Below are 115,343 nucleotides of genomic sequence, written 5' to 3' on the forward strand. Positions count from 1 at the left end.
TTAGAAATTAAATCCGACTCTGAAAGGATATTTTTAAGTATTTTTTGGTTTGTATGAAGAAATTTTTTTTACATTTGCACCCACAAAACACAAATACCTTAATGCCCGGATGGCGGAATTGGTAGACGCGCACGACTCAAACTCGTGTTCTTAGGAGTGTGGGTTCGATTCCCACTCCGGGTACTTAGAAAAACCTCTCAGCAATGAGAGGTTTTTTATTTTATAATTATTTCGTGTTCTTAGGAGTGTGGGTTCGACCTGCCTGCCGGCAGGCAGGTTCCCACTCCGGGTACAAAACCTCTCAGCAATGAGAGGTTTTTTTGTTTAAATTTGATGGTGTTTTATATGTATGCCATATCAAGTTTGAATAGAAACTATATTTATGTTGGATTAACAGATAATATAGAAAGGCGATTTATGGAGCATAATTCAGGAAAGAATAAAACAACAAAACCTTATTTACCATTTAAAATTATTTACAAAGAAGAATTTGAAACTAGGGAAGAGGCAAGAATTCGTGAAAAATATTATAAATCGGGAATTGGAAAAGAAAAACTAAAGCAAATCCGTGAACAGACAAAATAAAAGGCTCGACCTGCCTGCCGGCAGGCAGGTTCCCACTCCGGCCTGTCTGCCGAAGGTAGAGTACAAAAGGAAAACCTCTCAGCAATGAGAGGTTTTTTTGTTTGTTGTAAGAATGAAATATATTCTAATTAGCCCCGATAGGAACGGCATCCTTTTTAGGATTGGCCGGAACACAGTGCAGGCACATCCTAAAAAGATATAGTGGATAGCGGGAAGATAAGTGTAATGAAGCAGGAAACTTCTGCTCCTAAAAAACTAAAACCCTAAAATCAATTTGGCAATCGAAAAGTAAATCAATATTCCGCAAATGTCATTACTGGTGGTGATGAACGGTCCGGTCGCCAAGGCCGGATCAATGTTGAATCGATGCAGTAATAGCGGTACAAAGGTTCCAATTAGCGAGGCGATGATAATTACTGAAATCAACGCTATGGTGACAATCTCTCCAATAATCAATTCTACATTCAGCAAGAAATGACTGCCCACGAATAAGATCGAGGCCAATATGATTCCGTTGAGCAAACTCAACGACACTTCTTTGATCAAACGATTCCATAACGAACCGCTAATAGATTGATTGGCCAAACCTTGCACAATAATCGCAGAAGATTGTACGCCTACATTTCCGGCCATCGCAGCGATTAGCGGTGTAAAGAAAAATAAATTCCCGTGATTGGTCATCGCGCCTTCGAATAGACCTAAGACTCTAACGCTGATAAAACCACCAAACAATGCTAAAACCAGCCAAGGCAAACGCGCACGGGTTAAGTCGAGGATGCTGTCATCGGCTTCTACGTCTTGTGAGATACCCGCAGCCAACTGGTAATCTTTATCGGCTTCCTCTTTGATTACGTCTACGATATCGTCAATGGTAATTCTACCGACTAAGCGTCCCATTTCATCTACGACCGGAATGGCTTCCAAGTCATATTTTTGCATGATACGAGCAACATCCGTGTTGGGCATGTCCACTCTAACATAATCTACTTTTTTGATATACACTTCGCTGATGGGCGTTTTGGTAGAAGTCGTCAATAAATCTTTTAGAGATAATCTTCCTTTCAAACGGTTTTCGTCATCTACCACATAAATCGAATGCACACGTGTTACATTTTCCGCCTGAATTCGCATTTCTTTTACGCAGGTTAGTACGTTCCAATTTTCATTGACTTTCACCAACTCTTTTCCCATCAAACCTCCGGCAGTATCTTCGTCGTAGCGCAACAAATCGACAATGTCTTTGGCGTGTTCTACGTCTTCTAATTCGGAGATTACTTCTTCTTTTTTGCTTTGCGAAAGTTCGGCAATAATGTCGGCAGCGTCATCGGTATCCAATTCGTCAAGCTCTTCCGCAATTTCTTTGGCCGAAAGCCCTTGGAGGATTTTTTCACGCAAATCATCTTCCAACTCGGGAAGAATTTCAGCGGTAATTTCACTGTCCAGGATTTTAAAAATATAGGTGGCTTCAGCCGTTTCCAATTCCTCAAAAATCTCCGCGATATCGGCATGGTGCATGTCATTCAACAACACTTCCAATTCTTGGTCGTTTTTGTCGTGAATGAGTTGCTCGATTTGCGCTAAGAGTTCTTTGCTGATTTTAAACTGCATGGGCTTCTATTTTTTGGGTGAGTTCAATGAACTGCTCCACAGTTAATTGTTCCGGACGGAGGTCAAAGATAGTATCTTCTTTTAAATTATCCGACAGGTTAAACGATTTTAGACTGTTTCGCAAGGTCTTTCTGCGTTGTTGGAAACCGGTCTTAACCACAGTAAAGAACAATTTTTCATTACAAGGCAAATGAAAATCCGCTTTTCGGCGCAAGCGCAATACGCCCGATTTTACTTTGGGTGGCGGATTGAAAACATGTTCGTGAACCGTAAATAAATATTCAGCGTCGTAAAAAGCCTGGACCAAAACCGAAAGTATGCCATATACTTTATTGCCTTTTTTGGAACAAATTCTTTCGGCGACTTCTTTTTGGAACATACCGGAGAACTCAGGTACTTGCTCGCGCAATTCCAAACATTTGAACACAATTTGGGACGAAATATTATACGGAAAGTTTCCGGTAATGGCGAAAGGTTTGCCTTCAAACACCTCATTGATGTTGTATTTCAAAAAGTCTTTAGAGATGATTTTTCCGTGCAACTTTGGGTAATGTGCATTCAAATATTCCACCGATTCGGTGTCAATTTCAATCACATAGGTCGTGGTCGGTTTCTCCAAAAGATATTTGGTCAATACGCCCATGCCCGGACCGATTTCTAATACGTTGTCATAACCTTCAAGACTCAAGGTGTCGGCAATGTCTTTGGCTATGCTTTCATCGGTTAAGAAATGCTGCCCGAGGTGTTTTTTGGCTTTTACTTGGTTCATTTTAATGATCGCTTATCAATTCCAATTCCGTTCTGAAGGCCAACATTTTGTCGCCAAAAAGGCGATGTCCTTCTTCGCGTAATCTTGGTGCATCTTCATCGTAATATTTTTGCAGGGTTTCTTTGCTATCGGTACAATATTGAATAGAATAAGTCATGCCGCCCATTTCTTCTTCGATTAAAACTTTCACCATGCGTGCCGAAGAAAATTTTCCGGTGGCCAAGACGTCGTTAATATGTTTTTCCTGCATCCATTGCATCCATTGGTCGTGAACGCTTTCGTGTATGTTGATGGTAACGTTGTATAAAATCATGTCAAAGGGATTTGTTAATCTGGTTATTCGGTGATTTGAGGTTTTAAAGATTGGTATCGCCTCTTAATTTTCTGTACTTGTTCCGCGAGTCTACGAAATAAATACTGTCTTCGTGTTTGAAGATGATTTCTTCATAAAGCGGTTTGGCCTTTTCGACATCGACTAAATTAAAGTTGTAAATCTCAGCTGAATAATACAATGCTTCGTCTACATAAATGCTTTCTTTTTGGTTGGTGGTAATGTTGTTGTAGTATTCCAAAGCTTTAGTGAAATCGCCCATTTTCTCATAGGTTTTACCAATGCGCAATAGCGTTACGGCTTCAATTTCTTCGCCTTTGTGCTCTTTTAAAATGAGTTGAAATTGCTCCAAAGACGCCGCTTTTTTATTTTGGTACAACAAAAAATCAGCACGGGCAAATTTCTTCAAAGCCACTTGGGTCGAATCTTCAACAGTATTGTCACTGATTAATAAAAACAAGTCCAAAGCGTCATTGGCAATCAATTGGGAGGCCGCCGATTTTAATACTTTTAATTGATGGGTAGCCCATTCGAAATCACCTTTGAAATAACTGGTTTTAGCGGTTTTCAATTGCGCTTCCTGGCCGGTAACATCTCCTGCCATGTCTTCGCCTACTTGGGAATAATAAATTAAGGCTTGGTTGTATTTTTCTTCCAATAAAAGAATGTCGGCCAATTGCATTTTGAGTTCAGCCAGTTGGTAACGATTGATGGGCATTTCCATGGCGTTTTTCAAAATCATCTTGGCTTTTTCGGGATTGTTCAAATGAAAGGCGGTGAAATCGGCTTCCAATTCGAGCAGGGATAAAGTATATGGACTTACGCCAAATTCTTTTATCAGTTTGTCCAATTCGGCCGTGATGGTCACATAATCTTTCTCGGTGGCATGATTGATTTTCATTTCCATCAAATAGGAATGGGCTTGAATCAGCAGTTCTAAATCGTTGGTGTTTTCTATAACAAAAGTCAAGATTTCTTTAGCTGAATCCTGGTCGTTATCGGCTATGGCCATTTCGCCCAAATTGACGATGTTGCCAAAGGATTCCGGGTTTCTTTTGTAAATGGCTTTTTGTTGCACGAAAGCTTTGCCGTATTCTTTGAGCTGCACAAAATACCAACTCAGAAAATCATTCCAAAAAACATCTTGGGTTTTCTGGGTTCGGATTAGTAATGCTTTTTTTAAGGTCTCATTGAAATTTTCGTCGCCGTCTTCGGTCATGAATCGCGACAATTGATTTTGAATAATCGGTAAGTTTTGCGGATTTTGATAAGCTTCTAACAAATAGGTTTCTATCATTAAATCGGTTTCGCCTTTTTGACCGTAAAGCATGGCCATTTGGAAATTAAAACTCAGTTTCGGGTCGGTTTCAATGGCAGTTTTATAAGCCAAAAGCGCATAATCAAACAACGCTTTTCTCTCAAAAGTATAGGCAATGCCATAAGCTTCTGGTGCGTGTTTCTTGATTTTATCAATCGCCTGATTGTAATATTTATTGGCTTTCTCTTGGTTTTTTTGCAGTTGGTAATTGAAACCCAATTCGATTAAAAGACTGTTTTGGCGGTATTTGTCGAGTCTTTCCTGCAGCGCTTTTTCGGCTTTGTCAAATTGTTGTAACTGTTGGTAACACTCAATGACTCTTTGAAAATAATTCGAATTGCCGGCTTGGGCTTTGAGCAATTCTTCATAGCTGACTAAAGCTTTTTCAAATTCGCCTCGGTCAAAATAATTATTGGCCAACTGTTCGTTTTGAGCCGAAGCCCAAAGCGAAAGGAATAAGCACGCTATGGATAGAAATTTTTTCATGTGTAACAGTAAAACGAACAATGTACTAAAGTAACACTTTTTGTGCTCCGTTAGTACATTGTTTGCTAAAGATTAACTTATTTAGTTAATGATATCAAAGCCGGTGTAAGGGCGCAATACTTCCGGGATTACAATGCCTTCCGGAGTTTGGTAATTTTCTATGATTCCGGCTAAAACTCTTGGCAGTGCCAATGAACTTCCGTTTAAGGTATGTGCCAATTGGGTTTTTCCGTCTTTTCCTTTGAAACGCAATTTCAAACGATTGGCCTGAAACGTTTCGAAGTTTGATACCGAAGAGATTTCCAACCATCGGTCTTGGGCGGTTGAAAACACCTCAAAGTCATAAGTCAATGCCGACGCAAACCCCATATCACCACCACAAAGGCGTAAGATTCTATAAGGCAATTTCAATTCCTGAAGAAGGCTTTTTACGTGTTCTACCATGCCGTCAAGGGCTTCGTGAGATTTATCGGGATGCTCGATGCGTACGATTTCTACTTTGTCAAATTGGTGCAAACGGTTCAAGCCGCGAACGTGTGCGCCCCAAGAACCTGCTTCTCTTCTGAAACATGGCGTATAACCTGTGGCCAAAACCGGCAAGTCTTTTTCCTGAAGGATTACATCGCGGTAAATATTGGTCACCGGAACTTCGGCCGTAGGAATTAAGTACAAATCGTCTTTGGCATCGTGGTACATTTGGCCTTCTTTATCCGGTAATTGTCCGGTTCCATAGGCTGAAGCTTCATTTACCAAGTGAGGCACTTGAAATTCTTGATAACCGGCTTCGGTATTTTTATCCAAAAAGTAAGAAATCAAAGCGCGTTGTAATTTGGCACCTTTTCCTTTGTAAACAGGGAATCCCGGAGCCGTAATTTTAGTTCCTAATTCGAAATCGATGATGTCGTATTTTTTAATCAAATCCCAATGAGGCAAAGCGCCTTCATGCAATACCGGTATATCGCCTTCTTGAAAAACATTGATATTGTCCTCGGCTGATTTGCCGGGCGGAACGATATCGGCAGGCGTGTTGGGCAGCAAATACATTTTTTGGGTTAGTTCGGCTGTGAAAACCTCTAATTTTTCACCCAATTCTTTGCTGGTTTCTTTGAGTTGACTTGTTTTTTGTTTTAAGATTTCGGCTTTGGCTTTTTCCCCGTTTTTCATCATTTCACCAATAGCAGCGGATAATTTATTGGCTTCTGCCAAAGTATTGTCGAGAGCTACTTGCGTGCTTCTTCTGTTTTCATCTAACTGAATGGCTTCTTCAACTATCGTTGTAGCGTCCATATTTCTTTTGGCCAAAGCGGCAATCACTTTATCCTTGTTCTCTCTGATGTAACTGATTTGTAACATGTCATTTTCTTTATAAGCACGCAAATTTAATGAAATGTTTGATAAAACCTTTCGGATACCTAAAAACTTGCTTGTCTAAAAGAATTACAATCAACGGTGTGTCTTTTATTTATCATTATTTTGACAGTCAGATACTTCAATAATTGTTATATTCGCAAAAAAATCATTGCTTACTATGAAAAAGTACTACTTTTTGATATTATATTTTACAATTCCTTTTGTTTTTGCCCAAGAAGGGGTTTCTGAGACCAGCAGGATAGCTGAGTCGGAGATGAAATCGGCTTCACAGGTGATGAATTTTCAGGTCAATCCCAATACGGCAAACTACGATGTTACTTACAGCAAACTCGAATTTACACTCAATCCTGCAGTGTATGCCATAACCGGAAAAGTGACGACGACTTTCAAAGCTTTGAGCGACATGACTACCGTGACTTTTGATTTAACCAATGAATTGACGGTGAGTTCGGTAAAACAAGGGATGACCAATTTAAGTTTTGTGCAAAATGCCAATGAGGAATTGGTGATTACTTTGCCGACCACACTTACAACCAACAGCTTTGCTACGGTAGAAATCAACTATTCGGGAGCGCCGGCCACAGGAGAGCAGGCGTTTACCAGATCTACCCATGCCGGAGCTTCCATCATCTGGACGCTTTCAGAACCTTTTGGGGCTCGTGATTGGTGGCCTTGTAAGCAAGATTTGAATGATAAAATAGACAGCATTGATGTTTATATCACGGCACCATCGCAGTATGTGAGTGTGGCCAATGGTGTTGAGCCTGAAGCACCGGTGATTAACGGCGCCAACAAAACCACCCATTTCCATCACAGTTATCCAATTCCGGCTTACTTAGTTGCAATTGCGGTAACCAATTATCAGGTTTTTACCCAAACGGCGGGAACGGCTCCCAATACTTTTCCAATTGTAAATTATATTTATCCTGAGGATTATAGTTCGGCAGTAGTTTCCCTGGCAGAGACCTTACCGATTATGGATATTTTTGAAGACTTGTTTGAAACTTATCCTTTTCATGCTGAAAAGTATGGTCATGCTCAATTTGGTTGGGGTGGCGGAATGGAGCACACTACAGTTTCTTTTATGGGAGGCTTCAGTCGTGGATTGATTGCTCATGAATTGGCCCACCAATGGTTTGGCGATAAAATCACTTGCGGTACTTGGAAAGACATTTGGTTGAATGAAGGGTTTGCCACTTATTTGGCGGCATTGGCTATTGAAAATTTAGATGGGTTGAATGCTTTTATTACACAAAAATCGTCTATGATTGATTTTATTACCTCGAGTCCGGCAGGGAATGTATATTTAACCGATGCGCAGGCGACTAATGTGGGTCGAATCTTCAGCAGTCGGTTGAGCTATAACAAAGGTGCGATGGTTTTGGAAATGTTGCGTTTTAAAATGGGGGATACTAATTTTTTCCAGGCGGTAAGAAACTATTTAGCCGATCCGAATTTGGCCTTCAAATACGCCGTTACGACTGATTTAAAAGCCCATTTGGAAGCAGTTTACGGACAAGATTTAACCGAATTTTTCCAAGATTGGATTTACAATCAAGGATATCCTACTTATACCATTACGGCTCAGAACTGGGGAACAGGTCAGGCCAAGTTTGTGGTCAATCAAACCCAATCGGATGCCTCGGTTACGTATTTTGAAATGCCGGTTCCGGTTAGAATTTATGGTGCCGGAGGACAGCAGGCAGATTTAGTATTGAACAATACGGTCAACGGCGAACAATTCATAATGAGTGTGCCTTTTGAGATAACAGGAGTTGCATTTGACCCGGAAAAGCATATTATTTCAGCCAATTCGACGGCGACTTTGGGCAACCAAGATTTTAGTATGGATAACGCAGTAGTGCTTTATCCTAATCCGAGTGCTGATATTTTACACATTCAAATGCCTTCCTCTTTGGTGTTAGAAAAGGCTACTGTTTACAACAGTCTTGGGCAGAAAGTTTTAGAAAACAATACGGTGGATTTTTCTGTGAGTCAATTGTCTTCAGGGGTTCATTACATCGATATTCAAACAACAACGGGAACTTATCATAAAAAATTCATAAAAAAATAACCTGCCTGCCGGCAGGCAGGTCTATATTTAACAAATATTGTATGCAGGGGTAAGGTGAAAACCTTACTTTTGTGCGTTTAAAAGAAACTGACAAATAAGAAATGGAAATTGCAATCAAACTATCTCAATTTTTACTGAGTTTATCAATATTAATTATACTTCACGAATTAGGACATTTTATTCCGGCCAAATTATTTAAAACAAGAGTAGAGAAATTCTACTTGTTTTTTGACATTAAATATTCTTTACTGAAAAAGAAAATCGGCGAGACAGAATATGGTATTGGTTGGTTGCCATTAGGAGGTTATGTAAAAATCTCCGGGATGATTGACGAGAGCATGGATACCGAGCAAATGGCTCAGGAACCACAGCCTTGGGAATTCCGCTCTAAACCGGCATGGCAACGTTTGATTATCATGTTGGGTGGTGTGACAGTGAATTTTATTTTGGCGTTTATCATTTACATCGGAATGGCTTATGCTTATGGTGAGCAATTCATTGCCAACAATGACTTAAAAGAAGGTGTTTGGGTTACCAATCCGGTTATTGAAAAAGCGGGTATTAAAACCGGTGACAAGATTGTTTCCATTAACGGCAAGCCGATGGATCGTTTTAATGACCTTGCCAAAAATTTATATACAGCCAGAGAGGTTGTTGTTGAGCGAAACGGGCAACAGCAAACGATAAAGTTCCCTATAAATATCATTAATCAGATAAGTAATTCGGGAAGAAAACACTCTTTGGTCGAATTGAGGATTCCTTTTGTAGTAAGTGAGGTAAGCAAAAGTTCGCCGAACAACAGTACTTTAAAATCCAAAGATATCATTACGAGTTTCAACGGCAAACCGGTTCGTTATGCAGATGAAATCATCTCGGAATTTGATAAGTTCAAAGGACAAACGGTTCCGGTTGTTGTTAAAAGAGACAATCAATTGGTGGCTACTACGATAAAATTTAATGACAGTGCTAAGTTAGGGGTAGTTTATCCGAACAGAATTCCGTTGTCGAATATTGAGAAATTGAATTTATACAAAGTAAACAAACACGAATATGGTTTTTTTGAATCTATTCCTGTTGGTCTTCGCGTGGGGGCTGAAACTTTAATTGGTTACGGAGAAAACCTGATGACCATTTTTAACCCTAAGACAGAAGCTTATAAAGAAGTAGGAGGTTTTGCGGCTATCTTTAATATTTTCCCTAATTCATGGAGTTGGGAAGCCTTTTGGAACATTACTGCTTTGTTGTCAATTATGTTAGGGGTAATGAATTTATTACCGATTCCGGCGCTTGATGGTGGTCATGTGATGTTCTTGTTGTATGAAATAATTTCGGGTCGTAAACCAAGTGACAAGTTCTTAGAGAAAGCGCAATTGGTTGGGTTTGTATTACTTATTTCTTTATTGTTGTTTGCCAACGGGAATGATATTTACAAGGCAATTGTAGGCAAGTAATATTTTTTGAAATTTTATTCGTTTTTATTTGCAAAAAATAAAATTCGTTCTATCTTTGCAACCGCTTAAAAGATATAACATCTTCCTCCTTAGCTCAGTTGGTTAGAGCATCTGACTGTTAATCAGAGGGTCCTTGGTTCGAGCCCAAGAGGGGGAGCAAGCAACTGAAAGCCTTCACAGCAATGTGAGGGCTTTTTTGTTTTGGTGGGTCGAATTAGGGTCGAAAATCATTTATTACTACTTTTACCAACATGACCAATTCAAACACATATTTTTACAAAGAGCTTAATATTAATGGAAGTTATCAATTACCTCAAAATGAAAGATTGATTTCCTCATTTAATATTGAAAACAGTGATTTATCCTTTATAACAACATTCTTTAATAATCCTTCTTTCCTTGAAATCTTCAAAAGCAATTATAGTTCGATAGCAATTTCAAATAGAACTACTGTATTAATTGATTATTTATTAAAACGTTACCATTTAGAAGATAAAAAGCTTGATTTTTATGTATTGGTATGTTCTATTCAAAAAGAATATATAACCCTTTACGAGACACCTTTTGACAATAGTGATAGAATGAATATTGATTTTCAAAATTTGTACAAGGATGTTACTATGCTATTAAAAATCATACGCACTTACCTATTGGATGCAAATAATATTCAAGCTATTTCAATAAAAACCGACAGCAATACTACTTTTAAGAATATGTTTTTCATCCGTGACATAATGGATGCATTGATTTTTAAATATGGTCTTACATTAGAAAACTTTGATGTTAAAAAGCAACTTATTTTAGATAATTATCACCCTCAAAAATTTTCTTTATTGGATGAATATTTTAAGTATGAAACTATATTAGGACTATATGATTTCATAATCAGAGAAAAGCAGTCTAATGCTAAAATTAGCAATAGAGATTTGAGATTTGTTGGCTCAATTCTTCATTTATCTCAGATAAGCATAAATGCTAAATCCTATGAAATTATCTTAACTGATCTAAAAAATTTAGTTTCTCTATCTGATATAAATAATCTTCGAAATTACCTTAAAAGACCAGACAGGTATACGTTTTAAAAAATTGAAACAGAATTTTTAAAAAACTCCAAATTTCTGTTTCAAATTCATACTAACATTTTGAGAAATATTTGTGTTCAAATTTTAAATAAAAAATTATGAACACGAATCAATCAAAATTTTTAACCTTCAAAGAAGCTACTATTTATTTAGGGATTTCCAAATCCACATTATACAAGCTAACAGCTTCTAAACAAATTCGATTTTACAAACCCAAAGGCAAATTGTTCTTCAAGGAAGAAGACCTTTTGAGTTTTATGACTCACAAGGGAGCAATGGGTATTGAAATTAGTTCTAATCTATAAAAACTTAGGAAATGGAAACTGATTTTTTACCTGAAATAGTATATCAAAAACTACCAAAAGTTTTATCGGAATTAACAGAACCTTTTACAGGGAGAGAAAAAGATGTTGTGCTTCTTTCTTCTTTAGGAGTTCTAAGTGCAGCGTTGCCTAAAGTCTATGGCAATTATGATGGCAACAAGTATTCATCAAATTTATACTTATTGATTGTGGCTCCAGCAGCTTCAGGAAAAGGAGTAATGAATAAATCCAAAGTATTAATCGAAAAAATTCACCAAAATATTTTAGAGTTAAGTCGTAATAACATTTCTGAATGTGAATCAGAAAAAAAGACCACGAAAAACCAAAGTATAAAATGTCCTGAGTTGGAAGTGAAATTAATTCCAGGAAATGTAAGTAGCTCAAAAATCTACAAACATTTGAAAAATGCACCTCATGGGATTTTGATTTTTGAAACTGAAGCAGATACAATTTCTGTGATGCTAAAACAGGATTGGGGAAATTTTTCGGATATAATGAGAAAAGCTTTTCATCATGAAACCATTTCAATCAGTAGAGAAACAGATGATAAGTTTATTGAAGTGCGATATCCTCAACTTTCTCTAGTTATCTCCGGAACTCCTAATCAAGTAAAACCATTAATAAATTCCAAAGAAAACGGATTGTTTAGCAGGTTCATTTTTTATGCTTTTGATGATATTATGGGTTGGAAAGATGTTTCCCCAAGAGGGATAAAAATTGACTACAACGCTTTATTCTCAATAGTCTCCGATGAAATTTCAAATCTTTATCAAAAACTTCAAAATAGCGGTTCAGAAGTTGAAATAAGGTTAAGTGATTCACAATGGGAACAGTTTAATAAAGATATGGGCTATGTGACAGAACTTTTCATAAATCAAAACAGAAGTGATGTACTGTCAATCATCAAAAGGCAAGGACTTATTCTCTTTCGGATATGTATGATTTTAACAATCATTAGAAATAAAGATTTAGAAACTTTTCCGGAGAATATTGTTTGTGATGATGCAGATTATGTGATAGCATTTGAATTAATGAGAACAATTCTAGATCACTCTATGCATGTATCAAACTTGTTACATAATGGGAAAATTGAACTAACCGTCAGAGAAACTCAATTCCTTGCTAGGATGAACAAAAAATTTACAAGAGCGGAAGCTGTAGTATATGCAGAACAGGAGAGTGTTTCTACCCGAACTCTTGACTATATGCTAAAAAAATTAACAGAGTGTAATTTTTTATCAAAAACCTCAAATGGGATTTATGAACAAATTGGAAAATGATGTATCGATTGCAAAAGTTGCAACAATTGCAAAAGTTGCAAAAGTTGCAAAAATCACTAATAAAAAAATTAAAAGATGGCAACAAGTGTAAAATTATTATTAAAAAACAAGCCCAGGTCTGACTTTACCTATCCAATAGTACTTCAGGTAATTAAAGATGGAAAAGCGAAAGTTATCTATACAGGGATAAGTTGTAACAAATCTGATTGGACTGGTCAAGAACTCAAAAAAACTCATCCAAATTTCCAAAAAAGAAATCTCATTTTGATGAATATCAAACAGAGAGCTTTAAAAATTATAGATGATTTCATAGAAGAAGGGATTGATTTTACGTTAAATGAATTTGAAAAATTATTTAAGGGCGACAAACAAAATTCAAGAATAACTGTATTTGAACATTTTCAAGATGTTATCCAGAGAATGAAACTGTCTAATCGTCTAGGCAATTCAAAAAGCTATCTTGATACCTGCAATTCGTTTTTTAAGTTTCATTCAGACAGAGATTTAACTTTTAAAGGGTTAAATGTCACTCTGCTTGAAAAGTATGAAGCATACTTACGAAACAGAAACAATCAAGATTCTGGAATTGCATTTAAAATGAGAGCCTTAAGAGCGCTATTCAATTCTGCTATACGCAATGGCATAGTCAGTAATGATCATTATCCTTTTGACAAGTATAAAATTTCAAAATTAAAAGGGAAAGGGATAAAACGAGCATTGACTAGGGATGAAGTCAAGAGGATTATTGAGGTAGATTTATCTGATAGACCTGATTTAATTAACACCAAAAACTACTTTGTGTTTAGCTATTTTGTAAGAGGTATTAATTGGATAGATGTTCTAAAGTTAAAAAAAGAAAACATTCAAGATGATTATATCGTTTACATACGTTCAAAGACAAAAACGGTGTTTAAAGTTAAAATACTACCTCCAGTTAAAAAGATATTGGACTACTATTTAAACCAAAATAGAGCAACAGAGTATGTTTTTCCGATTCTACTAAGAGATGATTTAACTCCTATGCAAATTGAAAACAGGAAACAAAAAACACTAAAACGGTTTAATAAGGAATTGAAAGAACTTGCAAAAGTTGCAAAAGTTGCAAAAAATGTCACTTCGTATGTAATTCGCCATTCCTATGCGACTAACTTAAAACAACTCGGTGTTAGTGTAGAGAAAATCTCCCAGAGTATGGGCCATTCCTCTGTAGAAATAACAAATAGCTATTTGAAAGATTTTGAAACCGAAGAAATTGATTTTGAAAATGAAAAGTTATTAAACTTTAATCTTTAACAAAGTTCAGTTTCATCTAAAAATTTAAAAACAATTGATAACAACTAATATTAATTTCATATGAAAATAAAACAAGCATCTCGTTCAGAGGTAAAATTAAGAATAGGAATTTCAGCAGCATCAGGATTTGGTAAAACTTATTCTGCATTGCAAATGGGATTTGGAATGACAAATGATTGGTCAAAAATATGTGTTATAGATTCTGAATCATCAGCTTCTTTATACAGTCACTTGGGGCAATTCAATGTAATTGAGATTGAAGCGCCGTTTACTCCTGAAAAATATATTGAAGCTATAAAACTAGCAGAAAATTCAGGTATGCAACTTATAATCTTGGATTCAATCTCGCATGAATGGTCTGGCAGTGGAGGGTGTTTAGAAATTCACGAGCAATTAGGAGGCAGATGGCAAGATTGGGCAAAGGTAACTCCAAGACATCAAGCATTTATTGATAGTATCATTTTATCAAAATGTCACATTATCACCTGTGTTAGAAGAAAAATTGAATACAGTTTAGACACAGATTTAAATGGAAGAATGAAGGTAACTAAATTAGGCACTAAAGAGGTGACCAAGGAAGGATTTGAATTTGAACTGACATTAAATTTTGAAATTATTAATGAGCAACATCTCGCTAAGGCTAGTAAGGATCGGACTGGTTTGTACATGAATAAACCTGAATTTGTAATTAGCTCAGCAACAGGGAAGCGCCTAATTAATTGGGCAACAATGAATGATGTAATGAATTTAAATAACCTCTTGAAAAAAATAACGGAATGTAAAAACAAATCCGAATTAAGAGAGTTATTTAACAAATATCCTGAGCTATCAAAATCAGTTGCCGCAGAATTTACTGAACATGAAAAATTTTTGAATAGTTTAACTACTAATGTTATTCCAAATGGACAATATACTCACCCTCACACCAGTTAATACTGTCCACAATCCAGAGATACTCTTGGAAGAAGAAAATGCAATTTCTTCTTCTAAGAGTACACCTCAAATTGTAGCTAAATCCCCTTTTATTGAGTCAAATTGTGAATCAGTTTCTATGGATCATTTAAAGATTGAGTGCATTACGCCCGTCTTTGCCCGATGCAATTCTGTAACGATTTCTCATTATGATTTTATTTTAGCCTTGCAGGAATGCGTAGCAAACTTTTACATTGGTGAGAAAATAATGAATCCTGAAATAAGGGTCTCTCATAAAATTTTAGGGCGTATCCAGGAGGCTTTAAAAAAGCCTAAAGCAGAACTGTTACCACATGATGAAACTATTTATTGGGAACGAATTGCTGTAGCAATTGAAATACCTTCAATAACAATGGTTGTTGGCGGAAATACTCTATCATTGGTTGTTGGAGCTGTTCGTTCATTTCACAATCAAAATCTTTACAGCAAAAAAACGGCAGAAAGATTTAAATTATTTGCCGGCTTTGTTAATCATGTGTGCACGAATACCGCTGTTTCTACAGATGGGGCGTTATTGGATGTAAAAGTATTTAGTTTAGAAGAGTTAAAAATTCAAATTTACAATCTTCTAAACTCCTATAACATGAATAATCATGTAGCTCAAATGAGAGATTTAGAAAATTACTCGCTTACTCAAAGTCAATTTTGTCAATTAATTGGGAGAAGCAGGATATATCAACATTTGCCAAAAGAAACTAAATCTATAATTCCCGAATTGTTATTCAATGACGGACAAATTAATGCTATCTCTAAGGCGTATTTTGAAGATATTAACTTTAAGAGTGATTGTAATGGTGAAATTGACCTTTGGAAAATGTTTAACCTTTTAACTGGGGCTAATAAAAGTAGCTCTTACATAAATGATTTTCTTGAAAAAGGTATAAACGCAACCAATTTTGTAAATGGAATCTCTAAAGCCCAAGCAGATAGGAATTCTCCTTATTCTTGGTTTTTGGGATGATAATCACCCAACTTCTTTAATTAGGAGTTGGGGATTTTTTTTCTGGCTGCTTTTCCAGAATTTGAGGTTTTCTAATAAATAAAAACGTGATTTTTTGTAATAATTTGGATTTTAGTGTTTTCGATGATCAAATGGGTTTAGTAATTAAATAATTAAGTTCAGGGTTCGGCTGCAATATCAAAATTTGAACTGTTATCAATTTTGTAATTTTTTGTATTTTCTATTTTATCTGAAAGAGAAATGATTTCAAAACTCTCTCCATTATGATAAACAAGGCCGCATGAGAGCAGTCCAATAACACCTTTTTGAAATATTTTATCATAAATATTCTCTAAAGAAAACTCATCCCCTTTAAAAAGTTTCAAAAGTGAGAGTGATAATAATGCGTTAGATGAAATAAAGAAGAAATTGTTTTTTAGAACTATATCATAAAAAGTCTGAGAGCGATTTCCTACTTTTGATGTGCAACCAATATTGTTGGGGGGTAATAAATCGGATTCTTTACCGCCAATTAGTAGAAATTTGAAGAAAGAAATGTCAGTATTTGATGTGCCAGAAATAAGTTCTTCTTCATAAGCAAGTAATTGTGACTCATATCTTCCCTCATTCATCATTTTGTCAAAGCTGACTTTTGCTTCTGCAACAAATAATAAATTATTGTTGAGCAAACATATATCTAGACGACCACCACGATCTCTTTTATTTATCCTCATGCCTACTTCTAGTCCAATACGGGGGTTTTTAGAAGTTGATAAGTACTTCAAAGTGTTTGCTCCCCAAACAGAAATATTAGTTGTTTCATCTTTACTTGTAAATTCTTCAAATGACTTATATTTAACTTTAAATTGATTGAGTCTAATTGATGGAAGTTCAATAAAATTACCTGAGAATAATTTGTCTAAAATTGATAGGCCTAACTTATTTTCATAGTCAACAGAAAAATTAGAGCACATGGCTCTTAACGAAAAGTCATTATGAATTTCTATTTTATTCCCAGGGCAGCCAAAAACACAAAACATACAATTGATACAATTTTCATTTTTTATGTCGATATGGTCGCCTTTAAACTCTATACATTCAATTTTCAATGCAATAGCAATATCACTTGTTTTTGATTTATTGTCATTAATCAAATCATTCAAATAACTATACTTATTTACTCGTAATATTACACACGGGGGTAATTTACTCTCGTAATTATATAAGCACACTTTCTTACTATTGTTCATTATAATATAAATGTATCTAAAATATTAACTAATTCGTTTGGTGCATTTAAGCTTAACTCGTTTATATTAACACCAGTTAAAGGGTGGATAATATCACTCCCTTTTATTTCAAATAGCAAACCTGAAATTATAGCAATATTAATTTCTTCACACATTGTATGGTACATTCTTTCTTTTTCAATAACAAAGTAGGCTTCATAATCAAGCATAAAAGAAACGAGCGTATTAAGAGATACACTTGCTTTCTGATTAAATGCTTTATTTAGAATATAAAGAACAGCAAATCTCCTGTTTTGAATTTTCGGCTCCACTTGCATAGTCAGTTCTCTTATTGACTGCTGATTATTCTCTCGTAAAGCACCAACATTTTTGGTCAGATTTTTATAGTCGAATGGTTTTTCGGTAATGAATTCCCCAGAAAATAATTTATTTGGGATTTCTAATACTTTATACTTTCTTAAATTCCTACTGCTTTGTAAAATGTAATCAGATGAAGAAATGTGTGGATTGTTAGTGTTTAAATCACCCAAAAGTGGAATAGGATAAATGAAACCAGCAGTTGTTGCCCATGCCAATATGCAAGATTTTGTTCGAGTGTTACTATCATCCTCAGATCCGCTAGAAATTGTTACAAAATTTCCATTGTAAAGAAGTTTTTCATTTGCTTTTGGGTAACCAACATTTATTTCGCTTGTATCAAAAGTGTCTTTACCTAGACAATGAATTTGGTACAAAACACCAATAAATAATCCGTATTTTAACACTGACTTTCTTATAATATCCAACATTTCAGGACTATTGAAATCGGTGTTTGAAAAATCACAACCATTTTCTGTTAATTGTAAATTGTTGCCAGACCTTTCTAAAAAACCTAATGCATGCAATGAGTTTACAGTGTTACTTACTTCCTTTGATTTTGTTGTGTCATCTGAAATTCCATTTGTTAAAGAACAACCAGAAGTATTAAATGGATTTTCTTTATAACGGCAATATCTAATATTAACGGCGTTGTTTTCAATCAATAATTCGCAGAATGAATGAATGTTAATTGATTCTGAATCATATTTAATTTCAGACATTCTAAACGATTGCTTAGTGCCATATTTGCTTTTAATGAATTTACAAAGTGCATGTAAACAATGAAGACGCGCCGGAGGATTCCTATTTATTAAATAAGCCATTTTAAATTTCGGAAATTAATACATGGTTAAAATGTGTGTTTTGATTGTTTAGATAAGTTTCAACAATTTCTCTATTGTAGTTATCCATGAATATCAAAGTACCATTAATTCTAAAATTCATCATAACTTGTTTGTTTTTCATGTCTTCAATGACTGCAATTAATTCTAAACAGTCTTTATCAAACTCACTCATGTTTGTTATCTTACATATTGTTATAGACAAATTTTCTTTATAAACTATTTCAAGTCTTTTATTCCTTCTTCCAAAATCATATTTTACCTCAATAAAAGGATTTTTATTCTGCTTTGATTGAAATAAATGTGAAGTCAAAACAATCTTGTCAAGTTTGTTTTTTGATAACTCATTAATTATATACTTTCGATAAACCCCATTTGTCTTGTCTAATGCAATATCTTCAAAATTTGATTTTGTATTAAGTTCTATAATCATTTTGATAATACTTTTTCAAGTTTTCTATTTATTAATGGAAGATACTCGGGGTTTAGTTCGAAGCCTATGGCTTTTCTTCCTAACTCTAAAGATACTTTTGCTGTAGTACCTGTTCCTGCAAAAGGATCTAATACAGTGTCGCCATAAAAGCTATATAACTTAATTAAGCGGCGAGGCAGTTCTTCAGGAAAGGGGGCGGGATGTCCTTCTGATTTGGCTTTGGCAGGTTGCATTTCCCAAATCGAATTAATAGCCCAATCTTGCCATTCTTTGGTAGTAAGTTTTGATTTTTCTTTAATTTCAGGACTTACTTTTTTTCTAGATCCTTTTTTTGAAAAAACTGTTATCCATTCATATGGGTAAGTTGAAAAGATATTTGGAGGATAAGGATAGCTGCCAAACGAGCTAAATCGTGTAATTTTTCTTTTGTCCCATATGTATAGACCAAATTGAAACATTTCGTTCGTTTTATTCAAAAAATTTTCAATATCTCCAAGTACAAGTCTAGTTTCACGTCTTTCAAATCTTGCAGCTTTACCAGTTAACAAGAAAGGCATTATATTAATGCATAATTTGCCATCTGGAGCCAGAACTCTAACGCATTCTAACCAAACTTTATTTAATTCATCTAAATAATGATCGTAAGAATTACTACCTAATCCAATTTGTTCTTCATTTTCATAGTCTTTTAGAGTCCAATAAGGTGGACTAGTTATTATTAAGTTAACTGAATTATCGGCCAACTCCGACATTCTGCTTGAATTTCCGATGTAAATTTCAGCACCGTTTATTAAGTGTTTTTGGTTATCCTTGATCTTTATTTTTCCCATATAACTATTTGTTCTTTTCTTTTTGTATCATTTAATTTGTCAAAAACTTGAGAGCTCGTTCCGGTGTAAGATCTCTCTAAAAACTTGACATTTTTAAATGGAGATAATGAATTAAAAAACTCCCCGCCGTTTATCAATTTTCCATGTATTTTCTTATCACCTACAACAAATATTATTTTTGCACCTTTCTTACAAACCTTATAAAGTTCTTCAAATACAAGTTTCATGTCTAATTCATATTCTTTAAAAGTTTGTATCAAACCTTCTCTGATTTTTATCCTATCAAAGTCTAATATGTCGTATATTATTTTTGCATAGTAAGCGGTATAATCTAGACAATCAAAATAAGGAGGACTTGTAAATACATAGTCAACTGATTCGATTTCAATTTTTTCAGAAAGTTTACGTGCATCTAACTCATAAATTGCACTATTCCTGTTAAGTGGATAAAAATGTTTTTTTACTTTTTGTATAAGTTTTTCATAAAAGTTGATATATCTTTTTGGATTAATATCCTTTCCCACTGTACTCGATGTCCACATATAATGATTGCAACCTCTTGCAGTAAGACATATTGTACCTAAGAAACAAGCTTTAACATAGTCTGACATTGACTCGAAAAATACCGATACTCTTGAAATTTCATCAATCGTATCTTCATGAAAATGTTTACTAGCACTTTCTTTTACCATATTATACTTTGATAATGTCTTTGCATTTTCAATTAATGCTATAACTTCAGATTGGATAGAATCAAATGAATCTGGAATGTTAACTTTCCCTTTTGCAAGAAAAACAGCTATTGGATTTAAATCAGTACCAATTGTCTTGTGTCCATATTTCAAGCCCTCATAAACAATAGTCCCTGAACCACAAAAAGGATCAAGAACAACACTTCCTTCGGGTATTTGTTTTAAAATCTGATCAGCATCTAAGGCAGATATTTTTCCGCGATATGGGTAAATTCCATGAACTGAATTAGGGTTATTGACTGATGTAAGTTCCTTAATTACAAATTCTATGTTTTCTGTTTGAGACATATTAATTATTTGGATTTCTTTAATTCTTTTTGAACAATTTTCAAAACTTCAATAGGATTTTCGTTACCAGACAATTCATTAAGAATTGATTCTGCCAATAGAGTATTTATTAATTCTTTTTCATTAATTACAAGTGCTTTAGCAATTTTAATTAGTTGTTGTTTTGTTGGAGTTCTTTCCCCTCTTTCAATTTTACTCAATATGGCAACATCCATATCTAAAGACGCCGATAGTTGTCTTAAAAGCAAACCTTTTGATTTTCGACTTTCCCTTATTTTATAACCAACAGTATCCATTAGACAAAATTAGAATTGACAAATTTAGTCAAATCCTTAACAAGAACTCATGAAAATCTAATTATTTATCAACATTGATTAAACTATTTTTTTAAATTTTTTTAAGCGCAACCCTCCTTGTGTCAAAACCCCCACCAATCCTTAGTGATTACAATGCCCCCCTGGTGTTGTGTCTAGCATAATAATTTTCTGCAGGTAAATTTATCTTGAGTTGAAAGCCAAGAGTTTTTATCTGGAAAAGTGTTGTGCAAAATCTTAATGTTTAACTCAAAAACTAGAAAAGATGGTCAGAATTGTAAACTATCAAAAAAGAACAACAGAGGAAGGAAAAGAATTCTTTACTCTAGAACTTCAAGGTGGGATTGAAGTAGTGAAATCCCAAGAAACAGGAAAGCTTTATATGACAGCAAGAAAAGCAAATATGTCATGTACTTTTGATGAGCTTACTTGTCAATCATTAATTGGAACAGAACTGCCAGGATCTGTTAGAAAAGTAGAATGTGAAGCGTATGAGTACACCATCAAAGATACTGGTGAAGTCATTTCACTTTCACACAGATTTGAATACGTTGAGCAAGAAGCTCCAATTCAAACACCAGAGAAAAGTAAAACTACCATTGAAGAATTTATGAGTAATGCTCCAACAGGGAATACATTCTCAACTAATGGTCAGTTAGTACATTAGAAAAACAACCTATGTCTCAATCAGGCATAGGTTATTTACTTTTTTATTTTTTTAACCTAATTATAAACGGAAATGAAAAAAACGCTATTAAATGTGTCTGAAATAAAAGTAGCTTATAGTACTAGCGATACTCCTAAAGTAAAAATCAAATCAGGGGAAGATGCTTATAATGTTTTACTAGCATCTTGGAACTTAGATACAATAGAATTGCAAGAGGAGTTTAAAATCTTGTTATTAAACAGGGCTAATGAAGTATTGGGAATATATCCATTATCCAAAGGAGGAATAACAGGAACTGTTGTTGACCAAAGATTAATTTTTGCAGTAGCTTTAAAATGCAATGCTTCTGGAATTATAATGTGTCATAATCATCCAAGCGGCAAACTTTTGCCTAGTGAAACTGATATTACTTTGACTAAGAGTATCGGCAAATGTGCAGAGTTACTAGGTATTAACATATTAGATCATCTAATTATAAGTAAAAATGGTTTTTATAGCTTTTCTAATGAAGGAAAGTTAAGTTGAAAGTGTAAGGTTGTTAAAACACTCCTTATTTTGGAGGATTTTCAATTTTTCATTAAAAACAACATATAATGTTAATAGCTTTTTTATATTAGTTGCTTTAAAAGCTAAAAAGTTCAACTATGGAAACGTCAAGTGCTTTAGCAACTTTCTCTAAAGTAGAAAGTGTTGGGTTAACTTTTCCCGCTTCCAATCTAGACATGTTGCTCTTTTCAAAATTGCATTTCGCAGCTAAATCCTGTTGAGATAAGCCTTTAAACTCCCTGAGTTTTTGAATTTGCTTACCAACATTTATTTGAATAGAATTGTCTGACATTGAACTTTTTGAGTTGTATTATTTGATAACTCAAAATTTGTTCTATTTTTGTTCAGAATGGTTATCACTCATGATAACTATAATTTTTATTTTAAATAATGCGGAAAACCGTAAAAAACTAGTTTTTAATTAATTTACATTTATAAACTTAAAACAAAACCAAATGACAAAAAAAATAATTTTATTAGGATTAATAATGATTTCAACATTATCCTGTTCAAAAGATGACAACTCTTCATGCAACGAAATTGTATGTGGAGGAACTTCAGGAGCAGGGACTTATACAATATACAGAGGGACATTAAATCCGGATACTTGTGGAGAAACAGAATTAGAAGTTAATGAAGCTACTTTCCTGTATTATCAAGCTAAATGGCAAGCTAATCCTGAGGGATATACCTGTTGGGAGGGATTGAAATAATAAGAAATGAAAAATTTAATTTTACTTGTATTGAGCTTTACTCTTTTATTAGGGTGCTCTACTTCAGACGATGGTAATAATTCAACAACTACCTTTGTTCCATTAAATCCTACAAATTTAACAGGCAATAATCCTGCTAGCAGCCAAATAGTTTTAACATGGACTGATAACTCAACTAATGAAACGGGTTTTAAAATTGAGAGAAAAACAATAAATGGAAATTTTTCATTGATTGGACAAACTACCGAAAATATTACCTCCTATAATGATTTAACTGTTCAACCTAATACTAGTTATACTTACAGAATTTATTCTTTTAACTCAGTAGGGAACTCAATTAATTATTCAAATGAATACACAATTACATCATCAGCTTTTAACATTCAAGGTATTAATGTTACAGATGTAGATGGGAATGTTTATGAAAGCGTTAGCAATTGTTCTTTATCATTAACTTTTACTAAATCTAATTTGAATGTGTCTAAGTATACTGATGGTACACCCATACCCCAAGTTACTGACCCCTCACAATGGGCAAATCTAACTACTGGAGCCTGGTGCTATTATAATAATGACGCTAGTAATGGACCTATTTATGGTAAATTATATAATTGGTATGCTGTTGCAGGTATTTATGATGCTAATTCTGCAAATAACCCTGCATTAAGAAAAAAACTCGCTCCTGTAGGTTGGCATATACCAACTCTTCAAGAGTGGACTGATTTAGTGAATTGTTTAGGAAGCGGAAATACCGTTGGTGGTAAATTAAAATCTATTGGAACTATTCAATCAGGCACGGGGCTCTGGAATTCCCCAAATACAGCAGCAAATAATGAAAGTGGATTCAATGGATTACCAGGAGGAAATAGAGATGTAAGTGGTATTTTTGTCAACAAAGGCGATAGGGGTATTTGGATGAGTTCTACTTTAAATGGAGGAGGGTCAGGAGCATATAATCAACAATTATTTTATAATGGTGGTTCTACAATTGCTGGAAATACTTCATTTACTTTTGGTTTTTCAGTTCGTTGCATAAAAGATTAAAATTGAAAAATTATTCTAATCATTACCTCAGAATTTTAGATGAAATAAACCCAACATCAGGATATATCCCTTCAAAAGTAGAATATGTAGCTTGGTATAAAAAACACTATAAAACCATAGCCAAACAAACATACAGTGATTTCTGTATGCAAGAGTTAATATGGGCTTTTCAAGAATTTAAAAATCTAGTTAGTTTTTTAGAACACGAACAAACCATAATTGAAGCCAATAATAAATACAAACTCTTAGACCAAGAAAATGATGAAGAGGTTATAGAGTGGCTAATTGATTATGAAAACGTTTATCAATATGCAGAACATTTTTATTGCTCCCATTTTGAATGGGAAGAGGGTAAAATTGAAGGAAATAAAATAATTGTATCAAAAGAGTTAGAAATTAAAATTGAGCTTAGTGATTTCAAAGAATTTATTGTGTTTGAAAAAACTTTTCGACCATTACTAACTAAGTATAAAAATGAATTGCAAAAATAACTTTTTAAACAATTTGAAATTTTGGGTCGAATTAGGGTCAAATAACATCTTGAAAGAATAGGATAAAAAAAGAAAAATAATGCTAAGAAATAATATGCGTTTTGATTTTTAAATGTCTGATAAATATCAAGTTATGATGAAGAATGCTAAATTTTAAAAAAGAAATAAAGCCTTCTGTTAATCAGAGGGTCCTTGGTTCGAGCCCAAGAGGGGGAGCAAAAAGAAAGCCTGATACGAAAGTATCAGGCTTTTTTATTTTATACACTCTTAATCACATAAGTAACTATTCCCCAAATAACCAATTTATTGTCTTCGGCAATTTTAATCGGTTGGAATGCTTTGTTTTCGGGCATGAGGTATAGTGCGTCTTTTTCTACTTTGATTCTTTTTACGGTGAATTCTCCGTCAATGAGGCATACCGCAATTTTGCCGTCTATAGGTTCTATGCTGCGGTCGATGACCATAATGTCGCCGTCGTCGATACCGGCACCTATCATTGAAGTGCCGTCGGCTTTGGCGTAAAAGGTAGCCTCGAAGTTTTTGACCAATACTTTGTCTAAACTAATTTGGGTTCCTTCAAAATCAGCGGCCGGTGAAGGGAAACCGGCTTTGATACCGCCTTCAAAATAGGGCAGCGTTCTCGAGTTGTCGAAATCGGGTTTGAAGAAGGTGAGGTTGCTTTTTTTTGACATGGCTTCTCGATACATTTTTGGCTAAGATATTATTTTTTCTAATGGCTTTGTTGGGCCAAAAACACTCGAAGTGATGGCACTTCAAGTGACCTTGATTGGATTACCGGCAGGGGATTTTCAGAATATCGTTAAATTCGGTTGTGTATTTAGGGGATAAATGGTCTTGTTTCATTTTCCAGGTTTTTTGCAGGTCTTGGTTGGCCAATCGGATTTTGCGTTCGCCTGTTTTTTTATAATAGTCATCCATCACTTTCATGAGTTTTAAATGTTTGGGGTTTTCTTCTTCAAACAAATGGAACTGCTTTTGGTTTTCGGGGATGATGTTGGTTACAATGACGCCAGCTTTTTTATAGATTTCGCCTGCTTCAAACACTTCTTTCAGCATTTTTACAGCCAGGTTGCTAATGGTGATGGAAGAATTGCTGGCAAACGGCAGCGTTTCCATACGGTAGAAATTGTAGCGTTCTCTCTCGGTTTTGTATTTGTCTTTTCTCAAATACAGGATTACGCCATGGCAACAGGATTTTTGTTTGCGTAGCTTTTCGGCACAAACCGTGGCAAAGGTTGAAACGCGTTCTTTCATTTCATCAAGCGTCGTGATGTTTCCGGCAAAGCTTCGGGTAATGGCGATGTTTTTTTTGTCTTTGGGTTCTTCTAATCCTAACACCGATAGGCCTTCGAGTTCATATTTCAGCCGTAAACCCACCACACCCATTGTGGTCTTGATAAAGGTTTCGTGCTGAGGTAAGGTAAAATCGTAGGCGGTATTGATGTTCTTTGCCTTCATCTTTTTGGTCAGGCGGAAGCCAATGCCCCAAACGTCTTCGATTTTGGTCCATTTCAAGGCTTTTACGCGCTTTTCTTCCGAATCGATCACGTAGACACCTTTGGTTTTTTCGGGGAACTTACGGGCGATTTTATTGGCGACTTTGGAAAGCGCTTTGGTTTCGGCAAAACCCACGGAAACCGGAATACTCAACCACTTCATGATGCGGCTTTTCATTTGCAAACCATAGTCGTGAAAGTCGGGTATTTTTATACCGTCAAAATTCATAAACGCTTCATCGATGCTGTAAGGTTCGACATGTGGCGTAAAACCTTCGAGTATTTTCATCACGCGGTTGCTCAAATCGCCATACAAAGGATAATTGGAAGAAAAGACTTGTATGTTTTTGGCTTTGAGTTCTTGTCGTACTTTGAATTCGGGCGCGCCCATCGGAATGCCGAGTGCTTTGGCTTCATCGCTTCGGGAAATGATGCAGCCGTCGTTATTGGACAAAATAACAATTGGTTTTCCGACCAACTTAGGCTGAAAAACACGTTCGCAGGAAGCATAAAAGTTATTGCAATCGACTAAAGCATACATGGTATAAAATTACGCAATAGTCGATAGTTTTTATAGGATGTTAATAAATAAAAAACCATCAAAATGGCGCTTTGATGGTTTTGGGTATAATGAAGTAAAGAGCTTTCTAGTTCAATAAATTAGTTACGAAAGAAGGATAAAGTCCGATAATGATATTCAGCAAAATCGAAACTACGGCGACAAAGTAATATACCACCGGAACAGCTTGTCTTTCTTCTGTCGCCTCTTTGGTATACATGGCCAAAATCAATTTAAAATAGTACCCCACACTGATAATCGAGTTGATTACGCCAATAATCACTAAGAATAAATAACCTGATTTAATGGTATCGCTGAACAACATAAATTTGGCAAAGAATCCGGAGAAAATCGGAATTCCCGCCATCGATAAAAGCGAAGCGGTTAATACAGCGGCCAATAAAGGATTGGTTTTACCCAAGCCGTTAAAGTTGGTTATAGCTTCGTTGTCTTTGTTGCGCGTTACATAAATGATTACGGCAAAGGAAGCGATACCGGCTAAAGCATAGGCTGCGGTGTAATACAGTAAAGTACTTGCTGCGGTTGATAAACTTAGGATCGCCATCAACATAAATCCGGCGTGTGAAATTCCGGAGAAGGCCAACATACGTTTTACATTGTCCTGACGCAACGCCATGATATTTCCGATGGTCATCGATAAAATAGACACTACCACAATTACCATTTCGAAAGTTGGGGTTAACGATGAGGTCAAACCGCTAAGAATTTTGTACAAAGTGGCCATGGCTACAACTTTGGCTAAAGTACTCATGGTAGCTGTGGTCAAAGCCGGTGAACCTTCGTAAACATCGGGAGCCCAAAAGTGGAAAGGCGCCGCTGCGATTTTGAAAAGCATTCCGATTATCATCAAAGTAATTCCTATTGGGAACCAAATAGGCAATCCTAAACCGGAAGACAAATCTTTGATTTCGTTTATGTCAAAATAACCGGTTGCGCCATAAATCAAACAGATTCCGAATAAAATGATACCTGAGGCAAATGAGCCTAAGAGGAAGTATTTCATTCCGGCTTCGTTGCTCTTTAAGTCCAATCTTCGGCTGGCGGCTAAGACATACAGTGAAATCGACAATACTTCAATGCCTAAGAAGAACATTGATAAGTTGGTAAACGAAACCATGGCTACGGCTCCGGCCAAAAGGAATATTTTGATGGCGATGAAGTCGGATATTTTGGTTTGATGCTCTTTGTAGAAATCACCGCTAAGGACAATTAAGAAAATAGTCAGTAAGATGAATAAAGATGAGAAGGCGTTCGAAAATTTATCGACGGCAATCATGCTCACATAGTTGGAATCAATGCTTGGGTCTATAGCCCAAAGATTTAAGGATATACCTAAAATGGCAAGTAAACCTATTACAGTAACCGGAACCAGTAGTTTTCTTAAATTGAAGATTTCTGCCAACAGACAAAAAACGCCTAATGATACTATTGTTATTAATACTTGCATTTTATTATTTATTTATTACTTCTAAAATTTCTTTTAAACTAGGCGTTACCAAATCTACAATTGGCTTCGGATACAAACCGAAGAACAGTAAAAACGCGATGATTGCCACAAAGGTAATCGCTTCGTTAGCTGTTACATCGGCAAATACTTTGGTGTTGGTTTCTCCTAACATTACGTTCTGGAACATTTTCAACATATAGTAAGCACCCAAAATAATAGTGGTTCCACCCAAAACGGCGAACCAAATATTCACTTGGCTTAAACTGTACAATACCGTGAATTCTCCCACGAAGTTAAAAGTTCCCGGCAAAGCCACTGAGGCCAAAACCAAAATCATAAACATGGAAGTGAATTTAGGCGTTTGTGAACGAATTCCGCCTAAATCAGCTATTGTTCTGGTTTCATATCTTCTGAAGATTACTTCCGCAGCGAAGAACAAACCTACGATTACAAAACCGTGGGCAATCATTTGCGAAACCGCACCGCTTAATCCGTCAAGGGTTAACGTATAACATCCGGCGGCGATCAAACCAACGTGTGCTAATGACGAGTAAGCCAATAATTTCTTTACATCTTTTTGGCGTAAAGCCACAATAGAACCATAAATCACACCGGCAATACTCAATCCGATTAAAACAGGCATCCAACATTTGGCAGCATTGGGCGCGATAGGCAATTGCCAACGGATAACACTGTACAATCCCATTTTCAACATGATACCGGATAAAAGCATCGTTCCAACGGTTGGTGCTTTTTGGTACACTTTGGCCTGCCAAGTATGGAAAGGAATAATCGGAATTTTGATAGCATAAGCCAAGAAGAAAGCAAAGAAAATCCAGCATTCTTCCGTAGTGGTTAGTTCTAATTGGTATAAATCACCTAAAAGGAAACTTCCGGCTTTAGAATACAAATAGGCAAAAGCGATTAGCATGAATAGTGAACCTCCAAGTGTGTAGATGAAGAATTTCACCACAGCTTTTTTGCGTTCCTCGGCGTCACCGTTACCCCAAATTAAAGCGATGAAGTAAATTGGAATCAAAGCCATTTCCCAGAAGATATAGTATAATAATCCGTCTGCTGCTAAGAATGTTCCAACCATGGCAAACGACATAAACAATACTAAAGCATAAAAGTTTTTAGCATTGGTAAAACTGTTTCCAAAAGAAGAGAACACGATCAAAGGCGTTAGCGCAGTAGTCAATAAAACCATGGCCATAGATAAACCGTCGGCTTTAAAAGCTAAGGTTACTTTTGGATTGGCAATCCATTGACCAATATAACTGATGACGGCACCTTGGTTCAATAAGTTTAACAAATACAAAGACAAACCTAAAGCGCCCAAACTGAATACCAAAGCGACTTTAGAAGCTAATTTATCTCCTGCGAAGAATGTGACAACGGCACCAACCAGAAGTAATAATAATATAGTAGTTACATCCATTATGTAAAAATTATTGAGCTATAAATAAATAAGTAATGATGGCACAAATACCAAGCACAAAGACAAAAAGGTACAACCCGATATTTCCGTTGTGTAATTTTTTTCCTTGAGTTCCGATTCCGTTAGCCAAAGTCCCGAAACTGAAAACCACTTTGCCTAAAGCCGGTTCTAAGGTTGTGCGGAAGAAATTGGCCAAACCGTTAATCGGTTTTACGATTAAGAACGTGTAAAATTCGTCAACATAATATTTGTTGTAAACCGTTTTGTTGAAACCAACGATTTGGGAATCTTCTTTAGGTACAAAACCACCTTTGATGTATTTGGCATTCGCCCAAATAATCCCAACGATAGCACCCGCTAAAGCAATACCCATTAACATAAACTCTTGCGTTCCTAAATGGTGTGCTTCGTGTTTGGCCGCTAAAATCGGTTCCAAGAAATGGTTCAACCACATACTTCCCGGTAAGTTAATCGCACCACCAATCACCGCTAAAACGGCTAAGATTACCAATGGAATCGTGATTAAACTCGGACTTTCGTGTAAGTGGTGTTTTTGTTCTTCCGTACCTCTGAATTCTTTGAAGAATGTCAAGTACATCAATCGGAACATATAAAAAGCGGTCATAATCGATGCAATCGAAGCCACTACCCATAATACTTTGTTGTGTTCAAAAGCGACCATTAAGATTTCGTCTTTTGACCAGAAACCGGCAAACGGGAAAATACCTGCAATCGCTAAGGTAGAAATCATCATTGTCCAGAAGGTGATAGGCATTGCTTTGCGCAAGCCACCCATTTTTCGCATGTCTTGTTCGCCGTGTAAGCCGTGAATCACCGAACCGGAACCTAAGAACAAACACGCTTTGAAGAAGGCATGTGTGATTACGTGGAATACCGCTACGGTGTAAGCGCCAAGACCTAAAGCCAAGAACATCAATCCCAATTGGGAAACGGTAGAGTAGGCCAAAACTTTTTTGATATCATTTTGTAATAAACCGATTGATGCCGCAACTAAAGCGGTGGCAGCTCCAACGATGGCGATAATATTTTGTACATCCGGCGTAATGTCGAATAAGAAGTTCATGCGTGTTACCATAAAGATACCGGCGGTAACCATCGTAGCGGCGTGAATTAACGCAGAAACCGGTGTCGGACCGGCCATCGCATCGGGTAACCAAGTATATAGCGGTAATTGAGCTGACTTTCCACAAGCTCCGATGAATAAGCATAAAGCAGCAACACCAAGCATTACAGTATCGGCATTACCGGCTGTTAACGCCGTTTTGATTTCGTTATAGTTTAGAGTGGAGAATAAAGCAGCGATGATAAACATCCCGATTAGGAAACCTAAATCTCCGATTCTGTTCATGATGAACGCTTTTTTAGCCGCATCGTTATACGGTTGGTTTTTATACCAGAAACCGATTAACAAATAGGAACACAATCCAACGCCTTCCCAACCGATAAACATCACCAATAAGTTGCTTCCGATAACCAAGGTAATCATGAAGAAAACGAATAGGTTTAAGTAAGCGAAGAACTTGTGCATGTTCTCGTCATCGTGCATATAGCTGATGGAGTAGAGGTGAATCAACGAACCGATTCCGGTTACGAATAACAACCACAATAAAGACAATTGGTCTAATAAAATACCGAAGTCTAATTTGAAATTACTCACTTGAATCCAATCAAATAAAGAAATTTCAAATGGTTTTCCGTTTTGGTTCAATTGGGCAAAAAAGCAGATGCTTAATAGGAACGATACCACTACGGTTAGCGTTCCGATAGCACCGGATACATTTCTGCTTACTTTTTTTCCAAAGAAAATATTGAAAAGAAATCCAACAAATGGAGATAAGAGTAATACTAAAGCTAAATTTGTTTCCATCTCAGATTATCCTTTTAAATTCTTTAAATTATCAATATCAATCGACCCTAAGTTTCTGAATACCGAAACTAAGATGGCCAATCCAACGGCCACTTCCGCTGCGGCAACCGCCATCGAGAAAAATACAAAGACTTGTCCTTCGGCATCTTGGTGGTATGTTGAAAACGCTACAAACAATAAGTTGACCGCATTCAGCATGATTTCAATCGACATGAAAACAATGATGGCATTTCGGCGGTACAACACTCCAAATACTCCGATACAGAATAGTAGTACCGAAAGGAAAATGTAGTTTTCTATCCCTATTTCATTTAAAATATTGTTCATTATTTTTTCTCCGTTTTTTCTTTTTTAGACAATAAAACTACACCAATCATTGCTACTAACAATAGGATAGAAGCAAATTCGAATGGTACCATATATTCGTTCAGTAATATTTTCCCAAGGGTTTTGATCGATTGGAAATCTTCTCCTGAAGTATCGTAATCGCCCATAATGGTTTTTGAATTGATGAAAATAGTCACCAACACGATGCTCATTAGAATAAAAACAACGATAGCGCCAAGTCTGGTGATTCTGGGTTTGTGGACTTCATTTTCCTTATTCAAATTCATCAACATGATGGTAAACAGGAAGAGTACCATAATCGCTCCCGAATACACTATAATATGTACTATGGCCAAAAACTGTGCATTGAATAACAAGTAATGACCGGCGATTGAGAAGAAACAAAGCACTAAGTAAATGGCACTGTGAATAGGGTTTTTACTGTAAATGGTTAAAAACGCCGTGGCCAACGTAATGGCTGCTAAAAAGTAGAAAGTAATTAATATAGGCGACATTAGTTAGCGTTTTTAAGTTGAGTATTTTTTATAGCCATTTCTAAAGGCATCACCAATTTGTCTTTACCGAAGATAAAATCTTCACGGTCGTACTGCGCCGGAACCAATTCTTTAGAAATAGTCAGGTAAATTGCATCTTTCGGACAAGCTTCTTCACACAAGCCGCAGAAAATACAACGCAACATGTTGATTTCGTAGATTTCGGCGTACTTTTCTTCACGGTACAGATGCTCTTCGCCTTTTTTGCGCTCGGCGGCTTTCATCGTGATGGCTTCAGCCGGACAAGATAAGGCGCACAATCCGCAAGCCGTACAGTTTTCACGACCTTGTTCGTCGCGTTTCAACATGTGACGACCACGATATACCGGACTAAAAGCACGTACTTGCTCCGGATAATGAATCGTAGCTTTTTTTCTGAAAAAGTGTTTGATGGTAATGAGTAAGCCTTTTACAATGGCTACCAAATAGAGTCGCTCCAAGAACGTCATTTCCTTATTGGAAACCTGTTTCTTTTTGCCTGAAAGCGATATACTTTGAATTGCTGTTGACATAGTTGCGGTATCTTATTTAAAAGCTAAAATGCAAATTCCGGTTATTATAATGTTGATGATAGATAGTGGAATTAAAATCTTCCAGCCCAAGTTCATCAATTGATCGTATCTGAAACGCGGTATCGTCCAACGCACCCACATGTAGAAGAAGATGAAGAAACAGATTTTAGCAAATAAAACCCCGATTCCGATAACATTAGCCGTATTGGCACCAACATTATCTATCATCCATTGCATGCCCGGATAGTTGTAACCTCCAAAATACAGGATAGCCAAAATCGCAGAAGAGATAAACATATTAGCGTATTCGGCAAACAAATAGAATCCCATTTTCATAGAAGAATATTCGGTGTGGTAACCACCAATCAACTCCGATTCACATTCGGCTAAGTCGAAAGGCGTTCTGTTGGTTTCCGCGAAAGCACAGATTAAGAAGATTAAGAATCCTACCGGTTGATAGAATACGTTCCAATTCATTCCGGCTTGTTGTTCGGAGATTTCTTTTAAACTCAAAGTTCCGGTCATCATCAACAAAGCAATCATCGATAATCCCATGGCTACTTCATAAGAAACCATTTGCGAAGCGGCACGAACCGCACCCATTAAAGAGAATTTATTATTAGAAGCCCAGCCTCCAATCATAATGCCGTAAACCCCAACCGAAATCACTCCGAAGATGTAGAGCAAAGCAACATCAATATCGGTAGCTTGCAGTTGCACGGTTCTTCCGAAAACTTCGAGTTGATCACCCCACGGAATTACCGCACTGGTCATCAAAGCCGTACTCATCGCAATGGCAGGTCCGACAAAGAATAAAAATTTATTAGGCGTATTGGGTTCGAATTCTTCTTTGGCAAAAAGTTTCATACCGTCGGCCAAAGGTTGTAACAAACCACCCCAACCGGCGCGGTTTGGACCTACACGGTCTTGCAAAAAGGCCGCTACTTTACGTTCGGCCCAAGTAGAATACATGGCCATGATCATGGTGATGGCAAATACGGTTACGATAACCACACTTTTTTCTATGATAAAGGCACTATCCATTTTGCTTTCCGTTTATTGGGTTACCGTCTATTTTTTCGTTGTAATCAATTTCGGCCATACTAATTTTTTTACGGTCGATGTCTCTACCTTGAAGAATGCCTTTTTCGGTATCGATAACTACGGTGTCTAATTTTCCGTAATGTTTGTTTTGGTTGATTACCGAATCTTTTTCGAATTTTCTCGGGCCTTCAATTACCCAATCCGAAACGTCTTTTTTGTCAAAACGACAAGTATTACAGATAAAAGCTTCAACTTCGTGGTATTCGTCTTTGCGAGCGGTTACTCTTTGAATTTCGTTACCGAACATCCATAAAGTAGTTTTTCCACAACAACCCGGCGTAGTACATTCTCTGTGGGCATTGAACGGTTTGTTGAACCAAACTCTCGATTTGAATCGGAATGTCTTATCTGTCAAAGCACCAACCGGACAAACATCAATCATGTTTCCGGAGAATTCATTGTCGATGGCTGCCGATACACAAGTTGAAATTTGCGAGTGGTCACCACGATTTAAAACCCCGTGCACACGTTTATCGGTTAATTGATCGGCAACTTCCACGCAACGTTGGCAAACGATGCAACGGTTCATGTGCAATTGAATTTTGTCCCCGATATCTTCCGGTTCGAAAGTTCTTTTTTCTTCTATAAAACGCTGTTGTAGTTTTCCGTGTTCGAAGCTTAAATTTTGTAAATCACATTCGCCTGCCTGGTCACAAACCGGACAATCGAGTGGGTGATTGATTAAAAGGAATTCGGTTACGGCTTTGCGCGCTTCTGCTACTCTGTCCGATTTTTTGCTCGCTACTTCCATTCCGTCCTGACAACCGGTTACGCATGACGCAACGAGTTTAGGCATTGGTCTTGGGTCGGCTTCGCTACCTTTAGTAACGTCTACCAAGCAGCAACGGCATTTTCCACCGGTTCCTTCTAGTTTAGAATAATAACACATGGCTGGCGGAACAGATTCTCCACCAATCATACGAGCAGCTTGCAGGATAGTTGTTCCCGGTGCTACTTCAATTTCTTGACCGTCTATGGTTACTTTCATAATAATAGTTGTCGGTTGTCGGTTGTCAGTTGTTGGTTTGGCCATCAACTATCAACGAGAACCTTTTTTTACTTATACTGGTTGCTTTGCAACTAAATGTTTTACTTGTTCAAAAGGTTCGTGAACGAAATGGTCACGGTTCTTTATTTTTTCCGGGAAACGGATATGGTATTCAAACTCGTCTCTAAAGTGACGAATCGCCGCAGCTACCGGCCATGAAGCCGCATCGCCTAATGGACAAATCGTATTTCCTTCAATTTTGGACTGGATACTCCACAACAATTCGATGTCTTCTTCGCGTCCTTGTCCGTTTTCGATTCTCCACAATACTTTTTCTAACCAACCGGTTCCTTCGCGACATGGCGTACATTGACCGCAAGATTCGTGGTGATAGAAACGGGAGAAATTCCAAGTGTTGCGAACGATACAAGCGCGGTCATCATAAACGATAAATCCACCAGAACCTAACATCGAACCGGTTGCAAAACCACCATCGGATAAACTCTCGTAAGTCATCAAACGGTCTTCGCCAGCCGCGGTTTTGTAGATTAAATTCGCGGGTAAAATTGGCACCGAACTTCCACCCGGAACCAATGCTTTCAAAGGTCTGTCGGTTTGCATTCCACCACAATATTCGTCGGAATTCATGAATTCGTATACAGAAACACCTAATTCAATTTCGTAAACACCTTGATTTTTGATGTTTCCGGAAGCCGAAATTAATTTGGTTCCCGTCGAACGACCAATCCCGATTCCGGCATAATCAGCCCCTGAATTGTTGACAATCCATGGCACAGCCGCAATCGTTTCAACGTTATTTACTACGGTTGGATTTTGCCAAAGTCCTTTCACAGCAGGAAATGGTGGTTTCAATCTTGGATTACCACGTTTTCCTTCTAAACTTTCAATTAAGGCAGTTTCTTCTCCGCAGATGTAAGCACCACCACCAATTTGGACAAATAATTCCAAATCGTAGCCTGAGCCTAATATATTTTTGCCTAACCAACCGGCTGCTTTCGCTTCGGCGATGGCTCTTTCTAAAATTTTGTACACCCACATGTATTCTCCACGAATGTAGATGTAGGATAGGTTGGCACCCAAAGCATAACTCGAGGTAATCATTCCTTCAATCAAAAGATGCGGAATGTATTCCATTAAATACCTGTCTTTGAAAGTTCCCGGTTCCGACTCATCGGCGTTACAAACCAAATGTCTTGGATTGCCCGATTTTTTGTCGATAAAACTCCATTTCATTCCGGCCGGGAAACCCGCGCCACCACGACCGCGTAATCCTGAAGTTTTTACTTCTTCGACTACTTCATCCGGAGTCATTTTTTTCAGGGCTTTTTCCACTGAAGCATAACCGCCTTCACGACGATATACTTCATAGGTTTTGATGCCCGGAACGTTGATTTTGTCTAATAATATTTTTCTTCCCATGATATTATTTATCGTGTAAAGTGATTTTTCCGTCTTTGCAATCAGCGATTAGCTGGTCTACTTTTTCTTTGGTCAAATGTTCTTGGTAGAAATCACCCAATTGCATCATTGGTGCATAACCACAAGCGCCTAAACATTCTACACCGCGTACTTCGAAAAGTCCGTCAGCGGTTGGTTCGCCAATACCTACGCCCAATTTGGAACAAGTATAATCCATCAAATCTTCTACACCGTTTTGACAACAAGCGGCAGTTTGACAGAATTCGAACATGTATTTTCCGATGGGTCTTTGGTTGAACATCGTATAAAAAGTCACTACTTCGTATACTTCTATAGGCAATATTTCTAAGATTTCGGCAACTTTGTTTTGCAGTTCGATACTCAACCAGTTGTCGTGAGCGTCTTGAACTTCGTGCAAAACCGGTAATAAAGCTGATTTCTTTTTATCGGCAGGATAATGACTGATTAACTCATTGATGCGAGCCATCAACGGTTCAGTAATGTTTATCTCTTGTTTGATGTGTGATCTTTCCATACTACTTAAGCGTCTAATTCGCCTGCAATTACATTTAAACTTGATAAAATAACGATAGCGTCCGATAGCATTCCGCCTTTAATCATTTCAGTATAGGCTTGGTAATAGATATAACAAGGTCTTCTGAATTTTAAACGGTATGGTGTTCTGCTTCCGTCGGTAATTAAATAGAATCCTAACTCACCGTTTCCGCCTTCCACCGCGTGATAAATTTCGTCCACCGGAACCGGTACTTCACCCATCACAATTTTGAAGTGGTAGATTAAGCTTTCCATGTTGGTATAAACATCCTCTTTCGGTGGCAAATAATAATCGGGAACATCAGCGTGGATTGGACCTTCCGGCAATTTCGCTAGAGCTTGTTTGATGATGCTCAAACTTTCCCAAACTTCGGCATTACGCACGCAAAAACGGTCATAAGTATCGCCTGATTTTCCAACAGGAATATCGAATTCGAAATCTTCGTAAGAAGAATAAGGTGCGGCTTTACGAACGTCGTAATCAATTCCGGCGGCACGTAAGTTTGGACCTGTCAATCCGTATTGCATTGCTTTTTCAGCGGTGATTGGACCAACATTAACGGTACGGTCAATGAAAATTCTGTTTCTTTCAAATAGGTTTTCGAATTCTTTCCAGGCTACCGGAAATTCTTCAAGGAAAGTATTTAGTTTTTTGAAAGCTTCGTCAGACCATTCTCTTTCGAAACCGCCTATTCTTCCCATATTGGTAGTCAAACGAGCGCCGCAAATTTCTTCGTAAATCTCGTATACTTTTTCTCTGAATTGAAATACATAAAGGAAACCGGTATAAGCGCCGGTATCAACACCCAAAATCGAATTACAAATCAAGTGGTCTGTGATTCTGGCCAATTCCATTACGATCACTCTTAAATATTGGGCACGTTTCGGTACTTCAATATTCAATAATTTCTCTACGGTCATCCACCAAGCCATGTTGTTGATAGGCGACGAACAATAGTTCATGCGGTCGGTCAACACGTTGATTTGGTAAAACGGACGGTTTTCGGCAATCTTTTCGAAGGCACGGTGAATGTAACCAACGGTTGGCTCGGCATCCAGGATTCGTTCTCCGTCCATCAATAAGATGTTTTGGAAAATTCCGTGTGTGGCCGGGTGTGTTGGGCCTAAGTTTAATATAGAGAGTTCGCTTCCGTCTTCGTTGCGGGTTTTTTCTATAACTTTAGCATATCGATGCTCTGGTGATAATAATAAATCTGACATTGAGAATGTTGAATTATTTAATTATTAACTGGTGTTCTTCCGAAGAATCGGTCGTCTTTATCGGTTCTTCCGCTGTCTTCCATCGGGAATTCTTTTCGCATTGGGTGAGAAACCATTTCATCCATATTCAAAATGCGTTTCAGTTGTGGATGTCCTTTGAAATTGATGCCGAAGAAATCCCAAGCTTCTCTTTCCATCCAATTGGCGCATAGAAATAAGTCGGTTACCGTATCAACCTCTGCCGGATCGGGCAAATAAGTTTTTACACGGATTCTCACATTCTCAATCCAGTTGTGCAATTGATACACTACGGCAAATTGGTGTGTTTCATCATTGTCCGGGAAATGGATTCCGGTTAAATCGGTAAGAAAATGAAAGTTTAAATCTTCTTGCTCTTTCAAAAAGCGAATCACTTCGTGAATGGTATTGGGTGTGGCTTCTAAAGTGAAAATATCTCTTTTCATTTCAAAATTCAGCACATTATTACCGAATGTCTGAGCCAATTTATCTTGTATATAAGCTGTTTCTAAAGCCATATTATAGGTTATAAGAAGCTAATAATTCTTTGTATTCCGGTGAATTTCTGCGGCGAACCGATTCGTTTTTCACCAATTCTTGCAATTGCATTACGCCGTCTACAATTTGTTCCGGTCTTGGCGGACAACCCGGTACGTAAACGTCAACGGGAATCACTTTGTCAATGCCTTGTAACACAGAATACGTGTCGAATACACCTCCTGAAGAAGCGCAAGCGCCAACGGCGATAACCCAACGCGGTTCCGACATTTGTTCGTAGACCTGACGTAAAATCGGCGCCATTTTTTTGGAAATGGTTCCCATGACCATCAGCATGTCGGCTTGTCGTGGAGAGAAACTTACCCTTTCCGAACCAAAACGCGCCAAATCGTAGTGAGAAGCCATTGTGGCCATAAATTCAATTCCGCAACAAGAAGTCGCAAAAGGCAATGGCCAAAGCGAGTTGGCTCTCGCCAATCCGACAACGTCATTTAATTTGGTGGCGAAGAAACCTTCACCAACTACTCCTTCCGGCGGAGCGACCATATTTGGTTTTGTAGTACTCATAGCAATTGTTTTTTTATTCCCACTCCAGCGCTTTCTTCTTGATAATGTAGAAGAAACCTACTAATAAAAGTGACATGAAAATAACCATTTTAATCATTCCTTCGATGCCCAAAGCTTTGAAATTAATGGCCCAAGGGTATAGGAAAATTACCTCTACGTCAAAAAGGACAAAAAGGATCGCTACCAAGAAATATTTTACTGAAAAAGGAATTCTGGCATTTCCTACTGATTCGATACCACACTCAAAGTTTTTGTCTTTGCTTTTGGAATGTCTTTTCGGACCTAAAAAGCTAGAGCCGATAATGGTTAAGACCACAAATCCTACGGCTAAACCTGCTTGCATCAGGATTGGTAAATAATCTAATTGATTAGACTGCATAACGCTCAAAATTAGAAGTAAATTAAAATAGCCACAAATATACATCGCATTATTTAATTCGCAAAAATCAGGGCTAAACCTTTGGCATTTATTGCCCTAAAAACGTTTATTTAAACTGATTTTAAATAAGGAATTTGTTCCATAAAAAAACGTCCCGAAATTTTCGGGACGTTGTGTCATTCTAGGTAATCAAAAAATAATATATATTAGTCTTCGATAGCCACTACTTGAGCTGCTACTTTACCTTTTCTTCCTTCTTCTTCTTCGTAAGATACTTTATCACCTTCACTTAAACCTTCTGATTTAATTCCGGTAGCATGTACGAAAATGTCTTTTCCTGTCTCATCGTCAGTAATAAAACCGTAACCTTTTGATTCATTGAAGAATTTAACTTTACCTGTGCGCATTTTGTAATATAAAAAAAATTAATAATGCCCAAAGATATACTTATTTGCGACATAGCCAACAAAAATCAAATAAAAAGTTAATTTTATTTCAATTTATTTCAATTATAATTGAATGATTTTCAGTACAATATTTGAATTATTCTAAAAACAGCAACAAAAAACGCCATTATTTATAAATTTTTAAATAATGGCGCTGTTTGAAAATGCGAATTTGATATTTATTGTGGCAAGTCTAATTTTATATACAATTCTTTCAATTGCGTATCGTCAATGGCTGATGGTGCATCAATCATCACATCGCGTCCCGAATTGTTTTTAGGGAAAGCGATAAAGTCACGAATGGTTTCTTGTCCGCCCAAAATAGCCACCAATCTGTCCAAACCAAAGGCCAAGCCACCGTGAGGTGGTGCGCCAAATTGGAAGGCATTCATCAGGAAGCCAAATTGGTCTTGCGCTTGTTCCGGTGTAAATCCTAAAAGGCTGAACATGCTGCTTTGGAGTTCTTTATCGTGTATACGAATCGAACCACCGCCGATTTCGTTTCCGTTCAATACCATATCATAAGCATTGGCGCGCACTTTTCCCGGTTCGGTTTCGATGAGTTTCATGTCTTCCGGTTTTGGAGACGTGAATGGATGGTGCATGGCGTGGTAACGACCATTTTCTTCATCCCATTCTAATAGTGGAAAATCTACCACCCATAATGGTGCAAACTCGTCGGGTTTTCTCAAGCCCAATCGAGTCGCTACTTCCATACGTAAGGCAGAAAGTTGTGTTCTTGTTTTGTTGGCGTTACCCGATAATACTAAAATCAAGTCACCTGCTTTGGCATTGGTGAGTTCTGCCCATTTTTTCAAATCTTCTTGGTCGTAAAATTTATCCACGGATGATTTGAATGTTCCGTCTTCTTCACATTTCACGTAAACCATACCTGAAGCACCCACTTGCGGGCGTTTTACCCAGTCAATTAGCGCATCAATTTCTTTACGAGTGTAAGAAGCGCAACCGGGAGCTGCAATTCCGACAACCAATTCGGCCGAGTTGAATACGGCAAAATCTTTGTGTTGCGCAACGGCGTTTAATTCTCCGAATTTCATCTCAAAACGAATATCCGGTTTGTCATTTCCGTAGGTTTTCATGGCGTAATCATAGGTCATTCTCGGGAATTCTGCTACGTCGATGCCTTTTATTTCTTTTAAAAGATGACGCGTCAAGCCTTCGAAAACATTCAGAATATCTTCTTGTTCAACGAATGCCATTTCACAATCGATTTGGGTGAATTCCGGTTGCCTGTCGGCACGCAGATCTTCGTCGCGGAAACATTTCACGATTTGGAAATATTTGTCCATGCCGCCAACCATCAACAACTGTTTGAAGGTTTGAGGCGATTGAGGTAAGGCGTAGAATTGTCCTTGGTTCATTCTGCTCGGCACCACGAAATCTCTCGCACCCTCCGGAGTTGATTTGATTAAATAAGGGGTTTCCACTTCACAGAAATCCAAATCGGATAAATATTTGCGGACTTCCATTGCCACTTTGTGACGGAAAAGCAAGGAGTTTTTTACCGGATTTCTACGGATATCCAAGTAACGGTATTTCATTCGGATGTCTTCGCCACCGTCGGTTTCATCTTCAATAGTAAATGGCGGAAGGATAGAAGCATTTAATAAAGTCAGTTCTGAAACCAAAATCTCGATATCACCCGTGTTCATGTTCGGGTTTTTTGACTCACGCTCAATAACAGTTCCTTTAACTTGAATGACAAATTCTCGTCCCAGTGATTTTGCGTTTTCAAAAACGGTTTTATCGGTTCTTTGTTCGTCAAAGATTAATTGCGTGATTCCGTAACGGTCGCGCAAATCAACCCATATCATAAAACCTTTATCACGAGATTTTTGAACCCAACCGGCAAGCGTAACTTCTTTATTAATATGAGTGGCATTTAATTCGCCACAATTATGACTTCTGTACATTGGAATAAATTTTCGGCAAAAGTAAAAAACTTATACCAATTAAACGTTCGAAGTAGCAAATCAAATTTAAGTTAATCTTTAATTTTCGAATGGACAAAACCAGTATATTTGATATCTTAAAAAATTAAACAACACACTTATGAAGAAAATAGTTAGCTTTATTTTAACCATATTTATTTCATCTCTGGCCATTGCTCAGGAAACGATGACTTTTCAGGCAGTGATTGCCAACAAGAACGGCAATACACTTTCCATAAACAGCGGTAGAGAAACAGTCCAAAAAATTGAGGCAGATGCTAAAGGCAATTTTAAAGCCACTTTTGCTATTAAAGAAGGATTGTACCAACTGTTTGATGGTGTAGAATATGCCAATTTGTATTTGAAGAACGGTTATGATTTAAAAATGACCATGGATGCTTCCAAGTTTGATGAGAGTATTGCCTTTACCGGAAACGGAGCAGTAGAGAACAATTTTTTAGCCAAAAGAACTTTACAAGAAAATGAAATTGATTTTCAAACCATGTTAGAGTTGGATGCTGAAGGTTTCAAAAAAGCTGCGGAAGACCTAAAAGCTACTCAAATAGCCAGCTTAGAAGCTTCAAAAATTGATGCCAATTTGAAAGATATGTTGAAGAAAGGAACCGAAGCTAACATTGGGCAACTGCAACAATATTATATGATGTCACAAGCCAAGAAAAAAATGAACAATGTGGCGGCGCCTAATTTCGACTTTGAAAATCATAAAGGAGGAAAGACTACTTTGGAAAGTTTGAAAGGTAAATATGTATACGTGGATTTATGGGCAACTTGGTGCGGACCATGTAGAGCAGAGATTCCTTCTTTAAAGAAAATGGAAGAAACTTTTCATGGTAAAAACATAGAATTTGTGAGTGTTTCTATTGATGCCGAAAAAGATTATGAGAAATGGAAAACCTTTGTTACTGAAAAAGCATTAACCGGAACCCAATTGTATGCTGCTAAGGCGAATCAAACCGAATTTGTAAAAGCCTTTGAAGTGAATTCGATTCCGAGATTTATATTAATTGATCCAAAGGGGATTGTAGTTGACGCCGATGCAAAAAGACCATCGGACCCAAGGCTTCAGGAACAATTGAACAAATTACTGAACTAAAAACCAGTAAAATAAAGACTTCAGCCACCCACATGGGTGGTTTTTTTGTTTTCAAAAATAAATCCCAATGTTAAGTTTTCATCCAATGTTACCAAATTGTTAAGCAAAAGTTTTTTTATTGTAAATTAAATAGTAGCTTTGTTATGTAATTATGAACAACTTAAACCTACGATTATGAAAAAGATATTGATTTTAGGAGCATTTTTAATCTCAGGATTTGGTTTTGCTCAAACGGCTAAACCGGTTTTAGAACAAGAAGGAGATTTAGTAAAAGCAACCTATTACTATGAAAATGGTAAAGTGCAACAACAAGGATATTTTAAAGACGGAAAGATTACCGGACAATGGGTAGCTTTTGACGAAAACGGAAATAAAAAAGCTGTTGGAGAATATGCTAACGGAGAAAAAACCGGAAAATGGTTATTTTGGAATGACAAATTGTTAAGTGAAGTAGATTATGCTGACAGTCGTGTGGCTTCAGTTAAGACTTGGACACAACAAGCAATAGTAAATAAATAATAGTTAATTATTATCTCAAAAAAAAGGAACTCCATTGGAGTTCCTTTTTTTATGAATGTTTGATAGCATTACGCTTCGATAGCCTTTCTTCTCTCTCTTCGGTCACGCAACCAGTATTTGGTTCGTTTCACTAAGAAGAACATTACCGGTACCATTACTAAGGTTAAGATAGTGGCATAAGTCAATCCGAAGATAATTGTCCAAGCCAATGGTCCCCAGAAAATTACGTTGTCTCCACCCATATACAAGTGCGGATTCAAATCGGTAATCAATCCGAAGAAGTCAAAGTTCAGACCGATAGCCAAAGGAATTAATCCTAAAACGGCTGTCAATGCGGTTAACAATACCGGACGCAAACGCGATTTTCCACTTTCGATAATCACTTCTTTGATTTCTTCTAATGATAAATCATCATGGCTTTCCACCGCTTTGTCGGCTACTTTTTTATCTAATAATAAGACGAAGAAGTCCATCAATACGATTCCGTTCTTTACTACAATTCCGGCCAAAGAAATAATACCCATCATGGTCATCAGGATAACAAAATCCATATTGGCAATCACATAACCATAGAAAACCCCACTGAAACTCAACAATACCGTAAACAAAATCACGATGGTTTTAGAAACCGAGTTGAATTGCAATACAATAATTATGGTAATTCCCGCCATGGCTAAGAACAAGGCATACATTAAGAAGCTTTGGTTTTTACCTTGTTCTTCTTGTACACCCGAGAAAGAATAAGTGATGCCTTTCGGTAATTCGTATCCTTTTAATTCGGTGGCAATTTGTTTGGTAATTTCATCTCCGTTATAACCGGTCAAAACGTTGGAGTAAATCGTCATGATGCGTTTGTATCCTTTTCTTTTGATTTGGTTATAAGTATACGTTTTCTCCGTTTCAGACACCGCCGAAATAGGCACTTGTACAATTTGACCGTTGTTTTGGTTTCTGAAAGTCAACGATTGATTGAACAAAATGTTCTCATTCTTGCGTTGGTCTTCCTGCATACGCACCACGATGTTGTAGTCGTCATCACCTTCTTTATAAGTCGAGATTTCCTGACCGTAAACTGAACGACGCAAATTGAATCCTAATTGTCCGGTTGAAACGCCGGCACTTCCCGCATTTACTCGGTCAACCGTCACTTCCAACTCCGGACTTTGTTTGTTGACATCAACACTTAGTTTTTCAATTCCGGGAATATTTTTACTATTGATAAAAGCAATCATTTTATCTGCTTGGGCAATCATTTCGTCATAGTCAGATCCGGTTAATTGTACTGAAATCGGATAACCTGCCGGCGGACCATTAGCGTCTTTTTCCACGGTAACTATCGCTCCGGCGATGCCTTTTACTTTGCCGCGGATTTCTTCTAAAACGTCTGAGGTATTAATGCCTTGACGGAATTTAAACTCCGAGAAGTTCACCGTTACTTTTCCTTTAAAAGGAGTTTCCGAAGCCGAACCGGCATCCACATTCGGATTTCCGGCGCCAACACCTACTTGTGAAACGATGCTTTCAGCTAAGAAATTTTCGTTGGTTTTCGGGTCAACATATTTGTTTAAGATGTTGATTACTTGTTTTTCTACATATAAAGTAGCTTTGTTGGTTTTTTCAATATCAGTTCCTTGCGGATATTCGATATATACAATCGCCTGATTCGGGATGTTGTCCGGGAAGAACAATACTTTTCTTGGGAATACACCCAATAGAATAAAGGACAAAAACAACATACCGATGATACTTCCCAACGCAATCCAAGCATTTCTTCCGGTTAGGATTTTGGCCAAAAAGCGTTTGTATTTTTCCTCCATTCTCGGGAAGAAATTGTGTTGGAAATCTTGGGTCCATTGGTACAACTTAATCTTGTACAACCACATTAATCCTAGTGAAATTAAGGCTAAATGCCCAATTCCTCTTCCTAATTTTGAATCGTATACATTGCCGAGAACTACAAAAATAACGGCTGTAATTCCGAAAATAATCGAATAAGTTTTGGCCGATTTGTTGGTTACATTTCGGTCTTCAATATCCATAGAACCTCCGGTCATGGCAGCATTTACAATCATTGCCACGAATAACGAAGCACCCAATGTTACCGAAAGCGTTAGCGGAAAATAAATCATAAATTTACCCATAGTTCCGGGCCACAAAGCGAACGGTAAAAATGCCATTAAGGTAGTTGCCGTTGACGAAATTACCGGCCAAGCGATTTCGCCGATACCGATTTTCGATGCTTGTATACGCGGCATGCCTTTTTTCATGTTGGCAAATACGTTGTCGACCACCACAATACCGTCATCCACCAACATTCCCAATCCCATTACCAAACCAAATAGCACCATTGTATTCAAAGTCATTCCAAAGGCGGAAAGGATACTAAAGGCCATTAGCATTGACAAAGGAATAGCAGCACCAACGAATAAAGAGTTTCTCAATCCCATGGTAAACATCAACACAATCATTACCAGTATAATCCCGAAAATAATGTGATTGGACAATTCGTCCACTTGGTGTTCTACACGTGACGATTGGTCGTTGGTCAAGTCGATTTTTAAATCTTTAGGCAAATAATTTTCTTTGGCTATTTCAATTTTTTCTTTGACTTGATCTATGGCGGAAATCATGTTTTGACCCGAACGTTTCTTCACGTTGAGCATTACTACTTCTTTCCCTCTTTCTCGGGCATAAGTCGTTTTTTCTTTTTCTTTGAACTTAACGGATGCAATGTCTTTTAAGTAAACACTTCCGCCAAAAGACTTAACGATTACATTTTCAAGTTCTTTCGGATCTTTGATTTCTCCTACGATTCTGATGTTATTTCGAGAACCTTGAGAAGTTAAATTTCCACCAGAAAGCGTCATGTTTTCATACTGTACCGCATTTTGAATGTCGTCAAAAGAAACTTGAGCCGCAGTCATTTTGAAGATATCCACTGCAATTTCCACTTCTTTGTCATCTACTCCGAGAATGTCTACTTTTTTTACTTCGGCGATTTCTTCAATGTCATCCTGCAATTTCTCACCATACTTTTTAAGTTGTTGCGTAGTGTAATTCCCTTTTAAATTGATGTTCAAAATGGGCACTTCTTCCGAAATGTTCAATTCGAAAACATTGGGTTCCACTTTACTGCCGTTGTCCAAATTGGGCCAATCGGTATCGGCTTTAACGATATCGACTTTGTCTTTGATTTTGGTTTTAGCTTCTTCGATGCCTACTTTATCGCCAAATTCAACGATAATCATCCCATAATCTTGAAAGGAACTGGCGGTTATTTTATCAATACCACTGATATTTTTGAATTCCTTTTCCAGGGGCTTGATGATTAATTTTTCAACATCTTCTGCAGAATTCCCTGGGAACACTGAAGAAATGTAAACTTTATTTTCGATGATTTCCGGGAAATCCTCACGCGGCATCGTTACGTAGGCAATCAAACCGGTAACAACAATCAGAAAAGTGAAGATATATACAGTGACTCTGTTGTCGACTGCCCAACTCGATATACCGAATTCTTTATTTTGATGACTCATATTTTATAAGTTGTTGGTTGTTGGTCGTTGGTTGTTAGTAATTGGTTGTTAGTAATTGGTTGGAAACCATCAACTATCAACTAATAACCATCAACTATTATTAGAAATTAAGTTTCATGCCTTCAGAGATATTGTTTACACCTTCGGTGACAATAATATCATTGGCCGATAAACCGCTTAGGATTTCGGTAACATTGTCAGATGATTTTCCAACAGTAACTACCACTTTTTTTGCCGTACCGGTTTTACCGTTGCTGCCTTCCACAACATAGATAAATTTATCTCCGGTACCATCTTCCTGAACCACATTGGTTGGCACTACAATCGCATTTTTATTGACGTAATCCGTGATTTTTAGTTTGGCCACTTGGTTAGGGCGCAATAAGTTTTCCGGGTTAGGAACGCTTACTTCAATTCCGAAACTTCTGTTACTTGGATTGATAAAGTTACCAATTTGACGTACTTTTCCTTTATAGGTTTTGCCCAAAGAAGTCAAAAACACATCTACTTCAGTACCGACTTTTAATTTTCCGATATACGTTTCCGGAACGGTTGTGTACACATACATATTGCTTAGGTTAACGATTCGCATTAAGCCTTGTGCACTTGGCGCAACAACTTCGCCTTTTTCTACAAAAACTTCGTCGATGGTTCCGGTGAATGGTGCGCGGATAACAGTTTTAGCCAATTGGGCTTTGATTTGGGCTACGGCTTTTTGGGCAGAAACCATTTGGGTTTGTGCTTGTAAATACTGAATTTCAGAGCCGATTTTTTTGTCCCAAAGATTTTTTTGTCTTTCGTACGTGGTTTTAGCCAAAGCATATTGATTTTCGGCACTAGCCAATTGTTGGCTTATTCCGGCATCATCCACACGACCCAAGATTTGTCCTTTGGAAACTTTTTGTCCGGCTTTTACCATTAGTGAAGTCAAGGTTCCGCTGAATTCCGGTTGTACCAAGATGTTCTCTTTGGTATCCACACTTCCTTGGATATCGATATAATGATTGAAAACAGTGTCTTTAACGGTCAATACCGAAACCAGAGCTTCTTCTTTTTTGACGTCTAAGGTGGCTAATGCTTCTTCAATTTTGGCAATTTCAGCTTGCAAAGCGGTTTTTTTGGCTTGCAATCCGGCTACGTCTTTCTTTTCAATCAGTTTGTCCAGTGATTGCGTATTTTCTTTGTTCCCACAAGCGTAAAGAACTACGGCTAAAAGGGAAAGTATAATTGTCTTCTTCATTTTGTATAGATTAGTTTTTGTTGATAATTTTTTCAAGAGTTGCTTTTTTATTGATGATGTTTACCATGGATTGTAGGTAGTTTTGTTGCGCTGTGTACAATTGTCTTTGGGCTTCGCTAAAGTCAAAACTGGAGGACAAGCCTTCGGTAAATTTGATTTGTTGCTTTCTTTCAATACGTTCGGCCAAATTCAAATTGCTTTTAGAAGTTGCATATTCTTCAATGCTGAATTCAAATTCGCTTTTGGCTTTTTCGTATTGCAGTTTCAAGGCTTGTTCGGTTTCAGTAAGTTTGGTTTTGGCTTGTTCCAAAGCTATTTTGGCCTGTTGGGTTCTCGCACTTCTACCTAAACTGCTGAAAATAGGCACATTTAAACTCACGCCTAAATTGGAGTAATTCAACCATTTTTGGTCTTTTTGGAAAAACGCAAATTGGTCGTTAAACGCATTGTAACCAAAGTTAACATTAGCCGATAATGACGGTAATGCTTTGCTTCTTTCTAATTTCAGTTCTAAAGCTCTTTGCTCTTGAAAATTCGTGGCCATTTGGTAATCAATGTTGTTGGTTACGGCAAATGCACCTTGGCTAAAAGCCAAATCCAAATTGGAAACTGAAAGACTGTCAAGTTTATCGGTTAATTTTAATTCCGCATCAAGGTCGATACCTAAAGTGTATTTCAACATTTTATAAGCCACATCCAACAATCTTTTGGTATTGTTCAAATTGCTATTGATAGAGGCTAAAGTGATTTGCAATTGTTCTACATTTTCTTCTTCGATTAAACCGTTTTTATACGTCTCTTCGGTATCGGTTAGGGTTTTAGATAAAGTAGCTTTGTTTTTTTCAAGAATACTGATGCTTTCCTGGGCTAACAGCACATTACCGTAAGCATTGATGACCATTTCTCTGATTTCAGAACTCGTTTTTTGTTTGGCGTTTTCATAGTATTTCAAATACGTTTTGGATGCTTGAAGTGCTACGATATAAGAACCGTCAAAAATCAGCTGACTTAAATTGGCGCGAGCGGTCATGTTGTGTTTGGTTCCAAAAGCTACTGTGGCAAATTCGCCCGGATTTCCACCAAAAAACTCAGCCGGAATTAGGGATTTTTGCAATTCAAAATTGTTTTGATAATCTAAACCGGCATTGATTTGCGGCAAACCCGCTGCAGTGGTTTCCCATTTCTTTTGCTTAGCCGCGTCGATATCTCTATTGGCATTGATGGCCGAATAGTTGTTTTTTACGGCATGTTCAATCGCTTGTTGCAAGCTGAAAGAATAGCTTTCCTTTTGTTCTTGAGCGTGTAAGCTGCTTACCATCAAGAGTAAAGTTAATATTAAGTTGTTTTTCATAGATTGATGATTATAGATTTGATTTTAAATGTTTTTCGAGTTCAATAATTCCTTCGGCTGTCGCAATGGCTCTGGTATGGTATTCAAGCGCTTTGGCCTCTAGTTCGTAGGCTTCTTTTTCCAACATCGTGTTTTCGTTAATGGAAAAAATAAGGGTGTAATAGAATTTCACTGCGGCTTCAATGTCGGTTTCCTTGCGGTACAAACCTTCTTGGATCCCTTTTTGGATGTTTTGGCGGAACATATGACTGCAATCTTCAATTTCGTTGCACATCATTTTTTCGTAAATTTCAGGATAATGTTTTTTGAGCTGATAGGCCGGAGATTGGTCAAAGGATTGGAACATTTGTTTGAACATTTCCCTGATTTGAAAATTTTCGGCAATAGCATTGTGATTTTGTGCCACAACACTGTCCATCAAGGTATGTATTTTTTGATGTACCACTTCTGTGCCTTCTTCAATGAGTTTTTCTTTGTTGCTGAAATATTTGTAAATCGTTTTTTTGGAAATACACATTTCACAGGCAATATCATCCATGGTGACACTCTTGAAACCCAGTTTCAAAAACATTTCTGTCGCTTTTTTGATGATTTTCTCTTTCATGATCATGTTAAAATTATGGCGCAAAAATAATATGGAAACTTTTAACACTAAAATAGTTTCCAAAGTATTAACGTAAATTTAACATTGGCCCAAAAACACACTTTTGTAATGCGGTCAGAATAACCTAAATTAGCCGAAAATATTTTTTCATGCGCGCCATTTCCGATTACCAAGACATTGTTGTTTCCCATTTTAATACACTGACTCTCGAGAAAGAGCCTAATAATTTATATGAACCGATTCGGTATATTCTTTCGTTAGGCGGTAAAAGATTACGTCCGATATTGACTTTAATGGCCGCAGAAGTTTTTGATGCCGATTGCCAAAAAGCATTAGCAGCAGCAACCGCTGTAGAGGTTTTTCACAACTTTTCATTGATTCATGATGATATTATGGATGATGCGCCACTTAGAAGAGGAAACGAAACGGTGCATGAAAAATGGGATTTAAATACCGGCATACTTTCAGGCGATGCGATGCTGATTTTGGCGTACCAATTTTTTGAAACCTATGAGCCGAACGTCTTTAGAGATTTGGCCAAATTATTCAGCAAAACCGCTTTGGAAGTTTGTGAAGGCCAACAATACGATGTCGATTTTGAAACCCGTGATGATGTTACGATTCCCGAATATTTGAAAATGATTGAATACAAAACTGCTGTTTTGGTTGGTGCTGCTATGAAAATGGGTGCGATTGTGGCCGAAACTTCTACTGAAAATGCTAATGCGATTTACGATTTCGGATTGAATTTAGGGATTGCGTTCCAGTTGCAAGATGATTATTTAGACGCGTTTGGCAATCCGGAAACCTTCGGAAAACAAGTGGGCGGCGATATTATTGAGAATAAAAAAACGTATCTTTATCTCAAAGCTTTAGAATATTCAAAAGCGGAAGAAAAAGAACAGTTGCTCCATTTGTTCTCCATTCAGCCAAGCGATAATACTGATAAAATCAATTCGGTGAAACAAATTTTTAACCAAACCGGAGCAAGTGATGCGACCCAAAGCGCCATTCAGGACTATACTTTAAAGGCTTTTGACACCTTAGAAAAAATGAACATCAGTGAAGACAAAAAAGCAGTTTTGAGAGCTTTCGGTGATAAATTGATGAGCAGAAATGTTTAAAAAGTGTCCAGTATTCAGTTTCTAGTGTTCAGTTTGAAATCTGCAATCAGAAATTATTAACCATAAATCAAAAATCAATTTGTTTGTTGCACCGATAAATACCGACCAATTACTTTCGGAAGCCGAGAAAGAAAACTTGTACGCCAAACTCATTGAGCAACTCAACAAAGATTTCAACTTTGCCAACGAAGCAGTCGATTTTCCGCAAAGCACTTCGCCTTATGAATTGAAAGTGCAACTCCACGAAAAAATTTACCGCTTAATCCAGTACAAATACGCCGAGTTGCTCAATTTGCTTTACATCATCGATGTGCCCGAGGAAAACGTCAAGCAATTGGACGGCAGTGACACGGTCGAACTCGCCGAACAAATCGCCTTTTTAATTCTAAGAAGAGAATGGATGAAAGTTTGGTTTAGAAACAAATATTAAAATTTCTCGAAAAACAGATTCAAAATCCCGCTCGCAATTGCACTTCCCATGTCGGAAACCCCATTCGGATTCAAGGAATCTATTTTTGTTCCGTCAAAATTATAAATCGGAAACGACTTGTAATTGCTTAAATGATATTGGTCACTGACAGTAACATACTGGTCATTCATTTGCGTCATCGGATTGTAAATGCTTAGAAAATACTTGTCAGTATAACTTTTTTTGTCCGAAAGAGTCAAGTTGAAAGAAATGTCTTTTAGACTAAAAGTGGGTGTGTTAGAAGAAAAGGTGCGGTTGGTTTTACCCAATACAAACGAAACAGGATTTTGTGAAAACCCCCACAAGCTGAAAAACAAAAACGATAAACAAAATAGCTTTTTCATCTCTTAAAAATAAACTCTTATAAACGGCATAAACGCATCGCCATACAAATCTTTGTCCTTGTCAAACAACAAGTTGAATCGAGCGCCAATCGTAACATTATCCGCTCGGTATCCGGCGCCAACATATAAACCGGTATTCCAAAAACTTCTTTTTACACTATCATACAAATCATCGTAAGTGGTGTTCACATGCACTTCTTCTAATTCTAATGAAAGTTGGATTTCCTCTATAGGATTGTACAGTCCTACAATGCTTGCGCCAACAACATTAGAAGCGTAAAAATTCTTTTGCTTCAAACGGCTGTATTGTAAGCCGGTACCCAAAGCAAAGTGCTCATTAAAATTGTAAATCGCACTCGGCGCAACGGTGATATCGGTAAAATCATTGCCGATGGCTACACCCAATCCGCCACCAAATTGGACATGATCCCAAAAGCTTTCCGTTTCCGCTTGGGTTTGGGTTGGCTCTTGTGAAAAAACTACAAAAGGAAGGATTAAAAAGAACGTCAAAGACCCTCGTTTGGCTAGTGTCATGAAAGTATTCTTTTTCATAGAAATATATATAGTTAATTAGCGTTATAAATATACTAAAATGATTGAAAGATTATTACAAATGTCATACTTTTGCAACTGATTTTCTAATACAAAGATTATTTACCGATAAAATCATGGATAGGTTTTCCTTTTTAAACGCAGCACACACCGAATTTTTTGCCGATTTATACGAACAATACCTTCAAAATCCCGATGGCGTAGAGCCAAGTTGGAGAGCCTTTTTTCAAGGCTTTGATTTTGGAATGGCAACCTATAACGAAGAGAATGCCGTACAGGAATTGGCGCACTATGCTGCCAGTGTTCCTCAAAACGGACAGGTTTCTGATAAATTGCAAAAAGAATTCAATGTACTAAAGTTGATTGACGGCTACAGAACCCGCGGTCACTTATTTACCCAAACCAATCCGGTTCGTGACCGTAGAGTATACGAGCCAAATTTGGATATCGAAAACTTTGGTCTGACTTCAGCTGATTTGGATACCGTATTTGATGCAGCCAAAATTTTAGGAAAACAACCCTCTACTTTAAAACAAATTCTTGCTCATTTGAAGAGCATGTATTGCCAACACATTGGAATCGAATACATGCACATGGAAAATCCGATTTATGTCAATTGGGTTCAAGAAAGAATCAATAAAAATGACAACCAACCGAGTTTTGATGCCGAACAAAAAAAACACATTTTGGGCAAATTAAACGAAGCGGTTTCTTTCGAGAATTTTTTGCATACAAAGTATGTTGGGCAAAAACGATTCTCGCTTGAAGGTGGTGAAAGTATCATTCCGGCATTAGACGCACTGATTGAATCGGCAGCTGAAAAAGGCGTAGAGCATTTCGTTATGGGAATGGCGCACAGAGGAAGACTAAATACCTTAGCCAATATTTTCGGCAAAGCCACACAGGACATTTTCTCTGAATTTGACGGAAAAGATTACGATAAAGAATATTTCGATGGCGACGTGAAGTACCACTTAGGGTTGACTTCGGAAAGAAAAACCCAATCGGGTAAAAAAATCAACATCAATTTGGCTCCGAATCCATCCCACTTGGAAACGGTTGGTGCCGTGATTGAAGGAATTACCCGTGCCAAACAAGACAAATATTTCCCGGAAGATTTCTCTAAAGTATTGCCAATTGCCGTTCACGGTGATGCGGCTGTGGCCGGACAAGGGATTGTGTACGAGATTGTGCAAATGGCCCAATTAGATGGGTACAAAACCGGCGGAACGATTCATATTGTCATCAACAACCAAGTTGGTTTTACCACCAATTATTTAGACGCGCGTTCGTCAACCTATTGTACCGATGTGGCCAAAGTGACTTTGTCGCCAATTCTTCACGTGAATTCGGATGATGCCGAAGCAGTAGTGTATGCAATGTTATTTGCCTTAGATTTCAGAATGGCATTCGGAAGAGATGTATTCATCGATTTATTAGGCTACAGAAAATACGGTCACAACGAAGGCGATGAACCTCGTTTTACGCAACCGCTTTTATACAAATTGATTGCCCGTCACAAAAACCCGAGAGACATTTACTCTGAGAAATTAATCACAGCGGGAATTGTTGATGCCGCTTATGTGACCAAAATAGAAAACGAGTACAAAGCCAAGTTGGATGAAAATCTACAAGCTTCGCGTAAAAAAGATTTGACGATTATTAAACCATTTTTACAAGATGCTTGGGAAGGTTTTGTTCAGGTTTCGGATGACGAAATGTTGAAAGCAGTTGATACAAAATTCGACAAAAAGAAAATGGACGCCATCTTAGAAACCATTTCAACTTTACCATCAGATAAAAAATTCATCAGCAAGATTTCCAAAATTGTTACCGATAGAAAAACGATGTACAACAACGACGCTATCGATTGGGGAACTGCGGAAACATTAGCTTACGGTTCACTATTAACCGAAGGTTACGATGTTCGTATCTCAGGACAAGACGTAGAAAGAGGAACCTTTTCGCACCGTCACGCCGTAGTAAAAGTAGAAGACAGCGAAGAAGAAGTAATTTTGTTGAATGCAGTTAAAGACAAGAAAGGGAAGTTCAATGTATTCAATTCCTTCCTTTCAGAGTATGGCGTTTTAGGGTTTGACTACGGTTATGCCTTAGCCAATCCAAACGCATTAACGATTTGGGAAGCACAATTCGGAGATTTCTCTAACGGTGCCCAAATCATGATTGACCAATACATCTCTTGTGGGGAAGACAAATGGAACAACCAAAACGGAATAGTATTATTATTGCCTCACGGTTACGAAGGACAAGGAGCAGAGCACTCTTCGGCTCGTATGGAGCGTTACTTGCAGTTGTGTGCGAAACACAATATGTACGTAGCCGATTGTACCACGCCGGCGAATTTCTTCCACTTGTTGCGTCGCCAAATGAAAACCAAATTCCGCAAACCGTTGGTGGTATTCTCACCAAAAAGTTTGTTGCGCCACCCATTGTGCGTTTCCACTCGTGAAGAATTGTACAACGGTCAATTCCAAGAAGTGATTGATGACCAATCAATCGACAAGAAAAAAGTAAAAACACTGGTTTTCTGTACCGGAAAATTCTATTACGATATTTTAGCCGAAAGAGAAAATTTAGGCCGAAATGATGTAGCTTTGGTACGCATTGAGCAGTTGTTCCCGTTACCGGTAGAGCAATTGAAAGCCGTGATAGCGAGTTATCCGAATGCCGACGATTTCGTTTGGGCTCAGGAAGAACCAAAAAACATGGGTGCTTACAGTTATATGCTAATGAATTTCGACTTGGTACAATGGAGATTGGCTTCGTTAAAAGCGTATGCTGCTCCGGCCGCCGGAAGTCATACACGTGACAGAAGAAGACATGCCGATGCCATCAGAATGGTATTCGACAAGAATTTATTCAGATAATTTAGGAGCTGTTTCCCGCTGCAACCTGTCTGACGGCAGGCAGGTCGGGGCTAGAAAAAAGATAAACAAGAACAACACTATAAAATTACAGACATGATTTTAGAAATGAAAGTCCCATCACCGGGCGAATCGATTAAAGAAGTAGAAATTGCAACTTGGCTGGTAAAAGACGGCGATTATGTAGAAAAAGACCAAGCCATTGCTGAGGTTGATTCTGACAAAGCCACTTTAGAGTTACCGGCAGAAGCCAGTGGAATCATCACGCTAAAAGCAGAAGAAGGTGACGCAGTAGCCGTTGGTGCCGTAGTTTGTTTAATCGATACTAGCGCAGCCAAACCAAACGGAAGTGCTCCGGCAAAAGAAGAAGTAAAAGTAGAAGTGCCAAAAGCAGAAGCTCCTAAAAAAGAGGAAGTGAAAGCAGCTCCGGTGGCAGCAGCAACTTATGCAGCCCAAACGCCATCCCCGGCCGCTCGTAAAATATTAGACGAAAAAAACATCCAACCTGCTGATATCGTTGGAACTGGAAAAGACGGTAGAATCACTAAAGAAGATGCGGTTAATGCTGTGCCTTCTATGGGAACACCAACCGGTGGTAGCCGTGGTTCAGAAAGAACGAAACTTTCTATGTTGCGTCGTAAAGTAGCCGAGCGTTTGGTATCTGCGAAAAACGAAACGGCTATGTTGACGACTTTCAACGAAGTAGACATGACCAATATCTACGCATTGCGTGAGCAATACAAGGAAGAGTTTAAAGCCAAACACGGTTTAGGATTAGGCTTTATGTCGTTCTTCACCAAGGCCGTAACTCGTGCTTTGCAATTGTATCCTGACGTAAACTCGATGATTGACGGACAAGAGAAAATTGCTTATGACTTCTGTGATATCTCAGTAGCGGTTTCAGGTCCGAAAGGCTTGATGGTTCCGGTAATGAGAAATGCCGAAACTTTATCTTTCAGAGGTGTGGAAGCCGAAATCAAAAGATTAGCGATTCGCGCTCGTGACGGACAAATCACCGTAGACGAAATGACGGGAGGAACTTTCACTATCTCTAACGGTGGTGTTTTCGGAAGTATGTTGAGTACGCCAATTATCAATCCACCACAATCCGGTATTCTTGGAATGCACAATGTAGTGGAAAGAGCAATCGTAAGAAACGGACAAATCGTTATCGCTCCGGTAATGTTTGTAGCCTTGTCTTATGACCACAGAATCATCGACGGACGTGAGTCGGTTGGATTCCTAGTTGCCGTTAAAGAAGCGTTAGAAAATCCGGTGGAAATTTTGATGAACAACAACCCTAAGAAAGCTTTAGAGCTATAGGGTTTCTACCTGCCTCGGATGAGGCGCCTATATATGTAAATCCCGTCTTGTTGTAAACGAGACGGGATTTTTTTTGCAAAAAGGTTCTGGTTAAATTTAAAAAAAGTAAAGCGTAAAGAATAAAAAACGATTCTTAGTGATGATTTATCAAAAAAACTATGGGTTATTATTTATTTTAGCACCTTAAATTTTTTCAGCAGTATTTTTCTCTTTCCCCATGTCTAAAATTATCTGTCATTTTATAATACTATTATCGTTTTCTTCGGCTTTTGCACAGGAGTTAAATGAGTCTGAGATTAAAAGAACCCGAAGCATCCAAGAACTGCTTATTTCTAACCCTGACCAAGCTTATGCAGAAGCTTTGAAAATGACTAAGGCTAAAAACGAATTGTCTCGTTTTTTCGGCAACTATTATGTCGCCAATTACTTTTATAATAAATCCGAGTTTGCTCATTCCAAACAACTTCTCTTGTCACTTATGGGGAATATTGAAAAAAGTAATATTCCCAAATCAAGCCAAGTTTACCAAGATTTGATGAGAATGTGTGTTAACAAACTTTTCTACATTCATAAGAATCTGGGAGAATATGACATGGCCTTGTTTTATTTGGATAAATATAAAAAGCGTTTGCCCAACACTCATTTTAACGAACAATATGGGTTAGTAAAAGTGGCTTTGGGTGATTATGTTAACGGGATTGCTTTGTTGAAGCGTGAGTTAAAGACTTCACCACACCTGAAATTAGGCGTTGGTGAAAAAAAAGTAATGAATAAAAAATTATTTGCAGACAAATACAATTTCATAGGCGAAGCCTATCAACAGTATTATATACAGTCCAAAAAAACAGTTTTTTTAGATTCAGCAAATTATTACTTTAAGGCAGCGGCAAAGATGTTGCTCCAAGATAATTTTTATCCTGAGTATACGAAAGCATTATTAAACATGCGTGAAGCAAAAAGCGCGGCTTTAGCGGGAGATTACCATCAATCATTAGCATTGTACCGAAAAGGGAAAAAGTTCTCGGTTATTCAAGAGCATATCAGAACCGTGCAGATGTTTGATTTAGGAATGGCCGATTGTTTTTATCATCTTAAGCAAATTGATTCCGCCTTTTACTACGGTGAAAAATTCATAAAAAGTTATCAGCAGACTAAAGTGTCTAATGAAAATTTGTTGATGGCCTATAACATCATGACTCTATGTTACAATGAAAAAAAAGACACCAAAAATGCTTATCGATATGCCCAAAAAAGTTTAGCCTTAATTCAATCTATTGAAGGCATTAAAAACAACTCTTTAAATTTTTTGCACAACTATGATTTAGCGGTGATTAAAGAAGAATCTAACCAGGTTATTGCCTCAAGGAATTATTTTAAAATTTCTCTTTTCTGTATTTTAATCGTTTTAGCGATTGTTGTTTTCAGTTTTTATTTCTACTACAAAAATCAGAAAGAAAAACACCATCGATTTTTGCAAATTATTCAAGACCTAAAAGAATCTCAAGACTCAGAGCTCCATCAAATACCCATCAATACCATAGTAACGGAGACACAACCAAAGCAGATTCTGGATGAAGATCTTATCGGGAAAATGGCCTTAGGATTAAAAAAATTAGAGCAGAAAGAAGCGTATTTAGATCCGAATTTTAAGTTGGCTTTTGTGGCCAAAAAATTAAATACCAATACGGCCTATCTATCCCAATATTTCAATCAGGTCATGCAAAAATCTTTTTCGGAATATACCCAAGAATTGCGCATCCATTACGTGTTGCAAAAGCTAGTTGACGCGCCCTATTTTCGCAAATATACATTACAGGCTATAGCCGAAGAAGTAGGTTATAAAGATGCCAACACATTGGTTCGCGTTTTTAAAAAGCAAACCGGTCTTTCACCCAATTATTATATCGAAAAGTTGAAAAATACGGAGTAAGTATTTTAAAATCAAAAAAATACATCTTATTTAAGCTATCGATTATTTATAAATAGTCCAATAAACAAATTGGTCTGAGCGTTCTTATCGCATAGTTTTGGCGGGAATTAAATCAAAATTCACAAAAGTTTAATCCAAAACAATTAATATGAAAAGAACCATTACTATTCTATTAATATTTATATCATTACAATTATCTGCCCAATGCTGGCAAAGTATTAGTGCGGGTTACATTCATTCATTAGCTGTCAAAGATGATGGAACACTTTGGGCTTGGGGTTCTAATGGTAATGGAAGACTTGGAGACAATACCACAATTAATAAAACTACACCCACACAAATTGGAACTGATAACAATTGGTTAAAAGTTTGTGCTAGTTTTTCGGCTTCTTATGCAATTAAAACAGATGGCACTTTATGGGCTTGGGGTTGGAACGGGAATGGTGAGTTAGGATTGGGAACATCAACTTCTACATTTCTTGTACCTACACAAGTAGGAACGGATACTAATTGGCAAAGTATATCTTCGAATGACTATTTTTGTATAGCTCTAAAAAGCAATGGTACTTTGTGGGCATGGGGAAGAAACGATTATGGTCAATTAGGAGATAATACGGGTGTTTTTAGATTTTCACCAGTTCAAATAGGAACAGATACAAATTGGCAAAGCATTTCAGCAGGATATGGTCATAGTTTGGCTATAAAGTCTAATGGAACACTATGGGCTTGGGGCGAAAATGCTAATGGAAAATTAGGATTAGGTACAACAACTTCAGTTTATTCAGTGCCAACACAAGTAGGAGTTGCAACTAATTGGCAAAAAGTAAGTGGAGGTTACAATCATTCTTTAGGTATAAAAACAGATGGAACACTATGGGCATGGGGATCAAATACAAATGGACAGTTTGGGAATGCATCTCCTACTTCATCCAATGTTCCTGTTCAGATTGGAACTGATACTAATTGGCAAGATGTATCAGCAAGTCAGTATTTTTCTTATGCTATTAAAAACAACAAAACGCTTTTGAGTGCGGGTAGAAATGAAGAAGGACAGTTAGGTAATGGTACAAGTAGCACTACAAATGTGTTTGTGTTTACTCAAGTTGGAAGTTTTACTGATTCTGAAAAAATTGCAACAGGATATTATCACGTTTTAAATACAAACCAAGACGGTTTTATTAGAGTAACAGGAAGGAATAGTTCCGGACAATTAGGAGACGGAACAACTACTCAGAAAAATTCACTTACTTACATTTCTTGTTATCCTTCAGCACTTTCTAATGAAGATTTTGCCTTAAACGAATTAAAAGTATATCCAAATCCTGTCAACAATAAATTAAACTTTTCGCTTGAAAAGGAAATTACAACTGTTTCTATTTATAATTTATTAGGACAAGAAATTTTATCAAAATCTTTAAGCAACAACGAAACTTCGATAGACGTTACCGCTTTGTCTGCCGGAACTTATTTAGTAAAAGTAACTTCTGATAACGAAGCAAAAACATTGAAAATTATAAAGGAATAATCCACAGTACTAATCTATTTTTATAAAAATTAAAGATGAAAAAAATCATTTTGCTGGCTTGCATCGCTTTTACAGTGAATAGCCAGGCACAGTTATTAAACAAATTAAACAAAGCAAAAAACCAAGCTTCTCAAGCTTCAGAAGTTGTAGATAAAGCCAGTGAAGCCAAAGGCGGAAAAAAGAAAAAAGGCGGCGGCGGTTTCCCGACAGGTTTAAAATTAGATTGGACACAGTTCAAACAAACACCGGCGATAACCTTTAGCTCTCTTCTTTACGGAACCACGGCTGGTACCATTAACAGTTATACTGCGACTTTCATTCCTAACAAAACGGTTGATGGAAAAACAGTTCATCATTTTGAGAATCAGTCGGAGTATTTAAGAATCAAGGTGTTCAAAGACAATCAATACATGAACTATTTTGAATACTCCGGTAACCAAGTTTTTGATGACGGAAAGAAGACCAAGTTCAATGAGCCGACCAGTCGTTACCAACGTGATGGCGAATGGGTAGGACATTCAGAATCATTTATTACAGACTGGGGTCCGGGGAATTATCGTTTGGATTTTTATGCCGGTGACAAAATGTTTTATTCCTTCGACTTTGAATTGGTAAAATTAACCAATAATGATGCTTATGCGGCGATGAATGAAATGTATGTGGTTCGTGGTCCATGGAATAACTTTGCTTATTTAAATCATGCCGATACCGGGAATCTTCTTTTTGGATTCTACCTTACGCACGAAGAGTTTATGCCGAATCCGTCTAACAGCAGAAAAACGAATAAAAGTGTAAAATGGTCGGTAAATATGTTCAAAGACAACAAATTGTATGCACAACATTACGGTAACGGCCCAAACACAGCTCAAGTTGAGCAAGCCAAATGGAACGATAATCAATGTGCGTTCAAATTAGTGAACAAACCGGGTGAAATTAAATTTGCCGATTTAACGGATGGTAGTTACAGAATCGAATTGACTGTTGAAGGAGAAGCCAATCCAAGACTTTACAAATTCACGGTTAAAGACAAAAAAATAGTATTGATTCCGGAACAAGACCGATCTAAAAATACTGATCCAACCCGACTTATTGAAGGATGGAATGACTTCTTTTGGTTGAAACTAGAAAAGTAGTCAACAGTATTAAAGAAAAAGTTGTGTAATTATGGCTAATGATAATTGTAGTTGAAAGAATCATAATGCCTAACAATCATAATAATTGTGGTTTGAGACCCGACAGAAAATGTCGGGTTTCTTTTTTTTATGCTGTAGAGGTTGTAAATAAAAATTGAGGGATAACAATTCTTAAGAACACGAATAATCTTTAGTGTTTTAACCTTCTTTTATAGATGTTAAATCCCGCTCAGTTATCTAAGCGGGATTTTTTTGTTTATTCTAAAATAAAACTTACATCGATACTGCCATTGGTTAGCGGTACTTCTGAACCACCATTAAAGGCAATCATTGTGCCTGAGAAAGTAGCTTTAAATTTAGTATCAGTATTTACAGTTATGTTTGCATTTAAACCTCCGTCATAATCATCGCCATTATCATAATATTCAACCGAAATGATTGCACTTCCGGTATTATTTGCGTCAGCTTCTATAAAAATTACCTCCGAAGGGTCGTTTGCAGAACCAATATAACCAGTGATGTATTTTTCACCATTTGCTTCGTAAACGTCAATGTTTGTAAATGTCTTTGAAGTGCCATTGATTTTAAAAGTGATTTTTTCTCCACCACCCGATGAATCATCACTCGAACATGAGTTTAAGGAGAAGGTCAGAACAGCAACAGATAAGAATAAAAATAATTTTTTCATAAAATAAGGATTTAAGTTAATTCTGTCAAATATATATATTCCAAGTATTTAGAGATTTTTTTTCAACTTTTTTTCAATAAATATTATGTAGAAATTTCAAGCAAGTTTTTCGTTTATTTGCATACTGCGTTAGGGATTGCAGTGGAAATCCTTTTTAGTATGACTATTGTGTAACGGAAAGGGAAATGCAATACTAAAAATATTGGAACGGAAAGCCCGACCCTTATGGACACGAGGCTGAAAGCCGACTGCCTGAAGGGGAACGCCCAAAAATTAGTCTATGAAGAAAAACCAAAAACAAGCGGCGATAGGATTTATTTTTATCACGATGCTGATCGATATTACCGGTTGGGGCATTATTATTCCGGTGATTCCGAAGTTGATCAAAGAACTCATCAATGGCGATATCAGTGAAGCGGCCAAGTATGGCGGTTGGTTGACGTTTGCTTATGCGATTACCCAATTTGTTTTTGCGCCTTTAATAGGGAATTTGAGTGATAAGTATGGGCGCAGACCCATCATTTTGATTTCGCTTTTTGCTTTTGCGCTCGATTATTTGTTGTTGGCTTTTTCACCCACGATTGTTTGGCTTTTCATAGGAAGAATTATAGCAGGTTTGACCGGTGCGAGTATCACCACAGCCTCGGCTTATATTGCGGACGTCAGTACACCGGAGAATCGCGCGAAAAACTTCGGAATGATTGGCGCTGCTTTTGGTTTGGGCTTTATTATTGGTCCGGTGATTGGCGGTTTGTTAGGACAATTTGGTTCGAGAGTGCCGTTTTATGCGGCGGCGGGTTTGTGTTTGTTGAATTTTTTATACGGCTATTTTATTTTACCCGAATCGCTGCCCAAAAAGAACCGACGGGAGTTTGAATGGAAGAGAGCCAATCCGGTTGGCGCTTTGATCAACCTAAAAAAACATCCTTCTTTAATTGGGCTTATCCTTGCTATTTTTCTTTTGTATATAGGCTCGCATGCGGTACACAGCAATTGGAGTTTCTTTACCATGTACCGATTTGATTGGGATGAAAAAATGGTGGGAATTTCATTGGGCGTAGTTGGATTGCTTGTTGGATTAGTTCAAGGTGGATTGATTCGTTGGACGAGTCCAAGATTGGGTAATACGAAAAGTATTTATCTCGGATTGTCCTTATACACGATTGGCATGCTATTGTTTGCTTTCGCCACCGAGAGTTGGATGATGTTCGCTTTTCTGGTCCCTTATTGTCTAGGAGGCATTGCCGGACCGGCTTTACAATCAGAAGTTTCCGGTAAAGTTCCCGCTAACGAACAAGGCGAGATTCAGGGAACTTTAGCCAGTTTAATGAGTGCTTCTGCCATTATTGGTCCACCTATGATGACCAATACATTTTACTTTTTCACGCATGATGAAGCACCATTTCAGTTACCCGGAGCGCCTTTTCTTTTGGGTAGTTTTTTGATGTTGATTAGTACATTTTTGGCTTATTATTCAATGAAGAAACATTTTAAGCCAGCATGATTTAAATTATTTTAAATACAAACAGTGATTGTAGTAATCAATGATGGCTTTGCCCTCCAATAAGATATCAGCACCTATGATTCCGTCAACCGGTTTGGCCTTGTATTGGGTTAAGGCTTCATTTACGTGACTCATGTCAAAGATTACCAAATGGAGTTCCTCAGTTTGCCAACGGCCTATTTTTAAAGCGTTGTTCTTGGCAATCTTGGTCATCATTCCGGTTCCGCCGGCACCAGAAGCTTTGGTTTTTGATTTTCCGGCTTTAAGGTTGAATTTTTCAATACTGTCAAAACCAACGCAACTGTTAGAAGCACCGGTATCCAAAATAAAATTCCCCGAAACCCCATTGATAGTAGCTTTAATCAACAGGTGTTGGGTTTTGGAAACTTTAAAGTTGATTTTCTTGTATTTTTCTTTTCTCAGTACTTCCTGCAGGTTTTTCATGGCGCTTTATTGATTCTCAAATGTAATCTAAAATCCATTATCCTAAAAAATTATACTTAAACTTAGTACCTTTGCGCCTCAGAACCTTAGTGCCTTTAAACCCAATGATTTTAACCGATACGCATACGCATCTCTATTCCGAAGAATTTCAAAACGACCGCACCGAAATGATCCAACGTGCCATCGATGCCGGAGTTTCAAGATTTTTTGTGCCGTCCATTGATTCGACTTACACCCAAAAAATGTACGATTTGGAAGCCCAATTTCCCGACAACATTTTTTTAATGATGGGCTTGCATCCGTGTTATGTCAAACCGGAAACGTATCAGGAAGAATTGGCACATGTGGAAACCGAGTTGGCCAAAAGAAAATTCTACACTGTTGGAGAAATCGGCATCGATTTGTATTGGGACAAAACCACTTTGGCGATTCAGCAGGAAGCTTTTCAACGCCAAATCCAATTGGCTAAAAAATATAAATTAGCCATCAACATTCACTGTCGCGATGCCTTTGACGAAGTTTTTGAAGTTTTGGAAAGTGAAAAGGCAAGCGATTTATTCGGGATATTTCATTGTTTTACGGGTGATTTGGGTCAAGCCCAAAGAGCAATCGGTTTAAACATGAAGCTCGGAATTGGTGGCGTGGTCACTTTTAAAAACGGAAAGATAGACCAATTCTTAAATGAAATCGATTTACAACACATTGTCTTAGAAACGGATTCGCCCTATTTGGCACCGGTGCCTTTTCGCGGCAAGCGAAACGAAAGCAGCTATACCCAATTGGTAGCCGAAAAATTAGCCGAGATTTACCAACTTCCCATAGAAGAAATCGCCCGAATTACTACAGAAAATTCTAAAGCTATTTTTGGGATTTAACGAAGAAAACGTTATCAATTGACTTTTTTTTTGTTCTTTTGTTCATCAAAATTGAAAGATTCAATGCAGAAATTCGATTCTATTCGTCCGTTTTATGATACTGAAGTGAATGAAGCCATTCAATCTGCAGTCAATCATCCGATGATGAAAGCTTTAATGGGTTTCACATTTCCCGATGTGGACGAAGAAGTTTGGAAAAGCCAACTCAAAAAAACGCATTCCATCCGAGATTTTCAATGTAATTTTATATATCAGGCCGTTCAAAAAGTACTGAAAAAGAGTTCAGAAGGGTTAACCACTTCAGGGTTTGAAAAATTAGAGCCCAATACGTCTTATCTTTTTATTTCCAATCACCGAGACATTATACTCGACACTTCGTTGCTCAACGTTGCATTATTCGACCACGGATTAGTAATGACGGCTTCAGCCATTGGAGATAATTTGGTGCAAAAATCATTTCTGAAAACCTTATCCAAACTCAATAGAAACTTTCTGGTGCAACGCGGCTTACCGCCAAGAGAATTGCTCGAAAGTTCCAAATTGATGTCGGAATACATCGGTCAGTTATTGTTGCGCGAAAACCGGTCGGTTTGGATTGCCCAGCGCGAAGGCAGAACCAAAGATGGCAATGATGCTACGCATTCCGGCGTATTAAAAATGTTGGCGATGGGTTCGGATGAGCCTAAAATGTTGGATTATTTCAAAAAAATCAAAATCGTGCCGGTTTCTATTTCTTATGAATATGATCCAACCGATGCTTTGAAAATGCCACAGTTAATTGCGGAAGCCAAAAACGAAATTTACATCAAAGAAAAGAACGAAGATTTCGTCACCTTATTAAGCGGAATCATCGGTCAAAAGAAACGCATTCACATTCATATCGGTGATGTTTTAGATAAAGAAATAGACGCTATTGCGGCCGAATTTGACAACACCAACAAACAAATTCAAGCTTTGGCACAAGCCATAGACGATTCTATTTTGCAGAGTTATATGTTGTGGCCAACGAATTATATCGCCTATGATTTGTTGCACAAAACAGACCAATACAAAGCTTTTTATACCGAAAACGAAAAATCGCTTTTCGAGAGAAGATTGGAAATGAAAATTGACGAAAACAATCCGCAAATGGTGGAAAGTTTCTTGGCGATGTATGCCAATCCGGTGGTGAATAAATCCAAATATCAGAATGCAATCTAAACCTAACATACTTCTCATTTATACCGGTGGAACTATCGGGATGATGAAAGATTTTGAAACCGGTGCGCTAAAAGCTTTCAACTTCAAAAAGTTATTGCAAAAAATCCCGGAAATCAAACAATTAGATTGCAATATCGAAACGGTTTCTTTTGAAAAACCCATAGATTCTTCTAATATGAACCCTCAAAAATGGGTGAAGATTGCCTTGATTATCGAAGAAAACTATTCAAATTTTGATGGCTTTGTAGTGCTTCACGGTTCGGATACCATGTCGTATTCGGCCTCGGCTTTGAGTTTTATGTTGGAACATTTGAACAAACCTGTTGTTTTTACAGGTTCGCAATTGCCTATAGGAGATTTGAGAACGGATGCCAAAGAAAATTTGATTACCGCCATACAAATAGCTTCTTTACAACAAAAAGGCAAGCCGGTTATTCAGGAAGTCGGATTGTATTTTGAATACAAATTATACCGCGGCAATCGCACGACCAAAATCAATGCCGAACATTTTAATGCTTTTACCTCGCCCAATTATCCGCCTTTGGCAGAATCGGGTGTGCATTTGAACATCAATCCGAATGCGGTTTTACAAAAACAATCAAACAAAAAATTAGCGGTACACAAAGAACTCGATGACAATGTGGTGATTGTAAAAATGTTCCCCGGAATCAGCGAATCGGTTTTATCGGCTATTGTTTCAATTCCACATTTAAAAGGAATTGTTTTGGAAACTTATGGCTCAGGGAATGCGCCAACCGAAGATTGGTTCCTCCAAATTCTGAAAAAAGCCATCAAAAGCGGTTTGCATGTGGTAAATGTGACCCAATGCTCCGGCGGAAGTGTGAATATGGGTCAGTATGAAACCAGTACGCAACTCAAAAAAATAGGCGTCATTTCGGGAAAAGACATCACTACAGAAGCTGCGATTACCAAATTAATGTACCTAATCGGACAAAATGTAGCGCCAACAGTTTTCAAAACTATTTTTGAGACTTCTTTGCGTGGTGAAATGAATTGATAGGATTGACCGGTTTAATCCAATGACTTCAGACAAAACTTAGGTTACCTAAATTGAAATAAAAAAGCCGAAGTAATACTTCGGCTTTATCGCAGAGAGGAAGGGATTCGAACCCTCGATGCAGTTGCCCACATACAAACTTTCCAGGCTTGCTCCTTCAACCACTCGGACACCTCTCTAAAGTTTTGCGGATGCAAAGAACAGCATTTTTTTTCACTAAAAAAAATACAATAATCTATTTTTCCTATTCGTCCTAAAATAAAATCAACCGCGTCAATCCCTTTTGTTTTTTCAGCTGAAAAGGTGTACATTCGCTTATAGGATTCAGACCTTAAGTTTATGCGTATCAAACTCCTCATATCGATTTTTTTTATGACGCTGAGCAGCTTGGCTCAAGATGTCGCCAAAGATTTTGATGCTCCGGATTCACTTTACCGTGAAGACCAATTTTACCTAAACATCACTTACAATACATTGCAAAACCGTCCTGATGGTTTAAAGCAAAATAAGCTTTCACCGGGTTTGGCTTTAGGTTTTTTGCGCGACATGCCTTTGAACAAGAAACGAACAGTTTCTGTAGCAGCCGGATTGGGATATTCATTAGCGATTTACAATCAAAATATGGGAATTATTGATGTTGGAAACGAAACCACATACAGTATTTTGAATCCGGATGAGATTAGTTTTTCCAAAAATAAATTGGCATTGCATTATGTTGATGTGCCTATAGAGTTCAGATGGCGTAATTCAACACCCGAGAGTCATAAGTTTTGGAGGGTTCATCTTGGAGTCAAGTTGAGATATCTTTTTTATGACCAATACAAATTAGAATCTTCCCAAGGGAACTACAGTCAAACCAATTTAGCCGATTTAAATGATTTGCATTATGGTGTATACCTCACGACAGGATGGAATACTTGGAATTTATATGCTTACTACGGTTTAAATCCGTTGTTTAAATCTTCCGCTAAGATTGATGGGCAATCGATAGACATGAATACGGCCAACTTCGGGATCATGTTTTATATTCTATAGCCAAACGTAGAGCAATCCCAATTGGGGCAATAATCCACACAAAAATCCGATTAACAATTCTTTATTGGTGTGGGCTTTCATGACCAATCTTGAAGAAGCAACCAATCCGTTCAGAATTACCAAAAGAGCCATCAGATTGATAGTGTTGATTTCATTTTTAAGGCTAAGGCCAAAAGTAAAAATGGTCAATGCGCTAATGCCAATCATGTGAATACTGGCTTTTATTTTGGCATACAACAATAAAAAAGCAAAAACAGCACTCATAATTCCGCCCAAAAAGAAGAAGTATAGCGAAGGAAATCGATCAATCGTTATGCTTTTTTGAATCAAAATAGAGAGCAAAGCAATGTGTAGGATTAAGGGAATTTTGCGATGCGAAATATCCGAAAGCATAATGCTGTCAATTTTGCCAAAAGTTCTCAATAAATAGAAAAAAGCAATCGGCAACAAAAAAGTAATAATGATGATTTGCAGGAACAAAATCAGGTATTGGGCCATGGTAAAATACTTGGCGTCAAGCAATACATAAAAGACAGTTCCTAGTAATGGAACGAAAATAGGATGGAAGGCATACGAAAAAAAAGGAAGAATTTTTTTCAAGGTGATTTTGTTTAAATCTTTTTCCTCATTCTAGCCACTGGAATGTCTAGTAATTCTCTATACTTAGCAATGGTTCTTCGGGCAATAGGATAGCCTTTTTCTTTGAGAATGTCAGCCAATTGATCATCCGGAAGCGGTTTTGATTTGTCTTCTTCTTCAATAACGGTTTTCAGAATTTTTTTGATTTCAAGGGTAGAAACATCTTCGCCTTGGTCGTTTTTCATCGCTTCCGAGAAGAATTCCTTAATCAATTTTGTTCCATACGGTGTATCCACATATTTGCTGTTCGCCACACGTGAAACCGTTGAAATATCCAAACCAACCATATCCGCGATGTCTTTTAGAATCATCGGTTTCAGTTTGGTTTCTTCACCGTCTAAAAAGTATTCTTGTTGGAAATGCATAATGGCATTCATCGTCACAAAAAGTGTTTCCTGGCGTTGGCGAATCGCATCGATAAACCATTTGGCTGAATCTAGTTTTTGTTTGATAAATTGCACGGCATCTTTCTGAGAATGGGATTTGTCACGGGAATCTTTATACGTCTGTAACATTTCCTGATAATCTTTAGAAACATGGAGTGTTGGCGCATTTCTGCCGTTCAAAGTCAGTTCCAATTCACCATCAACAATTCTGATAGCAAAATCAGGAACGATTTGTTCCACCACACGACTGCTACTGTCAAAAGAACCGCCCGGTTTTGGATTTAGTTTTTCGATTTCCTCGATGGCTTTTTTCAAGCGTTCTTGGGTAATTTCGTATTTCTGTAGTAACTTTTCGTAGTGTTTTTTGGTAAAGGCATCAAATTGGTTTTCGAGGATGTCTATCGCCAATTCAACATATTCCGTAGGTGTTTTGTGTTTTAGTTGCAACAACAAACATTCCTGCAAGTCACGTGCACCAACGCCCGAAGGTTCTAGTTCGTGGATGATGTGGAGAATTTTCTCCACAACCTTTTCATCGGTATAAATCCCTTGGGTAAACGCCATGTCGTCAACCATATCGGGAATACTTCTGCGCAAATATCCGTCATCGTCTATGCTTCCCACTAAGAACTCAGCAATTTCACGCTGTTCATCTGTCAAGATAAAAGTATTCAACTGATTGATTAAATCCTGATGAAAACTAACCGGCGCGGCAAAAGGCATTTCACGGTCATCGTCGTCATCGCTATAGTTGTTGGACTGTAATTTGTAATCGGGTGTTTCGTCGTCGCTTAAATATTCGTCGATATTGATTTCGTCGGCACCAATGCTTTCATTGTCTTCATATTCATCGTAATCCTCATTGTTGTCAAACTCGTCTTTCTCATATAATTCTTCTTCGTCTTTACCACTTTCCAAAGCCGGGTTTTCGACCAATTCCTCTTTAAGCCTTTGTTCAAAAGCTTGCGTAGGCAATTGAATTAACTTCATCAGCTGGATTTGCTGTGGAGATAATTTTTGAGAGAGTTTTAGATTTAGAAATTGTTTTAACATTGTTGTCGGTTGTCGGTTGTCGGTTGTCGGTTGGCTGTTTTTAACAGATAACGGAGAACAGACAAAAGTTATTAAAATTCTGCATTCTGAGGCGTTCTCGGGAAAGGAATTACGTCTCTGATGTTGGTCATTCCCGTTACGAAAAGCACCAATCTTTCAAAGCCTAATCCGAATCCTGAGTGTACAGCCGAACCAAATCGACGGGTATCTAAATACCACCACAATTCTTCTTCATCAATACCAATCGCTTTCATTTTTTCGACCAAAACATCGTAACGTTCTTCTCTTTGCGAACCGCCAACGATTTCACCAATGCCCGGGAATAAAATATCCATAGCGCGAACGGTTTCTTTGCCCGGTTCGGTATTGTCATTCAAGCGCATGTAAAACGCTTTAATTTTGGCCGGGTAATCAAATAAAATTACCGGACACTTAAAGTGTTTTTCCACTAAGAAGCGTTCGTGCTCCGATTGTAAATCGGCACCCCATTCTTCGATTAAATATTGGAATTTCTTCTTTTTATTCGGAGTAGAATCTCTTAAAATATCAATCGCTTCGGTGTAAGATACGCGTTTAAAGTCATTGTTCAACACAAAGTTTAATTTCTCTAACAAAGCCATTTCGCTGCGTTCTGCTTGTGGTTTTTGTTTTTCCTCGTCTAACAATCTTCCTTCTAAGAATTTCAAATCATCGGCACATCTTTCAACCGCATAGTTGATGACAAACTTGATGAAATCTTCTGCCAAGTCCATGTTGTCCACTAAATCATTAAAAGCCACTTCCGGTTCAATCATCCAAAATTCCGCTAAGTGACGCGAAGTATTCGAATTTTCCGCACGGAATGTTGGTCCGAATGTATAAATCTGACCCAAAGCCATCGCAAAAGTTTCGCCTTCTAATTGTCCCGAAACGGTAAGGTTGGTGTGTTTTCCGAAGAAATCTTTTTTGTAATCGATTTGACCGTCTTCGGTTCTTGGCAAACTATCCAAAGGCAAGGAAGTCACTTGGAACATTTCACCTGCGCCTTCCGCATCAGCACCGGTAATCACCGGCGTGTTGACATACACAAATCCTCTATCCTGGAAATAGGTATGAACCGCATGCGCCAATACCGAACGCACACGCATAATGGCTCCGAACGCATTGGTACGCACACGTAAATGTGCATTTTCTCTGAGGAATTCCAAAGAGTGTTTCTTAGGTTGCATTGGGAATTTCTCCGCATCGCAATCGCCTAAGATTTCCAATTGGGCCACTTGGATTTCATATTTTTGTCCGGCACCTTGGCTTTCCACCAATTTTCCGGTCAAAGCCACAGCTGTTCCGGTGTTGATTCTTTTCAAAGTTTCTTCCGGTGTGTTTTCAAAATCGACCACACACTGTAAGTTATGAATAGTTGAACCATCGTTCAACGCGATAAATTGATTGTTTCTAAAAGTTCTTACCCAACCTTTTACGGTTACTTCATAGTTCGTTTTCTCGCTGCTTAGTAAGTCTTTAACTTTTGAATGTTTCATTTAAATAGCTGATATTAAATTTTAAAGATTTAGATTGTCTATAATCTAAACGCAAATATAAATTATTTATTGTTTTTTTCTAACTCGTCAATCTCTTCGTCTGTATGTTCCAAGATATCGATGGTTGGTTCCGGTAATTCCTGTTGGTTGGCCAAAGTTTTGTTTAACGTCAGTACCAATGATGGTAACAAAACCAAATTCGACAACATACCGAAGAACAAGGTCAGCGCCACTAAGCCGCCAAGCGCTACTGTTCCGCCAAAACTCGACAACATAAACACCGAGAAGCCGAAGAACAAAATGATGGAAGTGTAGAACATACTCGTTCCGGCATCGTCAAAAGTGGCATAAACCGATTTTTTGATTTTCCAATCGTTTCGCGATAATTCCAGTCGGTATTGGGCTAAGAATCGCAAAGTGTCATCTACCGACATACCGAATGCAATTCCGAATACTAACAATGTTGACGGTTTTAAAGGAATGCCTAAAAATCCCATCAAACCTGCGGTCATCAATAACGGCAATAAATTTGGAATAATCGAAACCAAAACCATTTTGAACGAACGGAACATGATGGCGACCAATCCGCCGGTTAGGAAGAAGGCAAACAACAAAGAAGAGAGCAAGTTGTCTAACAAATATTTCGTTCCTTTTTGGAACACCGAAGGCTTTCCGGTGATGATGACTTCGTATCGCGGTTCGGGGAAAATTTTATTGACTTTGTTGCGAATATGGGCTTCGATGGCCTCCATTCTTTCACCGTTTTCGTCTTTGATAAAAGTGGTAATTCTGGCCACACTTCCATCCGAAGAGAGGTAACTTTTCAGCTGGTTGTCTTTGGAATTTTTGAGTGAATTTTTGATATACGGCAACAAGAACATTTCCTCATTTGGCGAAGGCAAAGTGTAAAAATCAGGATTGCCGTTATAGTAAGCTTGGTTAAAACTTTTGGCAATATTAACAATCGATAAAGGTTTGGAAAGCTCAGGAATATCGGTAATGGTTTGCTCCAAATCTTCCATTCTTCTCAGATTGGTGAGCTTCATGGCGCCGTTTTTCTTTTTGGTATCAATCATGATTTCCAAAGGCATCACACCGTCAAACTCTTTTTCAAAGAAACGAATGTCATCGTAAAAAGACGTATTTTTAGGCATGTCTTCAATGATACTACCCGAAACTTTGATTTTGCCAATGCCAATAATCCCAAAGACCAGCAGGCAAATCGCCGTTACATATACGCCAAGGCGATTGTATTTTACTGTTCTGACAATCCATCTCAAAAAAGAAGTCAACGATTCTCTTTCCAAATGCCCCAAGTGTCTTGGAATTGGCGGCGGAATATAGCTGAAGAAGATAGGAATCAGTAATAAGCTCAAGGTATAAATCGCCAAAATATTGATAGTGGTTACAACACCAAACTCTCTTAGTAAAACATTATTGGTGGCAATAAAGGTGGCAAAACCAACTGCTGTGGTGATATTGGTCATCAACGTTGCTGTTCCGGTTTTGGTGATTACGCGTTGTAATGCTTTGGCTTTATTCGAATGTTTGTGGTATTCCTGATGGTATTTGTTGATAAAGAAAATACAATTTGGGATTCCGATAACGATCACCAAGGTTGGCACCAATGCCGTCAATACGGTGATTTCATAACCCAAAGCACCCATGATTCCGAAAGACCACATAACGCCGATAATTACCACGAGTAAAGAAATCATAGTAGCGCGGAATGAACGGAAAAAATAGAAGAAAATAAGTGACGTAATCAACAAAGCGGCGCCAATAAACAAACCGATTTCGTCAATAATCGTCTTGGCATTCAGCGTTCGGATATAAGGCATGCCCGAAGTATGCAGGTCAATACTGGTTGCTTTTTTGAACTTCTCAATCGCCGGAATCAAATCGTTTAAAACGTAGTCTTTTCGGGCTTTGGTGTTGACGATTTTTTTGTCCAAATAAATCGCTGAGCGAATCGCACCGGTTTTTTTATTGTATAACAAACCTTCGTAAAAAGGTAATTTGGTGAATAATTCGGTTTGAATTTGCTTCAAATATTGCTCATCCTGTACTTTACTTTCATCCACCAAAGGCTTTAGTTCGAAAGTTTCTAAGGAATCATTTTTCGTCAGTTTTTGCAAATTGTCTACCGAAACGACCAAGGTAACTTCTTTATGCGATTTGATTTCGGTCATCAATTCGCTCCAGGCTTGGTATACTTTTGGGGTAAATAATTTTTTGTCTTTGGTAGCAATGACAATCAAATTGCCTTCTTCGCCAAAGTGGTTCAGGAATTTATTGTAATCAACGTTTACTTTGTCATCGGCCGGAATTAAGTTGGCTTCAGTTTGGGTGAACCTGATGTTTTTCCATTGTGTGCCAAGCAAAATTGTAATCAAGACGATGCCAACTATAATAGCAATCCTATTCCTCAATATAATTCGGGCGATAAATTCCCAAAAACCAATGCCTAACAACTTTTTCATAAAACCTAAAATGGGTTGCAAAGGTAATCAAAACCTTAAAATTTTTAGACTGATTGACACAAAGATTTACTTAATTTAACGTCGATTTGTGAATGCATTTTAAATTATTGTTATTAGCTAAAAAAAATCAAAAAAAATAGCCTGCTTTTTAGCATCTTTGTAGGCACATGTACAGCACAACGGAATGAGGAATTTAAAAAACACTTTATTTTATTTATTCGTAACCGGTGGTTTTGGCTACTTAATGTACTGGATAATTGAACAAGGAAAGCTATTAGAAGTTGGCCGAAAAATTGTTTCGCCTTCATCAGCAGACAGCCAGTGGATTCAGTTCTTGAGTTCGTTATTCCACAATCTACAGCATCCGTTAGCGTTGTTGCTTTTCCAAATTATCACCATTGTTTTGGTCGCCAGGATCTTTGGCTGGATTTTTAGAAAAATTGGTCAGCCCTCCGTGATTGGTGAAATCATAGCCGGAATTGTCCTCGGGCCATCGTTGTTCGGACTCTATTTCCCGGAGATGAAAGAAGCCCTTTTCCCATTGGAATCATTGGGCAATCTCCAAATGCTAAGCCAAGTCGGTTTAATCCTCTTTATGTTTGTGATTGGAATGGAATTGGATTTAAAAGTCCTCAAAAATAAAGCGAACGATGCGGTTGTGATTAGCCATGCGAGTATCGTTATTCCGTTTGCCTTGGGAATCGGCTTGTCTTATTTCATCTACCATCAATTTGCGCCCGCCGGTGTTGAGTTTTTGTCTTTTGGACTGTTCATGGGAATCGCCATGAGCATTACTGCATTTCCTGTTTTAGCACGCATTGTTCAAGAGCGCGGGATTCACAAAACGCGATTGGGAACCATAGTCATTACTTGTGCGGCAGCCGATGACATCACGGCTTGGTGTATATTAGCGGCTGTTATTGCCATTGTAAAAGCAGGCAGTTTTGTCAGTTCGTTGTACATCATCGGACTGGCTTTTTTATATGTTTTGGCGATGCTTTTTGTGGTAAAACCGTTCCTCAAACGAATCGGTGATTTGTATGGTAAGAAAGACAACATCAAGAAATCGGTAGTTGCCATTTTTCTTTTAACCTTAATTGTTTCGGCCTATGTAACCGAAATCATTGGGATTCATGCGTTATTTGGCGCTTTTATGATGGGTGCGATTATGCCCGACATCAGTAAGTTCCGAAATGTTTTTATCGAAAAGGTAGAAGATGTTTCCGTAATTATATTATTGCCGTTGTTTTTTGTATTCACCGGTTTGCGCACAGAAATCGGATTGATTAATGAACCTTATTTGTGGAAAGTAACCGGTTGTATTATTGCAGTGGCCGTCGTTGGAAAGTTCTTAGGAAGTGCTTTAGCAGCAAGGTTTGTAGGTCAGAGTTGGCGCGATAGTTTGACCATAGGCGCATTGATGAATACCCGAGGATTGATGGAATTGGTGGTGTTGAATATTGGTTACGAATTGGGTGTGCTTTCGCCGCAAGTCTTTACCATGATGGTGATTATGGCTTTGGTGACGACGTTTATGACCGGACCGGCTTTGGATATCATCAACTTTATTTTCAAGACCAAAGACATTATCATTCCGTCTGAGGTAAAGAAGAATTCAAAGTTCAAAATCCTGATTTCTTTTGGTAACAATGAAAAAGGAAAATCGCTCTTGCGCTTGGCCAACAGTTTGGTGAAAGGCCAACCCGAAGCTTCTAATATTACCGCCATGCATTTGACGATGAGCGACGATATGCATGCTTTTAATATTGAAGAATACGAAAAGGAAACCTTTGAACCGATAGTCAAAGAATCGAAAAAGCTCAACCAGCAAATTACCACCATTTTCAAAGCCACCGGAGACATTGAAACCGATATAGCCGATGTGGCCTTGGAAGGAAAATACGACTTGGTTTTGGTGGGTTTAGGAAAATCAATTTTTGAAGGAACGATTTTAGGAAAAGTGCTTGGATTTACTTCTCGCATCATCAATCCGGACCGATTGTTAGACAAATTCAAAGGAAAAGAAGGCTTGTTTGAAAATTCTCCTTTTGACGAAAGAACCCGTTTGATTATCTCTAAAACCAAAACACCGCTCGGGATTTTAATTGATAAAGATTTGCAGCAAGTCAACAAAGTATTTCTGGGGATTTACAGTGTAGGCGATGTTTTTTTGGTGGACTATGCCCAAAAATTAATGCAGAACAATAACGCTCAAGTCACCATTTTAGATCATAATGGCCATACCAAAAACAATTTCCTCATTCAAAACTCTTTAGAAGCTTTGGAACAAAAACACGGCGATAAGTTTGATGTATTCAACCCAAAGCAAATTACGAAGTCTTTTTTGGCCGAACAGGATTTGGTGATTTTTAGTTTAGAAACTTGGAAGAAATTAGTAGACGATGAGGTTTCTTGGTTACAAGATATTCCTTCGGTGTTGATCGTGAAGCCTTAATTTAAAATCCCAAATCCAACACAAAACTCAACTTAATCGCGATATTGTCTTCCAATCGCGGCAATTGGTTTGGGCCATAACGGTAAAATCCGGTCAAGCCGAAACCTTTATAAATTTGGTTCAATTCGATACCCGATTCAAAAAAACCTTCGTTTAAAGTTTTGTATTCGATGCCAATATGGTGCTCAGGATTTTTTAAATCGCCCCAAGCCATTCGCGTGACCAAAACCAAAGAAGGCTTTACTTTTTTAAACAATTCCACGCGTTTGAAACCGTGTTTGAATTGCAACATCACAAATTCACTCGAGAAAAACTCATTGAAATACATCGTCTCAAAACTGTTTTTACCGGCAATAGTGATTCTTTGCAATAGGTTGTCTTTGGTCAAATTGTTCGGCGAAGTATTGTACAAATGCGTCAAAGGCAAGTCGCCAAAAACATAACCGGCTTGGAGTAAAACCGCCGATTTTTGTCCGTTTAAATATTTCTTTTCATAGTCAATTCGGAAGTCAATTTTGCCAAACTCAAAGTCGTTGTTGAAAAGGTTAGACAATGATTTGGTAAACTGAAAGGTGAATTTCGGATAGCGTTTTTCAAATTCGATTTTGCCATTTGGGGTTTGCATATAATTGCTAAAAGGATTCCACTGAATCGAAACCATGGCAGAAGTCATCGCAAATTCGCGGTATAGTTTGTCTTCGTAAACAAAAGTATAATTAAACAATGGGGTAATATCGCTATGGATAATTTGCCATATACTTTCGGTTTTTGGAATGATTTTGGTTTCTACAAAAGCACGCCAAGTTTGGTGGTTGTAAAAGGTACTAAGGTTAATTGGTCGCGGATCATAGAGCTTGAAAACCCGTTTGTCAATGGCAAAATTGGTGCTCGCAATCTCCCGAACATCATCGGTAAAAGTACCACCAATCCAAGAGTTAGAAAAGTTCCCAACACGAATCGCTCCACCCAAGTGGTATTTGATGTCATCGTCTTTCAAACCGTAAGCGGTATAGCCTTCTAAGCGAAATCTTTTGGAAAATTGTTCATTGGTTACACCACCGATTCCGAAACGGAAACCTTCATAATTGTTATAACTCAGTAAATAGCGCAAATCAAAATCAAACGGTCCAAATGGCGCATAGCCGTTGATGATTTTTCGACCAAACTTGATTTTCTTTTCGATATTTTCTTTGGTCACCACACTGTCTAAAACCACATAGGTTCTCCGGCTGCGAAGATTCAAACTGTCTTTACGGTTTTCGCGCCAAAAAGCTTCGTCTTTGTTGTTAGCATTAGGTTTGACATCAATTGCGATAGAAGATTTTCTGATTTTTAAATCGTTATTGATTTTCAAATCATAAACTTCCATTTCCGAAGTAAGATAAGTGAAATCGGAAGCGTTTTTCTTAGAGTCATTCTCGTCATTTTCTGCGGCAAATTCAATTCGGCCATTTAAAATAGCTGTCGGTTCTTTGCTTTTGCCTTTGACAATTTTGAAGTTTTTATGCATTGGAAACCAAAGATTTTCTTCGGCTAAATAATTGAATTCATGAATGCCGGTAATATTGAGAACGCCACGAATTCGCATAACTGCTTTGGCGATGGCAAAGTTCTGGCTATCCACATAAAGCAAACCTTCCAAGCCTTTGCGGCTGATTTTATTTTTGAAATAAATGACAATTACTTCACGATTGCTGATAGCAGTGGTGTCTAAGATTTTATAGCGGTATTCTTTAAGGGCATTGTCGGCAATCGGGCTTTTGTATTTGGTTTCAAAAAGTTCGTATTTGTCATCATATACCGAAGCTGATTGTAGACCAAATCCCAAAAGCTCATAAATAGGCTCTTTAAAACCGGCCATTTTGGTGCCGAGAATGGTTTCTTTGAGGATGGGTTTTTCAAATTGGAACTGAGAAACCTTTTCGGTTAGGAACAAATGCTGCTTGTCGATTATTTTTTTGAACTTATAGTCAGAAGAATCGATTTTGACAATTTTATCTTTGGTTAGTTTGTTGACAAAAACAGTGTCGATTTTCCCGGAAATCGAATCGGGATTGGCACTCACCAATAATTTGTTATAGGTTTTATACTCAAATGTTTTGAGTTTTTTTTGCGGATTATTAGCGTTCTTGTTTTGGATGACTTTTGTTATAATGCCCAAAGCCGGATTTTCATTAGAAATAATCACTTCACTCAGCGCGTCTGTCTTGGGCGAAAGCCAAATGGTAAAAAAGTTTCTTTGTTCATAAAGAGAAAGTGTTTGCGCGGTATAGCCGACATAGGTTATGGTCAGTGTTTCGGGCGGAGTCGTTGACAGCAAAAGGAATTTCCCATCTACATCTGTGATGGTAGCTGTGCCGGTTTCGGTTGTAACTGTGGCAAACGGTAAGGCTTTTTTGGTTTCGATATCTTTGACCACACCATTGACTTGAAATTGAGCCTGAAGCGACAGGGTGAAAAAGAGCAATAAAAAAAGTAGTGGCTTCATTAGGAATGGGTTGGCACAAATCGCCTACAAAAATAGGGATAAAAAAATCCGTACAAGACGGATTTTAATATTGAATTAACAAAAGTTACACTTTCATAATTTCGGCTTCTTTGATGGCCAAATGTTCCTCTACTTTTTTGATGAAAGCATCGGTTAGTTTTTGAACATCATCTTCGGCCGTTTTACAAATGTCTTCCGAAGTGCCTTCTTTCTCTAATTTTTTGATTTCGGTATTCGCGTCTTTACGCGCATTTCTGATTCCGATTTTGGCGTCTTCTGCTTCTGCTTTGGCTTGTTTTACCAAGTCGCGTCTTCTCTCTTCGGTCAAAGCCGGAACACTGATGATAATGTTGTCACCATTGTTCATCGGGTTGAAACCCAAATTAGCAATCATAATGGCTTTTTCAATAGGATGTAGCATGCTTTTTTCCCAAGGCGTCACAGTGATAGTTCTCGCATCGGGTACATTGATATTGGCTACTTGGGATAAAGGCGTTTGTGAGCCATAATAATCTACAAAAACACCCCCCAACATTTGAGGCGACGCTTTTCCGGCACGGATGTTTAAAAATTCTTTTTCTAAATGCGCAATAGAGCCATTCATGGACTCTTTTGTGCTGTCTAAAATAAATTCAATTTCTTCCATTTTTTAATTTAGATTGTTAGATTGTTAGATTTTTAGATAGTTAGACAGTTTCTAAGGAGTCTAATGATCTAATTCAGTCTAAGTAGTCTATATTTTAACTACAGTTCCTATGTTTTCGCCTTCGCAAATTTTTAATAAGTTTCCTTTTTTGTTCATGTCAAATACCACAATTGGTAAAGCATTTTCCTGACTCAAAGTAAAAGCCGTGGTGTCCATTACATTCAAGCCTTTTTTGAGTACCTCTTCAAAAGAGATGCTGTCAAATTTAACGGCATTCGCATTCTTTTCCGGATCGGAATCATAAACGCCATCAACGCGAGTGCCTTTTAAAATCACATCGGCATGCACTTCAACACCGCGCAAAACCGCAGCAGTATCTGTGGTAAAGTATGGATTTCCGGTTCCCGCTCCGAAGATTACGATTCTGCCTTTCTCAAGGTGACGAACGGCCCTTCTTTTGATGTAAGGTTCGGCAATAGCTTCAATTTTTAAAGCTGTTTGCAAACGGGTCAACATGCCTTTGTCTTCCAAAGCACCTTGTAAAGCCATACCGTTAATCACGGTGGCCAACATGCCCATGTAATCGCCTTGCACTCGGTCCATACCATTACTGGCTCCGGCAACTCCTCTAAAAATGTTTCCACCGCCAATTACGATAGCGATTTCAACTCCTTTGTCGTGAATCTGTTTGATTTCGTCAGCATATTCGCCAAGACGTTTTGGGTCGATACCATATTGTTGATCGCCCATCAGCGCTTCACCACTTAGTTTTAGAAGAATTCTTTTGTATTTCATTCCAGTTTATATTTGTTTAGTTTGGAGTCATGCTGTCGCTCTTCGAGCTCGAGTCATTAGTTATGTTGTTTAATGGTTGCAAATATAAACATATTCTGTTTTTGTATCGTATTCGTTAAAAATAATGTTAAGTAACATTTATCACTTTTTTATCTTCCTTGGTTTTGTAGCTTTGCGGCATCAAATTTAAATTTTATGGTAACCATTATCCAAGACAGTTTAGCCAAAAGCCATTCCTATTCCGAGTACAGAAATATTGTTTCTTCGCTTTTAAAAGAAGGAAAGTCAACCGGAAACGAACAATCTGAAGCGTTGACGCATTATTCCGAATTGAACGAAACCCGCATGAATCGTTTGGAGAAAACCATAAAAATTACTGACGAGTTCACCGAAATATTAAAGCAATTGAAAAGGGAATATATTTGGTTGGTGGTTTCCGAGGGTTGGTGTGGCGATGCCGCTCAATTGGTGCCCATCTTTCACAAAATGGCGGAGCTTTCTCCGAAAATCGATTTCAGAATTGTTTTTCGGGATGAAAATGATGATTTGATGAATTTGTTTCTCACCAATGGTGCCCGAAGCATTCCGAAGCTGATTATTTTAGACAAAAATACTTTGGAAGTTTTAGGAGATTTCGGACCAAGGCCTCAAGGTGCCAAACAATTGATTTTAGATTATAAAGCGGAACACGGCATTGTAGATGAAACGGCAAAAACCAATTTGCAATTGTGGTATTTGCACGATAAAGGATTGTCAACACAACAAGAGATTATGGATTTGATAGCTACTCTTGAGTTAACTGCTGTTCAAATTCCGCAGGACTAACACCATTTACCACATCATAATCGCCAATTTTAGTTCGACGTAAAACGGATAAATAAGCACCTGAATTTAGTGCTTTCCCAAAGTCGTATGCCAAGGAACGAATATAAGTGCCTTTGCTGCAAACCACCCGGAATTCTATTTCGGGTAACACAAATTTAGTGATTTCAAATTCATGAATGGTTGTTTTTCGGGCTTGAATTTCAACCTCTTCTCCTGCACGTGCGTGCTCGTACAAGCGAACGCCGTCTTTTTTAATAGCGGAAAATACCGGTGGTTTTTGGTCGATTTCGCCCAAGAATTGAGCAATCGTTGCCTGAATTAAATCAGCCGTAATATGTTCCGTTGGAAAAGTAGCATTTACTTCGGTTTCCATATCATAAGATGGCGTTGTGGCGCCAACAGTAATCGTTCCGGTGTATTCTTTGGCTTGACCTTGAATTTCGGTAATCTTTTTGGTGAACTTTCCGGTGCAAACAATCAGTAAACCGGTGGCCAAAGGGTCTAAGGTTCCGGCATGACCAATTTTAAACTTCTTAGGAAGATTGTATTTTTGTTTTAGAATATACTTTAATTTATTCACTGCTTGAAACGAAGACCAAGTCAGTGGCTTGTCTATCAATAGTACTTGACCTTCTAAAAAATCTTCAGCCGTTTTCAAAATCTATCGGTTTAAAGAGAAATACACCAGCAAAATCACACCGGCTACAATTCGGTAATATCCCCAAGGTTTGAAACCGTATTTTTTGATAATCCCGATAAAGAATTTAATAGCAATAACCGAAACTATAAAAGCCACAATATTGCCCACCAAAAACATTTTAAGATTATCTGAGGATTGCGTCAACAACTCATATCCTTTGAGCTGAGACACTTCATAAGTTTTCAAAAACAAAGAGTAAGTCGTCACCGCCAACATCGTCGGAACCGCTAAGAAGAAAGAGAACTCTGCCGCCGTTTCTCGGGTCAAACCTTGTTGCATGCCGCCAATAATCGAAGCCGCCGAACGACTCGTGCCCGGCATCATCGCCAAACACTGCCAAAAGCCTATGGTAACGGCTTTTTTAATGGTAATGTCTTCTTCGTTGGCCACCGTCGGACTGTGGAAACGACCGTCAATAAACAGTAAAACGATACCGCCAACAATCAATACAATTGCAATCGGAATAGGATTTCCGAGTACGGCATCGATTTTATCATCAAATATTTTTCCCAAAATCAAAGCCGGAATCACAGCACAAGCCAGTTTGAGATAAAAATTAATTCGGCGGAAATCAAAAAACTTTCTCCAATACAAAACCACTACGGCCAAAATCGCCCCGAATTGTATAGAAACCTGAAACAATTTTACAAAATCATCTTCTTGTATCCCAAAAAACGAACTGGTAAAAATCATGTGAGCGGTCGAAGAAACCGGTAAGTATTCGGTTAAACCTTCCACGATGGCGATGAGTATCGCTTGAATGTAATCCATTGGTTAGATAGTAATTAGTGAATGGTAATTAGTAATTAGAAAGACTAGTAATTTTTTTGGCTAATTACTAATCACTAACGACTAATTACTTTTTTTTAAAGATGGAGTAAATCGTAATCCCGAAACCAATCAAAACAACAGTTGGTGCCAAACGAATTCTTTGGAAATTGAATACTTCGTCATTCCACACTTTCGGGTCATCGCTTCCGCCGCCACTCATCAGAATAAATCCAAGAGCAATCACGGCAATACCGATTAATAATATTTTATAATTAACCTTATCAAAAAGAAAATCAGGTTTTTGCTCGTTGTTTTTCATGAGTATATTTTAAAGTCTTAATACTTTGTACTTAAATCTTAATACAAATCGTCTGTTCTCAAATTCAAAAAGCGTTGGGTCGCAAAAAAGGTACTGATCCAAGTAATCACGATTCCCATTACCAAAACGCCCAATAACACCATGCTAATAGACAACTGATCTTCCATAATTCCCAAATTAGGGTAAGTGGTTTGAATGTAGATTAACAAACCAATCAATGCTAAAATAGCAAGCACAGCTCCAATAAAGCCGAGAATTACATTGGTTTTAATAAATGGTTTTCGAATAAAGGATTTGGTTGCACCCACCATTTGCATCGTTTTAATGATAAAGCGGTTGGCGTAGATTGACAGTCGCAACGAACTGTTAATCAACAACACCGATACTATCGCAAAGACACTGGTGATAATCAAAATCCACATGCTGATGTTTTTCACATTGTCGTTGACCAAAGTCACCAATTGCTTGTCGTAAACAATATCCGCCACCATTTCGTTTTTGCGCAAACGGTTCTCAATTTTAGCAATTTCAGGATTGGTCACAAAATCGGCTTTCAAGTGAATGTCAAACGAATTCTGCAACGGATTCACACCCAAAAACTGCATAAAATCTTCGCCAATCACTTTTTTGTGTTGTTGGGCTGCTTTTTCTTTAGACACATATTCAAAAGATTTGGCAAATTTAGCCGTCTTCATCTCTTCGCTAAAGGCTTTGATGACCGAATCATTCGCTTCGTTTTTAAAGAAAACCGTCATCGCAATTTCTTCCTTGAAATTGTCCGACAATCGCTTGGAATTGATCACAAAAAGACCCAAAGTTCCCAATAAAAACAACACCAAAAAGATGCTCAACACTACCGAAAAATAGGAGGTGATTACTCTGCGCTTCTGAAACTTTTCAAATGATGATGACATAGACTGTATTTTATGGGGTAAAAATAATAAAGAAAATTGTTTTTCCCCTTTATAACGTACAAACTTTTAACTTTATTATATTAAATGTAAATTTGCCGAAGATTTAGTTGTTGGTTTTCGGTTGACGGTTGTCGGCCACTTTCACAATTGATCATTATAATTAAAAATCTTGTTAGAACAACATGAAATACCATCACGAAAAAGTTGAAGAAAAATGGCAAAAATATTGGGCAGAGCACCAAACTTTCAAAGCCCAACAACCAACAACCAACAACCGACAACCAAAGTATTACGTACTCGACATGTTTCCTTATCCATCCGGAGCCGGTTTACACGTTGGGCATCCGCTGGGTTACATCGCTTCCGATATCGTGGCGCGTTTCAAACGTCATAAAGGCTTCAATGTATTGCATCCGCAAGGCTATGATTCTTTTGGTTTGCCGGCCGAACAATACGCCATCCAAACCGGTCAGCATCCGGAGAAAACGACTCGTGAAAACATTGCCCGTTACCGCGAGCAATTAGACAAAATCGGGTTCTCTTTCGATTGGAGCCGAGAAGTACGCACTTCCAACGCCGATTATTACAAATACACGCAGTGGATTTTTATCCAATTGTTCAACTCGTGGTACAATAACGACACCAACAAAGCCGAAGACATTTCGACTTTAATTTCTATATTTTCAACAGCAGGAAACGCGACGGTTAATGCGGTTTGCGATGACAACATCACGCCATTTACCGCCGCCGAATGGAATGCCTTTTCTTCTGAAGAACAACAAAGAATACTGTTGCAATACCGATTAACCTATTTGGCCGAAACCGAAGTCAATTGGTGTCCGGCACTCGGAACGGTATTGGCCAATGACGAAATCGTAAACGGTGTTTCCGAACGCGGTGGTCATCCGGTCATCCGCAAGAAAATGACCCAATGGTCGATGCGTATTTCCGCTTATGCCGAAAGATTATTACAAGGTTTAGAGACGATTGATTGGAGCGAATCCATCAAAGAAAGCCAAAGAAACTGGATTGGAAAGTCCGTCGGAGCATCGGTTTCTTTTAACCTTTTACCGACAACCGACAACCGACAACCGACAACCATAGATGTTTTCACGACACGTCCCGACACCATTTTCGGGGTAACTTTTATGACTTTGGCACCGGAACACGAATTGGTATCCCAAATCACCACGCTTGAACAAAAAGCAGCGGTTGAAGCTTACGTGGAAGCCACAGCCAAACGTTCCGAACGTGAAAGAATGGCCGATGTCAAAACCATATCAGGTGTTTTCACAGGAGCATTTGCGGAACATCCGTTTACCAAAGAACCCATTCCGGTTTGGATAGGCGATTACGTGTTAGCTGGCTACGGAACCGGTGCTGTAATGGCTGTTCCTTGCGGTGACGAAAGAGATTATGCATTTGCCAATTTCTTCAAAGGTCAAAAAGGCATGCCCGAAATCAAAAACATTTTCAACCAAGATATTTCGCAAGAAGCTTTTGCCGCCAAAGAAGGATTCGAGTTAGTCAACTCCGATTTTTTAAACGGATTGGGCTATAAAGAAGGAACGAAAAAGATCATCGAGGAACTGGAACGAATCGGACAAGGAAAAGGCAAAACCAATTACCGTTTGCGCGACGCCGTGTTTTCTCGCCAAAGATATTGGGGCGAACCGTTCCCGGTGTATTATGTGAATGGTTTACCGCAAATGATTGACAACAAATATTTACCAATCGTTTTGCCCGAAGTAGAAAAGTATTTACCTACCGAAGACGGCCAACCGCCATTAGGCAACGCTACGGATTGGGCTTGGGATAGTGTGCAGTGTTCAGTAGTCAGTAACCAGTTGATTGACAACAAAACGATATTTCCTTTAGAACTTAACACCATGCCGGGTTGGGCAGGCAGTTCGTGGTATTGGATGCGTTATATGGACGCGCACAACGACGCCGAATTCGCCTCAGCCGATGCCCTAAAATACTGGGAAAACGTAGATTTGTACATAGGCGGAAGCGAACACGCCACAGGCCATTTATTATACTCTCGTTTTTGGAACAAATTTTTAAAAGATAGAGGTTACGCACCAACGGAAGAACCGTTTAAGAAGTTGATTAATCAGGGAATGATTTTGGGGATGAGTGCGTTTGTGTATCGTTCTGAAGATTCTAAAAAACTATATTCAAAAGGATTAATTGCAGGTGAAAAAGTTCATCCAATCCACGTTGACTTAGCCGTTATCAACGACATCACCAACGAGTTAGATATCGAAGCCTTCAAAAACCATCCGTTATATATAGATTACAAAGACGCCGAATTCATTTTAGAAAACGGCAAATACATAGTCGGTCGCGAAGTCGAAAAAATGTCTAAATCGAAATACAATGTGGTAAACCCTGATGACATTTGCGAACAATACGGTGCAGATACTTTGCGTTTATACGAAATGTTCTTAGGGCCGTTAGAACAAGCCAAACCATGGAACACCGCCGGAATCACCGGCGTTTCAGGTTTCTTAAAAAAATTATGGCGTTTGTATTTTGACGACAACGGTTTGATTGTGACCAACGATGAACCGACAGCCGACATGTACAAATCGCTTCACAAAACCATCAAAAAAGTGACTGAGGATATCGAGAATTTCTCGTTCAACACGTCGGTATCGCAGTTTATGATTTGTGTGAACGAATTGGCACAAATGAAATGCCACCACAGAGCGATTTTAGAACCATTGGCTGTAGTAATTTCGCCTTATGCACCGCATATTGCTGAGGAATTATGGAGTCAATTAGGATATGAAGGTTCAATCTCAACTGTTGATTTTCCATTGGTAAACGAAAAATACTTGGTAGAATCGGAAAAAGAATACCCGGTTTCCTTTAACGGAAAAATGCGTTTTACCATCAAATTGCCTTTGGATTTAACCGTAGCCCAAATACAGGAAATCGTTTTGGCCGACGAACGCACCATCAAACAATTAGACGGTAGAACACCGAATAAAGTAATTATCGTTCCGGGGAAAGTAATAAACTTAGTGGGATAACAGCACGTCAGTTCGAGTGTCCCGATTGAAAATCGGGATGTATCGAGAACTTTGTTTAAGAAAAAAGGGATCAGGAAGAAGTAAGTTTGCTTTTCCCTAGTCCCTTTTCCCTTTTAATTCTCACCGCATAATGTTGTAACCAATTTAAAATTCTTTAGACTAATCGAGGAAAATCAAACACCATGAAGAAACACGAAATTCACACCATTGTAGAAAAAGCAGGCTTTAGCAGTATGAAAGAAAGGCTAACCGAAAAAGTAGAACTCTTCCTAAACGAAAAAGCCAATGCCGGTTACGAAATCATCAGCGTTTCGTTTACTTATTATGAAGGCGCCGAATTGGTGGCGTTTATCACCATTTGCAAATAAAAAGTTAAACCGTTCTTTATAGCCATTTTCTCTGTTTATTTTTGATTCAAACATTAAATCAATCATCATGAAAAACAAAATCCTCTACTTATTATTACTTACCGCTTTTATCGGCTACAGCCAAGAACAATCTTCGGATTCAACCAAGACTAAGAAAGTCAAAGTCGACGGCTATTTCGGATTCAACGGCAATATTAACGACAACACCAATCTCAACAAAAAACTCCACAATGCCAACCTGCCGGAGTTAGACAGCTTTGTACCCGAACTGACCTTCGGCTTGAATGTTTTTGGCCAAAAATACTCCGGCGATATCGAGTTTGGATTTTTGTTTGCCAAACCCGAAGAGGGCAATAACGAAATGAAATACCAAGGGTTCAATACCAGAATGCGCGTGCATTACAATGTAGTAAACCAAGAGAATTTCGCCTTCACTGCCGGTCTTTCCTTAGCTTATTTAGGCAACCAATACGATATTTACTCCAAAAACAACACCATCGATTTAAACGATTTGGAACCCAACAACAACAGTGGTCACGTTAGTTTTACCAACCAAATGTTGTATTTAGGGCCATCGGTTTCGATGTATTTGTTTAAAAAGTCAAGTTTCCAAGTCAAACTCAATGCCGGTTATGAATTCGCCTTAACCCGCGGCAGATACGATTCCGAATTCGGAAGTGTTTTAAACAACGTCGGCGAATCGGGGAACAATCGCTTTGTATTCGGGATAACGCTGTTGTAAGTGACAAGCTGTCATTTCTAATCCTTTGGCTTGCAATTTGATGTGCTACTAGAAACTAAAATTTACAAATCATGTTAGGATATTATATTTTAATCGGCTTGATTGCCTTAGTCAGTTTTGCCGTAAGCGCCAAACTCAAGAGCAAATTCGCAGAATACTCCCATCTGCATTTGCGCAATGGGATGAGCGGTGCCGAAATTGCCACCCAAATGTTGCAAGACCACGGGATTTATGATGTTAAAGTCATTTCCACTCCCGGACAATTGACTGACCATTACAATCCAACCGACAAAACGGTGAACTTAAGCGAAGGGGTTTACAACCAAAGAAACGTCGCTGCCGCAGCAGTTGCCGCACACGAATGTGGTCACGCTGTCCAACATGCCACGGCTTACAATATGTTGCAATTGCGTTCGCAATTGGTACCCATAGTGAATGTTTCTTCTACTTTATCCCAATGGTTAATCTTTGGCGGACTGATTTTGGGTGCCGCCTCCGGATTGGGTTTAGGATTTTACATCGCCGTAATTGGGTTGGTGCTAATGGCGATTGCCACTTCCTTTGCCTTCATTACACTTCCGGTAGAATACGACGCCAGTAACCGCGCTTTGGCCTGGTTAAAAAATAAAAACATGGTCAGCCAACAAGAATACGCCGGTGCCGAAGATGCGCTGAAATGGGCCGCCCGAACGTATGTAGTCGCCGCAATAGGTGCTTTGGCTTCGTTGTTGTATTGGGCCTTGCAAGTCTTCGGAGGTTCCAGAGATGAATAAAACAAAACCCGTTACGAAAGTAGCGGGTTTTTTATTTGGGAGCGATTGGTTCGGGCAGTTTCAGTAATGGCATTTCCCGCTTTTCGGGTTACGCGGTAACCTCTTCAATCGGGGCTAAATAGTTAACCATTTAACCATAAAAAGACAAAAAAATCACCCAAACGATAGGGTGAATAAGAATGTAATACAACCTTGATTTTTCCGGCTCGCGATAATATTTATACAAATCTTTCAGGAATAAAATAACACTGATAGGAATCAATAAAAGGAATAGGAAAAATCCCGGTCCCGGTGTACATGGGCCACTCGGAGCCATTTTATCGGTAATAAGCATTACAATTACATAAATAATGTAAAACAAAATCCATTTAATTTCTTTTCGCATAGTTTTTTTTAACTCCCAACTCAATCACAACTGTATCTGTCTTTCAATCTGCTGTTCCAAAGAAATGAACGTTTCTGTTCTCGAAACCCCGTCAATCGGTTGTATTTTTTTGTTGAGCAATTGCATCAAATGTTCGTTGTCGCGGCAAATGATTTTGATTAAAATACTCCAGTTTCCTGTGGTATAATGACATTCCAACACTTCGGGGATTTTTTTCAGTTCTTTTACCGCATCGGAGTTGCTCGACGCTTTTTCTAAGTAAACCCCAATAAACGCCATGGTTTTGTACCCCAAAACTTTGTTGTCAATAATAAATTTGGAACCGGAAATCACACCGGCATCTTCGAGTTTGCGCAATCGTTGGTGTATAGCTGCGCCGGAAATTCCGATTTTGTTGGCGATTTGTAAAATGGGTTTTCGGGCATCTTCCATCAAGTCACGAAGGATTTCTTTGTCGATACCATCAATTTCTATTTGTAGCTGGTTAATCTTCATGGTTGCTATATTTAAAGTAAAAATAGTTATTTACTTTATATTTTTAACCACAAATCGATATTTAAGTTTTGCCGCAAATTCGCAAATTACAGTATTTAATTTGCGAATTTGCGGTTATAATATAAGCTGAAAGTCTAAAGAAAGTGTTTGCTGAAAAGAAAATGGAAACCTATTTAGCCCCGATTGAAGAGGTTACCGCGTAACCCGAAAAGCGGGAATTACCATTCCAAAAATGCCCGAACCAATTGCTCCCAATAACTCAGGTACTCAGTTTCTCAGTCTTTCCATTAATTCCCCACCAACTTATCCGGATTGTAACCCACATAAGGCATTTCGGTTTCGTGGAAAACAATGCCGTGTAGCGCTAATTCTTTCAAAATGGGTTCGTAGACTTCTTTTTTGATAGGCAATTGTACGCCCGGTGTTTTGATGTTGCCGTTTAGGATTTGGATGGTGGCCATGGCTACCGGTAAACCTACGGTTTTGGCCATCGCGGTGTAAATTTGATCATCGCCGATGCAAACCATTTTGGAGTCGATTTGCTTTCTTTCGCCTTTGAGTTCGTACCCAAACTTGTGGTACATGACAATCATGTCTTTGTCATCGGGTTGTAAGGTCCAACTGTCGTTAAGGATGCGCTCTAAAATTTGAGCCGGTGTGGCATTCTTGAGTCCGACAATTTTCTTGGCGTTAAAGATATCGAGTTCCATTAATTTGTCCCACATGATATCGTCTTGCTCAATGCCTAGTGCCATTCGGGTTTTTAATTCCACCGAATCTGAGGCGTGAAAAGGCAAAAAGGAATTGATATAGTCGCGGTAACTCATCGTTTCCGAATTTTCCATCACATAAGAATCATCGGTCATGCCTAGTTGTACAAACATGTTCCAAGCTTTGGAAAACCCAACCCGGCGAATGGTACCTCGGTATAAAGTTAAGATGTCGTCTAAGCCATAAATGCTTCGGTATTTTAGAGAATCGCGGTTGGCGTAGCCTTCAAATTTACCGTAGCCTTCCACGTGGAAGAATTCGGTTCTGCGGAATAATTTGTGGTATGGTATGTATTTGTATTTGCCTTCTTGGATGAACTTCGCAGCGCCGCCTTGACCGGCCAATACTACGTTTCTCGGCGCCCAAGTAAATTTGTAATTCCAAAGATTGTCATCGGATTCGGGTGCAATTAAACCGCCGCAAAACGATTCGAATAAAATCATGTTGCCGCCTTTGGCTTTGATGTCATCAATTACCTTCATCGCACTCATGTGGTCGATACCGGGGTCGAGTCCGACTTCGTTCATGAAGATTAGCCCGTTGGCTTTTACAGCTTCGTCCAAGCTTTGCATTTCCTCTGAGATATAGGATGCGGTCACCATATTTTTCTTGAAAGTGATACAGTCTTTGGCCACTTCAATATGCATATGAGCCGGTAACATTGAAATTACAATATCGGCTTTTTGGATTTCGGCTTGGCGTTGTTCGACATTGTTAATGTCTAAGGCAATCGGGGTGGCGTTAGGGTGATTATAGGTTTTTCTTCTGGCCAATTCTATTGACAAATCAGCAAGGGTTACATTTAAGTTTTCTTGCGGAGACTTTCTTAAAAGGTACTTTATAAGTGATGATGCTGAGCGTCCGGCGCCTATGATTAGTATATTTCTCATTCGTTTGTTTGTTACCTGCAAAGGTATGAATATTTGATTCAAACAAAAAAGCCCATCAGTATGATGGGCTTTTTATTATTCTAAACCTTCCAATTCTTCAAGCTCTTTTTGGGCTTCTTGTTTGGTCTCTATTTTTTGTTGTTCGAATTGGGTGTCAGTCGCTACTTGGTCTTCAATGAGTAACGTTTTGCCCAAAACCACTACTGAACACAACGCACCAATTACCAGCAATATCTTGGGAAATTTCTTTTGGTTGTCTTCTGATTTTTTTAAAGTCAGTAAACCAAAAATCAAGGCCAAGCCAATAGGAAGAAAGGCCAAAGTGTCCATAGGTAAAATGGTGAAGACGATGCCTAGCACACCAAAAACACAAGCTAAAATTAAAAACAGTTTTCTCATGATTTTGTCAAATTAAATTCCGGTCGCTGAGGTTAAAACCAATTGTCCGGTACCGACAGGAATACTGAATTTCAACAAAGCCGGGACTTTTTTGGCATCGGCAGTTAGCCAAATTAAGTTTTGGTCTTTACCGCGTAACGCATCGGTTTTGGCGCCAATGGAGAGTTTGTAGCATTCTTTTTTGCCCAAATTACCACAGTTTATGGTTTCTTTCCCCATGTATTTTAAAGTAACCGGGATTTGTTTTTCGTCGAAAACAATAATCAATGATTGGGTTTGCCCAACTTTGAATTTGCTGAAATCCATCGTTCTCACTTTGTATAAAAGCGAAATTACATCTTGTGTTGAACTGCCGATGGTAAAGGTTTTTTGGGTTTCTGGTTTGTTTCTTTTTTTAACAGTGCTGTTAACGGTATTGCCTTTGAAAGTGTATTTTTCTTTTTTGGTATAACCGCCTTCATCTATACTTCTTTTGTACAAACTCGGCTTCAAATTCAAAGGGTTGACATAAGATTCATAAATGTCTCTGATTTTAAAAAAGGAGTCCCATTTGCTGTAAGTAGACAATTCACAATTCAAATGAAGATAAGTGTTTTTAGCAGTAGCTACGGTTTCGGTACTCATGGTGACTTGTGCCAACTGTGTCATTAAACCGCTCATGTTGTAAGAGCCTGCAAAAACCAATTTTTCTCCGGGTTTGATGGTTTGACTGTAAATTGAAGGAGCCGAATTTAAAAGAAAAACGGTACTCAGTACAAAAAGAAATCTTTTACTCATGTTTTTAATATTGTTTTTTTGGTATTCGTGACTCGAGCCTGAAAGGCTAACTGACGAAGTAATCTTCGATTTCATCGATTCAAAACTAAGATGCAAATATAAAATTTTAAAGAAGGTAACTCGCCAAAAGAAAAGTGAAATTTCTTTATTTCTAACCAGATAACGGATAAATTTGCAGATTAGTATTCAAATCAAGAACAATGGAAAGAAAAATAACTGTAACAGCTGTCTTATTAGGAATGACGGCAATCATTTTAGGTGCGTTTGGCGCTCATGCTTTGAAAAAACATTTGACGGTTGAAGAACTACTAACTTTCGAAACGGGAGTTAAATACCAGATGTATCATGCTTTGTTTTTGTTGTTTTTGGGACTCACTACTTTAGTCACAGAAAAAGGAAAAAAAACCATCTTTCAATTGGTTCTTTTTGGCGTAATTTTCTTTTCGGGTTCGATTTACTTGTTGGCCACTAAAACGATAACCGGGATTGATTTTAAACCTTTGGGAATTATAACTCCTATCGGCGGAACCTTGTTAATAGTGGGCTGGGCTATTTTGTTGTGGCAGATTTTAAAAGATAGAAGATAATATTTTAATAAAAAAAATAGTTTCTAAATTTTAATTTTTACCTTTGTCGTCTGATTCATAATACAACACAAACTAAATTTTATGGAGAACTACGCTCAAATTACGAAATCGATTTCGTTAGAACAATACGGAATCAAAAACGTTAACGAAATTATCCACAATCCTTCCTTCGAAAAATTATACAATGACGAGTTAAATCCAAATTTAGAAGGCTACGAAAAAGGACAACTTACTGAATTAGGAGCGGTAAATGTAATGACCGGAGTTTTTACCGGAAGATCACCAAAAGACAAATACATAGTTAAAGACAGCATCACCGAAAATAGTATTTGGTGGACTTCAGACAAAGCGGTAAACGACAACAAACCGATTACGCAAAATACTTGGGAAGCTTTAAAAGAAACTACAGTTGACCAACTTTCAGGGAAAAAATTATACGTGGTAGATGCTTTTTGCGGTGCCAATGAAAATACAAGATTAAAAGTGCGCTTTATCATGGAGGTGGCTTGGCAAGCACATTTTGTAACCAACATGTTTATCCGTCCGACGGAAGAAGAATTGGCGAATTTCGGTGAACCGGATTTTATTGTAATGAATGGTTCTAAAACGTCTTTCAAAGATTACGCCGCTCACGGTTTAAATTCTGAGGTTTATGTAGCGTTCAACTTAACCGAAAAAATGCAGTTGATTGGCGGGACTTGGTACGGTGGCGAGATGAAAAAAGGAATGTTCGCTATGATGAACTACTATTTGCCCTTACAAGGAATTGCTTCGATGCACTGTTCGGCTAACAAAGGGAAAGACGGCGATGTGGCGGTTTTCTTCGGATTGTCGGGAACAGGAAAAACTACTTTGTCTACTGACCCAAAACGCGAATTAATTGGTGACGATGAACACGGTTGGGACAATGAAGGCGTTTTCAATTTTGAAGGCGGATGTTATGCCAAAACGATTGACTTGAGCAAAGAAAACGAACCGGATATTTATGGTGCTATCAAAAGAGACGCGCTATTGGAAAATGTAACGGTTAATGCCGATGGTGTGATTGATTTTAAAGATGGTTCGGTTACTCAAAACACTCGTGTTTCGTACCCGATTTATCATATTCACAATATAGTTAAACCGGTTTCTAAAGCCGGACACGCTACCAAAGTAATCTTCTTAACCGCAGATGCTTTCGGGGTAATGCCGCCGGTTTCTAAATTAACACCGGAACAAACACAATACTATTTCCTTTCGGGATTTACCGCCAAATTGGCCGGAACCGAAAGAGGTGTTACGCAGCCTGAACCAACCTTTTCTGCATGTTTCGGGAAAGCCTTTTTGACTTTGCATCCTACGAAATACGGCGAAGAATTGGTTAAGAAAATGGAAGCCCACAACGCAACAGCTTACATGGTAAACACCGGTTGGAACGGAACAGGGAAACGAATTTCTATTAAAGATACCCGCGCGATTATCGATGCTATTTTAGATGGCTCGATTGAGAAAGCGGAAACTAAAACGATTCCGGTGTTCAATTTGACAGTGCCAACCGCATTGCACGATGTGAATCCGGCGATTTTAGATCCTAGAGATACTTATACAGATACGGCTGAATGGAGTGCCAAGGCAACCGATTTAGCGTCAAGATTCATTAAAAATTTCGCTCAATATACCGATAATGAGCAAGGGCAAAGCTTGGTAAAAGCCGGACCACAGGTATAACAAACTAACTAAACCTAACCAGTTGAAAATTCCGTCTTGTTTTTGCGAGACGGTTTTTTTTTAAAATTTGGCCTGCGCCAAATAAGTTTCAAAAACCATATTGTTCTTTTTGGCGTCAAAAAACAGTTGCAATAAAGCTTCTTTTGTGGTTACATTTTTGACCAAATTTTCAATCACAACTTTATCAGTCGCCGTTTTCAAGTAAGCATTGATTTTGTGGTTTAGAATAGGCACCAAGTAGAGTTTATACTTTGGATTTTTAGAAGTGACTTTAATCTCATTAATTAAAGCATATGCTTTGTCAAATTCTTTTTTATTGTAATAAAGCGCTGCCAAATTGAGTTTGGCCTCATCAAACTCCTTAGAAATTTTCAAGGCATCATTATACAAGACAACGGCTTCATCTATTTTTCCGTCAGCTTGATAAGTACTGGCTAAATTGGTTATTACTTGAATGTTGTATGGCGTTAATTGGTAAGCTTTTTCAAAGTAAGATTGGCTTTCCTCCAAACGATTTTCGTTGAAATGACCAATGCCTTCATACCGGGTCAACGGCATAGAAGTGTTGTCTAAAGGATAAAAATAATGCTCCGATTTTTGGGCTTCATAAATGGTTTCACTCCAGTTTTTATTGGCTTTGGCCGCATACATTTTTCGCGCATGCTGTTCGCCGTTAAATCGGTACAGAGAGACTAAAGGAATAACCGATTGGAATCATCAAAACCCAATAAAAGAGTAAAAGAGCGGTGTTTTGAAGTTGAAAAGTAATTCTTTCTTTTACCCAATTAATAACGCAACCACAAAGAAAATAAATGCGGTAAGCAGTATTTGTCTCGGGATCAAAACCCGATCAACAATCGTGGTGGAAAACACTAAAGGCAATAACAATATAAATCCGAAGGATAATTTTTCAATCAGCTTGTCGCCCATAATTTTGCTTTTAGTCTTTAAAAAGTAAACATTATTGGCATAAAAAAAATCCTGCTAATGAACTTAACAGGACTTTTTTTTGAATATTTTTTTGAAATCTATTTTCCTTTATTGGCGTCGGCGATGTATTTTTCCAAAGCCATTGTCATTGATGGAGTTTCCGGCGTTGGCGCTAAAATATCGATACGCAATCCGTGTTCCAAAGCTTCTTTTTGGGTTGTGCTTCCAAAAACGGCAATACGGGTATTGTTTTGTTGGAAATCGGGGAAGTTTTTGAATAGTGATTTGATTCCGGTTGGGCTAAAGAAAGCCAAAACATCATAATACACATCGGCCAAATCAGACAAATCGCTCATCACGGTTTTGTAGAAGGTGGCTTGTGTCCAATCGACTTTTAAATTGTTCAGTGTTTGCGGCACGTCATAATTCAACTGGTCTGAAGCCGGCAACAAGAATTTCTCTTCTTTGTATTTTTTAATCAGCGGTGATAAATCAACGAAGTCTTTTTGACCCACATATATCTTTCGCTTTCTGTACACTACATATTTTTGTAGGTAAAAAGCAATCGCTTCCGATTGACAAAAATATTTCAAATCTTCCGGAACTTTATAACGCATCTCTTCGGCCACTCTAAAAAAGTGATCTACCGAGTTTCTGCTGGTCAAAATTATTGCCGTATAGTTGTTGAGGTCAATTTTCTGAGCCCTAACGTCTTTTGCACTAACTCCTTCTACATGTATAAACGGGCGGAAATCAACTTTTACTTTGTGTTTTTGTTGCAATTCAAAATAAGGTGAATTCTCGACCTTGGGTTCTGGCTGTGACACCAAAATTGTTTTCACTTTCAAATTTGACATTTTAATGTGCTAAATTTTTTGTAATCAAATAATATATAAAATAGTACGGTGCTATTTCAAGTGCGCAAAGATACAAAATAAAATAAAACAACTTGCCGAGAAGTAAGTTTTGATAAATCTTCAAAGAAATCAAATAAGAATACAAGTTTATTATTAAAATGGTACCGATAATGCAAAAAAACAAAAGATTTGATGAAGTGTCGTTGTAAAACAAGTAAATGTTGACGGGGAGCAATAACAAGCCGATGAACGTTCTATAGCTTACTTTTTGTAAATTGAGTTGTTCAGTGAATTCTTCAATATTAAACGTTGCGGCGATTATCTTTTCGATTAAGAATTTGGACAGCACAAAAACCCCGAAGAAAGTAAAAATCCGAATGAAGAGAATCCAATCATTTTTTGAAACATAGCCAAAATGAGCGAGTGCCAACTGGATGAAAAAGGAAAAGGAAATCACTTGAACTACAAATAAAAGTACAGTAAATCCACTCATCAAATGGGAAGTGTCTTTATACACTTTGATATACTTGTCCGAGGCCAAAATCTTTAGAAAATCATTGAATCTGGTCTCAAAAGCGGTTCGGGTAATGGCTATCAAGGCAAATGAAAAAACAAAAAGAAAGGTGGCCCAATCTTTGGCTTCTAAAACTCTCGGCGATAAAACTGTTTCTATCATAATCCCGACAAAATTACTAATTTTTTATTTGTTAAATTATTATATAATTATTAAGATAAGGCTCTGATAAAAAGTTTATTTTTGCAACGAAGTATGACTATACCAATATGAGCGACGGCATTGTAATTATTCCTACCTATAACGAAATTGAGAACATCGAAAGTATTATTCGCGCAGTTTTTGCTTTGCCAAAGACCTTTCACGTTTTAATTGTTGATGATAATTCACCCGATAAAACGGCGGACAAGGTAATCGAGTTGCAAAAGGAATTCGGAGACCAATTGTTTTTGGCTTTGAGAAAGAAAAAATCGGGATTGGGAACAGCTTATGTACACGGTTTTAAATGGGCACTGAAAAATGATTACCAATTCATTTTCGAAATGGATGCCGATTTCTCTCATAACCCGAATGACCTGGAAAAATTATATGAAGCCTGTCATAATCAAGGTGCCGATTTGGCCATTGGCTCGCGATATGTGACGGGAGTCAATGTAGTGAATTGGCCGTTGAGTCGCGTATTGTTGTCTTATTTTGCTTCTGTTTATGTGCGAATGATTACCGGAATGAAAATCATGGATGCTACTGCCGGATTTATTTGTTACCGCCGAGAAGTATTGGAAAAAATAAATTTAGACGCCATCAAATTCATCGGTTATGCCTTCCAAATAGAAATGAAATACCGAGCTTTTGCCAAAAATTTTAACATCCAGGAAGTGCCGGTCATCTTTACCGATAGAACCAAAGGGCAATCCAAAATGAGTGGCGCCATTATCAAAGAAGCTATCTTTGGCGTGATTTCGCTAAGATTCAGAAAGTTTTTAAACCGATTATAAAATACCCAAAAATGAATACCGTTTTAATTAAGAATGCCAAAATAGTAAATGAAGGAAAGGTTTTTGAAGGCGATGTTTTGATTGAAAACGAATTTATTGTCGAAATAGCCGACAGCATTAGCGCCAAATCTGCGAGTTGCAAAATCATCGATGCCGAAGGAAGTTATCTTATTCCGGGTGCCATTGACGACCAAGTGCATTTCCGCGAACCCGGATTAACGCACAAAGGCGATATTGCTTCTGAAAGTCGGGCTGCCGTTGCCGGCGGCATTACATCCTTCATTGAACAACCGAATACCGTTCCCAATGCGGTTACCCAAGAACTCTTGGAAGACAAATACCAAATTGCCGCAAAGACATCGTATGCGAATTATTCGTTTATGATGGGTGGCACCAATGACAATTTGGAAGAAGTGTTGAAAACCAATCCGAAAAATGTGGCCGGAATCAAATTGTTTCTCGGGTCATCAACCGGCAATATGTTAGTGGACAACCAGGAAACTTTGGAAAAAATATTTTCGTCTACCAAAATGCTGATTGCGGTTCATTGTGAAGACGAAGCGACGATTAAAGCCAATTTGGAACGATACAAACTCCAATTTGGGGAAGATATTCCGGTAGAATGTCATCACTTAATCCGCAGCGAAGAAGCCTGTTATTTGTCGTCTTCTAAAGCGATTGCCTTGGCCCAAAAAACCGGAGCAAGATTGCATGTTTTTCATTTGTCAACGGCTAAAGAAATGGATTTGTTTACCAATAAAATTCCGTTAGAAGAAAAGCAAATCACGGCCGAAGTCTGTATACACCACTTGTGGTTTTCGGATGCCGATTATAAAACCAAAGGCAATTTAATCAAATGGAACCCGGCTGTAAAAACGGCTGAGGACAGAGACGCTTTGTGGAAAGCACTGTTAGACGATAGAATTGACGTGATTGCAACCGACCATGCACCACATACATTAGAAGAGAAAAGCCAAAGCTATTTAAAAGCACCATCAGGCGGACCATTGGTACAACATGCAGTGGTTGCTATGTTCGAAGCTGCTCATCAAGGAAAAATTACCATTGAGAAAATTGTAGAGAAAATGTGTCACAATCCGGCGAAGATATTTAAAATAGAAAAGCGCGGGTTTATCAAGGAAGGCTATTATGCCGATTTGGTTTTAGTCAATACCGGTTTGCCTTGGAACGTGAAGAAAGAAAACATTTTGGCCAAATGTGGTTGGTCGCCATTTGAAGGCTATAATTTTAAATCGAGAATTACCCATACTTTTGTTAATGGAGAATTGGTTTATAAGAACTTTAAAGTAAGTGAAAAACCTGTCGGGAAACGATTATTGTTTGACAGATAAAATAAGAAGGATGAGGAGAAGTGTTTTGTTTTTTTTGTTGCTATCCTTAATGGGGTGCAATGATACCGTTGAGAAGCCCAAAAACCTAATTGAAAAGGACAAGATGGTTGACATATTGTATGATCTCTCTTTGCTTGAAGCCATCAAGTCTCAGAACATCAATGGTGGAATCAGTAATGAAAATGCCAATGCCTATCTTTACAAAAAATATAAAATCGACAGTATTCAATTGGTCCAAAGCAACAAATACTACGCTTCTGATGTAGAAGAATACAAAAAAATGTTTGAAGAAGTTAAGAGCAGGCTGGACGAGCAAACTAAGAAAATAGGGGGAAATACCACGCCAAGTAACGGTCCGCCGAATGCTGATGTACCGCAAATACAATAGTTGTTATTTAACTTAAATCGGCTACTTCTTGGATTACCGAATCAATGCTTTGAAACTCAAAATTCAAAGCATTTTTTATTTTGTCATTGGAGATAATATCATCAGAGCATAAGGAGTTGGCGCTGTATTTAGACAATCGTCTTTTGGCTCTGAAGAAAGTGGCGCAAAACCAATCCAAACGCCAAGCAATGGCCAACATCCATGGTTTGGCTTCCGTTTTTGGTTTTTTGGCCTTTAGTTTTTCAGCTATGGTATAGATTACTTCTTTGAAAGTTAGGTTTTCGGCTATGAGGGAGAATCTTTCGCCGGTGATGTCACTTTTCATCAACTGTATCATGATTTTAACGACATCGGTAACGCCAACGTAACCTGTTGAGCCTTTGGTGTAAAACGGGAAGCCTTTTTTAACGGCAGAAAAGAAAACACCGCTTCCTTGTCCCCAAAAACCGGCGCCAAAAATCACACCCGGATTGACAATAACAACACTTAAACCTTCTTGTTGGCCGCGCCAAATTTCCATTTCAGCACCGTATTTTGAGATGGCGTAATCGCTGTGTGGTGCTTCGGGATTCCATTCAGTTTCCTCGGTGACTTTGGTTTCGTGAGGTTTTAGGTCGCCCAAAGCAGCAATTGAACTTACATGGCAAAGTTTTTTGACGTTGTAAGCCAAACAGAAATTAACGATGTTAGCAGTGCCTTCGATGTTGGTTTTTCGGAGTTGGTCTTCGTCATTGGGATCATACGAAATCAAGGCCGCACAATGGTAAACGTAAGTTATGTTTTGAAAGGCAATCTCCAAAGACGGAATGTCGATGATATCTGCTTTTACCCATTCTATTTTGGTGAATAAGGCTTCTTTTTGGTAAAGTTGGAAAAGCGATTTCGTCTTTTCAATGGATTTTTTATGGCGGTAAATGGAACGGACGGCAGCCTCATTTTCTGCTAAATGTAACAGCAAATGTGCGCCGACTAAACCTGTTCCGCCTGTGACTAAAATCATGTCGCTAAATTACGAATTACAAATTACGAATTATGAATTATTTTGTGCTTCCAAGCAAGCGGAAAGACTTTCTTTCAGCCCCGATTGGAGCGAGCTACCATGTAGCGCGTAAAGCGGGAACACGGACCACTGATAAATCCCGAACCTTTCGCTCCTAAATAATCAATTCTCATTATATTTGCGCAAATTTGATTGTAAGATGAGAAATTTAGTAGCAGAATTGCAATGGCGTGGCTTGGTTCACGATATGATGCCCGGAACTGAAGAGCAACTTTTAAAGGAAATGACCACAACGTATATTGGGTTTGACCCAACGAGTGATTCGTTGCATATTGGAAGTTTGGTGCCGATTATTTTGTTGGTTCATTTAGAAAAATTTGGACACAAGCCGATTGCTTTGGTTGGCGGTGCGACCGGTATGATTGGCGATCCTTCGGGAAAATCGGATGAGCGTAACTTGTTGGATGAAGCGACTTTGGAAAAAAATGTGGCCGGAATCAAAGCGGTGTTGTCTCGATTTTTAGACTTTAATTCTACGGCAGCCAATGCGCCGATTTTGGTGAACAATTATGATTGGATGAAGGATTTCTCGTTTATCAATTTTGCGCGTGATGTTGGGAAAAGAATTACCGTGAACTACATGATGGCGAAGGATTCGGTGAAGAAACGTTTGAGCGGAGAAAGCGGTGAAGGCATGAGTTTTACTGAGTTTACGTACCAATTGATTCAAGGATACGATTTTCATCATTTGTACAAAACCCATAACTGTTTGTTGCAAATGGGCGGTTCAGACCAATGGGGAAATATTACCACGGGAACGGAATTAGTACGCAGAATGAATGGTGAAGGAGCCAAAGCTTACGCGATGACTTGTCCGTTAATCACGAAAGCGGATGGTTCTAAATTCGGGAAGTCAGAAGGTGGCAACGTTTGGTTGACTGCGGATAAGACTTCGGTGTATAAGTTTTACCAATTTTGGTTGAACACTACCGATGTGGATGCGGAGAAATACATTAAGATTTTTACGTTTTTAGATAAAGAAACCATTGATGCTTTGATTGCGGAGCACCAAACAGCACCGCATTTGCGTGTGTTACAGAAACGTTTGGCGGAAGAAGTGACGACTTTTGTGCATGGAAAAGAAGAATTGGAGAAAGCGGTTTTTGCTTCGGGAGCTTTTTTTAGTCCGACTATGGAGGATTTGAAAAAGTTAGACACCAAAACGTTTTTAGAAGTTTTTGAAGGCGTTCCGCAAGCGGAAGTTGTGAAGGCAGATTTAGAGAACGGTTTAGATATGATTGCAGCGCTTTCGGCTAAAACGGGTTTTTTGGCTTCCAATAGTGATGCGCGTCGCGAGTTGCAACAGAATTCAATTTCGTTGAACAAAGAGAAAGTAGCAGCCGATTATTTGATTACGGAGAAAGACTTGATCAATAATCAGTTTTTGATGTTGCAAAAAGGAAAGAAGAATTATTATTTAATCAAGGTTATATAACCATAAGGTTACAGCCTCGGATATCAGAATTATCAAAGCGGCCCAATATTTCGAAAGAATTGTTGGGCTGTTTTTTGCCCAAATCTTGCGTGGCGATAAAGGAGCACGAATTGATATTGGCCAAATCAATCACATTCACACCGCCGGTTTTGCCGAAATCAAGGTAAGTCAAAGCATCTTCGGTGTCGCGGATTAAAATTTGCATCCACGCCGGGCATTCGAAAACACCGTTGCCTAAGGAATACGCTTGTGATAACAACTCCGTCATACCATATTCTGAATGGATGCTGGAAACACCGAAACCTTGGCATAAGATTTCGTGTAATTCTTCTCGGATGATTTCTTTGCGTTGGCCTTTCATGCCACCGGTTTCCATGATGATGGTGTTTTTGAGTTGAAAATTTTGCCTTTCAATCAAATCCAATAAAGCATACGTTACACCAATCAGGATTACATTTTGGCCTGAATTATCGAGCTCAATCAGTTTTGAAATCAGTTCGTCGTAATTGTGCAGGTAAAAGCCGCTGTGCTCATTATTGGACAATTCGATTAAATCCTTGACCATATAAATCAAAGATGAACCACTGCGCTCCAAATAGGATGGAAGCAAAGCCAAAACGGCGTAGTCTTCAATATTACCGTAGAATTCGGAGAACGCTAGGCGATAACTTTGTTCGTATAGCGAAACATCGGTTACTAGGTGTTTGCTGGTAATCATTCCGGTCGTTCCGCTGCTGGTGAAGGTTTCCTGAATTGGGTTTGAATTAGAAACCACCGTATGGCTTTTAAAAAACTGTATCGGCAGAAACGGAATTTGTGGTAATGATTTTACTTTTTGGACGTCAGTATTTAGTAAATCACAAAATTCACGATAGACTAGGTTGTTCTCGTATTGGTAACGAAAAACCTTCAGCGCTATTTTTTCAAATTGCTTTTGTGAAGAAATCGTGAATATGTCTTGTAGATTGACCAAGGAATATTTTTTTTTACTACGTACAGTTCGACCTAAAGGTCTCGAGTCGCAAAAGTAAGGAAAATAAAAAAGCCCTATCTCGTTTTTGGTACAAGACAGGGCTTTTTTGTATGAGTAAGATGGATTATTCGATAACCAATTTAGTAGAAGCCGTTTTACCTTCTTCAGTAATTCTAACTACATAAACACCGGCATTTAGATTGCTTACGTTGATAGCATTTTCAGAAGTTGTAGTGTTTAAAACTTGTTTTCCTAATAGGTCAAAAACAGTAACTGTTCTTTCTGCGTTAGCAGCAGTTTCGATGAACAAAGTTCCGTTAGCAACCGGGTTAGGATATACTTTTAAACCAGAGATTTGGTTTTGAGTGGTTCCTAAAGTAAAGTTTGCTGTAGTAGCAATTCTTAATTCATCGGCTATGATAGTTGGAGTGTTTGTAGCTCCATCTTGTCTAAACATAAACCCGCCTAAGTTATCAAAAGCGCTAGTAGGAGTAACACTTATTGTTGGAGAAGCACTACCGCCGATAGTTGGGTTAATGTATAGTGACAAAGCATTGTCAGCAAAATCATATCTTAAAACCACATATTGAATTTCACCTGGATTATATAAAGTGGGATCCCAATCGGTAGCAGAAGCTCCGGTTCCTAAGCCGTATTGGTATTGAGTTCCGTTTTTACGGATCCAGATTCTGGCATTAGTCGAAGCACCCGAAGCATCTGTAAATAATGCAAAATAAGTACTTGTTAAGTCATTTGTAACATTGGCTAAATCCGAAGCAGTAACAATAAATGATGCAAATAATGAATCGGTATTAGTGCTTGTAAATAAAGTTCTTGATTCTCCACCGCTTCCAACGAAAGTAATTGAGTTTCCTGAAGAAGTAATGCCGGCATAAGATAAGCTGCCATTAGCGATAGTGATATTGTCTCCGCTATTTACCAATGACCATTTTTGCTCAGCATTAAGTGATCCTCCAACGGTGTAAGGGAATGAATCGTTGAATGGTAAAGTATTAACCGGTTTACATTCAGGAGCGGTGACTGTTTTAGTAAGGCCACATGCGCCACTTACTGTTAAAGTTACGTTAGTGCCTTCAGGGATATTGGTAATGATAATATTACCTTCGGCTGTAGTTGAAGGGTTATTGCCGCCAATTGTGCCTGCATTAACAGATAAATTATATGAACCTGTATTTCCTCCGGTAAACGGAATAGTAGCAGTGTAAGTATCGATATTCAAAGTTGTAGCATCACAAACAGCAGTTTCTGTATTTAAGATTAAGCTACAAGCGGCAGCACCAAACCAAGTATTGTATACTTTTATTTCGTCTACGGTAATATTTTGGGTAGCGGCGTATTGTCTTAAAAATACTCCTCCAATACTGGCTGTTCCTCCTCCGGTTGTAGTATGTTCCGGTGTTCCGGCAGCAGCCTCAGAAGCAGGAACTCCTGTAGATTTAACCCAAATGCTGGCAGCACCGGCTGCAGTTACGTCATATTTTACTATGATAAGGTAAGTAGTGTTTAAATCGAAATCGGTTGGAGTTGTGGCAAAAGAAGCAGTACTCGTGTTTGAAATTCCAAAATTTATTTTTCCGGTAGTTGCTGATGGTTTTACATAAATTCTAGCGGCAAATGTACTTGGAGCTGTTCCTAAATGTGCAAAGTAACCAGCATCGCCTGAAGTAACATTTACTAAAAATGAGAAATACAAAGATCCGGAAGTTACTGGAGCTGTGAAAGGTTTGTTAACGTCTTCTCCGGTATTATCCAATCTTGCAGCGTTGTTGGCAACAGTATTGTAACCAGCGTAAGTCAATCCATTGGCAGCACCAACATCTACAGCATTGGTTCCGGCGCCACTGTGAGCACTCCAGCCGTTTGCAGTCAACAAAGCGTTGTCAGGATAATTAAAATCATCTGTCAAAATTTGTCCGAATGACAAAGAGGTGGCAGTAAGTAATAATAAGGAGTAAATTTTTTTCATTTTTTTAAATTTAATTAGCCTACAAATATAATGACAATATTTGTTAGCCAAAAAAAAGAATGTAAAAAAATGATTAAATAAACCTTAAAAAATCAAAATTTAACTATCTGACAATTAGTTTTCTAGTTGTAGTAGTTTCACCTTCGGTGATTTTGATGATATAAACCCCAGGAGGGATAGAGGTAATATTCAATTCTTTAGAAGAAATGGTAGTTTGCAACACTTTTTTCCCCAATACATCAAAGATAAGAATCTCTTTGTCTAAGGAAGTTTTAGAGGTAATGTAAATCTTGCCGTTGCTAACTGGATTTGGATAAAAACCAAGAGTTTCCCCTTGCTGTTTTCCGTCTTGTGCAAAAGACACAAGGGAGAACAAAGAGAAAAGAAAAGTTGTTAAAAAGTAGTTTCTAGCCATGACTCTAATTTGGTTATTACAAATATATATAAAATATTTCAAATATTGTACCAAAAAAATCCCTCAATTGTTGTTGAGGGATTTATGTGATTTTATTTGTAATTAAGGAACCAAAGTCGTTCCGTTAACAGTTGCCCAAATTCCAGGAGAGATATTGGCTCCTGTAGCACTGTCGCTGGTAGTGTATTGTCCGGTAGGGAAAGCAACGCTTAAACTTCCTGCGCCTGCAAAAGTTGAAGTGCCATCATTAATTTTTACAGTAGTCAACTTTATTTTGTTGCCGTTTACTTGGTCTGTATTGGTTGCAGCGTCTTGAATTCTAACCGCTGTCGAATTGGCAGTGGTGTATCCTGAAATTACAATATTAGTAAAATCGCCGTTTCCTTGTTTTTTGAATTGAATTGCATCGTATTCTGCAGCAGAAGATCCTCCTTCAGTAACCGTTCCGGCAGCTCTTACTAAAGTAATATTTGTAATTACCGGCCAGAAAGCGTTGTTGTTGTTTGAAGCTTCAATCTCCATTCCGAAATTTCCGGTGCCCACTTGGTAAGCATACCAGTTTGAATTGTTTTGTCCTTTCCAGCCATCTTGCCAGTCAAAAGAGTCGTCATAATTTCCGTAAGAAATTAAGTTGGTAGCACTAACAGTTCCGCCATAAAACTCAAACCCGTCATCAGCACCTTTGTAGGATACTAAGTGGTCTAAAGTAGTTCCGGTTCCAACAGAGTAAAATGAAAATCCATTCATTTCACTGGTTCCGTCAGTAATTTTCTTTCCGGCATATTCTACTCTTACGTAACGTAACGTTCCACCATTGTGAGCAGGATTGGTTCCGCCATAAGTAAGGTTCAATCCGTCTTCTGAAGTTTTGGTAGTTACGCCACCCGCGCCATTGATTGGAGCATCACCATACATGATGATTCCACCCCAAGAACCCGGAGTTGCAGAAGGTTCTGTCAACACTATCGGTTGAGCAGCTGTTCCGTTCATGATTAATTTTCCGCCATTTTTTACTACAATAGCATCTACACCATTGGCAGCATTTGCAGTGATAGTAGAACCTGCATCAAAAGTTACGGTTACTCCGTTTTCAATGGTTACAATTCCATTCAAAGTATAATTGCCAAAAGCATAGGTTTGATTCGTTGTGATGGATCCGGTTAATTCTCCTTCTACCGGTTGAACAGTTCCTTCATCATCATCTGTCGAACAACCAACAAATAATGCAGATAAAATAGTAAGACTTAAAAGTAATTTTTTCATTTTAAATTGTGTTTTAAATTGTTTTGACAAAACTAACTCAGGGTTGTTTTTTAAATGTTTGGTTATCATTATTTAAAAGTTATCGACTAATTATTTAATTGTAAACCCAATGTTTCCTTAGTATGAACAAAAAAGAACTCCGGAGAGTTCTTTTTGTTTTTAGAAGGTATAAGATAAACTGGTTGAAAATCCGACACCTTTTTTATAGCTTTCCAAAAGAAGGGAAGTTTCGTTGATGCTGATCTCGCTATTGTCTCCTAATACTCTTTTGTAAGTTGGATTCAAAATATTGTCAATAGAGAATTTGATGTCCCACTTTTTATTGATGTTACTTCCCCAAACAAAATCCAATTTGTGGAATGGTTTTTCATAAATATGATCATTTCCGGCAACCCCTACAGCATAAATTCTTTCGCCATAAACATTGTATACCAAAGAAGTGGTGTTTTTCCATTTGGAATTCAACTCAAATTCATATTTTAAATCGGAATTCACCAACCAACTTGACGCACCTTGCAGTTTTCTTTTTTCAAAAGTATCGAAGTAACCGTCGCGGTTTTTGTTTACAGTGGCTTCTGTTATCATGAAAGAAGTATTCGCGCCAAATGAAAAACCTTCTAAATTTTTATGCAAGCGGCTCAACTGTACAATAAATTCAAACTCGGCGCCAAAAAGCGTAGCACTTTTGTTGTTGAAATAAGTAATCGTTTGTCCGCTTCCCGTAGCACTCGCCTGAACAGTTCTTTCAATCGGATTGTCGATGTATTTACTGAATAAAGTAGCGGCAAATAATTCGTTTTTCGTTGGAAACAATTCATATTTTAAATCAATATTGTAATTCTCGCTGTTCTCAATATCCGAATTTCCTCTTTCGGTGGTACCGTCGGCGTTGATTAAGTTGATATCCAAACTTTCAAAAAGCACCGGTTTGGTATAGGTTTTTGAAGCGGCTAAACGAAGATTACTCTTGTCATTAACTTCATACTTAACATTGACAGAAGGTAAGATATACAAGTTTTCACTGTTTTTCTTTCTGTACGGATTGTTGATAGGATCTACAATCGATTTGTATTTGTATTCACGAATAGTGTTTTCGGCTCTAAGTCCAACATTCAACTCTAATTTTTCAGTAAAGTTGAATAACAATTTGGTGTACAATGCATCAGCTCTTTGAGCCACTTTGGTTTTCCACTCGGCAGAAGATTGTTCTGTAAATGACAGGAAGTTACTCGCGATATCATCCTGAATGGCTTGGTCAATTTCATTTACCACTACATTGTATGGCGTAGCACCTGAATTTGGTACCCCAAAAGTAAATCGGAATTTTGACACCATATACTCGGCAAAACCATTATAACCAAAAGAGAATTTGTGTTTTTTATCTTCGGTTTTACCAAACTTATAGTTGTATTCTAAATTGCCCGATAAGTGGAAATTATTGTCAATGTTGAAAAACTGACGCAATAGGTTATTGCTTCCATATTGGGTGTTGATTTCCGTATCGCTGATTTTTGTTCCGGTGATGAATTTTCGGTCCGGTTGGCTGTATTTGGTTCTCGTGTAAGACAAGCCTCCTTTTACGGAGTGTTTGTCATCAGCGGTAATCTTGTAATTACCAAAAAATTGATTGGTGAAATAATCCGATTGCTCATATTGGTTTAATCGAATAAATTCGTTTGGATTGTCTACCGCAGTTCGGGTGTAACCTACTTGGTCTTGAATCGAATTCTCGGTTGATTTCAAATACAAGGTATTGTACAACAATTTCATACGGTCTGTTTTGTACTGTAAGCCAACCAATACTGAAGATTGTGTTTGAAACTTGTATTCTTCTTTAACCAAATTATTGTCGTAAATCCCTTGTCCTTGCGAAAATGTTCTGTCAACACCTTTTCTGATTTGATAAGTGTTGTCAAAATTGGTGGCAAAAACATAATTCAATTTATTTTTCTCTTTGCCCAAATAAAATTTCCCGGAATGACTAACCCCAAAGCTAGTGTTCAAAGGCGAAGTGGTTTTGTTTACATTCCAACTGGATTTGTAATCGTTTTCGATTCTTCCGTTAGGGATAGCGCCATATCCTGAAGGCAATTTACGTTCTTGTCCGCCAAATCCAAAAAAGCTTTTCGTATTATCCGCATCGGTAGAAAGTAAAAAATCACTACCGTTATTATTAGTAGTATAGCCTACACCATAACTCAATTTGGTTTGACTTTCTTGGGTTTGGCTGGTAATAACATCAATAGTAGCACCGGCGAAGTCGCCATAAATATCAGGGTTAAAGGTTTTATAAACATCCATATAACCTACAACATCGGTTGGAAATTGGTCTAAAGGAATGATTTTTTTGAACGGACTATTGGACGGTACGGCTAAGCCATTCAACAACAAACTGTTGTAACGGTCTTCCAATCCGCGGATAAATAATCCTTTTGATTCTACTTTAGAAATTCCGGTGATTTTAGTCAAACCTTCTTCCACAGTAGAAACGCCTTTTCTAGACATTTCCTGAGCACCAATACTTTGTTTGATTTCTACGGCTTTTTTCTGCTCCAATAGTAAAGCGGTTTCTTTTTCACGACTCACCGTGTTTTGAATCACCACATCTTGCAATTGGTAACTTCCAGAACCTAATGCTTTGTTGATGGTAAGGGTTTCTCCGGCTTTCACTTCAATTTTTTCTTCTATAGTTTCGTATCCTAAGAAACTAAATTGGATAGTATAAGTACCGGCTTCAACTGCAATAGAGTATTTTCCGGTTTCATCTGTGGTTACTCCTATAGTGGTGCCTTTGATTATGACATTAGCAAAAGGTAAAGGCTCGTTGTTTAAATCTTTATCTGTTAATGTTCCTGTAATGGTTCCTTTGCCTTGCGCAAATCCGATAACATTGATTAATAAAAAAGTAACAATAAATTTAAGTTTCATTTTTGTCTTGTTTAATTTTGGTGCAAAGAAACCACCACATTGTAAAGGTCGTGTTACTTCATTATTACCTTTTTGTTCGCTAACTATTACCAAATTGTTAATACATTAAATTACGGTTAAGTCAAGTTTTGTGGTATGTAATCATTTTGTATTATCTTTACATTTACATCGACAAAAAACAATTGTGTCCGTATGAAAAAAAAAGACATCAAGATTTTATTAGTAGATGATGAGCAGGATATCCTGGAAATTGTAGGCTATAATCTTTCCCAAGAAGGATATCAAATCGTAACCGCCACCAATGGAAAAGAAGCCATTACAAAAGCTAAAAGAGAATTGCCGCAACTTATTATTATGGATGTAATGATGCCAGAAATGGACGGTATGGAAGCTTGTGAAAACATTCGCAAACTACCTGAATTAAGCAATGTTATCATCACCTTCTTAACCGCTCGAAGCGAAGATTACTCTCAAGTAGCCGGTTTTGACGCCGGTGCCGATGATTATATCACCAAACCCATCAAACCCAAATTATTGGTCAGCAAAGTGAAAGCCTTACTGCGCCGTTTGAAAAATGAAGAGCAAAACACCGAAACGCTTAATGTTGGTGGTATAGAAATTAACCGAGAAGAATATAAAATTATCAAAGAAGGCAAAGAAATTGTTCTTCCCAGAAAAGAATTTGAGTTGTTTTATTTATTAGCGTCCAAACCCGGAAAAGTATTTAAAAGAGAAGAAATCCTAGATAAAGTTTGGGGCAATGAAGTCATCGTCGGAGGAAGAACCATCGATGTACACATTAGAAAACTTCGCGAGAAAATAGGCGAAGATTTGTTCAAAACCATCAAAGGGGTTGGCTATAAATTAGAAGTATAAATGGCAGTAAATTTCAAGAAAACTTATGCGTTTGCCTTAATTTCAACGCTTTATATTACTGTTTTTTCAACCGGTTTTCTTGCGATTTTGTTGTGGTTTTTCCACGAATTTTCTTGGCTGATTATCACAGTTTTCGCCGTTTCAATGGCTATTTTTTCCTTCTTTGTTATCCAATATCGTGTCGAGCATTTTATCTATCGCAGGGTAAAAAAAATCTACGACGACGTTTCCCTTTTAGAATCTACGTCTTTTCGTAACCAACCCATTACGACCGATATGGCGACTTTAACCAAACAGGTAAAAAAGTTTGCCACCGATAAGAAAATGGAAATCGAAACCCTCAAAGTGCGTGAAGAATACCGAAGGGAATTTTTAGGCAATGTTTCGCACGAATTAAAAACCCCTTTATTTACTGTGCAAGGTTATCTTTCTACGTTGTTAGACGGCGCCATGAATGATAAAAATGTACGCAAAAAATACTTAGAACGTGCCGAAAAAGGAGTAGAAAGATTAATCTATATCGTAGAAGATTTAGACATGATTTCCAAACTTGAAACCGGTGATTTGAACCTCGAATTGTCTAAGTTTAATATCGTAGAATTGATTCAAAATGTCTTCGATTTATTGGAAATGAAAGCCGATAAAAAGAACATCATTCTCATGTTTGACCGAAAGTACAGCAAACCAATCAAAGTCTTTGCCGACAAGGAAAAAATCCAACAAGTAGTGACCAATTTGGTAATGAATTCCATCAAATACGGAAAAGAAAACGGCACAACTGAAGTCACGATCGAGGATTTGGTCAATGACAAAATCATAGTGCGTTTCAGAGACAACGGTGAAGGCATCGAAAAGCAAAACATTCCGCGGTTGTTTGAGCGCTTTTTCAGGGTCGACAAAAGTGGTGCGCGGAGTGAAGGCGGTTCGGGATTAGGTTTGTCAATCGTCAAACACATCATCGAAGCACACGGCGAAAAAATTTATGTAGAAAGCGAGTTCGGCAAAGGTTCCGAGTTCTCATTCACCCTCGAAAAGTATAAATAATTGCTTCCAATTGACGGCTTCATTCAGTTGTGGTAAACCTCTATATAAAGGAATTTCCAATAAATTTTCTATCCTGAATTCGTCTTGTTTGGCATAAGGTGCGATGCCGTTTCTTTTGAATCTTTTGGCCAAATATTCCTGTTCAAATTGTCCCGGTGTAGGAATAAAGAACGCTTTCTTTTCCAGTTTAGCCAAATCCATTACGGTCGTATAACCCGAACGACAGAGTACCATTTCACTTTCGTTAAAAGCGGTTTCAATTTCACTCGAAGTCATAAAATTGTAATAGGTGATGTTTTTGACGGTTTCCTTTTTTTGTTCCGGTTCAACCTTGCCTTTGATAAAAATTATTTCTCCGGTGTAGTTTTGAAGCTCGGCCATTAGCTTTTCTTCCAACATCGTTCGCTGAGGTTCAGGTCCTGAAAGAATCACCATTAATTCGTATGTAAAGGACAAATTTCTTTTCTCCAAACGACTTAACGGTCCCAAATATTTCAACGACAAATCACTGTTTTTCAAATGCCCTAATTTCCCGGTCAGATTGGGCTGCTCTTTCATGTCAGGAATCCAACATTCTGTAAACTTTCCTATAAAATATTGATGCAGTTTACTCGAAATCCAGGTCGTTTTACCGGATAAAACATTCAATTGATGCGTGATAAAAATGCTGGGTACTTTTTTGCTGTGCACACCCAAACGATTGTCGGAAATAATGCCTTTCAAATCATACTTTTTGACCAAAGCTTTAATCAGCTTTTTTTCTTCGAAAATAGCCTGAATCATTTTCGGGCTGTTTTTGATAAGTTTCCATTTGAAATCGGCACCGTCTTTGGCATATTCAATCTCATAAGACGGTAATTCCAATGATTCTAAATGCGGAAATTCTTTTTGCAAAATTCGAAGCGCAACACCATCCGAAGCAATTATTGGAGTAAAACCAAACGATTCTAATTCCCTAATAATCGGAATGCAGCGGGTGGCATGACCTAAGCCCCAATTTAACGGCGCAACGAGTATGTTTTTTGACATTGCTTTTATTTTTTCAAAATGCTGATGAATTGTTCAGCCAATTTGTCTTCATATTCAAAATGATGTTCCTCTTCCGGGAAAGCATCATTTGGATTATGTTGGTAAAGTTTCCACTTCTTATGATTGTATTCTAAAGCGGTTCGGTTTTCAATCCAGTCGCCCGAATTCAGATAGGTAGTCTTTCCGTTTTCCGTTTCTACCACAGCGATTTTCGGCTCGTGAATGTGCCCGCAAATTACGTAATCATATTGGTTTTCTATAGCCAATTCGGTACAAACATTTTCAAAATTAGTGATAAATTTCACCGCCGACTTGACATTGTCTTTTATCTTTTTGGATAAAGAATAAGGTTCTTTATTCATTTTGGCCAAAATCCAATTCAAAAAACGATTGATTAAAATCAGCATATCATAACCCCAACCGCCAAGTTTTGCCAACCATTTAGCGTGATTCACGGAAGCATCAAACACATCACCGTGAAAAATCCAGGCCTTTTTGCCATCTAACTCCAAGACCAATTTGTTGAGCAAGCTCAAATTACCCAAATGCAAATCGGTAAACTTTCTCAGGAATTCATCGTGGTTTCCCGTCAGGTAATACACTTTAGTGCCTTTGGAACTGAGCGAGATAATTTTCTTAATCACCTTCAAATGCGAAGCGGGAAAGTAAGATTTTCTGAATTGCCAAATGTCGATAATATCACCGTTCAGAATCAATGTTTTGGGCTTGACAGAAGACAAATACTCCAACAATTCCCTCGCGTGACAACCGTAAGTTCCTAAGTGAACATCGGAAATAACAACAATTTCTACTTTTCTTTTTTTCAAAATAAATCAGTTTATCAAAGAAAGGATTTCTCCGAAACAATTAGGTTACTTAAACATTATCAAAACTTTATTTATACTGACTTTTATTTCCTTAATTTTACCGACTCAAGGCTGAGGGCCGAACAGTATGAAGTAAAAATTTAAAGTTTGTGGGTAGTAAGAATAAATTAAAACGATTTAAGGAAAACGAAACGTTTCAAAATGTTTTCCAACCAACACGAGAAGAAGTAGTAGGCGGAGCATTTCCGTTGAAAGGCAAATGGAACAGCGATTTCTTCAAAAATGACAATCCCATCATCATCGAATTGGGTTGCGGTAAAGGTGAATATTCAGTGGGTTTGGCCGAAAAATATCCCGATAAAAACTTTGTGGGTATCGATATCAAAGGCGCCAGATTTTGGCGTGGTGCGAAAACCGCGGTCGAGGAAGGCATGCACAATGTGGCCTTTGTTCGTACACAAATCGAATTAATCGAAGGAATTTTTGCAGCACAGGAAGTATCCGAAATCTGGATTACGTTTCCCGATCCGCAAATCAAATACAAGAGAACTAAGCATAGAATGACCAATAGTGAGTTTTTAAAATTGTACAAAAGAATTTTAAAACCTGACGGCGTTGTCAACTTAAAAACCGACAGCGAATTCATGCACGGTTATACTTTAGGATTGTTGCACGGCGAAGGGCACGAAGTATTGTACGCTAACCACAATGTTTACAAAAACGAAGGTGCGCCTGAGGAAGTTATCGGGATTCAAACGTTTTATGAAAAACAATATTTGGAAATCAACAAAGCAATTACGTATATTCGTTTCAAAATCAAATAGATGACCTTTATTTTGCCTCTTGTCTTGGGTTTTAGCATTTCGTTTTTGGCGGTTATACTTCCGGGTTTAATCAACATGACGGCGGCTAAAATCAGTTTGCAAGAAAGTAAAAATGAAGCAATTAGCTTTGCGGCCGGAGCATCTACGATTGTTTTTTTTCAAACGTTTATTGCTGTAATGTTCGCCAGATTCATCAGCAATCATGACGAAATTGTAGCTACACTCCAAGAAATTGGTATTTTCATTTTTTCTGGCTTGAGTGTTTATTTTTTCTGGATTGCCAAAAAGCCAAAAAAACTAAAAGCAGACCGAATCGTCAAAGGAAAATCGAACCGTTTCTTTTTTGGAATGTTGCTGTCAATGCTCAATTTATTGCCGATTCCTTTCTATGTTTTTGCCAGTATGGGTTTGGCCGCAGCAGGTTATTTCAGCTTTGACAAGATTCCGGTTTCTTCCTTTGTAA

General features: G+C 37.9%; 109 protein-coding genes and 3 tRNA genes (1 of these 112 cut by a window edge). 46 read left to right on the plus strand and 66 right to left on the minus strand.

Annotated features, from left to right (window positions below; genetic code table 11):
- The first annotated feature begins 103 nt into the window (after positions 1 to 103).
- Both HA632_RS09225 and HA632_RS09230 read left to right on the plus strand, forming a co-directional pair.
- Positions 104 to 183, plus strand: a tRNA-Leu gene (locus tag HA632_RS09225).
- 162 nt (positions 184 to 345) lie between these two features.
- Complete coding sequence (locus HA632_RS09230) at positions 346 to 585, plus strand: GIY-YIG nuclease family protein (protein WP_228778769.1); 240 nt, start codon at positions 346 to 348, stop codon at positions 583 to 585.
- Positions 586 to 840: 255 nt separating this feature from the next.
- On the opposite strand, the gene mgtE is transcribed toward HA632_RS09230, so the two are convergent.
- The 5 genes from mgtE to serS form a co-directional block, all read right to left on the minus strand.
- Positions 841 to 2,193 carry a magnesium transporter gene (gene mgtE, locus HA632_RS09235; protein ID WP_176306888.1) on the minus strand — a complete coding sequence of 451 codons (1,353 nt, stop codon included), beginning with the start codon at positions 2,191 to 2,193 and terminating at the stop codon, positions 841 to 843.
- Complete coding sequence (gene rsmA, locus HA632_RS09240) at positions 2,183 to 2,962, minus strand: 16S rRNA (adenine(1518)-N(6)/adenine(1519)-N(6))-dimethyltransferase RsmA (protein WP_176306889.1); 780 nt, start codon at positions 2,960 to 2,962, stop codon at positions 2,183 to 2,185. The genes mgtE and rsmA overlap by 11 nt, the downstream gene beginning before the upstream one ends.
- 1 nt (position 2,963) lies before the next feature.
- Positions 2,964 to 3,275 carry a DUF4286 family protein gene (locus HA632_RS09245; RefSeq protein WP_176306890.1) on the minus strand — a complete coding sequence of 104 codons (312 nt, stop codon included), beginning with the start codon at positions 3,273 to 3,275 and terminating at the stop codon, positions 2,964 to 2,966.
- A 43-nt stretch (positions 3,276 to 3,318) separates the two neighbouring features.
- Positions 3,319 to 5,097, minus strand: coding sequence for a tetratricopeptide repeat protein (locus HA632_RS09250; RefSeq protein ID WP_176306891.1), 1,779 nt, complete (start codon positions 5,095 to 5,097; stop codon positions 3,319 to 3,321).
- Between the two features lie 81 nt (positions 5,098 to 5,178).
- The gene (gene serS / locus HA632_RS09255) at positions 5,179 to 6,450 is read right to left on the minus strand and encodes a serine--tRNA ligase (RefSeq protein ID WP_176306892.1); all 1,272 of its coding nucleotides are present in this window, start codon (positions 6,448 to 6,450) and stop codon (positions 5,179 to 5,181) included.
- 175 nt (positions 6,451 to 6,625) lie between these two features.
- On the opposite strand from serS, the gene HA632_RS09260 reads away from it, so the two are divergent.
- From HA632_RS09260 to HA632_RS09300, 9 genes are all read left to right on the plus strand, one after another.
- Positions 6,626 to 8,542 (plus strand): M1 family aminopeptidase, encoded by a 1,917-nt coding sequence (locus HA632_RS09260; RefSeq protein WP_176306893.1) that lies wholly within the window; start codon positions 6,626 to 6,628, stop codon positions 8,540 to 8,542.
- Between the two features lie 101 nt (positions 8,543 to 8,643).
- Entirely contained in the window at positions 8,644 to 9,993 is a 1,350-nt protein-coding gene (gene rseP, locus HA632_RS09265; protein WP_176306894.1) for an RIP metalloprotease RseP, read from the plus strand.
- Positions 9,994 to 10,076: 83 nt separating this feature from the next.
- Positions 10,077 to 10,150: transfer RNA gene (locus tag HA632_RS09270), tRNA-Asn, on the plus strand.
- 94 nt (positions 10,151 to 10,244) lie between these two features.
- Positions 10,245 to 11,075 (plus strand): hypothetical protein, encoded by an 831-nt coding sequence (locus tag HA632_RS09275; RefSeq protein ID WP_176306895.1) that lies wholly within the window; start codon positions 10,245 to 10,247, stop codon positions 11,073 to 11,075.
- A 98-nt stretch (positions 11,076 to 11,173) separates the two neighbouring features.
- The gene (locus HA632_RS09280) at positions 11,174 to 11,380 is read left to right on the plus strand and encodes a helix-turn-helix domain-containing protein (RefSeq protein ID WP_176306896.1); all 207 of its coding nucleotides are present in this window, start codon (positions 11,174 to 11,176) and stop codon (positions 11,378 to 11,380) included.
- Between the two features lie 11 nt (positions 11,381 to 11,391).
- Positions 11,392 to 12,678 carry a DUF3987 domain-containing protein gene (locus HA632_RS09285; RefSeq protein ID WP_176306897.1) on the plus strand — a complete coding sequence of 429 codons (1,287 nt, stop codon included), beginning with the start codon at positions 11,392 to 11,394 and terminating at the stop codon, positions 12,676 to 12,678.
- A gap of 75 nt (positions 12,679 to 12,753) precedes the next feature.
- Positions 12,754 to 13,971: a site-specific integrase gene (locus HA632_RS09290; protein WP_176306898.1), complete on the plus strand. Its 1,218-nt coding sequence runs from the start codon at positions 12,754 to 12,756 to the stop codon at positions 13,969 to 13,971.
- Between the two features lie 60 nt (positions 13,972 to 14,031).
- Positions 14,032 to 14,904, plus strand: a complete 873-nt coding sequence (locus tag HA632_RS09295; protein WP_176306899.1) for an AAA family ATPase — start codon at positions 14,032 to 14,034, stop codon at positions 14,902 to 14,904.
- Positions 14,873 to 15,904, plus strand: coding sequence for a DUF3871 family protein (locus HA632_RS09300; protein WP_217902845.1), 1,032 nt, complete (start codon positions 14,873 to 14,875; stop codon positions 15,902 to 15,904). The genes HA632_RS09295 and HA632_RS09300 overlap by 32 nt, the downstream gene beginning before the upstream one ends.
- Before the next feature lie 158 nt (positions 15,905 to 16,062).
- Here HA632_RS09300 and HA632_RS09305 read toward each other — a convergent pair whose 3' ends face one another.
- The 6 genes from HA632_RS09305 to HA632_RS09330 form a co-directional block, all read right to left on the minus strand.
- Positions 16,063 to 17,046 (minus strand): hypothetical protein, encoded by a 984-nt coding sequence (locus HA632_RS09305; RefSeq protein ID WP_176306901.1) that lies wholly within the window; start codon positions 17,044 to 17,046, stop codon positions 16,063 to 16,065.
- Positions 17,047 to 17,132: 86 nt separating this feature from the next.
- Positions 17,133 to 18,212: a hypothetical protein gene (locus HA632_RS09310; protein WP_176306902.1), complete on the minus strand. Its 1,080-nt coding sequence runs from the start codon at positions 18,210 to 18,212 to the stop codon at positions 17,133 to 17,135.
- Between the two features lie 103 nt (positions 18,213 to 18,315).
- Positions 18,316 to 18,765, minus strand: coding sequence for a hypothetical protein (locus HA632_RS09315; RefSeq protein ID WP_176306903.1), 450 nt, complete (start codon positions 18,763 to 18,765; stop codon positions 18,316 to 18,318).
- Positions 18,762 to 19,595, minus strand: coding sequence for a site-specific DNA-methyltransferase (locus HA632_RS09320; protein WP_176306904.1), 834 nt, complete (start codon positions 19,593 to 19,595; stop codon positions 18,762 to 18,764). Before HA632_RS09320 ends, HA632_RS09315 begins: the two co-directional genes overlap by 4 nt.
- Entirely contained in the window at positions 19,583 to 20,635 is a 1,053-nt protein-coding gene (locus tag HA632_RS09325) for a DNA methyltransferase (protein WP_176306905.1), read from the minus strand. The genes HA632_RS09320 and HA632_RS09325 overlap by 13 nt, the downstream gene beginning before the upstream one ends.
- A 5-nt stretch (positions 20,636 to 20,640) precedes the next feature.
- The gene (locus HA632_RS09330; protein WP_176306906.1) at positions 20,641 to 20,931 is read right to left on the minus strand and encodes a helix-turn-helix domain-containing protein; all 291 of its coding nucleotides are present in this window, start codon (positions 20,929 to 20,931) and stop codon (positions 20,641 to 20,643) included.
- A 283-nt stretch (positions 20,932 to 21,214) separates the two neighbouring features.
- Between HA632_RS09330 and HA632_RS09335 the strand changes: the two genes are divergently transcribed.
- The gene (locus HA632_RS09335; protein WP_176306907.1) at positions 21,215 to 21,616 is read left to right on the plus strand and encodes a hypothetical protein; all 402 of its coding nucleotides are present in this window, start codon (positions 21,215 to 21,217) and stop codon (positions 21,614 to 21,616) included.
- A 72-nt stretch (positions 21,617 to 21,688) separates the two neighbouring features.
- Positions 21,689 to 22,141 carry a JAB domain-containing protein gene (locus HA632_RS09340; protein WP_176306908.1) on the plus strand — a complete coding sequence of 151 codons (453 nt, stop codon included), beginning with the start codon at positions 21,689 to 21,691 and terminating at the stop codon, positions 22,139 to 22,141.
- Positions 22,142 to 22,238: 97 nt separating this feature from the next.
- On the opposite strand, the gene HA632_RS09345 is transcribed toward HA632_RS09340, so the two are convergent.
- On the minus strand, positions 22,239 to 22,454 hold the full coding sequence (locus HA632_RS09345; RefSeq protein ID WP_176306909.1) for a helix-turn-helix domain-containing protein: 216 nt from the start codon (positions 22,452 to 22,454) through the stop codon (positions 22,239 to 22,241).
- 163 nt (positions 22,455 to 22,617) lie between these two features.
- On the opposite strand from HA632_RS09345, the gene HA632_RS09350 reads away from it, so the two are divergent.
- The 3 genes from HA632_RS09350 to HA632_RS09360 are packed head-to-tail and all read left to right on the plus strand — an operon-like array spanning position 22,618 to position 24,410.
- Positions 22,618 to 22,875, plus strand: a complete 258-nt coding sequence (locus HA632_RS09350) for a hypothetical protein (protein WP_176306910.1) — start codon at positions 22,618 to 22,620, stop codon at positions 22,873 to 22,875.
- A gap of 6 nt (positions 22,876 to 22,881) precedes the next feature.
- A complete protein-coding gene (locus HA632_RS09355) occupies positions 22,882 to 23,919 on the plus strand; it encodes a fibrobacter succinogenes major paralogous domain-containing protein (RefSeq protein ID WP_176306911.1) in 1,038 nt (345 codons plus the stop codon).
- 2 nt (positions 23,920 to 23,921) lie between these two features.
- A complete protein-coding gene (locus tag HA632_RS09360; RefSeq protein WP_176306912.1) occupies positions 23,922 to 24,410 on the plus strand; it encodes a hypothetical protein in 489 nt (162 codons plus the stop codon).
- A 257-nt stretch (positions 24,411 to 24,667) separates the two neighbouring features.
- Here the strand turns inward: HA632_RS09360 and HA632_RS09365 are convergent, their stop codons facing one another.
- The 18 genes from HA632_RS09365 to aspS all read right to left on the minus strand — a co-directional run bounded on the left by HA632_RS09365 (position 24,668) and on the right by aspS (position 41,826).
- The gene (locus HA632_RS09365) at positions 24,668 to 25,102 is read right to left on the minus strand and encodes a LexA family transcriptional regulator (protein WP_176306913.1); all 435 of its coding nucleotides are present in this window, start codon (positions 25,100 to 25,102) and stop codon (positions 24,668 to 24,670) included.
- Positions 25,103 to 25,202: 100 nt separating this feature from the next.
- Complete coding sequence (locus tag HA632_RS09370) at positions 25,203 to 26,468, minus strand: Y-family DNA polymerase (protein ID WP_176306914.1); 1,266 nt, start codon at positions 26,466 to 26,468, stop codon at positions 25,203 to 25,205.
- 106 nt (positions 26,469 to 26,574) lie between these two features.
- On the minus strand, positions 26,575 to 27,954 hold the full coding sequence (locus tag HA632_RS09375) for an NADH-quinone oxidoreductase subunit N (protein WP_176306915.1): 1,380 nt from the start codon (positions 27,952 to 27,954) through the stop codon (positions 26,575 to 26,577).
- A gap of 4 nt (positions 27,955 to 27,958) precedes the next feature.
- Positions 27,959 to 29,395, minus strand: coding sequence for a NuoM family protein (locus HA632_RS09380; RefSeq protein WP_176306916.1), 1,437 nt, complete (start codon positions 29,393 to 29,395; stop codon positions 27,959 to 27,961).
- A gap of 10 nt (positions 29,396 to 29,405) precedes the next feature.
- Positions 29,406 to 31,283, minus strand: a complete 1,878-nt coding sequence (gene nuoL, locus HA632_RS09385; protein ID WP_176306917.1) for an NADH-quinone oxidoreductase subunit L — start codon at positions 31,281 to 31,283, stop codon at positions 29,406 to 29,408.
- Positions 31,284 to 31,289: 6 nt separating this feature from the next.
- The gene (nuoK, locus tag HA632_RS09390; protein WP_131474937.1) at positions 31,290 to 31,610 is read right to left on the minus strand and encodes an NADH-quinone oxidoreductase subunit NuoK; all 321 of its coding nucleotides are present in this window, start codon (positions 31,608 to 31,610) and stop codon (positions 31,290 to 31,292) included.
- Positions 31,610 to 32,125, minus strand: a complete 516-nt coding sequence (locus HA632_RS09395; protein ID WP_176306918.1) for an NADH-quinone oxidoreductase subunit J — start codon at positions 32,123 to 32,125, stop codon at positions 31,610 to 31,612. Before HA632_RS09395 ends, nuoK begins: the two co-directional genes overlap by 1 nt.
- The gene (locus HA632_RS09400) at positions 32,125 to 32,676 is read right to left on the minus strand and encodes an NADH-quinone oxidoreductase subunit I (protein WP_176306919.1); all 552 of its coding nucleotides are present in this window, start codon (positions 32,674 to 32,676) and stop codon (positions 32,125 to 32,127) included. The genes HA632_RS09395 and HA632_RS09400 overlap by 1 nt, the downstream gene beginning before the upstream one ends.
- Positions 32,677 to 32,688: 12 nt before the next feature.
- Positions 32,689 to 33,720, minus strand: coding sequence for an NADH-quinone oxidoreductase subunit NuoH (gene nuoH / locus HA632_RS09405; protein ID WP_176306920.1), 1,032 nt, complete (start codon positions 33,718 to 33,720; stop codon positions 32,689 to 32,691).
- The gene (locus HA632_RS09410; protein WP_176306921.1) at positions 33,713 to 34,768 is read right to left on the minus strand and encodes a 2Fe-2S iron-sulfur cluster-binding protein; all 1,056 of its coding nucleotides are present in this window, start codon (positions 34,766 to 34,768) and stop codon (positions 33,713 to 33,715) included. Before HA632_RS09410 ends, nuoH begins: the two co-directional genes overlap by 8 nt.
- Before the next feature lie 72 nt (positions 34,769 to 34,840).
- The gene (nuoF, locus tag HA632_RS09415) at positions 34,841 to 36,208 is read right to left on the minus strand and encodes an NADH-quinone oxidoreductase subunit NuoF (RefSeq protein ID WP_176306922.1); all 1,368 of its coding nucleotides are present in this window, start codon (positions 36,206 to 36,208) and stop codon (positions 34,841 to 34,843) included.
- A 4-nt stretch (positions 36,209 to 36,212) separates the two neighbouring features.
- A complete protein-coding gene (locus HA632_RS09420; RefSeq protein WP_176306923.1) occupies positions 36,213 to 36,743 on the minus strand; it encodes an NAD(P)H-dependent oxidoreductase subunit E in 531 nt (176 codons plus the stop codon).
- Between the two features lie 5 nt (positions 36,744 to 36,748).
- Positions 36,749 to 37,984, minus strand: a complete 1,236-nt coding sequence (gene nuoD, locus HA632_RS09425; protein WP_176306924.1) for an NADH dehydrogenase (quinone) subunit D — start codon at positions 37,982 to 37,984, stop codon at positions 36,749 to 36,751.
- 17 nt (positions 37,985 to 38,001) lie between these two features.
- Entirely contained in the window at positions 38,002 to 38,520 is a 519-nt protein-coding gene (locus tag HA632_RS09430; RefSeq protein WP_176306925.1) for an NADH-quinone oxidoreductase subunit C, read from the minus strand.
- Between the two features lies 1 nt (position 38,521).
- Positions 38,522 to 39,067, minus strand: a complete 546-nt coding sequence (locus HA632_RS09435; RefSeq protein ID WP_171221031.1) for an NADH-quinone oxidoreductase subunit B — start codon at positions 39,065 to 39,067, stop codon at positions 38,522 to 38,524.
- A gap of 13 nt (positions 39,068 to 39,080) precedes the next feature.
- Positions 39,081 to 39,446: an NADH-quinone oxidoreductase subunit A gene (locus HA632_RS09440; RefSeq protein ID WP_171221030.1), complete on the minus strand. Its 366-nt coding sequence runs from the start codon at positions 39,444 to 39,446 to the stop codon at positions 39,081 to 39,083.
- 206 nt (positions 39,447 to 39,652) lie between these two features.
- On the minus strand, positions 39,653 to 39,853 hold the full coding sequence (locus HA632_RS09445) for a cold-shock protein (protein WP_176306926.1): 201 nt from the start codon (positions 39,851 to 39,853) through the stop codon (positions 39,653 to 39,655).
- A gap of 218 nt (positions 39,854 to 40,071) precedes the next feature.
- Positions 40,072 to 41,826: an aspartate--tRNA ligase gene (gene aspS, locus HA632_RS09450; protein ID WP_176306927.1), complete on the minus strand. Its 1,755-nt coding sequence runs from the start codon at positions 41,824 to 41,826 to the stop codon at positions 40,072 to 40,074.
- Between the two features lie 139 nt (positions 41,827 to 41,965).
- Here aspS and HA632_RS09455 point away from each other — a divergent pair, with 139 nt between their 5' ends.
- Positions 41,966 to 42,958, plus strand: coding sequence for a TlpA disulfide reductase family protein (locus HA632_RS09455; protein WP_176306928.1), 993 nt, complete (start codon positions 41,966 to 41,968; stop codon positions 42,956 to 42,958).
- 174 nt (positions 42,959 to 43,132) lie between these two features.
- Positions 43,133 to 43,477, plus strand: a complete 345-nt coding sequence (locus HA632_RS09460; protein WP_176306929.1) for a toxin-antitoxin system YwqK family antitoxin — start codon at positions 43,133 to 43,135, stop codon at positions 43,475 to 43,477.
- Between the two features lie 68 nt (positions 43,478 to 43,545).
- Here HA632_RS09460 and HA632_RS09465 read toward each other — a convergent pair whose 3' ends face one another.
- The 4 genes from HA632_RS09465 to HA632_RS09480 all read right to left on the minus strand — a co-directional run bounded on the left by HA632_RS09465 (position 43,546) and on the right by HA632_RS09480 (position 50,208).
- Entirely contained in the window at positions 43,546 to 47,013 is a 3,468-nt protein-coding gene (locus tag HA632_RS09465; RefSeq protein ID WP_176306930.1) for an efflux RND transporter permease subunit, read from the minus strand.
- A gap of 100 nt (positions 47,014 to 47,113) precedes the next feature.
- The gene (locus tag HA632_RS09470) at positions 47,114 to 48,253 is read right to left on the minus strand and encodes an efflux RND transporter periplasmic adaptor subunit (protein WP_176306931.1); all 1,140 of its coding nucleotides are present in this window, start codon (positions 48,251 to 48,253) and stop codon (positions 47,114 to 47,116) included.
- 10 nt (positions 48,254 to 48,263) lie between these two features.
- Positions 48,264 to 49,604: a TolC family protein gene (locus tag HA632_RS09475; protein ID WP_176306932.1), complete on the minus strand. Its 1,341-nt coding sequence runs from the start codon at positions 49,602 to 49,604 to the stop codon at positions 48,264 to 48,266.
- 10 nt (positions 49,605 to 49,614) lie between these two features.
- Positions 49,615 to 50,208: a TetR/AcrR family transcriptional regulator gene (locus HA632_RS09480; RefSeq protein WP_176306933.1), complete on the minus strand. Its 594-nt coding sequence runs from the start codon at positions 50,206 to 50,208 to the stop codon at positions 49,615 to 49,617.
- A gap of 149 nt (positions 50,209 to 50,357) precedes the next feature.
- Here HA632_RS09480 and HA632_RS09485 point away from each other — a divergent pair, with 149 nt between their 5' ends.
- On the plus strand, positions 50,358 to 51,332 hold the full coding sequence (locus HA632_RS09485; protein WP_176306934.1) for a polyprenyl synthetase family protein: 975 nt from the start codon (positions 50,358 to 50,360) through the stop codon (positions 51,330 to 51,332).
- Positions 51,333 to 51,411: 79 nt separating this feature from the next.
- Positions 51,412 to 51,762 carry a hypothetical protein gene (locus HA632_RS09490; RefSeq protein ID WP_176306935.1) on the plus strand — a complete coding sequence of 117 codons (351 nt, stop codon included), beginning with the start codon at positions 51,412 to 51,414 and terminating at the stop codon, positions 51,760 to 51,762.
- On the opposite strand, the gene HA632_RS09495 is transcribed toward HA632_RS09490, so the two are convergent.
- Both HA632_RS09495 and HA632_RS09500 read right to left on the minus strand, forming a co-directional pair.
- On the minus strand, positions 51,759 to 52,145 hold the full coding sequence (locus HA632_RS09495; RefSeq protein ID WP_176306936.1) for a hypothetical protein: 387 nt from the start codon (positions 52,143 to 52,145) through the stop codon (positions 51,759 to 51,761). The genes HA632_RS09490 and HA632_RS09495 overlap by 4 nt on opposite strands.
- 3 nt (positions 52,146 to 52,148) lie before the next feature.
- Complete coding sequence (locus HA632_RS09500) at positions 52,149 to 52,697, minus strand: hypothetical protein (protein ID WP_228778770.1); 549 nt, start codon at positions 52,695 to 52,697, stop codon at positions 52,149 to 52,151.
- Between the two features lie 116 nt (positions 52,698 to 52,813).
- On the opposite strand from HA632_RS09500, the gene HA632_RS09505 reads away from it, so the two are divergent.
- From HA632_RS09505 to HA632_RS09525, 5 genes are all read left to right on the plus strand, one after another.
- Complete coding sequence (locus HA632_RS09505) at positions 52,814 to 55,585, plus strand: 2-oxoglutarate dehydrogenase E1 component (protein ID WP_176307179.1); 2,772 nt, start codon at positions 52,814 to 52,816, stop codon at positions 55,583 to 55,585.
- Positions 55,586 to 55,678: 93 nt separating this feature from the next.
- Positions 55,679 to 56,905 (plus strand): 2-oxoglutarate dehydrogenase complex dihydrolipoyllysine-residue succinyltransferase, encoded by a 1,227-nt coding sequence (gene odhB / locus HA632_RS09510; protein WP_176306937.1) that lies wholly within the window; start codon positions 55,679 to 55,681, stop codon positions 56,903 to 56,905.
- Between the two features lie 217 nt (positions 56,906 to 57,122).
- Positions 57,123 to 58,835 (plus strand): AraC family transcriptional regulator, encoded by a 1,713-nt coding sequence (locus tag HA632_RS09515; protein ID WP_176306938.1) that lies wholly within the window; start codon positions 57,123 to 57,125, stop codon positions 58,833 to 58,835.
- Positions 58,836 to 58,983: 148 nt separating this feature from the next.
- Positions 58,984 to 60,360 (plus strand): T9SS type A sorting domain-containing protein, encoded by a 1,377-nt coding sequence (locus tag HA632_RS09520; protein ID WP_176306939.1) that lies wholly within the window; start codon positions 58,984 to 58,986, stop codon positions 60,358 to 60,360.
- Between the two features lie 35 nt (positions 60,361 to 60,395).
- Positions 60,396 to 61,493, plus strand: a complete 1,098-nt coding sequence (locus HA632_RS09525; protein WP_176306940.1) for a hypothetical protein — start codon at positions 60,396 to 60,398, stop codon at positions 61,491 to 61,493.
- 256 nt (positions 61,494 to 61,749) lie between these two features.
- On the opposite strand, the gene HA632_RS09530 is transcribed toward HA632_RS09525, so the two are convergent.
- Complete coding sequence (locus tag HA632_RS09530) at positions 61,750 to 62,181, minus strand: hypothetical protein (RefSeq protein ID WP_176306941.1); 432 nt, start codon at positions 62,179 to 62,181, stop codon at positions 61,750 to 61,752.
- Between the two features lie 280 nt (positions 62,182 to 62,461).
- Between HA632_RS09530 and HA632_RS09535 the strand changes: the two genes are divergently transcribed.
- Positions 62,462 to 63,685: a TCR/Tet family MFS transporter gene (locus HA632_RS09535; protein ID WP_176306942.1), complete on the plus strand. Its 1,224-nt coding sequence runs from the start codon at positions 62,462 to 62,464 to the stop codon at positions 63,683 to 63,685.
- Positions 63,686 to 63,691: 6 nt separating this feature from the next.
- Here HA632_RS09535 and HA632_RS09540 read toward each other — a convergent pair whose 3' ends face one another.
- Positions 63,692 to 64,129 (minus strand): retropepsin-like aspartic protease, encoded by a 438-nt coding sequence (locus HA632_RS09540; RefSeq protein ID WP_176306943.1) that lies wholly within the window; start codon positions 64,127 to 64,129, stop codon positions 63,692 to 63,694.
- 104 nt (positions 64,130 to 64,233) lie between these two features.
- On the opposite strand from HA632_RS09540, the gene HA632_RS09545 reads away from it, so the two are divergent.
- The 3 genes from HA632_RS09545 to HA632_RS09555 all read left to right on the plus strand — a co-directional run bounded on the left by HA632_RS09545 (position 64,234) and on the right by HA632_RS09555 (position 67,222).
- A complete protein-coding gene (locus HA632_RS09545) occupies positions 64,234 to 65,004 on the plus strand; it encodes a TatD family hydrolase (protein ID WP_176307180.1) in 771 nt (256 codons plus the stop codon).
- A gap of 63 nt (positions 65,005 to 65,067) precedes the next feature.
- Positions 65,068 to 66,204: a 1-acyl-sn-glycerol-3-phosphate acyltransferase gene (locus HA632_RS09550; protein WP_176306944.1), complete on the plus strand. Its 1,137-nt coding sequence runs from the start codon at positions 65,068 to 65,070 to the stop codon at positions 66,202 to 66,204.
- Positions 66,194 to 67,222, plus strand: coding sequence for an asparaginase (locus HA632_RS09555; protein WP_176306945.1), 1,029 nt, complete (start codon positions 66,194 to 66,196; stop codon positions 67,220 to 67,222). The genes HA632_RS09550 and HA632_RS09555 overlap by 11 nt, the downstream gene beginning before the upstream one ends.
- Positions 67,223 to 67,314: 92 nt before the next feature.
- On the opposite strand, the gene HA632_RS09560 is transcribed toward HA632_RS09555, so the two are convergent.
- Positions 67,315 to 67,401: transfer RNA gene (locus tag HA632_RS09560), tRNA-Ser, on the minus strand.
- A 193-nt stretch (positions 67,402 to 67,594) separates the two neighbouring features.
- Here HA632_RS09560 and HA632_RS09565 point away from each other — a divergent pair.
- Positions 67,595 to 68,257: a porin family protein gene (locus HA632_RS09565; protein WP_228778771.1), complete on the plus strand. Its 663-nt coding sequence runs from the start codon at positions 67,595 to 67,597 to the stop codon at positions 68,255 to 68,257.
- Here the strand turns inward: HA632_RS09565 and HA632_RS09570 are convergent.
- The 4 genes from HA632_RS09570 to HA632_RS09585 all read right to left on the minus strand — a co-directional run bounded on the left by HA632_RS09570 (position 68,252) and on the right by HA632_RS09585 (position 74,335).
- Complete coding sequence (locus tag HA632_RS09570) at positions 68,252 to 68,857, minus strand: hypothetical protein (RefSeq protein ID WP_176306947.1); 606 nt, start codon at positions 68,855 to 68,857, stop codon at positions 68,252 to 68,254. The two genes, HA632_RS09565 and HA632_RS09570, sit on opposite strands and share 6 nt — an antisense overlap.
- An 11-nt stretch (positions 68,858 to 68,868) precedes the next feature.
- The gene (rpoN, locus tag HA632_RS09575; RefSeq protein WP_176306948.1) at positions 68,869 to 70,335 is read right to left on the minus strand and encodes an RNA polymerase factor sigma-54; all 1,467 of its coding nucleotides are present in this window, start codon (positions 70,333 to 70,335) and stop codon (positions 68,869 to 68,871) included.
- Between the two features lie 71 nt (positions 70,336 to 70,406).
- Positions 70,407 to 71,852 (minus strand): asparagine--tRNA ligase, encoded by a 1,446-nt coding sequence (gene asnS / locus HA632_RS09580; protein ID WP_176306949.1) that lies wholly within the window; start codon positions 71,850 to 71,852, stop codon positions 70,407 to 70,409.
- Between the two features lie 62 nt (positions 71,853 to 71,914).
- A complete protein-coding gene (locus HA632_RS09585; protein ID WP_176306950.1) occupies positions 71,915 to 74,335 on the minus strand; it encodes an RND family transporter in 2,421 nt (806 codons plus the stop codon).
- Between the two features lie 184 nt (positions 74,336 to 74,519).
- On the opposite strand from HA632_RS09585, the gene HA632_RS09590 reads away from it, so the two are divergent.
- Positions 74,520 to 76,790 carry a cation:proton antiporter gene (locus HA632_RS09590; protein ID WP_176306951.1) on the plus strand — a complete coding sequence of 757 codons (2,271 nt, stop codon included), beginning with the start codon at positions 74,520 to 74,522 and terminating at the stop codon, positions 76,788 to 76,790.
- Position 76,791: 1 nt separating this feature from the next.
- On the opposite strand, the gene HA632_RS09595 is transcribed toward HA632_RS09590, so the two are convergent.
- The 3 genes from HA632_RS09595 to pyrH all read right to left on the minus strand — a co-directional run bounded on the left by HA632_RS09595 (position 76,792) and on the right by pyrH (position 80,719).
- Positions 76,792 to 79,278, minus strand: coding sequence for a DUF5686 family protein (locus HA632_RS09595; protein WP_176306952.1), 2,487 nt, complete (start codon positions 79,276 to 79,278; stop codon positions 76,792 to 76,794).
- An 85-nt stretch (positions 79,279 to 79,363) separates the two neighbouring features.
- The gene (frr, locus tag HA632_RS09600) at positions 79,364 to 79,924 is read right to left on the minus strand and encodes a ribosome recycling factor (RefSeq protein ID WP_176306953.1); all 561 of its coding nucleotides are present in this window, start codon (positions 79,922 to 79,924) and stop codon (positions 79,364 to 79,366) included.
- An 87-nt stretch (positions 79,925 to 80,011) separates the two neighbouring features.
- Entirely contained in the window at positions 80,012 to 80,719 is a 708-nt protein-coding gene (gene pyrH, locus HA632_RS09605) for a UMP kinase (protein ID WP_176306954.1), read from the minus strand.
- Positions 80,720 to 80,914: 195 nt separating this feature from the next.
- On the opposite strand from pyrH, the gene HA632_RS09610 reads away from it, so the two are divergent.
- Positions 80,915 to 81,544, plus strand: a complete 630-nt coding sequence (locus HA632_RS09610) for a thioredoxin family protein (RefSeq protein WP_176306955.1) — start codon at positions 80,915 to 80,917, stop codon at positions 81,542 to 81,544.
- Here HA632_RS09610 and truB read toward each other — a convergent pair.
- The 4 genes from truB to HA632_RS09630 all read right to left on the minus strand — a co-directional run bounded on the left by truB (position 81,504) and on the right by HA632_RS09630 (position 84,248).
- Entirely contained in the window at positions 81,504 to 82,202 is a 699-nt protein-coding gene (gene truB, locus HA632_RS09615) for a tRNA pseudouridine(55) synthase TruB (protein WP_176306956.1), read from the minus strand. The two genes, HA632_RS09610 and truB, sit on opposite strands and share 41 nt — an antisense overlap.
- Before the next feature lie 3 nt (positions 82,203 to 82,205).
- Positions 82,206 to 83,015, minus strand: a complete 810-nt coding sequence (locus HA632_RS09620) for an undecaprenyl-diphosphate phosphatase (RefSeq protein ID WP_176306957.1) — start codon at positions 83,013 to 83,015, stop codon at positions 82,206 to 82,208.
- Between the two features lie 85 nt (positions 83,016 to 83,100).
- Positions 83,101 to 83,334, minus strand: coding sequence for a DUF3098 domain-containing protein (locus tag HA632_RS09625; RefSeq protein WP_176306958.1), 234 nt, complete (start codon positions 83,332 to 83,334; stop codon positions 83,101 to 83,103).
- 38 nt (positions 83,335 to 83,372) lie between these two features.
- The gene (locus tag HA632_RS09630; protein WP_176306959.1) at positions 83,373 to 84,248 is read right to left on the minus strand and encodes an ABC transporter permease; all 876 of its coding nucleotides are present in this window, start codon (positions 84,246 to 84,248) and stop codon (positions 83,373 to 83,375) included.
- Between the two features lie 182 nt (positions 84,249 to 84,430).
- On the opposite strand from HA632_RS09630, the gene leuS reads away from it, so the two are divergent.
- From leuS to HA632_RS09650, 4 genes are all read left to right on the plus strand, one after another.
- A complete protein-coding gene (leuS, locus tag HA632_RS09635; protein WP_176306960.1) occupies positions 84,431 to 87,289 on the plus strand; it encodes a leucine--tRNA ligase in 2,859 nt (952 codons plus the stop codon).
- Positions 87,290 to 87,471: 182 nt separating this feature from the next.
- The gene (locus tag HA632_RS09640; RefSeq protein WP_176306961.1) at positions 87,472 to 87,657 is read left to right on the plus strand and encodes a hypothetical protein; all 186 of its coding nucleotides are present in this window, start codon (positions 87,472 to 87,474) and stop codon (positions 87,655 to 87,657) included.
- A gap of 67 nt (positions 87,658 to 87,724) precedes the next feature.
- Complete coding sequence (locus HA632_RS09645; protein ID WP_176306962.1) at positions 87,725 to 88,399, plus strand: hypothetical protein; 675 nt, start codon at positions 87,725 to 87,727, stop codon at positions 88,397 to 88,399.
- 71 nt (positions 88,400 to 88,470) lie between these two features.
- A complete protein-coding gene (locus HA632_RS09650; RefSeq protein ID WP_176306963.1) occupies positions 88,471 to 89,172 on the plus strand; it encodes a zinc metallopeptidase in 702 nt (233 codons plus the stop codon).
- A gap of 130 nt (positions 89,173 to 89,302) precedes the next feature.
- Here the strand turns inward: HA632_RS09650 and HA632_RS09655 are convergent, their stop codons facing one another.
- The 5 genes from HA632_RS09655 to HA632_RS09675 form a co-directional block, all read right to left on the minus strand.
- Complete coding sequence (locus HA632_RS09655) at positions 89,303 to 89,557, minus strand: hypothetical protein (RefSeq protein WP_176306964.1); 255 nt, start codon at positions 89,555 to 89,557, stop codon at positions 89,303 to 89,305.
- A 24-nt stretch (positions 89,558 to 89,581) separates the two neighbouring features.
- Positions 89,582 to 90,052, minus strand: a complete 471-nt coding sequence (locus tag HA632_RS09660) for an Lrp/AsnC family transcriptional regulator (RefSeq protein ID WP_176306965.1) — start codon at positions 90,050 to 90,052, stop codon at positions 89,582 to 89,584.
- Between the two features lie 287 nt (positions 90,053 to 90,339).
- Positions 90,340 to 91,713, minus strand: coding sequence for a saccharopine dehydrogenase family protein (locus tag HA632_RS09665; RefSeq protein WP_176306966.1), 1,374 nt, complete (start codon positions 91,711 to 91,713; stop codon positions 90,340 to 90,342).
- Between the two features lie 75 nt (positions 91,714 to 91,788).
- Positions 91,789 to 92,112: a hypothetical protein gene (locus HA632_RS09670; RefSeq protein ID WP_176306967.1), complete on the minus strand. Its 324-nt coding sequence runs from the start codon at positions 92,110 to 92,112 to the stop codon at positions 91,789 to 91,791.
- 12 nt (positions 92,113 to 92,124) lie between these two features.
- Entirely contained in the window at positions 92,125 to 92,964 is an 840-nt protein-coding gene (locus HA632_RS09675) for a DUF3108 domain-containing protein (protein WP_228778772.1), read from the minus strand.
- A 125-nt stretch (positions 92,965 to 93,089) separates the two neighbouring features.
- Here HA632_RS09675 and HA632_RS09680 point away from each other — a divergent pair, with 125 nt between their 5' ends.
- Together HA632_RS09680 and pckA are read left to right on the plus strand one after the other, a co-directional pair.
- The gene (locus tag HA632_RS09680; RefSeq protein ID WP_176306968.1) at positions 93,090 to 93,476 is read left to right on the plus strand and encodes a DUF423 domain-containing protein; all 387 of its coding nucleotides are present in this window, start codon (positions 93,090 to 93,092) and stop codon (positions 93,474 to 93,476) included.
- 81 nt (positions 93,477 to 93,557) lie between these two features.
- A complete protein-coding gene (pckA, locus tag HA632_RS09685) occupies positions 93,558 to 95,183 on the plus strand; it encodes a phosphoenolpyruvate carboxykinase (ATP) (RefSeq protein WP_176306969.1) in 1,626 nt (541 codons plus the stop codon).
- A gap of 60 nt (positions 95,184 to 95,243) precedes the next feature.
- Here pckA and HA632_RS09690 read toward each other — a convergent pair whose 3' ends face one another.
- The 3 genes from HA632_RS09690 to HA632_RS09700 all read right to left on the minus strand — a co-directional run bounded on the left by HA632_RS09690 (position 95,244) and on the right by HA632_RS09700 (position 97,646).
- A complete protein-coding gene (locus HA632_RS09690) occupies positions 95,244 to 95,834 on the minus strand; it encodes a tetratricopeptide repeat protein (protein ID WP_176306970.1) in 591 nt (196 codons plus the stop codon).
- A gap of 377 nt (positions 95,835 to 96,211) precedes the next feature.
- Positions 96,212 to 96,961 (minus strand): uroporphyrinogen-III synthase, encoded by a 750-nt coding sequence (locus HA632_RS09695; RefSeq protein WP_176307182.1) that lies wholly within the window; start codon positions 96,959 to 96,961, stop codon positions 96,212 to 96,214.
- A gap of 10 nt (positions 96,962 to 96,971) precedes the next feature.
- Positions 96,972 to 97,646 carry a DUF4271 domain-containing protein gene (locus HA632_RS09700; protein WP_176306971.1) on the minus strand — a complete coding sequence of 225 codons (675 nt, stop codon included), beginning with the start codon at positions 97,644 to 97,646 and terminating at the stop codon, positions 96,972 to 96,974.
- Positions 97,647 to 97,753: 107 nt separating this feature from the next.
- Here HA632_RS09700 and HA632_RS09705 point away from each other — a divergent pair, with 107 nt between their 5' ends.
- Genes HA632_RS09705 through HA632_RS09715 form a run of 3 tightly spaced genes read left to right on the plus strand, consistent with a single transcriptional unit; the run spans position 97,754 to position 100,219 of the window.
- Entirely contained in the window at positions 97,754 to 98,479 is a 726-nt protein-coding gene (locus HA632_RS09705; RefSeq protein WP_176306972.1) for a polyprenol monophosphomannose synthase, read from the plus strand.
- 11 nt (positions 98,480 to 98,490) lie between these two features.
- On the plus strand, positions 98,491 to 99,831 hold the full coding sequence (locus HA632_RS09710) for a dihydroorotase (RefSeq protein ID WP_176306973.1): 1,341 nt from the start codon (positions 98,491 to 98,493) through the stop codon (positions 99,829 to 99,831).
- A 10-nt stretch (positions 99,832 to 99,841) separates the two neighbouring features.
- Entirely contained in the window at positions 99,842 to 100,219 is a 378-nt protein-coding gene (locus HA632_RS09715) for a DUF4296 domain-containing protein (protein ID WP_176306974.1), read from the plus strand.
- A gap of 7 nt (positions 100,220 to 100,226) precedes the next feature.
- Here the strand turns inward: HA632_RS09715 and HA632_RS09720 are convergent, their stop codons facing one another.
- The gene (locus HA632_RS09720; protein WP_176306975.1) at positions 100,227 to 101,219 is read right to left on the minus strand and encodes an NAD-dependent epimerase/dehydratase family protein; all 993 of its coding nucleotides are present in this window, start codon (positions 101,217 to 101,219) and stop codon (positions 100,227 to 100,229) included.
- Positions 101,220 to 101,418: 199 nt separating this feature from the next.
- Here HA632_RS09720 and tyrS point away from each other — a divergent pair, with 199 nt between their 5' ends.
- Complete coding sequence (tyrS, locus tag HA632_RS09725; protein WP_176306976.1) at positions 101,419 to 102,714, plus strand: tyrosine--tRNA ligase; 1,296 nt, start codon at positions 101,419 to 101,421, stop codon at positions 102,712 to 102,714.
- On the opposite strand, the gene HA632_RS09730 is transcribed toward tyrS, so the two are convergent.
- The 5 genes from HA632_RS09730 to HA632_RS09750 form a co-directional block, all read right to left on the minus strand.
- Positions 102,707 to 103,687, minus strand: a complete 981-nt coding sequence (locus HA632_RS09730) for an acyl transferase (RefSeq protein WP_176306977.1) — start codon at positions 103,685 to 103,687, stop codon at positions 102,707 to 102,709. The two genes, tyrS and HA632_RS09730, sit on opposite strands and share 8 nt — an antisense overlap.
- 124 nt (positions 103,688 to 103,811) lie before the next feature.
- Entirely contained in the window at positions 103,812 to 105,674 is a 1,863-nt protein-coding gene (locus HA632_RS09735) for a T9SS type A sorting domain-containing protein (RefSeq protein ID WP_176306978.1), read from the minus strand.
- A 103-nt stretch (positions 105,675 to 105,777) separates the two neighbouring features.
- Entirely contained in the window at positions 105,778 to 106,089 is a 312-nt protein-coding gene (locus HA632_RS09740; protein ID WP_176306979.1) for a T9SS type A sorting domain-containing protein, read from the minus strand.
- A gap of 102 nt (positions 106,090 to 106,191) precedes the next feature.
- Positions 106,192 to 107,352, minus strand: coding sequence for a hypothetical protein (locus tag HA632_RS09745; RefSeq protein WP_176306980.1), 1,161 nt, complete (start codon positions 107,350 to 107,352; stop codon positions 106,192 to 106,194).
- A gap of 159 nt (positions 107,353 to 107,511) precedes the next feature.
- On the minus strand, positions 107,512 to 110,280 hold the full coding sequence (locus tag HA632_RS09750) for a TonB-dependent receptor (protein ID WP_176306981.1): 2,769 nt from the start codon (positions 110,278 to 110,280) through the stop codon (positions 107,512 to 107,514).
- A gap of 192 nt (positions 110,281 to 110,472) precedes the next feature.
- Between HA632_RS09750 and HA632_RS09755 the strand changes: the two genes are divergently transcribed.
- Positions 110,473 to 111,156 (plus strand): response regulator transcription factor, encoded by a 684-nt coding sequence (locus HA632_RS09755; RefSeq protein WP_176306982.1) that lies wholly within the window; start codon positions 110,473 to 110,475, stop codon positions 111,154 to 111,156.
- Positions 111,157 to 112,200: a cell wall metabolism sensor histidine kinase WalK gene (locus tag HA632_RS09760; protein ID WP_176306983.1), complete on the plus strand. Its 1,044-nt coding sequence runs from the start codon at positions 111,157 to 111,159 to the stop codon at positions 112,198 to 112,200. It abuts the gene before it with no gap.
- Here HA632_RS09760 and HA632_RS09765 read toward each other — a convergent pair.
- Both HA632_RS09765 and HA632_RS09770 read right to left on the minus strand, forming a co-directional pair.
- Positions 112,174 to 113,229 (minus strand): glycosyltransferase, encoded by a 1,056-nt coding sequence (locus tag HA632_RS09765; protein ID WP_176306984.1) that lies wholly within the window; start codon positions 113,227 to 113,229, stop codon positions 112,174 to 112,176. The two genes, HA632_RS09760 and HA632_RS09765, sit on opposite strands and share 27 nt — an antisense overlap.
- A gap of 5 nt (positions 113,230 to 113,234) precedes the next feature.
- A complete protein-coding gene (locus HA632_RS09770; RefSeq protein WP_176306985.1) occupies positions 113,235 to 114,056 on the minus strand; it encodes a UDP-2,3-diacylglucosamine diphosphatase in 822 nt (273 codons plus the stop codon).
- A 149-nt stretch (positions 114,057 to 114,205) separates the two neighbouring features.
- Between HA632_RS09770 and trmB the strand changes: the two genes are divergently transcribed.
- Entirely contained in the window at positions 114,206 to 114,880 is a 675-nt protein-coding gene (gene trmB, locus HA632_RS09775) for a tRNA (guanosine(46)-N7)-methyltransferase TrmB (protein WP_176306986.1), read from the plus strand.
- Positions 114,881 to 115,343 carry the 5' portion of a lysine transporter LysE gene (locus HA632_RS09780; RefSeq protein ID WP_176306987.1) on the plus strand. It continues 164 nt past the right edge of the window, so the window shows 463 of its 627 coding nt (coding positions 1–463); it begins with the start codon at positions 114,881 to 114,883; its stop codon lies beyond the right edge, outside the window.

It is taken from the genome of Flavobacterium sp. J49 (assembly GCF_011742145.1).
Lineage (GTDB): Bacteria > Bacteroidota > Bacteroidia > Flavobacteriales > Flavobacteriaceae > Flavobacterium.

What these genes read in the sequence shown, in the direction of transcription:
- HA632_RS09230 (WP_228778769.1), top strand. Translation starts at nt 346, where the DNA reads ATGTATGCCATATCAAGTTTGAATAGAAACTATATTTATGTTGGATTA.
- mgtE (WP_176306888.1), bottom strand. Translation starts at nt 2,193, where the DNA reads ATGCAGTTTAAAATCAGCAAAGAACTCTTAGCGCAAATCGAGCAACTC.
- rsmA (WP_176306889.1), bottom strand. Translation starts at nt 2,962, where the DNA reads ATGAACCAAGTAAAAGCCAAAAAACACCTCGGGCAGCATTTCTTAACC.
- HA632_RS09245 (WP_176306890.1), bottom strand. Translation starts at nt 3,275, where the DNA reads ATGATTTTATACAACGTTACCATCAACATACACGAAAGCGTTCACGAC.
- HA632_RS09250 (WP_176306891.1), bottom strand. Translation starts at nt 5,097, where the DNA reads ATGAAAAAATTTCTATCCATAGCGTGCTTATTCCTTTCGCTTTGGGCT.
- serS (WP_176306892.1), bottom strand. Translation starts at nt 6,450, where the DNA reads ATGTTACAAATCAGTTACATCAGAGAGAACAAGGATAAAGTGATTGCC.
- HA632_RS09260 (WP_176306893.1), top strand. Translation starts at nt 6,626, where the DNA reads ATGAAAAAGTACTACTTTTTGATATTATATTTTACAATTCCTTTTGTT.
- rseP (WP_176306894.1), top strand. Translation starts at nt 8,644, where the DNA reads ATGGAAATTGCAATCAAACTATCTCAATTTTTACTGAGTTTATCAATA.
- HA632_RS09275 (WP_176306895.1), top strand. Translation starts at nt 10,245, where the DNA reads ATGACCAATTCAAACACATATTTTTACAAAGAGCTTAATATTAATGGA.
- HA632_RS09280 (WP_176306896.1), top strand. Translation starts at nt 11,174, where the DNA reads ATGAACACGAATCAATCAAAATTTTTAACCTTCAAAGAAGCTACTATT.
- HA632_RS09285 (WP_176306897.1), top strand. Translation starts at nt 11,392, where the DNA reads ATGGAAACTGATTTTTTACCTGAAATAGTATATCAAAAACTACCAAAA.
- HA632_RS09290 (WP_176306898.1), top strand. Translation starts at nt 12,754, where the DNA reads ATGGCAACAAGTGTAAAATTATTATTAAAAAACAAGCCCAGGTCTGAC.
- HA632_RS09295 (WP_176306899.1), top strand. Translation starts at nt 14,032, where the DNA reads ATGAAAATAAAACAAGCATCTCGTTCAGAGGTAAAATTAAGAATAGGA.
- HA632_RS09300 (WP_217902845.1), top strand. Translation starts at nt 14,873, where the DNA reads ATGGACAATATACTCACCCTCACACCAGTTAATACTGTCCACAATCCA.
- HA632_RS09310 (WP_176306902.1), bottom strand. Translation starts at nt 18,212, where the DNA reads ATGTCTGAAATTAAATATGATTCAGAATCAATTAACATTCATTCATTC.
- HA632_RS09315 (WP_176306903.1), bottom strand. Translation starts at nt 18,765, where the DNA reads ATGATTATAGAACTTAATACAAAATCAAATTTTGAAGATATTGCATTA.
- HA632_RS09320 (WP_176306904.1), bottom strand. Translation starts at nt 19,595, where the DNA reads ATGGGAAAAATAAAGATCAAGGATAACCAAAAACACTTAATAAACGGT.
- HA632_RS09325 (WP_176306905.1), bottom strand. Translation starts at nt 20,635, where the DNA reads ATGTCTCAAACAGAAAACATAGAATTTGTAATTAAGGAACTTACATCA.
- HA632_RS09330 (WP_176306906.1), bottom strand. Translation starts at nt 20,931, where the DNA reads ATGGATACTGTTGGTTATAAAATAAGGGAAAGTCGAAAATCAAAAGGT.
- HA632_RS09335 (WP_176306907.1), top strand. Translation starts at nt 21,215, where the DNA reads ATGGTCAGAATTGTAAACTATCAAAAAAGAACAACAGAGGAAGGAAAA.
- HA632_RS09340 (WP_176306908.1), top strand. Translation starts at nt 21,689, where the DNA reads ATGAAAAAAACGCTATTAAATGTGTCTGAAATAAAAGTAGCTTATAGT.
- HA632_RS09345 (WP_176306909.1), bottom strand. Translation starts at nt 22,454, where the DNA reads ATGTCAGACAATTCTATTCAAATAAATGTTGGTAAGCAAATTCAAAAA.
- HA632_RS09350 (WP_176306910.1), top strand. Translation starts at nt 22,618, where the DNA reads ATGACAAAAAAAATAATTTTATTAGGATTAATAATGATTTCAACATTA.
- HA632_RS09355 (WP_176306911.1), top strand. Translation starts at nt 22,882, where the DNA reads ATGAAAAATTTAATTTTACTTGTATTGAGCTTTACTCTTTTATTAGGG.
- HA632_RS09365 (WP_176306913.1), bottom strand. Translation starts at nt 25,102, where the DNA reads ATGTCAAAAAAAAGCAACCTCACCTTCTTCAAACCCGATTTCGACAAC.
- HA632_RS09370 (WP_176306914.1), bottom strand. Translation starts at nt 26,468, where the DNA reads ATGTATGCTTTAGTCGATTGCAATAACTTTTATGCTTCCTGCGAACGT.
- HA632_RS09375 (WP_176306915.1), bottom strand. Translation starts at nt 27,954, where the DNA reads ATGCAAGTATTAATAACAATAGTATCATTAGGCGTTTTTTGTCTGTTG.
- HA632_RS09380 (WP_176306916.1), bottom strand. Translation starts at nt 29,395, where the DNA reads ATGGATGTAACTACTATATTATTATTACTTCTGGTTGGTGCCGTTGTC.
- nuoL (WP_176306917.1), bottom strand. Translation starts at nt 31,283, where the DNA reads ATGGAAACAAATTTAGCTTTAGTATTACTCTTATCTCCATTTGTTGGA.
- nuoK (WP_131474937.1), bottom strand. Translation starts at nt 31,610, where the DNA reads ATGAACAATATTTTAAATGAAATAGGGATAGAAAACTACATTTTCCTT.
- HA632_RS09395 (WP_176306918.1), bottom strand. Translation starts at nt 32,125, where the DNA reads ATGTCGCCTATATTAATTACTTTCTACTTTTTAGCAGCCATTACGTTG.
- HA632_RS09400 (WP_176306919.1), bottom strand. Translation starts at nt 32,676, where the DNA reads ATGTCAACAGCAATTCAAAGTATATCGCTTTCAGGCAAAAAGAAACAG.
- nuoH (WP_176306920.1), bottom strand. Translation starts at nt 33,720, where the DNA reads ATGGATAGTGCCTTTATCATAGAAAAAAGTGTGGTTATCGTAACCGTA.
- HA632_RS09410 (WP_176306921.1), bottom strand. Translation starts at nt 34,768, where the DNA reads ATGAAAGTAACCATAGACGGTCAAGAAATTGAAGTAGCACCGGGAACA.
- nuoF (WP_176306922.1), bottom strand. Translation starts at nt 36,208, where the DNA reads ATGGGAAGAAAAATATTATTAGACAAAATCAACGTTCCGGGCATCAAA.
- HA632_RS09420 (WP_176306923.1), bottom strand. Translation starts at nt 36,743, where the DNA reads ATGGAAAGATCACACATCAAACAAGAGATAAACATTACTGAACCGTTG.
- nuoD (WP_176306924.1), bottom strand. Translation starts at nt 37,984, where the DNA reads ATGTCAGATTTATTATTATCACCAGAGCATCGATATGCTAAAGTTATA.
- HA632_RS09430 (WP_176306925.1), bottom strand. Translation starts at nt 38,520, where the DNA reads ATGGCTTTAGAAACAGCTTATATACAAGATAAATTGGCTCAGACATTC.
- HA632_RS09435 (WP_171221031.1), bottom strand. Translation starts at nt 39,067, where the DNA reads ATGAGTACTACAAAACCAAATATGGTCGCTCCGCCGGAAGGAGTAGTT.
- HA632_RS09440 (WP_171221030.1), bottom strand. Translation starts at nt 39,446, where the DNA reads ATGCAGTCTAATCAATTAGATTATTTACCAATCCTGATGCAAGCAGGT.
- HA632_RS09445 (WP_176306926.1), bottom strand. Translation starts at nt 39,853, where the DNA reads ATGCGCACAGGTAAAGTTAAATTCTTCAATGAATCAAAAGGTTACGGT.
- aspS (WP_176306927.1), bottom strand. Translation starts at nt 41,826, where the DNA reads ATGTACAGAAGTCATAATTGTGGCGAATTAAATGCCACTCATATTAAT.
- HA632_RS09455 (WP_176306928.1), top strand. Translation starts at nt 41,966, where the DNA reads ATGAAGAAAATAGTTAGCTTTATTTTAACCATATTTATTTCATCTCTG.
- HA632_RS09460 (WP_176306929.1), top strand. Translation starts at nt 43,133, where the DNA reads ATGAAAAAGATATTGATTTTAGGAGCATTTTTAATCTCAGGATTTGGT.
- HA632_RS09465 (WP_176306930.1), bottom strand. Translation starts at nt 47,013, where the DNA reads ATGAGTCATCAAAATAAAGAATTCGGTATATCGAGTTGGGCAGTCGAC.
- HA632_RS09470 (WP_176306931.1), bottom strand. Translation starts at nt 48,253, where the DNA reads ATGAAGAAGACAATTATACTTTCCCTTTTAGCCGTAGTTCTTTACGCT.
- HA632_RS09475 (WP_176306932.1), bottom strand. Translation starts at nt 49,604, where the DNA reads ATGAAAAACAACTTAATATTAACTTTACTCTTGATGGTAAGCAGCTTA.
- HA632_RS09480 (WP_176306933.1), bottom strand. Translation starts at nt 50,208, where the DNA reads ATGAAAGAGAAAATCATCAAAAAAGCGACAGAAATGTTTTTGAAACTG.
- HA632_RS09485 (WP_176306934.1), top strand. Translation starts at nt 50,358, where the DNA reads ATGCGCGCCATTTCCGATTACCAAGACATTGTTGTTTCCCATTTTAAT.
- HA632_RS09495 (WP_176306936.1), bottom strand. Translation starts at nt 52,145, where the DNA reads ATGAAAAAGCTATTTTGTTTATCGTTTTTGTTTTTCAGCTTGTGGGGG.
- HA632_RS09500 (WP_228778770.1), bottom strand. Translation starts at nt 52,697, where the DNA reads ATGAAAAAGAATACTTTCATGACACTAGCCAAACGAGGGTCTTTGACG.
- HA632_RS09505 (WP_176307179.1), top strand. Translation starts at nt 52,814, where the DNA reads ATGGATAGGTTTTCCTTTTTAAACGCAGCACACACCGAATTTTTTGCC.
- odhB (WP_176306937.1), top strand. Translation starts at nt 55,679, where the DNA reads ATGATTTTAGAAATGAAAGTCCCATCACCGGGCGAATCGATTAAAGAA.
- HA632_RS09515 (WP_176306938.1), top strand. Translation starts at nt 57,123, where the DNA reads ATGTCTAAAATTATCTGTCATTTTATAATACTATTATCGTTTTCTTCG.
- HA632_RS09520 (WP_176306939.1), top strand. Translation starts at nt 58,984, where the DNA reads ATGAAAAGAACCATTACTATTCTATTAATATTTATATCATTACAATTA.
- HA632_RS09525 (WP_176306940.1), top strand. Translation starts at nt 60,396, where the DNA reads ATGAAAAAAATCATTTTGCTGGCTTGCATCGCTTTTACAGTGAATAGC.
- HA632_RS09530 (WP_176306941.1), bottom strand. Translation starts at nt 62,181, where the DNA reads ATGAAAAAATTATTTTTATTCTTATCTGTTGCTGTTCTGACCTTCTCC.
- HA632_RS09535 (WP_176306942.1), top strand. Translation starts at nt 62,462, where the DNA reads ATGAAGAAAAACCAAAAACAAGCGGCGATAGGATTTATTTTTATCACG.
- HA632_RS09540 (WP_176306943.1), bottom strand. Translation starts at nt 64,129, where the DNA reads ATGAAAAACCTGCAGGAAGTACTGAGAAAAGAAAAATACAAGAAAATC.
- HA632_RS09545 (WP_176307180.1), top strand. Translation starts at nt 64,234, where the DNA reads ATGATTTTAACCGATACGCATACGCATCTCTATTCCGAAGAATTTCAA.
- HA632_RS09550 (WP_176306944.1), top strand. Translation starts at nt 65,068, where the DNA reads ATGCAGAAATTCGATTCTATTCGTCCGTTTTATGATACTGAAGTGAAT.
- HA632_RS09555 (WP_176306945.1), top strand. Translation starts at nt 66,194, where the DNA reads ATGCAATCTAAACCTAACATACTTCTCATTTATACCGGTGGAACTATC.
- HA632_RS09565 (WP_228778771.1), top strand. Translation starts at nt 67,595, where the DNA reads ATGACGCTGAGCAGCTTGGCTCAAGATGTCGCCAAAGATTTTGATGCT.
- rpoN (WP_176306948.1), bottom strand. Translation starts at nt 70,335, where the DNA reads ATGTTAAAACAATTTCTAAATCTAAAACTCTCTCAAAAATTATCTCCA.
- asnS (WP_176306949.1), bottom strand. Translation starts at nt 71,852, where the DNA reads ATGAAACATTCAAAAGTTAAAGACTTACTAAGCAGCGAGAAAACGAAC.
- HA632_RS09585 (WP_176306950.1), bottom strand. Translation starts at nt 74,335, where the DNA reads ATGAAAAAGTTGTTAGGCATTGGTTTTTGGGAATTTATCGCCCGAATT.
- HA632_RS09590 (WP_176306951.1), top strand. Translation starts at nt 74,520, where the DNA reads ATGAGGAATTTAAAAAACACTTTATTTTATTTATTCGTAACCGGTGGT.
- HA632_RS09595 (WP_176306952.1), bottom strand. Translation starts at nt 79,278, where the DNA reads ATGAAGCCACTACTTTTTTTATTGCTCTTTTTCACCCTGTCGCTTCAG.
- frr (WP_176306953.1), bottom strand. Translation starts at nt 79,924, where the DNA reads ATGGAAGAAATTGAATTTATTTTAGACAGCACAAAAGAGTCCATGAAT.
- pyrH (WP_176306954.1), bottom strand. Translation starts at nt 80,719, where the DNA reads ATGAAATACAAAAGAATTCTTCTAAAACTAAGTGGTGAAGCGCTGATG.
- HA632_RS09610 (WP_176306955.1), top strand. Translation starts at nt 80,915, where the DNA reads ATGGTAACCATTATCCAAGACAGTTTAGCCAAAAGCCATTCCTATTCC.
- HA632_RS09620 (WP_176306957.1), bottom strand. Translation starts at nt 83,015, where the DNA reads ATGGATTACATTCAAGCGATACTCATCGCCATCGTGGAAGGTTTAACC.
- HA632_RS09625 (WP_176306958.1), bottom strand. Translation starts at nt 83,334, where the DNA reads ATGAAAAACAACGAGCAAAAACCTGATTTTCTTTTTGATAAGGTTAAT.
- HA632_RS09630 (WP_176306959.1), bottom strand. Translation starts at nt 84,248, where the DNA reads ATGTCATCATCATTTGAAAAGTTTCAGAAGCGCAGAGTAATCACCTCC.
- leuS (WP_176306960.1), top strand. Translation starts at nt 84,431, where the DNA reads ATGAAATACCATCACGAAAAAGTTGAAGAAAAATGGCAAAAATATTGG.
- HA632_RS09640 (WP_176306961.1), top strand. Translation starts at nt 87,472, where the DNA reads ATGAAGAAACACGAAATTCACACCATTGTAGAAAAAGCAGGCTTTAGC.
- HA632_RS09645 (WP_176306962.1), top strand. Translation starts at nt 87,725, where the DNA reads ATGAAAAACAAAATCCTCTACTTATTATTACTTACCGCTTTTATCGGC.
- HA632_RS09650 (WP_176306963.1), top strand. Translation starts at nt 88,471, where the DNA reads ATGTTAGGATATTATATTTTAATCGGCTTGATTGCCTTAGTCAGTTTT.
- HA632_RS09655 (WP_176306964.1), bottom strand. Translation starts at nt 89,557, where the DNA reads ATGCGAAAAGAAATTAAATGGATTTTGTTTTACATTATTTATGTAATT.
- HA632_RS09660 (WP_176306965.1), bottom strand. Translation starts at nt 90,052, where the DNA reads ATGAAGATTAACCAGCTACAAATAGAAATTGATGGTATCGACAAAGAA.
- HA632_RS09665 (WP_176306966.1), bottom strand. Translation starts at nt 91,713, where the DNA reads ATGAGAAATATACTAATCATAGGCGCCGGACGCTCAGCATCATCACTT.
- HA632_RS09670 (WP_176306967.1), bottom strand. Translation starts at nt 92,112, where the DNA reads ATGAGAAAACTGTTTTTAATTTTAGCTTGTGTTTTTGGTGTGCTAGGC.
- HA632_RS09675 (WP_228778772.1), bottom strand. Translation starts at nt 92,964, where the DNA reads ATGAAATCGAAGATTACTTCGTCAGTTAGCCTTTCAGGCTCGAGTCAC.
- HA632_RS09680 (WP_176306968.1), top strand. Translation starts at nt 93,090, where the DNA reads ATGGAAAGAAAAATAACTGTAACAGCTGTCTTATTAGGAATGACGGCA.
- pckA (WP_176306969.1), top strand. Translation starts at nt 93,558, where the DNA reads ATGGAGAACTACGCTCAAATTACGAAATCGATTTCGTTAGAACAATAC.
- HA632_RS09690 (WP_176306970.1), bottom strand. Translation starts at nt 95,834, where the DNA reads ATGTATGCGGCCAAAGCCAATAAAAACTGGAGTGAAACCATTTATGAA.
- HA632_RS09700 (WP_176306971.1), bottom strand. Translation starts at nt 97,646, where the DNA reads ATGATAGAAACAGTTTTATCGCCGAGAGTTTTAGAAGCCAAAGATTGG.
- HA632_RS09705 (WP_176306972.1), top strand. Translation starts at nt 97,754, where the DNA reads ATGAGCGACGGCATTGTAATTATTCCTACCTATAACGAAATTGAGAAC.
- HA632_RS09710 (WP_176306973.1), top strand. Translation starts at nt 98,491, where the DNA reads ATGAATACCGTTTTAATTAAGAATGCCAAAATAGTAAATGAAGGAAAG.
- HA632_RS09715 (WP_176306974.1), top strand. Translation starts at nt 99,842, where the DNA reads ATGAGGAGAAGTGTTTTGTTTTTTTTGTTGCTATCCTTAATGGGGTGC.
- HA632_RS09720 (WP_176306975.1), bottom strand. Translation starts at nt 101,219, where the DNA reads ATGATTTTAGTCACAGGCGGAACAGGTTTAGTCGGCGCACATTTGCTG.
- tyrS (WP_176306976.1), top strand. Translation starts at nt 101,419, where the DNA reads ATGAGAAATTTAGTAGCAGAATTGCAATGGCGTGGCTTGGTTCACGAT.
- HA632_RS09735 (WP_176306978.1), bottom strand. Translation starts at nt 105,674, where the DNA reads ATGAAAAAAATTTACTCCTTATTATTACTTACTGCCACCTCTTTGTCA.
- HA632_RS09740 (WP_176306979.1), bottom strand. Translation starts at nt 106,089, where the DNA reads ATGGCTAGAAACTACTTTTTAACAACTTTTCTTTTCTCTTTGTTCTCC.
- HA632_RS09745 (WP_176306980.1), bottom strand. Translation starts at nt 107,352, where the DNA reads ATGAAAAAATTACTTTTAAGTCTTACTATTTTATCTGCATTATTTGTT.
- HA632_RS09750 (WP_176306981.1), bottom strand. Translation starts at nt 110,280, where the DNA reads ATGAAACTTAAATTTATTGTTACTTTTTTATTAATCAATGTTATCGGA.
- HA632_RS09755 (WP_176306982.1), top strand. Translation starts at nt 110,473, where the DNA reads ATGAAAAAAAAAGACATCAAGATTTTATTAGTAGATGATGAGCAGGAT.
- HA632_RS09760 (WP_176306983.1), top strand. Translation starts at nt 111,157, where the DNA reads ATGGCAGTAAATTTCAAGAAAACTTATGCGTTTGCCTTAATTTCAACG.
- HA632_RS09765 (WP_176306984.1), bottom strand. Translation starts at nt 113,229, where the DNA reads ATGTCAAAAAACATACTCGTTGCGCCGTTAAATTGGGGCTTAGGTCAT.